This window comes from Limnobacter litoralis (genome assembly GCF_030160455.1).
Classification (GTDB): domain Bacteria; phylum Pseudomonadota; class Gammaproteobacteria; order Burkholderiales; family Burkholderiaceae_B; genus Limnobacter; species Limnobacter litoralis.
Genome location: NZ_BSOJ01000019.1, coordinates 1 through 95842, shown reverse-complemented (window position 1 = coordinate 95842; position 95842 = coordinate 1). Strand labels below are relative to the sequence as shown.

Below are 95842 nucleotides of genomic sequence, written 5' to 3'. Positions count from 1 at the left end.
ATTTCTCCTTTAACCAAAGTATAAAAACACTCCAGTTAACGAGTCCATCTTTCAGGGGCAAGGTCAGCTGGCCGGATAATTTTGTCCAAATTGACATTTCTTTATTGCTTTAAAAGCTTCCGTGATTTCATCGTTTGTAGCAGGCTTTTCGTTATTGCTTGAGAAGTCAATTCCGCACGCAAGACGTTCATTCGCCACAAGGTGTCCAATGCCGATGGTCACATTGCCGTTCACATCCAAATACAGCCAAGGCACATTGTCCTCGTATTGAATACATTTCTGTTTCAAGAGGGAAAGCTCGTATGCGGATATCATTCTTGAACGGTGCTCGGTGTTGAATGACGAAGATGATACCCACGCTATTAACGAGTGGCTAACAGGTCACTCTATGGAGTGGTTGGAACTTGTAAAGGTGTGTGTGGACTATGAATTCGACAGTTGCAAACCGCCTGGGTTGTTTGCGGGTACGCTGCACTCGCAATAAGTTGGGCAAACGCATAAAATGCGCCCTTAGATCCGAAAAACAGATCCGCAAGGTACCCGCCCCCATGATTCGCTTGTCCGAACTCAAGCTGCCGCTTGACCACCCCGAAGACGCCTTGCCCGCCCTGATCGTCAAGACGCTAGGCATTGCCCCGACTGACCTTCACACCTTCACGGTGTACAAACGCAGTTACGACGCCCGCAAGCAAAAGCTGATGTTGGTTTACATTGCCGATGTGGCGCTGGCCAGTGCCCAGCTGGAGGCGCGCCTGCTGAAAAAATTCAGCACGAACCCCCACATTCGCCCCGCACCCGACATGGCTTATCGGCTTGTGACCCAGCTGGCGACTGCGCCCGAGGTGCGACCCGTGGTGATCGGCTTTGGCCCTTGCGGTATTTTTGCAGCGCTGGTGCTGGCGCAGATGGGTTTTAAGCCGATTGTGCTGGAACGTGGCAAGCCCGTGCGTGAACGCACGAAAGACACTTGGGGCCTGTGGCGTAAAAAGGTGCTGAACCCTGAATCGAATGTGCAGTTTGGCGAAGGCGGTGCAGGCACCTTTTCAGACGGCAAGCTGTACAGCCAAATCAAAGACCCTCGCTTTTTGGGTCGAAAGGTAATGACTGAATTCGTGAAGGCGGGTGCCCCAGAGGAAATTCTGCTGGTCAGCAAACCGCACATTGGCACTTTCCGCCTGGTGAAGGTGGTTGAAAACATGCGCGAGCAAATCATCGCCATGGGTGGAGAAATCCGCTTTCAGCAACGCGTGACTGACTTTCACATTGAAGACGGCCACATTCGCGGGCTGACCGTGCAAAACCAGCAAGACGGCAGCAGTTACGAGTTGCGTGCAGACCATGTGGTGCTGGCCCTGGGACACAGTTCACGCGACACCTTTGCGATTTTGCACCAGCGCGGTGTGCGCATGGACGCCAAGCCTTTTTCAGTGGGCTTTCGCATTGAGCACCCGCAAAGTCTGATCGATCGGGCCCGCTTGGGCCAGCACGCAGGCCACCCCTTGCTGGGGGCTGCAGATTACAAACTGGTGCACCACGCCAGCAACGGCAGGTCTGTGTACAGCTTTTGCATGTGCCCGGGTGGCACCGTGGTGGCGGCCACGTCGGAGACGAATCGCGTGGTCACCAATGGCATGAGCCAATATTCGCGCAATGAGCGCAATGCCAATGCAGGCATTGTGGTCGGCATTTCACCCGCCGATTATCCGGGCGGCCCGCTGGCAGGCGTGGACTTTCAGCGCAGGCTTGAATCGAATGCGTTCGTCATGGGGGGCAGCAATTATGAAGCACCTGGCCAGTTGGTGGGCGACTTCATCGCGGGCAGGGCGTCCACCGAATTCGGGTCGGTCATTCCCTCGTACAAGCCAGGGGTGCATCTAACCGATCTGGCTGACGCCTTGCCAGAATACGCCATCACGGCCATGCGCGAGGCTTTGCCCGCATTCGGTAAAAAAATCAAAGGCTTTGATTTGCGCGACGCCGTGTTGACCGGGGTTGAGACGCGAACTTCATCGCCCGTGCGCATTCCACGTGGTGAGGATTATCAAAGCCTGAACGTGAAAGGGCTGTACCCGGCGGGTGAGGGTGCCAGCTACGCCGGGGGTATTTTGTCGGCCGGTGTGGACGGCATTGAAGTGGCTGAAGCCCTGGCCCGCAATTTCAGTTTGCAGACTGCTTGATCCACTGCAGCGCACCCTTGCCAGCGGCGAGCCCTGTGGCCAAGCAAGCAGTCAACAGGTATCCGCCGGTTGGGGCATCCCAATCCAGCATTTCACCGGCCACAAAGTGACCGGGCTGGTTCTTTAACATGAAGTGAGGGTTCAGATTGTCGAACCGAACACCGCCTGCCGTGCTGATGGCCTCTGCAATGGGGCGGGGCGTGGTCAAAGTAATTGGCAGTGCTTTCAAGGTGTCTGCCAGTGTGGCTTGATCCTCAGTCTGCACTTTACCCAGGTGTTCGTGAACCAGCGCCAGTTTCACGCCGGATATGCCGAGTTTGGTTTTCAGCACATGTGGCAGTGAATGGCCCGCGCGCTTGCGGATGAGTTCGTGAAGAATTTTGTCGCGTGACGTATTGGGCAACAAGTCGAGCCACACAGTGGCTTGGCCTTGCTGTGCAATGGTATGTCGAATGGTTCTTGAAAAGGCGTAAACCAGGCTGCCTTCCAGACCATGGGCACTCAGCAGCGCTTCTCCCGCTTTGTGGTGCAACTGCCCGTCGGGGCCTTGAACTTGCATGGCGATGTTTTTCAGGGGGGTGCCCGCGTAACGTTCCCGCAGGTAGTCGCTCCAGTGCACTTCAAAGCCACAATTGGCGCTTTCAAGCGACGCTACGTTGACGCCTTGGGCTTCAAACAATGGTTTCCAGCTGCCGTCTGAACCCAGCTTGGGCCAGCTTGCACCACCCAGCGCAAACACGGTGGCTTGCGGGTGGATGCGATATTCACCTTCGGGGCCCGACATGCGCAAACCACCCTCCGCGTGCCAACCCAGCCAGCGCGTGCGCACATGAATTCGAACCCCATGGCTGCGCAGGCGATGCAACCAGGCGCGCAGCAGTGGGGCCGCTTTCATTTCCGTCGGAAAAACCCGCCCTGACGAGCCTACAAAAGTGTCCACCCCCAGGTCGTGAATCCAGTTGCACAGCTGCATGGGTGTGAAAGCATCCAAACACGTTTGCAAGTCGCTTTGTTGTTCACCATAGCGGCTGCAAAACAGACTGAACTCTTCGCTGTGGGTGATGTTCAGGCCGCCAATACCTGCCAACAAGAATTTGCGGCCCACAGACGGCATGGCGTCGTACACATCCACTTGTACACCGGCCATGGCAAGCACTTCAGCCGCCATCAGGCCTGCCGGGCCGCCGCCGATGATGGCTGCGCTGGGTTTTGGGGTGTGGTTCATGCAGGTTTTGGGTTTGTTTCCGGATTGTGACCCAATGATAGCAAAAATTTATTTGTTCAATTTCATAATTAAATTTCACGATCAAGACGACATTGGGTACACTTCGATTTCTCAAATTTATTGAACTTCGTTTCGCAATAGGAAGCAGCAACATGTCATTGATCAACACAGAAATCAAACCCTTCAAGGCCACTGCTTACTGCAACGGCAAAGAAATCAATCTGACCGAAGCAGATGTCAAGGGCAAGTGGTCCGTGTTCTTCTTTTACCCAGCCGACTTCACATTCGTGTGCCCCACTGAACTGGGCGACCTGGCTGACCAGTACGAAGAACTGAAAGCCATGGGCGTGGAAGTGTTTTCCGTGTCTACAGACACCCACTTTGTGCACAAAGCCTGGGCCGACGCCACAGAAACAATCGCCAAAGTGCGTTTCCCAATGATCGGCGACCCCACAGGCCAGATCACACGCAACTTCGGCGTGATGATTGAAGAAGAAGGTTTGGCACTGCGCGCCACTTTCGTGATGGACCCCAACGGCATCATCAAAGTCATGGAAGTGCATGACCTGGGCATCGGCCGTGACGCATCTGAACTGAAACGCAAGATCCAGGCTGCCCAGTACATCGCCAAAAACCCAGGCCAGGCTTGCCCAGCCAAGTGGAAAGAAGGCGACGCCGCCCTGACTCCTTCACTGGACCTGGTTGGCAAGCTGTAATCATTGCGCGGTTTAACCGTCAATGCACTGAAAAGGCCGCTGCCCCAATGCGGCGGCCTGTTTCAAACCAAATTCCCCCGCAGTACCCCCGGAGTGCCCTCATGCTAGACGCCAACATCAAACAGCAACTGAAAACCTACCTGCAAATGCTTCGTCACCCCATTGAGTTGGTGGCTTCGCTCGACAACAGCGCCAAAGGCCGCGACATGGAAGCGCTGGTGCTGGAGATTGCGGAATGTTCAGACAAGGTGACAGTCAAGCTGGATGGCGACCACGCAGTGCGCCCCTCGTTTGCCGTGGCCAAGGCTGGTGAAGCAGGGCGCGTGCGTTTTGCCGGGTTGCCCATGGGGCATGAATTCACATCCTTGCTGCTGGCGCTGTTGCACGTGGGTGGGCATCCACCCAAGGTGGCCCCGGAAGTCATCGAACAAATCAAAGGCTTGAAAGCACCCGCACAGGGCGGTCATTTTGAAACCGTGATCTCGCTGAGTTGCCACAACTGCCCCGACGTGGTTCAAGCCTTCAACACCATTGCAGCGCTCAACCCGGCATTCAGCCACGTCATGATTGACGGTGGCATGTTCCAGAGCCTGGTGGAAGAGCGCAAAGTGATGGCTGTGCCCGCCGTGTTTGATCAGGCCGGCGAATTGTTTGGTTCAGGCCGCATGCTGCTGGAAGAAATTGTGGCAAGGCTTGACACCAATGCCGCCGAAAAAGACGCTGAGAAGTTGAACGCCAAAGGCGAGTTTGATGTGCTGATTGTGGGCGGTGGCCCTGCTGGCGCAGCCGCAGCCGTGTACGCCGCTCGCAAGGGCGTGAAAACCGGCGTGTTGACCGAACGATTCGGCGGCCAGGTTTTGGACACGCTCAGCATTGAAAACTTCATTTCGGTGAAGGAAACAGAAGGCCCCAAACTGGTGGCCCATCTGGAAGAACACGTCAAGACCTACGACGTGGACATCATGAATTTGCAAAAGGCCAATGCACTGGCCCGCACAGACGACGGCAAACTGGCTGTAACGCTGGAAAACGGTGCCAAGCTGACCAGTAAAACCGTGATTTTGAGCACCGGAGCGCGCTGGCGCGAAATGAATGTGCCCGGCGAAGCGGAATACCGCAACAAAGGTGTGGCGTATTGCCCCCATTGCGATGGCCCCCTTTACAAGGGCAAACGCGTGGCAGTCATCGGCGGTGGCAACAGCGGTGTTGAGGCCGCCATCGACCTGGCTGGCATTGTGAGCCATGTCACCCTGTTTGAATTTGACAGCAAACTGCGTGCAGACGCTGTGCTGCAAAACAAGCTGAACAGCCTGCCCAACGTCAAGGTGATTTTGAATGCGCTAACCACCGAGGTGACCGGCGATGGCACCAAGGTCAACGGCCTGGTGTACCGCGACCGCACAACGGATGAAACCCACACCGTTGAGCTGGAAGGCATTTTTGTGCAAATTGGCCTGCTGCCCAACACCGACTGGCTGAAGGGCACGGTGGCACTCAGCCCACGGGGCGAGGTTGAAGTGGATGCCCACGGCAAAACCAGCCTGGACGGCGTGTTTGCGGCAGGCGACTGCACCACCGCGCCTTACAAGCAAATCATCATCGCCATGGGTGAAGGTTCAAAGGCAGCGTTGGCCGCGTTTGACCACCTCATCCGCCACTAAAGTCTCTCGTCACTCAGGCCACTAAAATTTGCCGATGTAGAAGTCACGTTGAATGTGCGCGGCATTGGCCGGCACATTCGCGTATTTCGTGAAGTCAGTCTCACCCAGCAGGCCGAGCACTTCTTCATCCAGCCAACTTACTTTTTCGGCAAACCGGTCACGCTGCTTGATCAGCGCGTGGGCGGCATCGGCCATAATCGTAGGCTTTCTGGACATAGCCAGGCCTTGTTCGCCTGCCACCATGCCCACTGCCGCAGTTGCGATCAATGTGGCGGGCCACAGCGTTTTCACTGCAATACCCGTCTTTTTCACTTCTTCCTGAAAGCCCATGCTCAGTAAGGTCATGCCGTACTTTGTGGTGGTGTAAGGCACAAATGCCCCCAGCCAGCCCGGGTCCAGGTTCAGGGGCGGGCACAGGTTCAGCACCGTGCCTTTGCTGAGTTTCAGGGCTTCAAAGCAGCTTCGCATTGTAATCAGCGGTGCCCGGGTGTTCAGCGCGTGCATCAGGTCGAATTTTTTGGTTTCAGTGGCGGCCAATGGCGTGACCCCCAAAAAACCGGCGTTGTTAATCAGCACATCCAGACCCCCCCATTTGTCCAGCGTGGCGGAAATGGCCGCCTGCAAGGCTTCTTCACTTCGGGCGTCGGTTGCAATGGGCAGGGCCTCTCCGCCTGCTTATTCAATTTCACGTGCCACGGAGTGAATGGTGCCTGGCAATTTCGGATTGGGTTCGCTGGACTTGGCGGCAATCGCAATGCGTGCGCCTTCACGTGCGAATTTCAGCGCGATTTCACGGCCTATGCCACGGCTGGCGCCCGTGATGAAAATGGTTTTGATGTTGTCTCCGACTGTCATGGTTGCCCACACAATATTGATGTTGTTTTCTTCTTGAGTCTGACGTTCAGTTTAAATGCGCCAATTCAGGTAAATTCAACACCAATGACGAAACCCACAGGGAAGAACCATGCTTTTTGAACCCTTGCACCTGCCCAATGGCACAAGCATCCCCAATCGCGTTGCCAAGGCCGCCATGGAAGAAAACATGGCCGATGCGCAGCATTTGCCATCTGACGAATTGCTGAAGCTTTACAAGGCTTGGGCTGTTGGCGGCGTGGGTTTGATGCTCACCGGCAACGTGATGGTCAGCCCCACGGCCATGACAGGCCCTGGTGGCGTGGTTTTGGACAGCGACGCGCATCTGCCGCGCTTCAAAGTGTGGGCCGACACCGCCAAGGCTGGGGGGGCCAAAATCTGGATGCAGATCAATCACCCCGGACGTCAAATGCAGCTCAACCTGGGGCAGCCCACGCTGGCACCCTCGGCGGTGGCGCTCGACATGGGCAAGTTCTCCAAGCGGTTTTGGGTGCCCAAAGCCATGAGCGCAGACGACATTGCGGACATTCAGCGCCGCTTCGTCAACACCGCGAAGCTGGCAGAGGCTGCAGGCTTTGACGGGGTGCAAGTGCATGCTGCGCACGGTTACCTGCTGAGCCAGTTTCTCTCGCCCATCTCCAACCACCGAGACGACGAATGGGGTGGCTCTCTAGAAAACCGGTCCAGGTTGTTGTTGAACATTGTTCGTGAAATCAGAACAGTGGTCCGCCCCGGTTTTGCCGTGGCGGTCAAATTGAATTCCGCCGATTTTCAGCGGGGCGGTTTCAGCGAGCAAGACGCAGCCGAGGTGGTCAAGATGCTGAATGACATGAAGGTGGATTTGATCGAATTGTCCGGTGGCAGCTACGAGGCCCCTGCCATGCAAGGTCAGTCTCGGGATGGCCGAACCCTGGCCCGCGAGGCCTATTTTCTGGAATTTGCCCGCGAGATTGCCAAGGTGGCCACGGTGCCCTTGATGGTCACAGGGGGTATTCGCCGACTGGCCGTTGCCCAAGAAGTGCTGAACAGCGGCATCGACATGGTGGGCATGGGCACGGCCTTGGCCATTAACCCTAATTTGCCCAATGCCTGGAAGCGGGGCGAAGACCCTGTGCCTGAAATGCGACCCATCACCTGGAACAACAAAACCCTGGCCTCGCTGGGCGTGATGGCCATGGTCAAATATCAATTGAGAAGAATGAGCAAAGGACTGCTGCCCAACCCACAAGTCAACCCCGCCTGGGCGCTGGCTTTGCAGCAATTTTTAACCAATCGCCAAACCGGCAAGTACCGCAAATGGGCCAACCAACAAAGCGTGAGGAAATAGTGCTGTGTTGTATTGGCTAGCCAGTCAGGCCGTGGTGTTGCTTCACTTTCTGTTCATCGTCTTTGTGGGATTTGGTGCAGTGCTGGCCTTGCGACACAGGCGTTGGATTTACGTGCACCTGCCTGCATTAAGCTGGGGGCTTTTTGTTGAATTCACGAATCACGCCTGCCCACTGACCGAACTTGAGAACACCTTGAGAAATGCAGCGGGGCAGGCGGGGTACACCGACGGGTTCATTCAGCATTACCTGATTGGGCTGATTTACCCCGCCGGTTTGACCCGTGAAGTGCAATTCGCACTGGGCTTGATCTTGATCGGCTTTAACCTGTGGGTTTATGCGCGTGTGTGGCGCAACACAAAGGCCGCCACGCGCAACACTTAAGAGGCATCGCCTGCTGGTTTCTGAAGGTCTTCCTTCTTGTCTTTGCGTACATTGTTCAACTCATGGTGCTCATGGGTTCGATCCCGGCGTGCTGCGTTCGCCTGTCGGTGCGCATGGCGCTCATTGCGCTTGAGTCCATTGATTTCGTGGTTTTCCTGGTCTCGCTTGGCTTCAGCCTGCTGGGCGCCTTCCACGTTTCCGGCTTTCAAATCGGCCTTTTCCTGATGTGCAGCGGCGTTGCGCTCTGTGCGCTCTTCTTTCAACTTGTTCTGGTCGTGGTGGATTCGGTTTTTGTCGTGGTTGATGGTGCGGTTGTCACGGTTGACTTCACGGTGTTCGTGGCGAATCTGTGCGTTGTCTTTGGCCACATCGGGAGTTTGGGCAAAAGCGGAGGTGATGCCGGTGGCGGCAATGGCCAATGCGATAACGGTCTTGTACATGGTGTGAGTCCTTACAAAGTGTGTTGTTGACATTGCTAGTCGGCCGACATGCTGCATTAACGGGGGCCTATTCATGGCAGTTGACCGGGTTACCCCATTGCTTTGTGTAAAGATTCTTATGGATTTGTAAAGACATCACAGCGACTTTGAAGATCGGACAGACGCGCGCTGTATATTGGCGAAAAATCCACCCGCAATTCATCCAAAGGCGAGTAGCTCCCAACCATGCAAGACATTCAAGACTGGTCCGAAGAGGACCAAACCGACGAAAAACAGAAAGCTGTTCAAAAAAGCACTTGGGTCAGTGTGGCCGCCAATTTGGGCTTGACCACGACACAGGTGGCTGTGGGTTTGGTGGCGGGCTCGCAAGGTTTGGTGGCCGATGGCATTCATTCCCTGTCTGATTTACTGGCCGATTTTGTGGTGCTTCTGGCTGCGCGCCACAGCAGCAAAGAGGCCGATGACGACCACCATTACGGCCATTACCGCTATGAAAATGCGGCCTCACTGGTGTTGGGCTTGTTGTTGCTGGCCGTGGCCGTTGGCATGGTGTGGTCGGCTGTCAGCAAACTGCACGCCACTGAAACCATCGTCGCCGTGAAACCCATTGCCTTGTGGGTGGCTTTGGGTGCGCTTGTGACCAAGGAAACGCTGTTTCGGTACATGTTGGCAGTGGCCCAGAAGGTGAAGTCCAGCATGCTGGTTGCCAATGCCTGGCACGCGCGTTCTGACGCCGCGTCTTCGCTGGTGGTGGCCATTGGTATTGGCGGCAACTTGCTCGGCTTGCCTTTGCTGGACCCTGTGGCCGCGCTTGTGGTAGGGTTGATGGTTGGCAAAATGGGTTGGAGCTTCTCTTGGGACGCCATTCATGACCTGACCGACCGGTCGGCCACCGAAGAAGAAACCGAAAATATTCGTCAAGAAATTCTGGCTACACCCGGCATTCTTGGTGTGCATGATCTTCGCACCCGCAAAACGGGCGACCTGTTGCTGGTGGACGCACACTTGGAAGTAGACGGTCAATTGAGTGTGCAAGAGGGCCACGACATCGCCCTGGAGGCACGCCGCCGCGTGCTTGAAAAACACCCGGTGCTGAACATGATGACCCACGTTGACCCCGTTTAGGGGTGGCTATACTTTGCGTGTTTAAACTGATACGTTGTAGCCCACCAATCCTAACGTGTGGAGAAGCCCATGGTGTCTGTGAAATTTGATTTTTCTGGCAGTTGAACGGTGATTACAGGGGGTGCAAGCGGCATCGGCCTCAGTTGTGCATCCGCAGTGGCCAAGGCAGGGGGCAATGTGCTGGTGTCTGCCAGTCGAAAACCCGAGAAAACCCAACAGGCAATTGCCCATTTGAAGGCGATCAATTCTGCGATTGACGTCAAGGCTTTTCCTTGTGAAGTAGGGCAAGAGGCGTCGGTCAGCGCGTTTTTTGCGGCAATCGCCCAAGCGGGCATTCAGATTGACCACGTGATTCACAGCGCGGGCATTTCTCCCAACACCGAGTTTTTTGATCAAACCCAGGCCGAGTGGGATCAGGTGCAAAACACCAACGCCACTGGCAGCTTTCTGGTGACCAAATACGCCGCATTGGCCATGAAAAACAACCCGGTGCGGGGCGATTTCCGTGGAAAAATACTGCTGGTGACATCCACCAACGGCATCAACAGTTGGGACCCTGTGTCTGCCCATTACGATGCGTCCAAGGCTGCCAACAACCTGTTTGTGCGCGTGGCCGCTGAAAAACTGTCCGAGGATCAAATCTGCATCAACGGCCTGGCACCCGGCTGGATCAACACCGATTTGAACGCCACACTGCCGCCCGACGTGCGTGAAAAAGAATCTGCAAAAATCTGGATGAAACGCTGGGCCGAGCCCGATGAAATGGCCCACTGCGCACTGCACTTGTTAACCATGCCCTACCTGATGGGGCAGGTGGTGATGGCCGACGGAGGATATCGATAAATGACCACCATCAACGACCCGATCACGCTGCCCTGTGGCGTGACCCTGCCCAACCGCTTGTTCAAATCGGCCATGACCGAGGGTTTGGCCACCCCGCTTGGCCACGCCACTGAGGCGCACGCCACGCTTTACCGCCGTTGGGCCGAAGGGGGCGTGGGCACGCTTGTAACCGGCAATGTGATGGTGGATTACCGCTACCTGGAACGGGCCGGCAACATCGTGATTGACGGCAACGGCGGCGAAGCTGAATTGGCCAGTCTGGCCAAAGCAGGCACTGCGGCTGGCAACCAGTTGTGGATGCAGATCAGCCACCCGGGGCGTCAGTGCACCAAGTTTGCCAACAGCAACCCGGTTGCGCCCAGCGAGGTGGGCTTGAATGTGGGCGGACTGTTTGGCCGCCCTCGGGCACTTCAGGGCGATGAGATCCGAACCATCATTGGCAAGTACGCCCATGTGGCCAAAGTGGCCAAAGCGACCGGGTTCACCGGCGTACAAATTCACGGCGCGCACGGCTACCTGATCAGCCAGTTTTTGTCGCCCCGCACCAACCAACGCACTGATGAATGGGGCGGCAGCCTCGAAAACCGCGCCCGTTTGCTGCTTGAAACGGTGCGGGCTGTTCGTGCGGCGGTGGGTCCTGAATTTCCGGTCTCTGTGAAATTGAATTCGGCTGATTTTTCCAAAAACGGCTTCAGCCTTGAAGAATCTTGCCAAGTGGCGCAGTGGCTCGACAAAGAGGGCCTGGACCTGCTCGAAATTTCGGGTGGCACCTACGAAGACTTCAAGCTGCTGGATGGGTCAACCCGCAAGTCGGACAGCACCCTGGCCCGCGAGGCCTACTTCATCGACTACGCCAAACAGATTCGCGATGTGGTCAAAATGCCATTGGCAATCACAGGCGGGTTTCGCTCACGGTCGGTGATGGACGAAGCACTGGCCACCAATCAATTGGACGTGATTGGCATTGCCCGGCCCACTTGCGCCATGCCTGATGCAGGCACCCGTTTGCTGGCCAACCCCACGTTCAAGCTGCCTGAATACGAGGCCAATTTGCGCCTGGGCAGGGGCTGGTTTGGGCCGTTTTCATCGAACAACCTGATGAAAACCTTGAATGTTCAGGCCGCGGTGTCGTGGTTTTATCAACAAATTGTGGCGTGCGCGTCTGGTCGCCCCATGCCCGATCAGTCTGGCTTGTTCAAGGCTTACATTCTGTATTACTGGCGTGAAATTGGTTTGGCGATTGCGCGCAGGCGTGCGCTGAAAGCCAAAGGCTTGGGCTTGAGATAGGGCCGTGCGCCTTGCTGGGGCTAAAACACCCCAGCGGCCAAGCCGCATGCCAGCGCCTCGCCCAGTTCGCGGCAGCGCTGCAAATCTGCATCTGTAATTTGCTTGGCCTGAAGAATGACCTCAGTGCTTTGGGCATGCGTGCACACAATCAAAGGTGGGGCCACCTCGTTCAATCGCCAGCCTGTGGCAATGCGCTGAATTTGCCGCACCGCGTTGCTGCCGTCGCTGCCTGCGCACACCGCCACCGCGAATGGTCGCCCATTGATCCGCCCCAGTACACCGTAATAGCTCCGGTCGAAAAAATCTTTCATCCGGCCAGACACAGCAGCCAGGTTTTCCGGCGTCATGAACAGGTAGCCATCCGCCTTCAACACGGCCTGCGCATCAGCATTGTCGGCGTGCAGCAGGGTGGTTTGAATCTCTGTTTCCGTGCGGGCCCCTTCCAAAGCAGCCTGCGCCATTTGTGCAGTGCCCCCGGTCATGGAATGGTAGACGATCAGCAGGGTTTTCATGTGGGGTGGGGCGATTTTGATCATTGAGACAGCAGTTCAACGTAGGCTTGGTAGCTGTAACTCCGGTTTTTTTTCTGGCCAGTCCTCTCGGCCACGATTTCCAATTCTTCCAATACCTTGACCGCTGCCGTTGCCGTCGGAAAGCTGGTGTCCAGTTGCTGTCGAACGCGTTCGATGGTGAAGCGTGGCATCATTGGCAGCATCTCAAATAGTCGGTAACTCGCCGGGCCTGCCTTGGTAGATTGCAACAGGCGCTTTCGGTCTGCAGACACCAGACTGGCCACCGAGATGATGTTTTTTTCCGCATCAATCGCCGCTGTTGCTACGCCTTCCAGAAAGAATCTGACCCACGACTCCCAATCGCCATCTGTGCGAATAGCCGACAGGCGGCGGTAATACTCCGCCTGATGCTGCTTCAGGTAGCCACTGAGGTACATCAGTGGCTCAGAGAGTAAGCCCCAATGCTCGAACAAGGCTGCTATCAGCAGACGACCAATGCGTCCATTGCCGTCGAGGAAGGGGTGAATGGTTTCAAACTGCGCATGAACCAGAGCCACCTTGACCATCGGCGGTAATTCCGTGGTTCTGTCATGAATGAACCGTTCCAAATCGGCCAGCAAGCTGGGAACATGTTGTGGCGGTGGTGGAACGAAAACCGCGTTGCCAGGGCGTGTGCCACCGATCCAGTTTTGCGATTGGCGCAGCTGTCCCGGTTGTTTGCCTGCACCTCGGGCCCCATCAAGCAAGCGCCGGTGTGCTTCGCACAACAGCCTCACGCTGATGGGCAGTCCTTTGGGGTCACGCAGCTGCTCTTGTGTCCAGCGGAAAGCACGGAGGTAATTGGTAACCTCCTCTACATCGTCGGTATTGCTGACTTTGAAACCCGCCTCCTCGTCGAAAAGATCAGTCAGTGTGGCCTGCGTGCCCTCAATCTGCGACGTAAGCAGTGCTTCTTTGCGAATTGCACTATACAAAAGCCAGTCTACCGACGGCACCAGTCCAGACACGCCCGCCAAACGAGCGAGCGCCAGTTCGGCTTGTCGATTCAGTTCAGTGAACACCTCGGGCGATATCACCGGATCAGAGGGCGGTAGGGTCTTGGGCACGAATGCACGCACTGATTCACCCAGCGTTGTGGAAATTGAATAGGCCCCAGTGGTGCGTGTCATTGAAAGCAGTCTTTGATGGAATATTGTCTAATTAAAGCATCCTTTAATATCAATGACAACAATTAAAGATGACTTTAATTGGTAACGGGCGCATCTCGGAAATGAAAAAGGACTTAGACACTTGCGCATCTAAGTCCTTGAATTTGTGGTGGGTCGTGCGAGATTCGAACTCACGACCAAAGGATTAAAAGTCCTCTGCTCTACCAGCTGAGCTAACGACCCACAATCAGTTTCAGGCTTGCGCCGTCAACCAAAGACCGCGATTATGAGCAAAAAGACCGCTTTGGTCAATACCTTTTGCAACAAAAAAGTCTCACTTTGTGCCTTCAAGCACGTAAGGGTTTGAAATCCTGAAACGTTTCAGAATTTCGATCTCTTTGTTTTCCATCAGGCTGGCCTGCGATTCCAGCTCATGCACATAGCCTTGGGCGTGCAGGCAACCGTGCACCACCAGGTGGGCAAAGTGATCCAGTGGCTTTTTGCCTTGCTCTTTCGCTTCTTTATCGACCACGGCTGTGCACAGCACAATGTCAGCCATGAAGGTGGGCAGGCCAGAATCGGCGCCCAGCGATGGCATTTCCATGGGAAAGGTCAACACATTGGTGGCGTAGTCTTTGCCACGGAAGTCATTGTTTAACTGGCGACCCTCGGTTTCGCCCACCATGCGAATCGTGATGTCTGCGCTGTCGGCAAAGCAGGCGCGCACCCAGCGGCGTATTTGGGCATTGCTCAGTTCGGAGAAGGGCGGGTGGTCGGCTTCGGTGGCCCACTGAATGGCCACGCTGACTTGGGGTTTTGTGCTCATAGGGGGTTACTCCTCGTCGGGGCTGCTTTGCGGGTTGTTGTAGCGCTCGTAGGCGTCCACAATGCGGGCCACCAGCGGGTGGCGCACCACGTCTCTGCTGTTGAAGTAATTCACGGCAATGCCATCAACCCCACGCAGCACCTGTTGCGCCTGCACCAGGCCGCTTTGCTGGCCACGTGGCAGGTCAATTTGTGTAACGTCGCCAGTAATCACCGCCTTGCTGCCAAAGCCGATTCGGGTCAGGAACATCTTCATTTGCTCGGGCGTGGTGTTTTGCGCCTCGTCCAGAATGACAAAAGCGTGGTTCAACGTGCGCCCGCGCATGTAGGCCAGCGGGGCAATTTCGATGACGTTGCGCTCAAACAGTTTCTGCACCTTGTCGTAACCGGCCAGGTCGTGCAGCGCGTCGTACAGCGGGCGCAGGTAGGGGTCCACCTTTTGGCTCAGGTCGCCCGGCAAAAATCCCAGGCGCTCGCCGGCTTCCACCGCTGGGCGGGTCAGAATGATTTTCTTGATGGTGTCGCGTTCCAGCGCGTCAATGGCGCAGGCCACGGCCAGAAAAGTTTTACCCGTACCGGCTGGGCCAATGCCGAAAGTCAGGTCGTGGCTCAGAATATTCTCAAGGTAGGTTCGCTGGCTGGCGGTGCGGGGGTACAGGTCGCCTTTTTTAATGCGCAGCACCACGCCTTCGTCTTTGCCCAGTTCGGGTATCGATTCTTTGCTTTCTTCCGCCAGCCTGTTGGTGTTTTTTAACTCCACCAGGGCCAGTTCAATCGCATCCAGCCCCACGGGTTGCGCACTTTTGCCAAAAAAGTGATTGATCAGGGTGATGGCCTGTCTGCTGGGCTCTTTGTCGCCTTGCACGGTCAGGTTTGCGCCGCGCCTTGAAATCTTGACGTTCAATGCACTTTCGATGTGCCGCAGGTTGCGGTCCACCGGGCCACACAGATTGGCCAGTTTGTCGTTGTCGTCCTCTGGCGCTTGCCAGTCGTTCGCTTTTGCTTTCATTCGCTTTTAGTCTTCAAGGTGAATGTGCGTGGGTGGAAAACCCACCCGCAATACGGTGCCAGGCCTGTCTGGCGAGGTGCATTTGGGGTTGTTCAGTATGGTGACAGTGGCACCGTGCTGCTGCGCCGTTTCCTGCACAATGGCCAAGCCAAGGCCAGACCCGTCCTCGCTGGTGCCCAACACCCGGTAAAACCGGTCGAACACCAAGGTCCGTTCCGACTCCGGTATGCCGGGGCCATCGTCTTCCACTTCGAGTACGGTGGTTTCTCGTTGGCGGCTGTCGTCGACACGCACGGTCACGCAACCGCCTTCCGGAGTGTAGCGTAGCGCATTTTCAACCAGGTTTTTCAGCATCTCGGTCAGCATCAGGGTTTGGCCGTACACAAACACGGCGTGATCGGGCACTTCCACACCCAAATCGATTTGTCTGTTCATGGCCTCGGGCACAAAATCACGCGTCACCGAGCGCGCAATTTGGGTCAAGTCCAGTTGCTCGAACCGCAACACAGAAGGCGCCTCTGTTCGGGCCAGCGCCAGCAACTGGTTCACCAGCCGGGTTGAGCGTTCAGTGCCCACTTTGAGGCGTCGCAGGCTGCGTAGCCGGTTGGCGGCGTCGTCTTCATCGGACAGCAGTTCCACCTGCATGCGCAACCCCGCCAAGGGTGTTTTAAGTTGGTGGGCCGCATCGGCCACAAAGCGCTTTTGGGTTTGTATGGTGTGCTGCAGACGGGCCAACTGATCATTCAGGGCGCTGATCACCGGCAACAGTTCTTCCGGTGTGTCTTTGGTCTCCAGCGCACTCAGGTCATCGGGTTTGCGGTTGCGAATAATCTCCAGCAGGCTGTTCAATGGGGCAATGCCCCTCGACAGGCCAAACCACACCAAAAGCACGGCCAGAGGCAGGATGACGAACTGCGGCAAAATCACGCCTTTGATGATTTCATTGGCCAGATTTTCTCGTTTGCCCAGTGTTTCTGCAATTTGAACCAGTACAAAGCGTTTTTCGCCGGCGATCGGCAGTTCAATCCACAGGTAACCCCCGCGAAAGTCCTCGCCGTTCACCACCAAATCCCTGAAATTCACCACGCCGATTTTGTTGCGCTCCCGATCTGGAATGGGCAGCGTTTTTTCGTCGCCCATCAGGAAATCACCATTCCTGCCGATGATCTGAACGCGCAAATCGTCCACGCCATCGGCCTGTAAAATATCCAGCGCCTGATTCGGCAGTTTGAAGTGAGGGGCTTCGGCCTGGGCTGTCACTTCCTGGCTCAGCGCCGTGATTTTGTCATCGAGAATTTGATCAAAGGGGTCGTTGGCAATCGACTTGGCCACCAGGTAAGTCACCCCAATACTCATGGGCCACAGTATCAGCAGTGGTGCAAGCATCCAGTCGAGAATTTCGCCGAACAATGACCTGCGCTGGCGTTTGCCAGAGGTCAATGGGTTGCGCTTGAACCACAGCAATCAGTTACTCCTGCGCATTGGCGGACGGCTCTTTCTGGGTGTATTTTTCAAGGCAGTAGCCCAAGCCACGCACAGTGGCAATTCGAATGCCATTGACTTCGATTTTTTTGCGAAGGCGGTGAATGTACACCTCAATGGCGTTGTTGCTGACCTCTTCACCCCATTCGCACAGGTGGTCGACAAATTGCTCTTTGCTGACCAAGCGGCCCACCCGTTGCAGCAGAATTTCCAGCAAACCTACCTCGCGTGCCGACAAGTCCAGCATTTCCTCGTTGATGTAGGCAATCCGCCCCACTTGGTCGAAGGTCAAGGGGCCATGCTTCCAGATGCTGGCACCGCCTCCGCTTCCCCGGCGGGTCAGGGCGCGAACCCGAGCCTCCAGCTCTTTAAGATCGAACGGTTTGGCCATGTAGTCGTCGGCCCCTGCGTCCAGCCCCTGCACGCGCTGTTCGACGCTGTCGGCCGCAGTCAGTATCAGCACAGGCATGTGATTGTTGCGGCTGCGCAGCCTGCGCAATATTTCAAGACCACTCATTTTGGGCAAGCCCAGGTCGAGAATCAGCAGGTCGTAAGTCATGGTGGTCAGCGCCGTGTCGGCGTCGTTGCCCTTTAACATGCAATCGACCGCGTAGCCCGCAGCGCGAAGGGACTGGGCCAGCCCCTCAGAAAGAATCAGGTCATCTTCGGCGAGAAGAATTTTCAATCATGTCTCCTTTGGCGGATTGAATCGCATCTTGCGTGCGTTTGGCTTCTTTTTGTGCTGCTGTTGCAAAGTCTGCACCGCTGCCTGCGTACAAGATAGCGCGAGACGAATTGATCAGCAAACCCCATCCTTTTGAACACAGTCCGTTTTGCACGGTGTTGGGCAAATCGCCGCCCTGGGCACCGATGCCAGGCACCAACAGTGGCGCGTCACCTGCCACCTTGCGGACCAGGCCGATCTCTTCAGGGTAGGTGGCACCGACCACCAAACCGGCCTGGCCATGCGGGTTCCAGGTGGTGGTCGCCATGCGGGCCACGGCTTGGTAAAGCGGCTCGTCCTTCTCAGTGTTCAGGAATTGCAGGTCGTTGCCCCCAGGGTTGGACGTGCGGCACAGCAAAAACAGGCCGCGGTCTGGGTAGGCGTGGTAGGGCTCGACCGAATCGCTGCCCATGTAGGGGCTCAGCGTGACCGAGTCTGCGCGATAGCGCTCAAACGCTTCAATCGCGTATTGCTTGGCCGTGGCCCCAATGTCGCCCCGCTTGGCGTCCAGAATGACCGTTGCATTGGGCGCAAGCTCGTGCATGTGGCCAATCAGGTTTTCAAGCGCCTGCTCGGCCCGGTTGGCCGCGAAGTAGGCAATTTGCGGTTTGAATGCACAGGCGTGTTCAGCGGTTGCCTTGATGATCTCCAGGCAGAAGCGTTCAATCTCAGAAGGGGTAGTGCCGTAGCCAGCGGGCATTCGCGCGACGTCCGGATCAAGGCCGACGCACAACATGGATTGTGTGCTTGTCCAGCTGTGCATCAGGCGGTCTTGGAAGCGGGTGAATTGGGCGAAGCGGTCGGCTGGCATTGAGACGTGAGAGTGGTGGCGTTGGAGTTGGCATATTGTACAGCCAGTGTGACTGCTGGTGGTGCTTTGCCGAGTCTGTTGTTGTTGCGTCGGCTATTGCAGGTGTGCATATCACTTGCGCTTGGTTGTTACTGAGTCGGCTATTGCAGGTGGGAATATCACTTGCGCTTGGTTTGCCCCCAAAGACGCTGATCAGAACCCTGGCTTTGGAAGCCCGAGCGACAACTCGTGGCTTTGCAAGCCACTCAAACATGTCGCAGGTTGGGCATATTCCAAAGCTGCGGATTCCGAGCAGCCGGGCAACCCTGAATCGCGCTGCGTGACACACCCACCTGCAAAGCCTGACAGCGCGGAACATTGGCACAGGGATTCGAACCAAACTGCCGACCTGCCGACCTGCCGACCTGCCGACCTGCCGACCTGCCGACCTGCCGACCAACTCAGCATCACCGCCATCGTACTGTTAACCAACTTTGACCGAAGCCTCGGTCTGCCCCAAGCGCACTGCTCAGTCTGTCGAAGCCCGATTCAAGAATTGCCCCACTTGTGTTGACTCGCAGCCTTGGAACATGCCCGACCTGCGACTTGTCTGAGCCCCGGCTTTATCGGGGCGAGTTGTCGCTCGGGCTTCCAAGGCCAGAGGCAATTACAAGTTGAATGGGCAATTCAAGGGCAAGACAGACTGAGCAGTGCGCTTGGAACAAGCACCCAGGCCAGAGGCAATTCAAAGTGATTCGGGCAATTCAAGGGCAAGACAGACTGGGCAGTGCGCTTGGAACAAGCACCCAGGCCAGAGGCAATTCAAAGTGATTCGGGCAATTCAAGGGCAAGACAGACTGGGTTGTGCGCTCCAAGCCAGACGGAATGGGCTATCCGCGTAGAAGGGCAAACCCGAAGGGCCATCACCAACCATTTGCCGTACACTCATGCCTCAATTCAATCCGCTTCAATCATGCATTCGTTTCATCTCACTCGCCGCCAGGTCCAACTGCTGATCGTGGTCACCCTGGTGTGGGGTGCCAACTGGCCAGTCATGAAATTTGCGGTGGGTCACTACCCACCCATCAGCTTTCGCACGTTCTGCATGATCTTGGGCATGGTGGCCATGTGGGTCATCGCGGCCGCCAGTCGAATCAGTCTGCGTGTGCCGCGCGATAAAATTCCCTTGGTCATGATGCTCGCTTTGCCCAACATGGTCGGCTGGCATTTGTTCTGCATTGTGGGGGTCAGTCAGCTCAGCTCGGGTCGTGCGGCCATCCTCGGTTACACCATGCCGGTGTGGGCGGTGCTTGCGGGGCTTTTCTGGGGCAATAAAGTCAATGCGCGGGGCTGGGTGGGGCTGGCCCTGGCCATGTTGGCCGCCTTGCTGTTGTTGTCGTCTGAATTTTCAGCCATCGCAGGTCGCCCCCAAGGGGTGTTGATCATGTGCACCGCCGCGGCGTTGTGGGGGCTGGGTACTGTGTTGATTCGTCGTTACCCCACAGGTTTGCACCCGCTGGCGTTGACCCATGCCATGTTGTTGCCCACCATCGTGTGCATGGCTGTGGCCGCCCTTATTCTGGAGGGAACCAGCCACGGTTTGCCTTCCGGCTTTCAGCAATGGTGGCCCATTTTTTACAACGCAATCGGCGTGTTTGCCTTTTGTCAGGTTGCCTGGTTCAGCTTGGCGTCTTCACTTCCACCCATCGCGTCCAGTCTGTCGGTCATGATGATTCCGGTCGTTGGCGTATTTGGTGGCAGCCTCTGGCTGGGTGAAGTGCCGCACTGGCAAGATTTCACAGCCCTTGCGCTGATTATCACGGCCATGTCGGTCGTTCTGATTCCCTCCCGAACCTTTAAAAAAGGGGTCTGATTAGCGCGTCCAAGTGACGCGTTTTTCGTGTCTTTTGCCACTGCAAAAAATATATTTTTTGCCGCCTTCAAATTGTCAGTATGCCGTCAGGTATCTGGAGCAAAAATCCGCACAGATTTATCTTGCGTGCAGCGATGTGTCCCGCTGTATTTAAGGCTATACGGACACTTAAACACCAATAAGAAGTATTCAGGAGGCATGTATGTCAGCGAGTTCTCGCGTTGCAACACCGAGACCCATTACCGCGGAAGAAAAGAAGGTTATTTTCGCGTCTTCATTGGGCACGGTATTTGAGTGGTATGACTTTTATTTGTACGGGTCATTGGCAGCGATTATTTCCAAACAGTTTTTCTCGGGCGTGAACCCCACAGCCGCTTTCATTTTTGCGCTGATGGCTTTTGCTGCAGGTTTTGCAGTCCGTCCATTTGGTGCTTTGGTCTTCGGTCGTTTGGGCGACATGATCGGTCGCAAATACACCTTCCTGGTGACAATCCTGTTGATGGGTGCGTCCACATTCATAGTGGGTGTTCTGCCCAACTATGCAGCCATCGGCATTACCGCTCCGGTCGTTTTGATTGTTTTACGCTTGGTACAAGGCTTGGCGCTGGGTGGTGAATACGGTGGTGCCGCCACTTACGTGGCAGAACACGCTCCGCATGGCAAGCGCGGTGCTTACACCTCCTGGATTCAAACCACAGCGACGCTGGGTCTGTTCATGTCATTGCTGGTTATTTTGGGCACACGTTCCCTGATGAGCAGTGAAGACTTTGACACCTGGGGCTGGAGGATTCCATTCCTGGTCTCCGTTCTGTTGCTGGCCGTATCTGTGTGGATTCGCATGCAGTTGAACGAGTCCCCCGTGTTCAAGAAGATGAAGGAAGAGGGCAAAGGTTCCAAAGCGCCTCTGTCTGAAGCTTTCGGTCAGTGGAAAAACCTGAAGCTCGTCATCATCGCCTTGTTGGGTCTGGTGGCTGGTCAGGCTGTGGTCTGGTACACAGGGCAGTTCTATGCGCTGTTCTTCCTGACACAAACTCTGAAAGTGGACGCAGTTACTGCCAACATCTTGATTGCCATCGCATTGTTGATCGGCTCGATCTTCTTCGTGGTGTTTGGTACCTTGTCTGACAAAATCGGTCGCAAGCCAATCATTATGGCGGGCCTGCTGCTGGCCGCTGTCACGTATTTTCCAATCTTTAAGGGTTTGACGCATTACGCCAACCCCGGTCTGGAAGCTGCATTGACCAACGCGCCAGTGACTGTCGTGGCTGATCCCGCACAGTGTTCATTCCAGTTCAACCCCGTGGGCACGTCCAAGTTCACCAAATCTTGCGACATCGCCAAGGCATTTTTGGCCAAGAACTCAGTGAACTACTCCAATGAAGCGGCACCTGCCGGTTCAGTGGCCATGGTCAAGATCGGCGATCAGCAAGTGTCTTCGTTTGAAGGCACAGGCTTGAGCAAAGAAGACGCCAAGGCCAAACTGGATGAGTTCTCCAAGTCCATGACCGAGCACATTCGCGCAGCGGGTTATCCTGAAAAAGCCGACCCTTCCAAAATCAACAAGCCGATGTTGGTGGTGTTGCTGACCATTCTGGTGATTTACGTCACCATGGTCTACGGTCCGATTGCCGCCATTCTGGTTGAAATGTTCCCGACCCGAATCCGCTACACCTCCATGTCATTGCCTTATCACATTGGTAACGGCTGGTTCGGCGGCTTCCTGCCCACCACCGCGTTTGCGATGGTGGCAGCCAACGGCAACATTTATTACGGCCTGTGGTACCCCATCGTAATCGCCCTGGGAACCTTGGTCATTGGCCTCTTGTTTGTCCGTGAAACCAAAGACGTGGACATTCTGGCTGATCACTAATCAAACTGTTTTGAGGTGAAATTAAATCCCCGATTCGTCGATTAAATCCCCGATTCGTCGGGGATTTTTTTTGAGCCTTCAAAGCGCATTTAGGGTTTCACTGGATGAGGTTTGCCCTAATGTTTTCTGATTGGGTGCGACGCTACCATGTGGGATCAAATAAAAATATCTCACGGAGCAAGCATGGCGGATGTGGTATTAGAGACCAAAGCCTTGACCAAGGAGTTCAAGGGCTTTACCGCAGTCAATTCGGTAAGCCTCAAAGTTCAAAAAGGGCACATACACGCCCTGATCGGCCCCAACGGTGCCGGAAAAACCACCTGTTTCAACCTGCTGACCAAGTTTTTTTGGTGCCTACCTCGGGCTCGATTCTGTTTAACGGCAAAGACATCACTGCGGTCAAGCCTGCGCAGATCGCCCGAAAAGGCATTATTCGGTCATTCCAGATCTCAGCGGTGTTTCCACACCTGACTGTGATGGAAAACGTGCGCATTGGTTTGCAGCGTCCCTTGGGCAACTCATTTTCATTCTGGCAAAGTGAACGCAGCCTGAATCGTTTGAATGACCGTGCCATGGAGCTGTTGGCCGAGGTTGATCTTGAAACCTTTGCAGACACCATCACGGTCGATTTGCCTTATGGCCGCAAGCGTGCGCTTGAAATTGCCACCACACTGGCCATGAACCCGGAATTGATGTTGCTGGACGAGCCAACACAGGGCATGGGTCACGAGGACGTTGACCGCGTCACCCAGCTGATCAAAAAAGTGTCGGCAGGGCGCACCATTCTTATGGTGGAGCACAACATGAACGTGGTCTCCGGCATCAGCGACCGAATTTCGGTGCTGCAACGGGGGGCCTTGCTGGCTGAAGGCACCTACGCCGAAGTGTCCAGCAACCCTGAAGTGATGGAAGCCTACATGGGCAGCAACACCGGCGTTCTTGAAGGAGCACACGCATGAGCACGCCCGCACTGGAAATCTCCGGCCTGCACGCCTGGTACGGCGAATCGCACATTCTTCACGACATCAATATCAAGGTCATGCCTGGCGAAGTGGTCACCCTGTTGGGTCGCAACGGCGCGGGCCGAACCACGACCATGCGCGCCATCATGGGTTTGACGGGCGAGCGCAAAGGCTCCATCAAGATCAACGGCGTGGAGTCCATCGGTTTGCCGACCTACAAAATTGCCCACTTGGGCGTCGGTTTTTGCCCGGAGGAGCGCGGTATTTTTTCGTCGCTGTCCACCGAAGAAAACCTGATGCTGCCACCCTCAGTGTCCAAGATGGACAAGGGCATGAGCATCGCCGAGATTTACGACATGTTTCCAAACCTGGCTGAGCGCAAGAACAGCCAGGGTACCCGCCTGTCAGGCGGTGAGCAGCAAATGTTGGCAGTGGCGCGCATTTTGCGCACAGGCGCCCGCTTGTTGTTGCTCGATGAAATTTCAGAAGGGCTTGCCCCGGTGATTGTTCAGGCACTTGCCCGAATGATTACCACTCTGAAGGCCAAGGGTTACACCATCGTGATGGTGGAGCAAAACTTCCGTTTTGCTGCGCCCCTGGCAGACCGTTTCTACGTGGTTGAACATGGTCAGATCGTTGAGACCTTCGCCGCGTCGGAACTGGATGAAAAAATGCCCGTGCTGCACTCGCTGCTGGGCGTATAAAAAATGGGCCCGAAGTCAGGGCTATAACCCAAGCAAAACGAAGGAGATTCTCATGAAATTGAAAAAGATTTTTAAAGCCGTCGGTGCAGCCTGTGCCTTTGGTGCAATGGCAACAGCCCACGCCGGCGACATTTCCGGTGACGTCATCAAGATCGGCATGATCACCGACCTGTCTGGCGTGTACGCCGACATCGACGGCCCTGGCGGTGTTCAGGCTGTCAAAATGGCGATTGCCGACATGGGTGGCAAGATCAACGGCAAGAAAGTGGAGTTCATCTACGCCGACCACCAGAACAAGGCCGACATCGCCGCCAGCAAGGCCCGTGAATGGTTCGACCAGGAAGGCGTTGACATGCTGATCGCAGGTACCAACTCCGGTACGGCGCTGGCGATTGCCAAAGTGGCTTCTGAAAAGCACAAACCCCTGTTCGTGATTGGTGCCGGCTCTTCAGCACTGACCAACGACCAGTGTTCGCCTTACACCATCCACTACGCCTACGACACCGTGGCACTGGCCAAGGGCACTGGCGGTGCCGTAACCAAGCAGGGCGGCAAAAAGTGGTTCTTCCTGACCGCCGACTACGCGTTCGGTATTTCCCTGTACAACGACACCGCCGCTGTGGTGAAAAAGAATGGCGGCACAGTGGTGGGCGAAGTGCGTCACCCTCTGTCCACTTCCGACTTCTCCTCATTCATGCTGCAAGCGCAAGCCTCTGGCGCGCAAATCGTGGGCTTGGCCAACGCGGGTGGTGACACCGTCAACTCCATTAAGGCCGCCAACGAATTTGGCGTGACCAAAACCATGAAGCTGGCTGGTCTGCTGATGTTTATCAGCGACGTGCACTCACTGGGTCTGAACCAGACCAAGGGCATGTACCTGACCGACAGCTGGTACTGGGACCAGGACGACGCCGCACGCAAGTGGGCCAAGCGTTTCTACGCCACTGAAAAGAAAATGCCAACCAGCCTGCACGCTGCAGACTACTCAGCAACCCTCAACTACCTGAAGGCTGTCCAGAAAATTGGCACGGACAATCCAGACAAGGTCATGACTGAGCTGAAGTCCATGAAGTACAACGACATGTACGTGAAGGACGGCTACTACCGCGCAGACGGCAGCCTGATTCACAACATGTACCTGATGCAGGTCAAGCAGCCTTCCGAATCAAAAGGCGAGTGGGACTTGCTCAACGTGGTACAGACCATTCCTGGCGAAGAAGCCTTCACCAGCAAGGCCGACTCCAAGTGCGCCGCCTGGAAGTAATTTGATGGCCTGATCAAGGGCCCCATGCCGCACGCCGGTCTGGGGCCCTGTTTTTAACTTGTCGAGTTGATCGAAATGGATATATTCGGAATACCGATTCAAGCCTTTATGGGCCAGTTGTTGCTGGGGCTCGTCAATGGTTCGTTCTATGCCATGTTGTCGCTGGGTTTGGCGGTCATTTTTGGCTTGTTGAACGTGATCAACTTTGCCCACGGTGCCCTTTACATGCTGGGTGCCTTGCTCACCTGGATGGGCATGGCTTATTTTGGGCTGAACTACTGGGTCATGCTGGTTGTCGCACCGCTGATGGTGGGGGTTTTTGGCATGATCATCGAGCGCACTTTGCTGAAGTGGCTCTACAAGCTGGATCACCTGTACGGACTTCTGCTGACCTTCGGCGTTACGCTGATGATTGAAGGCATATTCCGCTCAATTTACGGGGTCTCTGGCCAACCGTATTCCACCCCTGAGCTGTTGCGCGGGGTGACCAACCTGGGCTTCATGTTCCTGCCCAATTACCGTGCCTGGGTTGTAGTGGCCTCCATCACGGTCTGCATGCTGACCTGGTTCGTGATTGAAAAAACCAAATTGGGCTCTTATCTGCGTGCGGGCACCGAGAATCCCAAGCTGGTGGAAGCTTTTGGTGTCAATGTGCCGCTGATGGTCACGTTGACTTATGGTTTCGGAGTGGCCCTGGCTGCCTTTGCTGGCGTGTTGTCAGCACCGGTCATCCAGATCTCGCCACTCATGGGTTCGCACTTGATCATCACCGTGTTCGCTGTGGTCGTGATTGGTGGCATGGGTTCCATCCTTGGGGCAATTGTCACGGGTCTGGTTCTGGGCATCGTAGAGGGCCTCACCAAGGTGTTCTATCCCGAGTTGTCTGCCACCGTGGTGTTCATCATCATGGCCATCGTGCTGATGATTCGACCTGCCGGCCTGTTTGGTCGCGAGAAGTAACAAGGAAAAGCGAATCATGAACAAAAACAAGATTGCCATTCTCGTTGTGTTGCTTGCGCTGCTCGCGGCCCCATTTGGCATATATCCGGTCTTCCTGATGAAGGTGCTTTGCTTCGCATTGTTTGCCTGTGCGTTCAACCTGTTGATTGGTTACACCGGCTTGCTGTCCTTTGGTCACGCCGCTTTTTTTGGCGGGGCAGGCTACATCACGGGCTACCTCATTCGAGACGCCGGCTTGCCCTTTGAAGTCAGTGTACTGGCAGGCACTGCTTTTGCAGCCTTTATCGGCTTGCTGATGGGTTTGTTGGCCATTCGCCGTCAGGGCATTTACTTCACCATGATTACCCTGGCTTTGGCGCAGATGCTTTACTTCGTGTTTCTGCAGGCGCCATTCACTGGCGGTGAAGATGGTCTTCAAGGCATCCCGCGTGGTCACTTCCTGGGCTTCATTAACCTCGGCAGTGATTTGACCCTGTACTACGTGGTGCTCGGCATCTGTCTGGCCGGATTTGCGCTGATCGTGCGCATCGTGCACTCGCCTTTTGGGCAGGTGCTCAAGGCCATCAAGGAAAACGAGCCACGCGCCATTTCCCTGGGGTACGACGTCGACAAACACAAGCTGATGGCTTTCGTGCTGTCTGCCACCTTGGCGGGTCTGGCTGGGTCAACCAAAGCGGTGGTGCTCGGTTTTGAGACCCTGACCGATGTGCACTGGTCCATGTCCGGTCTGGTGGTGCTGATGACGCTGGTCGGCGGTTTGGGCACCTTGGTCGGCCCGGTTGTGGGTGCAGTGGTCATCGTCAGCCTTGAAAACAAGCTGGGTGAACTGGGGCGTTTTCTGGCATCAACCACGCACGTGGACTGGTTCAACACCATCGGCGATTCGGTCACCATCGTGACCGGTTTCATCTTTGTGGTGTGTGTACTGGCCTTCCGCAAAGGTCTGGTGGGTGAGTTACTGGACTGGTACAAACGTCGCGCTGTGCGCGGCACCAACGCTCCTTAAACACAAGACCCCTCAGATGGGTTAGCAGAAACGTGTTCTGAAACCCTGACCTGCCCCCTGTTATTCTTCGTTCAAACACACGAGGAATGTCTGGGGGCATCATGAAGCTTGCAAGCAACAACATCAGTATCGGGCAAAAAATCACTTGGATTCTGGTGTTTCTTGGCCTGCAAACCCTGCTGATCTCAGCGGTCAGCTACCATCAAATTGAGCGCACTGCACAGCTGCAAATGAAAGCCAACAGCCGCGCTGGCGACATGATTTTGCGGCTCGGTAATCTGCGGGCTGAGGTCTATGAGGTTCAAATCAACCTGCGAGACCGTTTGCTGGCCGCCGACAACGGTTACACCCCAGAGCAGTTCAACCAGTTTCAAACCAAATATCAGAACATCCAGAAACAGGCCATCGCTGAGCTGGCTGACCTCAAAAAGGAGCTGCAAAACTCCGCCTCTGACCCCGCGATGCTGAAAAAGCTGGATGCGGTTGACCAGCAGTTCAAAACCCTGGGCCAGACCATCGGCAAAATTGAGCACTACACGCAATTCAACAACCTGGATGAAGTTCGGCAATTGATGTTGACCGACGCCTTGAAGCAGGGCAATGCGATTTCAGACCAGTTTTCTGAAATTCAAACCATCTTGAAAAACAACGTGCAGACCCTGAGTGTGCAGCAGGTCAATGCCGCCAAAACCCTGGGGCTGGAAATCGCAGGCATCGGTCTGGTTGGCTTCGGCGTGGTTTGTGCCCTGTTTGTCTTCATGACCCAATCCATTCGCAAACGATTGCGCAAAGCCAACGAGGTGGCCAAGCGCGTTGCTGGGGGCGATCTGACCGTCAGTGATTTCAAGGATGGCAAGGACGAGATCGGCGAATTTCTGGCCGCACTCGAATTGATGGTGCTTTCCCTTCGAGTCACGGTGGCCTCCGTGTTTACGGTGTCGGGTGAAGTCTCGAATGCCAGCGAGCACATTGGCAAAGCGGCTGAATCGCTGAAGGCCTCTTCCAACCAGCAGCAAAATTACTCGGCGCAGTCGGTCGATGCCTCGAATTCCTTCACGCAGGACCTGAAATTGGTCAGCGATTCCGCCGAACAGGTGTGGCTGTTGTCGCAACAAAATGAGCAGGGTGCCAATGCCAGTTTGAACAAGGTGGAGGCCTTGAATGCAGATTTGCAAAGCACCTTCGAGAAAATCGAAGACCTCACCCGCTCGTCCGATGTGTTTGTGCAGTCTTCTGCTCAAATCGTCGAGCTGAGCCGTCAGGTCAAAGAGATCGCCGACAAAACCAATTTGCTGTCGCTCAATGCCGCCATTGAAGCGGCTCGTGCAGGCGAGGCGGGCAGGGGCTTTTCGGTGGTGGCCAGTGAAGTGCGTGTGCTGGCTGACAAAACATCCCAATCAGCCACCAAGATTGAAAGTCTTTCGCAGCTGCTGGAAACCCAGTCCGCCAAAGTGTCCAACACCGCGCAGGCCGGCATTTCGTCGCTTGAAAATTCCGTGTCAGCCTTGAAAGAGGTGGTGGGTGCCACCCAGCAAATGCAGCAAACCGCTACGCAGGCTTGTCACGGCGTGGACAGCATCCGCGCCAGCGTAATCAAGCAGACCGAGGCTGCACAAAGCATCGGCAAAAATCTGGGCGCTTTGAATACCAGTGTAGAAACCACCCTGGACTGGTCGGAGCGCACTGCGGTAACGGCCTGCCAGCTCGAAGCTGCGGTCAAAAATCTCCGGGTCACAGTGAACAAGTTTCAGCTGCCAAACAGCCGGGCAAGCAGCGCAGTCTAGTTTTTGAAGTACTTTCGTGACCGGTAAACCAAAGCCTCACCCTCACGAAAGTCGCAGCGCAGCACCTCACCGACCATGATGTAGTGGTCGCCTTCTTCGTAGCGGCTGCGAATTTTGCACTCAAAATGGGCCAAAGCGTCCGGAATCAACGCCACGCCACCCAGGCCCTCAATCACGTCCAGCCCGGCAAAGCGATCGCCTTTGAACGTTGAAAAATGGTGTGAAAGTGCTTCCTGTTCTGCGGCCAGTACACTGACCCCATAGTGGGTGGCCGCGGCAAACGCATCGTGGCTACTGGCTTTTTTGGACAGACTCCACAACACCAATGGCGGATGCAACGAGACTGAGTTGAATGAATTGGCTGTGACCCCCACATAACCGCCGCCTTGCTTGGCCGTGGTGATGATGGTGATGCCGGTGGCAAACTGGGCCAAAGCCTGACGGAACAGATGAGCATCCAGCTCAAGGTCATCGGGGTGTTTTTCGGCGCTGGTAAAGACAGGTTTGGGTGCGTGTTGCATGTGCTGCTTAGTCATTGTTTGTTCACCATTGTGCCAAAGGCGGGCCAACTTTGCTTGAACCTTTCTTCGAAACAGCGCCTTGGGCCGAGCAGAGTCCATTAAAATAGCGGGCAATTTGGATCGAAACGACAGTTCGTCGAGGGCAGGGGTTTGTGGGGCAATTAAGTTACACGTTAAAAGGCACGTCGGGCATGGCGCGTCGCGGTGAAATTACGACCGCGCACGGCACCATCCAGACGCCCATCTTCATGCCCGTGGGTACTTACGGCACGGTCAAGGGCATGACCCCGCGAGATCTCACCGAAATTCAGGCTCAAATCATTCTGGGTAACACCTTTCACCTTTGGATGCGGCCCGGTTTAGACATTGTCAGCAAGTTTGGCGGCCTGCACCAATTCATGGGCTGGAAAGGTCCGATCCTGACAGACTCCGGCGGCTTTCAGGTGTTCAGCCTCGGTGCCATGCGCAAAATCAAGGAGGAGGGCGTTCATTTTCGGTCCCCGGTCAATGGCGACAAGCTGTTTCTGACGCCCGAAGAAAGCATGCGAATCCAGACGGTGCTGAATTCCGACATCGTCATGATTTTCGATGAATGCACGCCTTACCCCGCCACTTTTGAAGAGGCCCGTCTGTCCATGGAGCTTTCCATGCGCTGGGCGAAACGCTCTCGCAGCGCGTTCGACGAGCTGGGCAATGCCAACGGTCTGTTTGGCATTGTGCAAGGCGGCATGTACGAAAGCCTGCGCGACATTTCGCTGGCTGGCCTGACCGACATTGGATTTGATGGCTATGCGATTGGTGGCCTGTCTGTGGGCGAGCCCAAAGAAGACATGAAGCGCATTCTGGCCCACACCGCCCCCAAACTGCCGGTGGACAAACCGCGATATTTGATGGGTGTGGGCACGCCTGAAGACCTGGTAAACGCCGTGGCGCATGGCATTGACATGTTTGACTGTGTCATGCCAACCCGCAACGCACGCAACGGTTGGTTGTTTACCCGGCATGGCGACATACGCATTCGCAACGCAAAATTCAAGAACGACGAGAGTCCGCTGGACGCCGAGTGCAGGTGCTACACCTGCCAAAACTTCTCCCGCGCTTACCTGCATCACCTGGACAAAAGCCGCGAAATTCTGGGGGCTCACCTCAATACCTTTCACAATCTGCACTATTACCTCGAGCTGATGGCTGACATGCGCCTGGCCATTGAAGAAGACCGCTTTGAGGCCTGGCGAATGGAATTTGAGGCAAAACGCCTCAAAAATGCGCATTCCACCTGATTTACATTCATTCAGTTTGACGTAAGTTTTCTTTTTGATACTGGGTTTAAGCCGAAGACTGGGAGGGATGTGACCTTACCCGTGATGTCTCGGTTCATAAAATAAACCTTTTTCAAAAGGAGACAAACGATGAGTAAGCCAAGTGAGGCAGATGCCTACTGGAAAGCCACGCTCGGACTGCTTGCCAAAGTGCTGGTGGTCTGGTTCCTGGTGTCATACGGCGCTGGCATCCTGTTCGTTGAACAGCTGGACAAATTCAGTATCGGGGGCTATCCCCTCGGATTCTGGTTTGCTCAGCAAGGCTCAATTTACGTGTTCATTGCGTTGATTTTCTACTACGCCAAGAAAATGAACGACATTGACCGCGAATTCGACGTTCACGAAGACTAAGGAGACAGCATGGATTTGCAAACAATCACCTACGTCATCGTGGGTCTGAGTTTTGCGCTTTACCTCGGTATTGCGTTTTGGGCGCGTGCGGGCAGCACGGGCGAATTTTACGTGGCGGGCGGGGGCGTGCACCCCATCGCAAACGGCATGGCAACGGCGGCTGACTGGATGTCAGCCGCTTCTTTTATTTCCATGGCGGGTTTGATCGCCAAACTGGGTTACGGTGCATCGGTGTTTCTGATGGGCTGGACCGGTGGCTACGTGCTGCTGGCCATGCTGTTGGCACCCTACCTTCGCAAGTTTGGTAAGTTTACCGTGCCCCAGTTCATTGGTGACCGGTATTACTCAACCACCGCGCGCACCGTGGCGGTGTTGTGTTTGCTGGTGGCTTCACTCACTTATGTGATTGGTCAGATGACTGGTGTGGGCGTGGCCTTCTCCCGCTTCCTGGGTGTTTCCAATGAAACGGGCATCTATGTAGGTATGGGCATTGTGTTCATGTACGCTGTGTTTGGCGGTATGAAAGGCATCACCTACACGCAAATTGCACAATACTGTGTGTTGATTTTCGCGTACACCGTGCCGGCCATCTTCATTTCGCTGAACCTGACTGGTAACCCGTTCCCGCAGCTGGGCCTGGGCTCAGACATGTTGTCCAACCATCAGCCCATGCTGGCCACGCTTGACAAAGTGGTGACTGATCTGGGCTTCGGGCAATACACCACGTCACCCAATGGCAGCTATCTGAACACCTTCTTTTACACCGTCTCACTGATGATCGGTACAGCGGGCCTGCCGCACGTGATCGTTCGTTTCTTCACGGTGCCCAAGGTGAAGGACGCACGTTCATCCGCTGGTTGGGCGCTGGTCTTTATTGCACTGTTGTACACCGTGGCCCCTGCTGTGGGTGCAATGGCACGCTTCAACCTGATTGCCACAGTGAATCCAGCTGCGGCCACAGGTGGTGACATGTTTGCCAAAGAAGCCTCGCTGCCGGTGGATCAGAAACCCGCCTGGATGGGACGCTGGGAACAAACTGGCCTGTTGAAGTTCAATGACAAAAACGGCGACGGTCGCATCCAGTTCTACAACGACCAGAATAAAGACCCCGCATTCCAGGCCAAGGCAGAAGCCGCTGGCTGGAAGGGCAATGAAATGGACGTTAACCCGGACATCATGGTGTTGGCCAACCCCGAAATCGCCAAGTTGCCAAACTGGGTGATCGCGCTGGTGGCTGCTGGTGGCTTGGCCGCCGCCTTGTCGACTGCCGCGGGTCTGCTGTTGGCTATTTCTTCCGCAGTATCGCATGATCTGATCAAGGGCGTGTTTAACCCGAATATCTCCGAGTCCAATGAATTGCTTGCCGGCAAGATCTCCATGGCGGTGGCAATTCTGGTTGCGGGCTATCTGGGCTTGCATCCACCCGGATTTGCGGCAGGTACAGTGGCTTTGGCTTTCGGTATTGCAGCCTCTTCCCTGTTCCCGGTCATCATGATGGGCATTTTCTCCAAGAAAATGAACTCTCAAGGTGCAATTGCCGGCATGTTGTCAGGTCTCTTTGTGACACTGTTCTATGTGTTCGCGCACAAAGGCATTCTGTTCATCAAGGGCACTGAATACCTGCATCTGGTCGGTGGCAAAAACGGTTTCTTTGGCATTTCACCAGAAGCCTTTGGCACCGTGGGCGCAGCGGTCAACTTTGTAGTGGCCTATGCGGTCAGCAAGGTGACAGCACCGCCTCCAGAAGACATTCAGCACCTGGTTGAGAGCATTCGTACGCCAAGGGGTGCGGGTGTTGCCACTGGGCACTGAACGCACTAGAACAACTTTGAGGTAAGTTGGGGCCCGGCTGCGAAAGCGCCGGGCTTTTTCATTTGGGGCCTTCGATTTCTGCCTTGACCTCAGGGGGGATTGCTTTGCCCAACAACCACATCGCCACCGTAATCACCACCAGATCATCGGTCCAGCCCAGAATCAGGATTGGATCAGGCACCAAGTCAACCGGGCTAATCAGGTAGGCCACAACGCCAACCATGCACAGTTTGATCCACAATGGCGTCTTTGCATGCACAAAAGCTTTCCACATCAACCGCCCATGGGTTTTCAATGCTTTTAATTTGGCTAGTATTGGAACAAATCTAGAAATCATGTCAAATCAATCGTGATTCACCAGGAGGCATTGTGAGCGAAGTTCCCTTAACGATCCAGAAAACCTGTCGAGTGCCTGTTCCAATTGCGACTTGTTTCAAGTTGTTTTTGACACTGAAGCCTCACGAGTACATTCACAGCGACAAGCTGATCGCACCGATTGTCAGCGTTGAAATGCTGAGCGGTGAAGCGTTTGATCATGTCGGTGCTCGTCAGAAAATCACCTTCAAAGACGGTGCGGTGATTGAGGAGGAGTTGCTGGCGGTGGAGCCAAACCGGCAGTTTTTGTACCGTGGTGTGGGGTTTTCACAGCCGGTGGTCAATTTCATTGACCACGCCAAAGGGTCTTTCGAATTTGAAAAGCTGGGCGATGAGACCATCATCACCTGGCGGTATGTGTTTCACCTGAAGCCCAAGTTTTCGGGCTTTTTGCCCAAGATGCTTTTTAAAACGTCGGTGATGGACTTGGTGTGGAGCCGGATGATGAGCAAAACGCTCACCAACCTGACTCAGATACTGACCTTGCGGGCCATTCAGTTCAAGGCTTAATTGCCTTTTTTCATCATCTCGAAAAACTCGCCGTTGTTCTTGGTCTGGCGAATCTTGTCCATGAGGAATTCCATGGCCTGGATTTCGTCCATGTCGTGCAGAAGGCGGCGCAGCACCCAGATCTTCTGCAGAAGGTCTGGCTTGATGAGCAACTCTTCGCGACGGGTGGACGAACGGTTGATGTTGATGGCTGGGTAAACACGCTTTTCAGCCATGCGGCGTTCAAGGTGAATTTCCATGTTGCCGGTGCCTTTGAATTCTTCGTAAATCACTTCGTCCATGCGGCTGCCGGTGTCAACCAGCGCGGTGGCGATGATGGTCAGTGAACCACCTTCTTCGATGTTACGCGCAGCACCAAAAAAACGTTTGGGGCGGTGAAGGGCGTTGGCGTCCACACCACCGGTCAGCACCTTGCCGGATGAAGGCACCACGGTGTTGTAGGCCCGTGCAAGGCGAGTGATCGAATCCAGCAAAATGACAACGTCGCGTTTGTGCTCGACCAGGCGCTTGGCTTTTTCGATCACCATTTCAGCCACTTGCACGTGGCGGGTGGCGGGTTCGTCAAACGTGGAAGCAATCACTTCACCACGCACGCTGCGCATCATCTCGGTCACTTCTTCCGGACGTTCGTCGATCAGCAAAACGATCAGGGTAATGTCGGGGTGGTTGTCGGTGATGGCATGCGCAATGTGCTGCAGCATCACGGTTTTACCCGATTTTGGCGGCGCCACCAGCAAACCGCGCTGGCCTTTGCCGATGGGGGCCACCATGTCGATGATTCGGCCGGTGTTGTTTTCCTCGCCGCGCATTTCGCGCTCCAGCTTCAAAGGCTGGTTGGGGTGCAGGGGGGTCAGGTTTTCAAACAGTATCTTGTGCTTGCTGGCTTCTGGCGCTTCGCCGTTGACCTTGTCGACTTTCACCAGTGCGAAGTAGCGCTCACCGTCTTTGGGCGTTCTGACTTCACCCTCAATCCCGTCACCCGTGTGCAGGTTGAAGCGGCGAATCTGACTTGGGGAGATGTAAATGTCATCCGGGCTTGCCAGGTAGGACGTCTCGGGTGATCTCAGGAAGCCAAAGCCGTCCGGCAAAACCTCCAAGACGCCATCGCCAAAAATCTGTTCGCCATTTTTGGCGCGTTTTTTCAGGATTGCAAACATCAACTCTTGCTTGCGCAGGCGGTTTGCATTGTCGATTTCAAGCCCGGCAGCCATTTCAAGCAAGGCTGAGACGTGTAAAACCTTCAGTTCGGATAGATACATTTTTTCTTGTTCAGGTGAGCATCAGTTGCCATGTGGTGGCAGCGATCGAAGTGGGTGGGATTTAAAAGGGTTTGTCAGGGGATACCGAAGAAAGGCCCCAAGAAATGGGGCCCCGGGGTGTGTTGCTTTACAGGTGGCTGTCCAGAAAAGCCGCAAGTTGCGACTTGGAAAGGGCGCCTACCTTGGTGGCCACAACTGCACCATTCTTGAACAACATCAAAGTCGGGATCCCACGAATACCGTACTTGGATGGTGTTTCGGAATTTTCGTCCACGTTCATTTTCGCGATCTGGAGTTTGCCTTTGTATTCGCCAGACAGCTCATCCAGAATGGGGGCAATCATCTTGCATGGACCACACCACTCGGCCCAGTAATCCACCAGCACAGGGCTGTCGGACTTCACCACATCGCTTTCGAAAGAAGCGTCACTGACGTGTTTAATCAGGTCACTGCTCATTTAATTCCTCAGATAGATCATGTTCGGGCCTGAAACAGGGGCCCGACTCAGAAAGTGTTATTCTGAATGTTACAGCGAAATTGACACCAAACACAATCAAGTGTCCGTTTTGCGCACTTAATGGATCGCAAACCGCTCTTATTGTCTCAGTCATGCCTCTATTTTTACCAGTGTTTGAACGATTGCCGCGGGATGGCGTGCCGCTGAACCGGGTGCTCTGGATTCTGCCACGCATTGAAAACGCAGCCGCATTCAAGGCCGAGTGGGCCATACACATGGCGGCAGACGCGGTGTTGTCCCCCATGATTCAGACGGCGGACCGTATGAGCACCGCCAATTCTCCGCTGCGTTGGTGGAATCTGAAGGCGCAGGTGGTTCAAGCCCTGAATTCCAATCCAGACCTGGTTGCGGGCCTGGCCGATGAACAGCGGTGGGTGTTGGCTCAAGAGTATCTGGAATTGGCCTTTCGCTTGGTGCTGACCCATGAAAACCAAACCCCCTCGCTTCAAGACTACATTCGTTCCGGTCATTTTGCGGAAATGGAAGCGCGCGTGGTGGTCAGCCTGGCTGAGGTGTATCGGGAAGAGCTGCAAAGCCTTTTGTTGAGACCGCCCGCGTTTTGTTCATCGGGACAGATCGACCAGGTGGTGTGGTTTGATGACGGTGAGGCCACTCCCGAGCTGTGGCTTCGCGCCTGGTTGCCGGAATTGCCAGTGCAGCGGGTGGCGCTGTCCAAAGTGGAGGGGCCGGAACCCTGGCGAAAGCTGGATGTGGCCAACCGGGCGATCTTGACGGTGGCAGCCGACGAGGCCACACAGGCTCAGCAGGCCGCGGCACAGGTCTTGAAATGGCTGGGTGAGGATGCCGAGGAGACCATCGTGATTGCCGTGGTGGATCGCCTGGCCGCGCGTCGTTTGGTGGCACTACTCGCTGAACAGGGTGTTCAGGTCGACGATCGAACCGGTTGGCGACTGTCTACATCCAGGGTGGCGGGCTGGTTCAATCGACTGATGCTGGATTGGCAACAGACGGGCTTGCTTGATGTTGTTGTACATCCCTTTGACAACACTGTTTGTGAATTGGCCACAACCCTGCGAGCCGACAGGCCTGCGCGTTTGGCCGACTGGGCGGCGGGGCTGCTCAATGCCCTGGGCACCGGCCCAATTGGTCAGGCCCTTTCTGAGGACGAAGCAGGGCGCCATCTTCTGCTGGGTCTTCAACAAATGGCCATGGCTGACAATCAGGGTTTGGAAGCAGACTTTACGCAGTGGCTGGCGGCTTGGCGACACTGGGTGGAGTCACAGCGCTTCCGTCCGCTGGACGTGAAAAGTCCGGTGCGGGTGCTGCCGCTGTTGGCCACTCGCCTTCGGGAATTCGGTCGGGTGTTGGTGCTGGGTTGCGCACAATCGCATTTTCAGGAAAGTCCGCCCGGTTTGTTGCCGCCCAACGTGACCATCGATCTCGGTCTGCCTGGCCCGCATTTGCAGCGAATTCAAAAGATTTCAGCGCTTTATGATTTGATTCAGAACAGTCGGGCAATCTGTCTGATTCACTGTGCCCAGGTGTCTGGCAGACCGGAATCTCTGCTGTCTGAGTTGCAATGGTTACAGATTGTGCTGCAGCAACACACCCCCGAAGCCCGTCTTGAAGTAGCCCTTGCGGATAGCCGAATCGAGTTGCCCCATGAACCCGCAGACAGTCTGCGTATTCAGCCCGATGAATTGGGTGTGCGAATACCCGAGCAGATGCCGGTGCGTGCGCTGGACGATTGGATGTCTTGCCCCTTGCGTTTTGGTCTGACCCGTTGCCTGGGCTGGCAAGACACGCAAGCCCGCAGACCTCAAAGTTTCGAGCAACTGCGGGGCACTTTTGTGCATCGGGTGCTGGAAAAGTCAGCCATTTCACTCAGACAGGCCGGTGAGGCATTTGCAGATCTTGAGGACTGGAAAAGGACCTTGCAAAGTGAGGCGCAGATCGTATGGGCGGGTCTGGAAGAGTCGCAACGGCTGACGCTGTACCCGTTTATGCGGTTTTTTGAGTCCATCATTCCCAGGCTGGCTGGCCGCATGATTCAACGGCAGGCGGGTGGGTGGCAATTCGAATCTGCTGAAACGCCGCTGCAAGGCGAGCTTGCGTTGCCCCGAGCCGGCAAATCGATTCGCCTGAGTGGTCGCGCCGACCGCATTGACCGCAAGGGTGGAGCGCTGGGTTTGGTGGACATCAAGTTCACGCGCCCTGAAAAGCTGAAAGCCCAATTGGGTAAAAATGGTGACCCTTTGGCTTTGCCGCAATTGCCGGCCTATCAGGCGCTGTTAGGCATGGCCGGTCAAGCCGTGGAGGAGTTGTCGTTTCTGGCCATTCACAAAGACAAGGTAGACTGGCTGCCCTTTCCGGCCACCGCTGAATTTGAAGCCTACGAGGGTACTTCTACCTGGGGTGAAGCCCTTTTTCAGCAGGTGTCGGCAGACCTCGATCAATTCTTTTCTCAAAGTTCAAGCTGGCAAGCCACGCCGGAAAATGGCGGTTGCGCCTACTGTGCGGCTTATGGGATTTGCAGACCCGAAGACCTCCAGCTTGAAGCCCCAGACGAGGAGGTTGACGCATGAGTGACGCGGTTTCACAGTTGGTGCTGACTGCCTGCAACCCCGCCCGCAATGTGGTAGTGGAAGCCTGCGCGGGCAGTGGAAAAACCTGGTTGCTGACCGCGCGCCTGTTTCGCTTGCTGTTGGCTGGGGCACGCCCAGAGCAGATTCTGGCCATTACCTTTACGCGCAAAGCCGCCGAAGAAATGCGTCAGCGTTTGTTCGACTTGTTGCGCCACTGCGCCACGGCCAGTGAGGCTGACCTGCGCACGCTGTTGCTTGAGCGCGGTGCACCCACTGACCCAGCCACCGTCTCCAAAGCGCAGGCGTTGGCTGGAGAGGTGCTGACCAACCCGCGCGGTGTCACGATAGACACGTTTCATGGCTGGTTTACGTCTTTGTGTCAGATGGCGCCCCTGTCGAGTGGCTTTTCCAGACAGAACGAACCCACTGAACAAACCGCCTATTACGCCCGCGTGGCGATTGAGCAGTGTTTGGGGCATGTCGCAGGCCTGGAGGTGAATCATCCTCTAAGCGCTGCCTTGGATCAGCTTGGTCGCCAGTACGACCAGTCTGAAATTGTCCACCTGATGCACAAGGCGCTGGCCAATCGTGTCGCTTTTGATTTGTGGCTTCGCCGGGGCGGCCCAGCGCAACTGGCCGCTTTGCTAGGCATTGACGATCGCTCACCCTGGCCAGAAGCGCTGTTCGACACTGCGGGCATGCAAGGCTGGTCAGAAACCCTAGACCTGATTGCCAAAGACCTGGGCCAGGGCAGCAAAAGTCAGCAGGACATTGCCCGCAAACTGGTGGATCTACTGGCCTTGTGGCGCAGTGGGGCAGTGGGCAAAGTCGATGTGTTTGAGCAGCTTTGTGGCATCTGCCTGACCAAAACCAAAACACCCTTGAGTCATTTCTGCTCAATTTCGGCAGCCAATGCCAAAAAAATCGGACTGGATGCAGACAGCTTCGCCGCTCGCGCGCAGGCGTTTTGCGAGCAACTGATTACTGGTTTGCGCAAAGTTCAGGATCAGCGTGATCTGCGTGGTTCGCAGAGCCTGGCCGAGCTGGTGCCCCTTTTGTTTGAAACCTACTCTCGCGTCAAATCGCTTGAGGGCCTCTGTGATTTTGACGATCTGGAGTACACGGCCCTGCATTTGTTGCTGGATGAACAGCAGCGCAGCTACATGTTGCAGAAGCTGGACACGCGAGTTCGGCACATTTTGCTGGATGAGTTTCAGGACACCAACCCGGTTCAGTGGGCCATCTTGCGCAATTGGCTGGACGAATACAAATCGGGCGAGCAGCCCAGTCTGTTTGTGGTGGGCGACCCCAAGCAGTCCATTTATCGATTTCGACGTGCCGAAGCCCGATTGTTCGCCTACGTGCGCCAATGGCTTGAAGACCGGTTCGGCGCAGTGTCTCTCGCCTCGGATCAAACCCGGCGTTGTTTGCCCGCGGTGGTCGAGGTGGTCAATCGCGTGTTCGCACCCGACGAGGTTCGCGGCACCACACCTTTTCGTCCCCATGCCAGTGCGGTGCCACCGTCGGAGTGGCCTGCGGCACCGCTGTTGAGCGGTTTGTCGGTGTACCCCAAGGTGGCTGCGGACGAGGCCATCGGCGAGGCTGAGCATTGGGTTCGCGTGTTGCAGCAGTGGCGAAGTTCAGGCGCTATTCAAAACTGGTCTGAGGTCATGGTGCTCGTCAGAACCCATCGAAGCGCCTTGCCTTTGGTGAGCGCTTTTCGCGAAGCCGGTTTGCCCTTTGTGTTGAAAGACAAGGGTGAGCGCTACACGTCCATGGTTTGGCTCGACACCATTGCTGTTTTGCGTTTTTTGTTGAATCCACAAGACAACTTTGCCGTGTTGCAGTTGCTGCGCAGCCCCCTGTTTTCAGTCAGTAGCGCCGATTTTCAGGCTTTGCACCGTCGCCAGAATTCCGAAAGCGTGTGGGAAGCCATCCAGCAGGAAGCCCAGTCGGATCAGGCCTACTGGCAAGCGGTGCATCGCACGATGTCGAGCTGGTTGTCCATTTCGCGACAATTGCCCTTGTTTGAAACGCTGAGCCTGGTGGCCAGTTCTACCCAAGCCAGTCTGCAATATTTGAAGTCGGTGCAAGCCCGTTACAAGGTCATGATGGCGGAGCATTGGGATTGGTTGAAAGCCTGGGCCTTGAATGTGAACAAGGGGCGCTTTCCGGATTTGGCCATGGCCCTGGCCGAAGCCCAAAGGTTGGCCGAGTTCGGGGGTTCAGACGGTGAGGGTGCCCTGACCGGCGAGGACGCCATTGCCGTGCTGACCGTGCACTCCGCAAAAGGGTTGGAGGCCCGTCATGTGATCTTGCCGGATGCCGATTCGGCGCCCAGCCCAGGGGGGTCGTCACTGGATGTTCTCATCGATTGGGAATTGGGCGAAGATGCGCCGACCGCCATTTCCGTGTACGACAGCAAAAGCACGCAAACGGGCGGGCGCGAGCATAGCATGGCTGTGCAAAAGCAGGCCTTTGAAGACGAAGAAGATCATTTGCTGTATGTGGCGCTAACCCGCGCTAGGCAGTCGCTTCACGTCAGTGGCACTGAAAAGCGCGGCAGTAAGGGATGGTATGAGCGGCTGTTGCCCCACGCGGACCAGGTGTTTGAAGCGTGGCCTGGGGCAGACGCTTCCCCCGTGCAGACAGAACTGGCCCTGGAGCCAGCGTCTGCGGTGTGGGTTCGCCCCGCATTTCCCGAATTGCCCGCTTTGAGCGTGTCAATCGGCGAGGTGGTCCCACGCTTGAATTCCAGCGAATTGCGCATGGGCACGGCCTGGCATGGCGTGCTTGAGCATCTGGATGGGTTGGCCGATTTTGAGACCTGGTGGGCTGCCCGATTGTTGGATTGCGAGGATGTGCTATTGGTGTTGTCTGAGTTTGAGCGAGCGCAAGTTCAGCAAGCTGCAGAAACCGTGTTGTCGGCGCCACATCTTCACCTATTTTTCAAAGGCGCTGACAAAGCGTTTAATGAACTGGAGTGGGTGCTTCGAACCGGGCAGCTTCTGCGAGCCGACCGAGTGGTGTACACGCAAGGCCGGTGGGTCGTTCTGGATTACAAATGGAAGGTCGATGCCCACAATTTGCCGGGTTATCGCGAGCAGGTTTTACAATACGTGAACCTTGTGAATCAGACACTTGCAGCGGCGGACCCCGTCAAGTCCACAGAAGCCGCGCTGATTGACCGCACCGGGCAGGTTCACTGGATCACTTCAGTGTAGAATGTCGATTGGCGGGCCTCCCCGCATGGTCTAGCGGCCAACCTGGTCAGGTCCGGAAGGAAGCAGCCATAACCGTGAAGCCAGTGCCGGGGTTCTGGCTCGCCTTCTTCGTTTTTGGCGCAGCAACATTGTCGGGTGAACGTGTCCATGTCTGAATCCGTTTCTCAAGCTTTGGCCCGTAAGTGGCGCCCCCGCGATTTCGAATCGCTGGTCGGGCAGCAGCACGTGGTTCAGGCCCTCTCGCACGCGCTCGACAACAATCGCCTTCACCATGCCTATCTGTTTACCGGTACGCGCGGCGTCGGAAAAACCACCATCGCCCGCATTCTGGCCAAAGCCGTGAACTGCGAAAAAGGCATGAGCCGTCAGCCTTGTGGGCAGTGTCAGGCTTGCCTTGAGATCAGTCAGGGGCGTTTTGTCGATCTGCTTGAAGTGGACGCCGCCACCAACACCAAGGTGGATGAAATGCGGGCCCTGCTTGAAAACGCCATGTACGCGCCCACGGCAGGGCGGTACAAGGTGTATGTCATTGACGAAGTGCACATGCTGTCCAGCAGCGCATTCAATGCCATGCTGAAAACCCTGGAAGAGCCGCCCGGGCATGTGTTGTTCATTTTGGCGACCACCGATCCACAAAAAATTCCGGCCACGGTGCTGTCCCGCTGCCTGCAATTCAGTCTCCGCCAGTTGTTGCCCGACCAGATCGCTTCTCACTTGGCGACCATCCTGGACAGCGAAGGCATTTCGCATGAAGCGGCGGCACTCAGACTGATTGCCAAGGCTGCCCGGGGTAGTCTCCGCGATGCTTTGTCGCTCACCGATCAGGCCATTGCATACAGCGCTGGTCAGGTCTCCGAGGCCACGGTCAGGCAAATGTTGGGCGCGGTCGATCAACAGGTCATCGTGCAAATATTAACCGCGCTCGCACAAGGCGATGGCAAGCAGCTGCTTGACATTTCGAAGGGTTTGGCCACCGTTAGCGCGCCCTTTGCCAGCCTGCTGGACGAGTTGGCCGCCTGCAGTTATCGCTTGTCGGTGGCCACATTCACGGGCGGGCTCGACATGGATGACCCGGACGCCGCGGCGCTGGCTGCAGTGCAGTCCCTGTTTACCCCCGAAGATCTGCAACTGTTTTATCAAATTGCCACGCATGCCCGGGCTGAGTTGCACTTGGCCCCTGAAGATCAGATTGGTTTTTCGATGGCTTTGCTCCGCATGTTGGCTTTCAAGCCCGGCGATGCAGAATTGATTGCACCCAGGTCTTCCGCTGCGGCACCCGCTCCTGCGCCAGTTGCCGTACCAAAACCCACCATGGCGCAACCAGCACCCGTTGCAGCGCCTGCACCCGCACCTGCCGCAGCCAAGCCCGTGGAGTCAGCCACGCCAAGGCCCCCATCGGGCGATTTGCAGTTGCCAAGCAAAAGCTCTTGGCCTGAGTTTTCCCAGCAGGTTGCAGCCACAGGGCTGACCCGGCAGGCATTGGTGCAGGCCGAGTTGGTGAAGTGTGAGCAACACGACAGTGCGGTTGTATTGACCTTGAAGACGGCCATCAAGGCTTACACCGAGGGGTTGACCGTCACCCGCATGGAAAAAGCCCTGAGCGATCATTTGGGCTGCAACGTCAAATTGGACATGCAGCATGGCGAGGTTCAGCAAACGGCACACGCAGTCAACACTGAACAACGCAAACAGGCCTTTGACGAGGCCCGTCAGGCCATTCAGGAAGACCCTTTTCTGAGTGAAATATCCAAAACCATGGGTGCCAGCGTGGTGCCGGGGTCCGAGCGGCCTCTGCACGTCAGCGGCCCGGCGGATGTCTAAAATTCCTTTGAAGGAGTAAACCATGAACATGATGAAAGGCCAATTGGCCGGTTTGATGAAACAAGCCCAGCAGATGCAGGAAAACATGCAAAAAATGCAGGCTGAAATCGGCAAGATGGAAGTGGAAGGCACCTCGGGCGGTGGACTGGTCAAGGTCACCATGACCTGCAAACACGACGTCAAGCGCATCAGCATCGACCCCAGCCTGCTAGCCGATGACAAAGACATGCTGGAAGACCTGATTGCGGCCGCGTTCAACGACGGCGTGCGCAAATCAGAAGCCCTGATGCAAGAAAAAATGGCCTCAGTCACAGCCGGTTTCCCGATGCCTCCCGGCTTCAAAATGCCGTTCTGATTGTTCATCACAACTGACTGACAAGCCATGGCTTTGCCCAAAGACGATGCCTTGAGTGCCTTTGACGGGCTTGATCCTTTGGTGGATCTGGTGGCCGCCTTCAAGCGACTGCCAGGCGTAGGCCCCAAGTCGGCACAAAGACTGGCCTTTCATCTGCTGCAACATGATCGCCAAAGCGCCAGTGAACTGGGCCAGGCCCTTCTGCGCGCGGTCAATGAAATACGCCACTGCCGCCTCTGCAACAATTTCTGCCACCAGGACACCTGCAGCATTTGCGCCCAACCGCGTCGAAACACAAGCCTGGTTTGCGTGGTGGAAACGCCCGCAGACCTGGCCGCGATCGAGCAAACCCAGACCTACACCGGTTTGTATTACGTGTTGATGGGCAAGGCCTCGCCACTGGATGGCGTTCATCCGGAATCTCTGGATTGGCCGCGCTTGAGCCAGCGTCTGGACGAGCCCGAGGTTCAAGAGGTTATTCTGGCCACCAATTTCACCAACGAGGGCGAGGCCACGGCGGTGTTTCTGACCGACCGAATCCGCCGGCTCAACCTGAAAGTCAGCCGTTTGGCCCGGGGTGTGCCTTTGGGCGCTGAACTTGAATACACCGACCCCATCACTGTGGCGCGTGCCCTGATGGATCGCAGATTGCTGCGGGGAACCGATGAATCCTGATTTGAACGATCCGTCATCCAGCGCTGGCCCTTTGAGCGGTTTCAAGGTGCTGGAACTGGGCACTCTGATTGCCGGACCTTTTGCCAGTCGTATTTTGGGTGAGTTTGGTGCTGAGGTCATCAAAGTGGAGGCACCAGGCAGTGGCGACCCCATCCGCAAGTGGCGCGTGCTGCACGAGGGCAATTCTTTGTGGTGGGCAGTGCAGGCTCGCAATAAAAAATCAATGACCCTGAATCTGAAAAGCCCGCAAGGCCTGGACATTCTCAAACAATTGCTGGCCAGTGTCGATGTGCTGGTCGAAAACTTTCGGCCTGGCCAACTGGAAAAGTGGGGCATCGGTCCTGAGGAGTTGCAACGAATCAATCCCGGTTTGGTGGTGGTCAGGTTGTCTGGCTACGGGCAAAGCGGCCCTTACAAAGACCGTCCTGGGTTTGGAGCCATTGCCGAGTCGATTGGCGGCATGCGTTACCTGAGCGGCGAGCCCGGAAAGCCCCCGGTGAGGGTCGGCATTTCAATTGGTGACTCGCTGGCTGGTCTGCACGCGGTGATTGGCGCCCTGATGGCATTGTTGAACCGCCAGAAAACCGGCAGGGGCCAAGTGGTGGATGTTGCCCTGTACGAGTCGGTGTTCAACATGATGGAAAGCCTGTTGCCCGAATATGATTTTGCGGGTGTTGTGCGGGAACGTTCGGGTGCCAGCTTGCCGGGCATAGTGCCGTCCAACACATACACTTGTCGAGATGGCGCTTACCTCGTGATTGGCGGCAATGGTGACGCCATTTTCAAGCGGCTGATGACAGCAATCGGTCATTCCGACATGGCCAACAACCCTGACATGGCCAGCAACGATGGTCGGGTCAGGCACACTGCATTGATTGATCAAACCATTGCCCAGTGGTGCGCCAGTCAGACCGTGGATTCCGCCTTGGCCGTGCTCGAGCAGGCCGAGGTGCCGGCCAGCAAGATCTACAGCATTGCCGACATCGTTCAAGATCCGCAATTTCAAGCCCGGCAAATGCTTGAAGAACACCCCTTCGGAGAAGAGGGCCGCTTGAAGGTGCCCGGTGTGGTACCCAAATTGTCAGAAACACCGGGCCGAACCCGTTGGCTTGGGCCGAAGCTCGGTGAACACACGGCTGAGGTGCTTGGCAATTTGGGCTATGGGCAGCGAGAAATTGACCAGTTTCGGGCTGACGGGGTAATTTGATGCTGAATGGCTGATCAAACTGCTTTCAGCAACGCATCCAGCTTTTCCGAGTCTTTCACAAAAGCCCGAATGCCTTCTGCCAACTTCTCAGTGGCCATCGCATCTTCATTCAGCATGAAGCGGAATTCGGCCTCTCCGTCAGGAAATGCTTCAACATTCTGCTGGTTTGCCCACTCCGTGGTCAGTGCTGCTTGCAAATGGCTTTCGTCCTGGCTCAGTTCAGTCAGCAATTCGGGGCTGATGGTCAACAGGTCACAGCCGGCCAATGCCTTGATTTGTCCGGCGTTTCTAAAGCTCGCACCCATCACTTCTGTGCGGATTCCGTGCTGCTTGTAATAGGCGTAAATGCGCTTGACGGATTGCACGCCGGGGTCGTTCGCGCCTGCATTGGCTTGCTCGTCCCATTGCGGGCCTGCATTCTTCTTGTACCAGTCGTAAATTCGCCCTACAAACGGCGAAATCAACGTAACACTGGCCTTGGCACAGGCGTGCGCTTGAATGGCAGAAAAGAGCAGCGTCAGGTTGCAGTGAATGCCTTGCTGTTCGAGGGTTTGGGCGGCTTGAATGCCTTCCCAGGTTGACGCAATCTTGATCAGAACATGCTTTTCAGTGTCGATCCCTTCGGCCTTGTATAGCGCAATGATGCGCTTGGCCCGATCCACTGTTGCCTGTGTGTCAAACGACAGGCGGGCATCCACTTCCGTAGACACCCTGCCAGGGATGGTTTTCAGAATTTCACAGCCAAACCGGACCAGCAAGCGATCCACCTGCTCATCCAGTGAAACATGCCCGAAATTTTCACGGGTCTCCTGCATTAATGGGTAATAGGCAGGCTTCTGCACGGCCTTTAAAATCAAAGAGGGGTTGGTGGTGGCATCTTGAGGTTTAAAGGCGGCGATGCTTTGAAAGTCGCCGGTGTCGGCCACGACTTGCGTAACCTTTTTTAGCTGATCAAGTGTGTTGGTCATTGCGCTGAATAAAATATGTTAACTTCTTGGTCAGTATAGCCCGCGCGGTGCTGACCTTTTTGGCAAGGCTTAAAATTAACCATGAACATGCCCGTTTATTCTGAATCTGAACTCGCATCAAAACCTTTGATCGACATGGATCAATGGAATCGATTGCTGACCGAATTGGGGCCGGACATGCTTCGTGAGTTTGCCGATGAATATTTTGATGAAACCACCGAGAGCTGGTTTGACGAATCGGTGGATCCCTTCGACACCGATGAAAAGTCATTCAAATCCCTGTCGCACCGCAGTGCGGGCGCCGGCGGCACCTTGGGCTTCCAAAAACTTCGATATGCCTTTCTGTGCATGGAGCACACCGAGTTTGGTGAGCTATCCCGCGGCTATTTCGCAAGAATGAAAGACGTTTTCACAGAGACCCGCGATTGGGTTCATCAACAACTGGATTCCTAGACCATGGCTTTAAGGCCCACGCGACGCTTGGCTTTACTCGGAATGTTGCTCAGCCTGGGCGCGCTGTCTGGCGCGCTCTGGTTGCAACAGGTGGAAGACTGGTATCCCTGCGCCCTGTGCATCATTCAGCGTTATTTGTATCTTTTGACGGCCCTGGCCTTTGCAGTCCAGTTTTTTTCGAATGATGCAGACAATAGCACTGGCCGGCGTTTGGGTGGTTTCGTTGCTGCGCTTGCAGCGCTTGCCGGTGCTGGTTTTGCGCTGTACCACGTCTGGATTCTCGCGCATCCGGGTCAGTCTTGCGGTGTTGACCCCATGCAAACCCGATTGAACGCCTTGCCTTGGGTTCAATGGTTTCCGGCCCTGTTTGAAGTAGACGGCATGTGTACGGATCCTTATCCGCCTTTTCTGGGTCTTCAGTTGCCCGCGTGGAGTGCAGTGGGCTTTGTTGTGCAGCTTGTCTTGGCGAGTTTCACGTTGAGAACAGTTAGACGCCCGATTACAGGGTTAATGTAAGCGGCGCGCACAGCACAATTTCCTTGTGGCCACCATTGCCACCGATGCCTGCCGCCTTCTCAAGCATTTCCATGTACGCCAGCAATTTGCCCAAGCCTCGAATGGCAGGCCCTGATTCGCTTTTTTGAACAGTCTGCAACACGGCGGCCAGCGCGTCGTCAAGGTTGACGTTCATGGCCATGTTGGCCTGTTCATTGTGAATGTTCAGTGTTTCAGGATAAAACCCTTCTGGTGCAGGCGCTGCTTTCAGCTCTAAGGTTTGCATGGTGTATTCCCCTTCGTGAGCCTACAGGTTCTCATTGTCACCCTCAATTGAAGGGGTTGAATACAGGGCATTTTTTCACTCAGTTTGCAGATTGCTCCACATTGACTAGCGCAACAAAGGGATATGGCAACTTCAGTCTCTGGTCGTAAATTGAGGTAATCAAGGAGCGCGTGCATGCTGATCAATTTGTCCAATTCAATGGTGGTAAATCATCTCCTGAAGTCACAGTCCATCCGGCCTGAACAGCTTTATCTGCATTCGGGTAGACGGGCATCGAATGTGAATCGAGTGGCCACCGAGGGTTATTTCGCGCTTGAGTGTGAGCTTAGCCAGACCACGCTTCTGTACCTTTCTGCCTGCGATCTTTTTGAGGATCTCCATTGTTGCTATCAAGTGCTTTCAAAAGCGATGAGCGATGAAGATCCTGAGGTTTTTGTGTCTGTGATTGTTCAGTTGGTTAAGCGGTTCAAACACATTGCAATCTCAAATTTTGATCTGGCTTACGCCTACCTTGCCTGGCACACGGGTGATGACTACCCGGTCATGCACCATCTTTTGGTGGCGCTGACTGCCGCTCGAGTGGCCATGCAGAGTCAAATGTTCTGCGAGGAGGAGGTGGACTCGATTGTGAGCGCGGCTTTGACCATGAACATCAGTATGTTGAGTCTTCAGGCTCGGCTAAGAACCCAGGTAGAGCCCTTAAGCCGTGATCAGAAGGAATTGATTCGTAAACACCCGGAACAAAGCGCTGACAAATTGCAGTTGCTGGGTGTACAAGATCCAGTCTGGATGGACGTGGTCCGTTCCCATCATGAATTGCCCGATGGAACAGGTTACCCACGGCAGATCAAAAACCAGCATTCGGGCTCTGTCCTGCTGAGTGTGTGTGATTCCTTTAATGCTCGGATGGCCCAGCGTGAATATCGCAAGAACTTTACGGCAGAGCAGGCAGTGAAGGATCTGTTTGATCAGGGTGACGCGCTTTATAGCAATTTCACAGCCATTTTGCTGGAGGAGTTGGGTATTTACCCCGCAGGTAGCCTGGTTCAGCTTGCGGGCAATCAAATCGGATGCAGCCTCATTCGGGGACAAACGGCAATTACGCCTGTGGTGCTGGTGTTCCGCAACCTGAACAAGAGTGGAGTGGCCGCAGAAATCATTGACACTGCCCAAAATGGCTTTGGTGTGCGAAACGCAATACCACGACGTGATCTTGGCGATCTTCCGACTTTGCTGGATTTGATGGCTAGGGTTGTGTAACGCTTAAACTTGCAACAGTTAAATTGCCAACTCGATGCAATCCGAGTGTAAGGCCGTGGCGGCCTGCAATTCGCTGTGCGATGCAAAGCCCGATGCCTTCGCCCGCGAATTCGTCGTTGCCGTGCATGCGGTGGAATAGACGGAAGAGTTTGTCGCTGTGCTCGGAGGAGAACCCAACTCCGTTGTCAGTGATTTCGAGCTCAGAGTCGCTGACCTTTCGCACGGTTATTTTCGGATCTTCCACGCCTGCTGAGAACTTGACAGCATTGTCGAGGAGTTCTTTCATCATTCGCACAGCCAATTCAGGGTCGAATTTCATCGGAAAGTGAAGGTCTTTGTCGATGTGGATGGGTGCACCGCGAAACCCCATATTCAGCAGCTCGCGTACAGCATCCCCCAGGTCGAAATTGACTCGATTCAGCGGACAGGTGCTGAGTCGAAGGAAGTCAATCAAACCGTCGATCAGGACCCCCAAGCGTTTTCCGTTCCGACGGATTTCACCCAGCGACGATTTGGCCTCGGCGGGTGCCGAGTCTCCCAACTCGTCGTCCAGAAAGAAGGAATAAGCGTCGATGGCCCTCAAGGGGGCGCGGAAGTCGTGTGCGATCGTACCCGAGAGCCAGTTCAGCTGTTCGATCAGTTGCTGGTTTTCAGTCAGTTGCCGCAAGGTTTCCTGGTCTGTGCTTTGGGCAAGTTGTGCAATCTGTTCACGCAGGCGGGCCATTTCAGTTTGATTGGAACTGACCTCATTTCGCCATTTGTCGGACTCTTGCTGATGGCGCGTGCGCAGGTCGCTGAGCATTTGCTGCTGCTGTTGCCGCAAATCAACAAGGCGTTGATCCAGTGCCTTGTTCTGCTCTCGACTGCGTTGCAGGCTTTGCTCCAGTGCTTCGGTTTTCTCGGGGGGCAGAATGGTTCTACCCGTCAAAATCGACAACAGCCTGAGAAAAAGCTTGAGCACGGGTTTCGCCGGTCTTAATTGCTGGAAATGCCAGACACCTGGGACTGAGCGCTTTTTCCGTTGCTGCTCTGTCCAATCGAGTCTGCGTAGGCTTTGTAGGCTTTGCCCGCAAATTCAGCGCGGTAGGGCTCTGTGTCTGCCCGGTGAATGCCTTGCGCCTGCTCTTGAAGGTAGTGGCGAGTCGCCAATCCTGTTTGAGCGTCTGGTTGCCCGACAATCGTTTCATTCACTTTGCCGGATGTGTCGCTCTGGGTCTGTTCGTCAGCCAAAGCGAGGTTGCTGGACGCCGCTAACAACAGGCCCAGTGTCAAAGTCCATGTCAGTTTCATTGCGGGTCTCCTTGAACCTTCAGTCGTCTTTTGATGGTGTTGGCTTGCGCCATGACCTTGTTGCGGGTGTTGTCAGACCATTGTAGCCGGTTGGCAATGTCCATCGACATGTCCAGGTCGTTGAATACGAGGCCCCACAAGGCCAGGTTGGCCAATATCTTGGGGTCTTGGTTGGACAACTCGCTGGCTTTCATCAGGGCGTTGTAAGACAGGTCTTTTTTGCCATCCAGCAGGTAAACCAACCCAAGGTCGGTGTACGCGTCAATTTTCAATGGGTCGATCTGAACGGCCTTTTCGAGCCGGACTTCAGCGGCATTCAGTTTGCCTTTCTCAATCGAGATTTTGCCCAGGCCATACCACACTTGACCCTGATCATCACCACTGCCCAGCAGGGACTGATAGACCTGCTCTGCCTGATCGTACTGGCCTGTTTTTCGCAGTGCGTCGGCGCGCAACAAGCGGCTTTTAAGGTCGGCACCCCATTTTTTGTCATAGGAATCCAGATGGGCCAGTGCAGCGTAGCCATTGTTTTGGTCAATCATCTTTTTGACCAGACCCAGGTGAATCGCTTTTTCTTGCTCCCCTTTGGCCTGCTTCAATCGGGCGTTTTCTTCTTGCTGGTCCTCAGCGCGCTGGGCATCAATCAGGGCTTGCTGGTTTTGCTGCATTTGCGCTGTTGCCGCCGGATTTTGCTGGGCTGGCTGATTTTGTGCGCCTGTGTTCTGGCCTTGCGGCTGCGTAGCACACGCGGCAAGCCCAAGCGTCAAAGTGGCGACAACGATGGCAGAACCTTTCAATTTATCCTCCAACTCGCGCGAACGCGCGCATGATCGAAATAATGCCCGGCCCACCGGTCATGATCAGGAGGGCTGGCAACATGGTAACCACCATGATACCAGTCAGCTTGACGGTCAATTTGCCCATGAACTCTTTTGCATTGGCCCTTTCTTTCTCCACCAGTCGTTCTGAAAATTGTCGCAAGGGTTCCTGCACTGCGCCACCAAACTTTTCAATTTGCCCCAGCACTGTGACAAATGAACGGAATTCTTCACTGGTGTAGGTTTCGCACATTTTTTTCAGAATGACATTCCAGGGCACCCCGGACTTCACCTGGGGCTGGGCCCTGCGCAACATGCGGGCAGTAATCGGCACCAAGTCACGCAATTGGGTGGCCATGATTTCGATGGATTGGTCGACACTCAAACCCACGCCCTGCAGCAGACGCATCACGTCCACGATGGCGACGAGCTCTCGCTCAAAAGCGGTCTCCCGACCTTCTGCGATCATTTTTAAAATCCATTTGGGCGCCATGAAGCCCAGGCCCGCAATGGCAACTACCTGAATGACGGCTGTGCTGCTGTAGCCCGCTTTCAGGTTGAGAAGGTAGCCCAGGATTAACCCCGACACGCCCAAAATGATTCGCGCCAAAACAAACCGCCCTAGGTCCTCTTCGGTGCCAAATCCGGCCTTACCCAGTAATTTACGGTCTTCGGGGTCTACAAAGTGTTTGAAAGCCTTGCTTTGGCTGAATTTGGCACTGAGTGTGTCCAAACGGCCCGTCAATGAGCCGCTTGCGATTTCGGGCTTGACGCCAGGCACCATTTGCACGCGTCGACGGTCGGTGAGGTACTGCTCAATGCGCTGCAAGGCTTTGTCGCGTTTGCTGCCTTGGTTCATGAGACTTAAGGCAACGGCAACCAACCCAAAGCCAATCAACAGGCTGCCCAGCAAAATAAGATTGTCATGGCTTAACACGTGGGCTGCTCCTTAAATGCTTCGTACCATTTTGTAGATCAGTGCTGCGCCGGCCACCTGCAGACCGGCTGCAACGAACAACAGAATTCGCCCAGTGTGGTCATACCACATTGTGCTCAGGTAGTCAGGGTTAATCATGATGATGAACCCCGCCAAAGCAGGGGTCAGCAAACACATGAAAACGGCTGACATTCTGGCTTCCGAGCTCATGGCCAGCAATTCCTGATGGTGTTGTTCCCGGTCGCGCAAATACTGCGCCAGACGACCCAGCAAGATGTCGCTTTTGCCACCGTAATTCAAAGCCAGTGCCACCACAGAGGCAATCAATTTAAATTCGGTCAGGCCGAACACCTTGGCCAGGCGATACATGGCTTCATCCAACTCTAGGCCTGCATACTGCATTTGAACCGCCAGTCCCAAAGCATCGCGCAGGGGCTGCTCGGCGTTTTCAAGCGCTGTGTTGAAAGAGACGGTTAAGCTATAGCCCACTGCGCTGACCCGCACCACACCGTCCAGAAAGTTGGGAAGTTGGCTGAGCATCAATTGCCTGCGTTTGCGCTGTTTGTAAAAGACATATAAAACCACCGCCATCAAAGCCAGCACAATGGCCCCCAGTGCACTGACAGCGCCTTTGTATGCCAATGCACCCACAGCTGGAAGTAGTATTGCTGCTGATAATTTCAGCCCCAATTCACGGTTGATTGGAAGACCAGCCGAAATCAAATTGTCCGTCATCCACTGCGGCATGAATTTCCGTTTCAGCGGGTCTTTCTGAACCCGAAGTGGGTCCAGTGAATTGGTCAAGGCTGTGTCAAGTCGCACTTCGGATCTGCGCCTGCTTTCATCCGCAGTGCCTTTGCCCAGCAGCAATATGGCCAGCGAAATGAAAATCAGGGCAATAGAGATCAGACCAAAGTTCATGTCAAACGAATGTGCGAGATTTTGGGGTTTTTGGGGTAGGGCACAACAGGCACCCAGTTGTCCAGCTCCTGCCCGTCCGGTCCAACCCTGCTTTCATAGCGGTACAGGTCCTGCAGCAATATGTTGTCGTCTACGATGCCAGCCACTTCAGTGATGCTGTAGATGCGCCGCTTGCCTGAGGGCAGCCGAACAATCTGGATAATCAGGTCGAGGGCGGATGCAATTTGTCGACGCAAGCTGGCTTCGTTGCCGGTAAAGCCCGCAAATCCCGACAGCATTTCCAATCGATGAAGACAATCGCGAGGTGTCGAGGCGTGAATGGTGCCCATGGAACCGTCGTGGCCGGTGCTCATGGCCTGTAGCATGTCCAAAACCTCGGCACCGCGCACCTCACCCACGATCACGCGGTCTGGGCGCATACGCAAACTGTTTTTCACGAGGTCGCGAATGGTAATACTGCCCGCACCCTCATGGCCCCCGGGTCTGCTTTCAAGCCGAACCACGTGGTGGTGATTCAGTTGCAGTTCGGCGGTGTCCTCAATGGTGATGAGTCGCTCCCCAGCTGGAATAAATTCAGCAATCACGTTCAGCATGGACGTCTTGCCCGTGGACGTGGCACCACTGACCACCAGGTTACAGCGTTTGCGCACCGCTTCGCGCATCAACTCATACACGCGGGTGTCAAAGGTGCCCAATCCCATCAGGTCTTCAGCGCGCAGTGGCACTCGCCGGAATTTTCGAATGGACACCACCACGCCGTCGCGGGCCAGTGGAGAGATAATCACGTTGATCCGGCTGCCATCGGGCAGGCGGGCATCCACCATCGGGCTGGATTCGTCCAGTCTGCGCCCCAGCGGCGCAAGAATTCGGCGCACAATCCGCAAAAGGTGGTTGTTGTCGAGAAAGCGCGTAGACACCCGCTCCATCCGCCCCGATTTTGAGACGTACACGTCTTTGTATCCGTTGATCATGATGTCTTCAACGGCGGGGTCTGACAGCAAATCTTCCAGTGGTCCAAATCCGGCGATTTCCTTGTACAGGGAATCGGCCACGTAAGCCACTTCGGAATCGTTCAGCGGAATTTGCTTGGTGTAAATCAGGCTTTGAACTTCACCCTGAATGAATTTCTCCAGGGCCAGGTTGTCCATTTTTGCAAAGGACGCACCCTTTTTTTCAATAATCCGGAGAATGTGCTCATGCGCCATCTCCTTGACATCGGTCAGGACCTCATTGTTCAGATCGGCAGGCTCTTGGGGCGCGAACTCAATCTCGGTGTGACGCGGTGCCGCTGTCGTTTCCGGCTTGACGGGTTCCGGCTCCTGACCAAATTCAATTTCATTCATCGTACAAACCACTTCTTCAAGGTCGTTGTCAGACTGCCACCCTGCTCTGCGCCCAATTTTTCCTTGCGTTGCTGATGAATGCTGGACAGCAGCTTCTCAACCGCTTTGGAGTACGGGTCTTTGGGGTCCAGTGTCGACAACACTCGGCCTTCATTCACAGCGTTGACCAAAGCCTGGTTTCTGTCGGGCAGGGTGTAGACCCGTTCAATGGACAGCTTTTGCGCAATCGCCTCGGGTGTAAGCGCTGTTTCCTTGTGATGGGGGGATATCACCAAATCAAATGCGCTGGCAGCAATGCCCTTGTCATTGAGGCTTTTGATCAATTCTGCGCCAGTCACAATGCCCGGCACAGATTGCGGGGTAACCAGCAAAATTTTGTCCGCGCTGCGCAGCAGGTTGGCCACAAACTCCAGATTGCTGAAGCCGCACAGGTCGATCACGATGTTTTCAAAGAACGACTTGATCAGATTCAAAAACTTCAGTGCATCGGTGGCGGGTACGTCGCGCAGCTCAGTCAGGTTGCGCGGCAGTGACAACAATGCCATGCCAGTTTCCGAATGCCGGCGAAACGCAGTTTTTGCCAGCGTGGCGTCAAAACGCCTCACATTGCGCACGCACTCTACAAAATTCATGGCACCCTGTTTTTCGTCGCAGGGCAGGTGGATCAATCCATCACCCAGAGGAAGGCCGAAATCCAGCAACAGGGTTTCCTCTTTGCTGCCTTTGGACAAGCGGGAGGCAATGTTGACCGCCAGTGTGGTGGCTCCCACGCCTTGGCGGGCGCCCAGCACCACAATGACATGGCCTTTGCCATCGTCAGTGGGGGCTGGGGCTTTGTCCAGCACCTCGCTAACAATCTTGAGCACTTCCCCTGGGGAGGTGCTGGTGTCCAGAAAGTCACGCACACCAGAGCGCAAGGCGCGAACGACAGCATCGGTTTCGGATTTCGTACCCATGGCAATCACAGGCAAATCAGGTGAAATCTCAGACAATTCGCGGACAATCAGGGCGGGGTCTACACCGGCCTGCGGAGAAAAATCAACCACCGCCAAGGTTGGCGAAACCAGACCTACGCGTTGGGCGATTTCAGAGAATGTGCCGGTTTCTCGCACCAGCATGTACCGTTCACCCACCGCGTCAGACAGCCACAGCCAGTGTGGGTCTGACCCAGAAATCACCAGAATTCGAGCGATGCTTTGCATAAGCCCGGGCCCCCTTAGTTACTGAAGCCAGGCACTGGCTCGTTTTTACTGGGTAAAAACAGTTGACCCCACACGCTCCGCGGGTGGGCACCAATGTTTTCGCCAGGCAGGGGAAGTTTCGGGGCTTTGCTGTCACGTGGCTTCACGAAATGTGGTGTCACCATGATCAGCAATTCTTTGTCCTCTCGGTTGTAGTTGTTGTTCTTGAAGAAAGCGCCTAATACAGGAATTTCGGACAACCAGGGCACTTTGCTGGCGTTGGCCACAATGTTTCGGCTGACCAATCCGCCAATGACGAAAGTCTGGTTCTCGCCCAGTTCCACGGTCGTGCTGGCCCTTCGGGTCAAAATAGCGGGTACCACGATGCCTTGAATGGACGTGCCACGGGTAAAGTCGAGATCACTCACCTCGGGCGCCACATTCAGTGCGATGGTCTTGTTCGACAAAATGGTGGGTTTGAATGTCAGGCCAATACCGAATTTTTTGTACTGAATGCCCACTGTGCCATTGCCAGCTGGTACTGGAATCGGCACCTCACCACCGGCCAGAAACGAGGCTTCCTGACCCGATTGTGCAACCAGAGAGGGCTCAGCCAAAATTCGGGCGTAGCCATCGGTCTGAAGAATGTTTAAGACCAGGTTTAGATCGTTGCGTGTGCTGGTGGCGGTAATCGTGAAGGCGTTCTGAATGATGTTCGTTCCATCGAACGCACCGCCATTTCTGAACAGATTGATACCCAGCTTTTGCATCTCGGTCTTGCTGTATTCAACAACCTTGACATCCACCTGCACGGCACCTGGCACTTGCAAGGTGGCTGTGTCGATCAGGTCTGAACCTTCCCCTTCTTTTCCGGATGATTTGCTCAGGCTTTCACGCGCTTGCTCATAGGCTGCCACATCGGGCGTAGAACCTGAAAGCTTTAAAACCTGATTGTCCGTTGAAAGGTTCAGGTCTTTGATGTCCGAAATGGTTTGAGCGCCTTTGCCCGTCACCGACACAGTGATCACGCGGGCCATGGAGGATCCTTTGTCCCAGATCAACAGCGAGGTAGAGCCGGTTTTCAGGCCGGTTACCAATACACCTGCACCTGCATTGCCCTTGCCAGTGGGCTTGAGTACAGACACGCTGGCAATGCTGGGGTCGCCAATGGCCACCCTCGCCGGAACGGCGGGTAAGGTTACAATTCGCTGAAAGCCTGTGCTGATGCTCAGTACGAAGGGTTTGCTGGCGGCATTGCTGGAGTTCTGGGCCATGGCTTGGGGTGCCCAGGCAGCTGGTGCACTCAACAACAAACCCAGCGCCAAGGCGCTGACAAGGCTTTTGTTTTTAAACGCCAATTTCATTTATTTTGCCCTCTCACGCGACACTTCTCCGCCACGAATCACTTCCACGGTGGATGAGCTGGCAGCGGCCCTCACCGTCTGTTTTTTCTCTTCTTTTTTCTGACTGCCGGGCAATACCACATCACCCAGCGAAGTGCCTGCGTAGGCACGATCCTCGTCGGTCAACTCACTGTCCGGAATGGGCTCCATCTTGATGCCTTTGACTGTCGCCACCTTTTGTTTGACGGGTTGCAGAACAGTGGTGGGAGCAGGGTACTTGCTGGTGTCGGGCATCGCCAAGTCATCCGGGTTTCTGATCACGAGGTATAGGGAGCCTTCGTTTTGCGCAACGGCAATGGTGTTGACTTCAGCCACTGGCACTTCCACTGTGATGGCCCGCTTTTGTGGCTTGTTACGGTTGTTGGGGTCGTTAGGGTTGTTGGTGTCTTGCGCTGCGTCGGGTGTATTCACCAATTGATCGCCCACAGCCAACACGCGCAGTTTCGGCAACACCATGCGGGAAACAGTCTGTTTTACCTCGGTGTTGTTGCTCTTGAACATGGAGAATACATCGACAAAGTCGCCAGCCTTGATTTTGTCGGTGGTGACATTGTTGTCATCCAGCTTGACTGCAAAAGCGCGATAACCTTCACGCACTTCTTGCGCCACAGCGCCGGCTTCAAAGAATGATTTGGTGATGGGTGAGCCGGCCGGGATGTTGAACAGGGCTTTTTTGCCAAGTACTTCCTCCACCGACTTGAAGGTGCCTTCTGGTGCGATCGCGAATTTGTCAATTCGGACCTGATCGGCCTTGATGGGTTCGCCAAATTTGATGGCAACGCTGCTGACGACCACCGGTTTGCGCTCAACCTCTGTCTTTACAGCCTGGCTGCTTTTCTGAACTTTTTGGCCCGATAAAAAGGCCATGGCCATGAACACAAGGCCCACAGCCAACAGTATCAGAGCGATTATTTTTGTTTTTCCTGACATCTCTCTGTTGTCTCCCAGTCAATCAAATTATTTGGCTTACAAGGAACTGCTCGTTTGGTATAGCACCACTGTACTGGCAGTCAGTTGTGTGGGTAATAGTTTATTGATCAGCGGGAAACTGGCCAAAAATGGATTATTGGCTGGCGTAAAAAATCCCTGAAATTTCATGCATGCGAGCGTCGGATTGCTGCCCGAAGCGAGCGAGGCACTACAACTGCTGGCGCTGGTGATGGTCGGTCCTTGGAATGTAAAACCACTTGGATACAACGCCGAGGGTAACGAGCTTTGCAAAATTTGCCGCGCAGCTGATTCGGCATCTCCAGTTGATCCAGCAACAGCGACTACACGCGCACCTTGAGAAACCGCAGAACTTAGGGAGTGCTGAACTACAAAAACGATACTGAAACCAACGACACCGAAGACAACCAACAGCACCACAGGCAGAACAAAGGCAAACTCTATGAGGTTTGCCCCGCTCTGCCGCCGCAAATTTCGAAATAGAAGTTTGCGCGAAAACGTCAAGTTGCGAATCGGATACATCGCTTTGAGTCCTGGACTGTTACTTGGATAGCTGCGCACTTATTTTTGTGAATGCGGTTGACAGACCAGTTTGCAGAGTTGGAAAAACCAGCACCGCTATGCCAACGATCAACGCTGCAATCACTGCATATTCAATCAGTGAAGCGCCAGTTTGGCTGATTTTCCTGTTTTTTTTAAGTGAGTGTGTTGGCTTTTTCATGGTGTCTCCTGTGCTATTTTCTTTAAATTAAAGTAGGGCTTGAATAAAAAATTATTGGGTTTGGGTTACCCCAATTGAAGAGCTGTTCTCGTCTCTGCAAGATTTAGATTAGGTAAATTTTCTTGCAGTTACGAGCAAACAAAAACGAATTTGGCTAACCCAAAACACTATTTATTTAGACAGTTGGGCTGAAATGTTACTGAATGCCGTTGAAAGTCCTGTTTGCAATGTTGGGAAAACTAAAACGGCAATCCCGACTATCAAAGCTGCGATTACCGCATATTCGATCAGGGATGCGCCCTCTTGCTTGTTTTTCTTAACCAACGGCAGTTGTGAAACTTTTTTCATGGCACTGACTCCTCAAGATGTATCAAAAAGATCTGAGACCTTTCCCCCATAGTAGGGTGGATGCTCCAGTGGCAAAGTGATAAGCAGGTGGCGAAACATCCCTTCTTTTCATCGGTTTGCCCATCGGGGCTAGCTTCAATTAGGGTTCTGCACCCAAAATGATTAGCCCTTATCGGCTAGGATACTACAGCGACTCTATTTATTTACAGTGTCGATTGAGCGATTTTTTACGCATTTACAATGTTATTTCATGCAAGTTTACAAATTTCCTACTTTCCTGTCGGGGCCGGTTGAGGCGGTGATCAGTTTGATCACCGGCGGAATTCCCGAAGCTGGTGAAAAGCAGGCCGCAAAACGCCCACTGGAGCGTAGCCGGGATCTCACGCGAAAGGCCAGTGCCAAGGCTGCGGCAGTGTCCGGAACGCTTTCGTTGCCGGTTGGGCCACTTGGTTTCATGACCATTCTTCCGGACCTGGCCATGGTCTGGCGCATTCAGGCTCAGCTTGTGGTAGACATTGCTGCCGCGTATGGGCATTCCAAGGTGACACAAGAGGAAATGACCACCTGCCTGTTTCGCCATGTGGTGAATACCGCCCAGCAGGAATATGAAAAGGCCATGCCTTTGGAGCACCCCGAGCCGACCCCCAGTCTTCTGGACTATGTGGATCAATTTGCCCGTGGCGGTGGTCGTGATCTCACGGTTCGGGTCTCTCGGCAGTTGGGGCAAATGCTGTTCAAGCGGACCATCAAGCGCGCAGCCTCTCGGGTTTTACCTGTGGCTGGTGCAGCGATTGTGTCGGCCTATGCCGCGCTTGACACCAAAGAGGTCGCCCGCACGGCTGTTGAGCTTTTTTCTGGCGAAAAACTACCTGCCCGTCATCAGAAAAAGCGCTACCCCAGCACTGAAGAAATGTTTCAGCTGAACAACTTGCGCGACATACAAACCCACGACCCCGATTAGGGGCTTGAACCCGCCCCTCGGCTGTGCAACACTGGTCAGACACGGTTGACTGGCCCACAAGGTCGAGTGTCAGCCAACCCAACTCACCGGATGTACACCATCTTGCGGAGGTTGCTGGTTTATGAACGCACCTGAACACGCTGAGCTTAAGCCGCTGGCCACTCTGGCCGGCACCCACATTTCCCTCAATGACAAATACACCTTGCCGAAAGGTCGAGTGTTTCTCAATGGATCACAGGCGCTAGTGCGCCTGACGCTGTTGCAGGCCCAGCTCGACAAAAAGGCAGGTCTGAACACCGGCGGCTTTGTGTCGGGCTATCGAGGGTCACCTCTGGGCGGTGTCGATCAGGCTTTCTGGGCGGCCAAATCTCATTTGCGGCAGGCGAACATCCAGTTTCAGCCCGGTTTGAACGAGGACCTTGGCGCCACGGCCGTCTGGGGGTCACAGCAGGTCAATCTGTTTCAGGGAGCCCAGGTAGATGGCGTGTTTGGGCTGTGGTACGGCAAAGGGCCTGGCGTTGACCGCAGTGTGGATGTGCTGAAACACGCCAATGCCGCAGGTACATCGCGCCATGGCGGGGTGTTGCTGGTGGCTGGCGACGACCATGCCGCGAAAAGTTCGACCTTGCCCCATCAGTCAGACCATGTGCTCAAGGCGTGCATGATCCCCGTTTTGTTTCCTGCCACCCTGCAAGAATATTTTGATTTGGGTGTGCTGGGTTATGCCATGAGCCGTTACGCAGGCGTCTGGGTCGGCTTCAAGGCAATCGCCGACATTGTGGAAAGTTCTGCATCGGTCTGGGTGGATCCAGATCGCTACACCATCGCATTGCCCACCGATTTCGAGATGCCGCCCGACGGTTTGAACATAAGGTGGCCCGACAGCCCCCTGGCCCAGGAAGCCCGATTGCTCGACATGAAGCTTTACGCAGCCATGGCGTTTGCGCGTGCCAACAAGATCAACCGCACCGTGTACGACTCGCCCAATCCCCGCTTTGGCATCGTGGCCAGTGGCAAGGCCTATTGCGACACTTTGCAGGCCTTAAATGACCTGGGATTGACCGAACAGGCCTGCGCTGAATTGGGTATTCGATTGTTCAAAGTGGGCATGGTCTGGCCACTTGACGCCACTGGAATTCGAGAATTTGCCACGGGTTTGCAGGAAATTCTGGTGGTGGAAGAAAAACGCCAGATGATCGAATACCAGATCAAGGAGGAACTGTACGCCTGGCGGGAGGACGTTCGCCCACGTGTGTATGGCAAGTTTGACGAAAGGGCGGCCGAAGACGGCCGGGAAGGTGGTGAATGGTCGGTTCCCCAGGGACGATGGCTACTTCCAGCCCATTACGAGCTTGACCCTGCCCGCATTGCAAGAGCCATTGCCGCCCGGCTGTCGCACTTTGACTTGCCACCCGAGATACGCCATAGCTTTCGTAGCAGACTCCACACCATTGCCCATCGTGAAGAGGTGGGTCACCCCACACACGCGCCCATTGAGCGTAAGCCTTACTTCTGCTCGGGTTGCCCGCACAACACCTCCACCAAAGTGCCCGAGGGCAGTCGCGCCATGGCTGGCATTGGGTGCCACTACATGGTGGTCTGGATGGATCGCAACACCGAGACATTCACGCAAATGGGCGGGGAGGGCGTGCCCTGGATCGGTCAGGCGCCTTTTACCCAGACCAAGCATGTGTTTGCCAATCTTGGCGACGGCACCTACTTTCATTCCGGCATTCTGGCCATTCGCGCCAGTGTGTCTGCGGGTGTGAATATTACTTATAAGCTGTTGTACAACGACGCAGTCGCCATGACGGGTGGCCAGCACATTGATGGCACTTTGACTGTGCCACAGCTGACCCGCCAACTGCAGGCCGAAAACGTATCCAGGGTCGTGATCGTGACTGACAATCCTGGTCAATACAACCTTTTGCATGAAAGCGACCCAATCGCACCCGACGTCAACATTTATGATCGCAGCCAACTGGATGCGGTACAAAGGCAGTTGCGTGACATTGCGGGCACCACGGTGCTGATTTATGAACAGACCTGTGCGTCAGAAAAACGCCGCAGGCGAAAAAGGGTTGATCCGCAAACCGGAGGGCCGATGTACCCTGATCCGCCCAAGCGGGTCATGATCAATCCGCGTGTGTGTGAGGGTTGCGGTGACTGTTCAGAGCATTCAAATTGTTTGTCGATTGAACCCGTCAAGACCGTGTGGGGTGTCAAGCGAACCATCAATCAATCCACCTGCAACAAAGATTACAGTTGCCTGGAAGGTTTGTGCCCCAGCCTGGTGACGGTTGAGGGGGCTGAATTGCTGAAACCGGCGGTCAGTCGCGTGCAACACGATCTGGCTGGCTTGCTAGTCGATCTGCCCACGCCTGAATTTACGTTGCAACCCGGCAAGCTTGATCGGCGCTATGCCTCCCTGGTGGTTGGCGTGGGTGGCACCGGCGTGGTCACCATCGGAGCCCTGCTTGGCATGGCGGCACACATTGAGGGGCTGGAGGTCAATGGCCTGGACATGGCGGGCCTTGCCCAGAAGGGTGGCGCAGTCTATTCACATCTGCAAATTGCCCCCGCAGGCCAAACGCTGGCCGGCGCAAAAATTCCAGTGGGTGAGGCGGACTTGTTACTGGCGGGCGACCTGTTTGTGGCGGCACACCCGGCCACGCTTGAATTACTGAAAGACGATGCACAAGTGGTCATCGATGCCGATGCGTCTCCCACCGCGGATTTCATTCACAACCCAGACTGGTACGCCCCTCGGCAAGTGTTGCATGATGACCTTCGCCAGGCCTTGAATGATCCCGCTGCACGCATGGTCGAGGTTCGCGCAAAAGACCTCGCAAGAGAGTTGCTGGGAGACACGGTGTTTGCCAACACGCTGTTGTTGGGTCTGGCCTGGCAAAAAGGTTGGGTGCCTTTGCATCTGGAGTCCCTGATGCAGGCCATCGCGCTGAATGGCGTTCAAACCGAGAAAAACAGTCTGGCTTTTGGTCTTGGACGGTGTTTGGCCGTCTATCCGGAACGCATTCGACAACTTCTGCCTGAAGACCCTCAGGATTCCGTTGAAACCACTGAAGCCGCATTTCAACGCATGTGTAACGATCTTGAGCATTATCAGAATGCTGCCTACGCGAACCGCTTCAAACAGACCATGCAGGCGCTACGTCCTTCATTTGTGCGCCAAGCCATGGAGCCACATTGGCTTCACCTGTGCAAAACCTATTACAGGCTTTTGGCCCACAAAGATGAGTATGAGGTGGCCCGACTGTATACAGAGACAGATTTTGTCAATGACACATTGGCCAAATATGGCAAGGGCGCCCGCATGGTGTTTCATTTCGCGCCTTCATGGCTTGCGGGTGGTCATCAAGATCGACCTAAAAAAAGGCGTGTCAAGCACGGTGGAATGCTTGCCTTGCGTCTACTTGCTGCTTGCAGGGGTATTCGCGGTGGTTGGCTAGACCCTTTCCGGTACAGCACTGAGGCAAAGAATCAGCGGCTTTTGGTGGGCTGGTTTGAATCTTGGCTGGAAGTCATGCAGAATGGTCAGTCCGATTTGAAGGCGACGCTGCCTCAATTGACCCATACGCTGCAACTGTTCGACAAGGTCAAGGGCTTTGGTCTCGTTCGCTTGAAATCGTTTGAAAAGTACAAAGACGAATTGATTCAGGCAACCCAACAACAGCGCAGGCCAACGTGAACAAACCCGATCCAAAAATCAATAAAAAGCGAGCGCCAAAGCGGTCAGAGAAGGTGCTGCCAGATGCCCTGGTGCCAGAAAGCCAGTGGGAAATTCTGGGGCAGGCCTGCATGGTCAATGGCAAGGCGGTTCGTCTTCGACAATGGCCGACGCGCTACGGCGACATGCCCAGCAAAGAGAGCATGCAGGAACGAATTGACCAGCTCTCCGAGCGACTGGACCGCCTGCTGACCTGTCTGTATGCCCAGGGCGAGCGCAAATTACTCGTGATTTTTCAGGGCATGGACACCGCCGGAAAAGACGGGGTGGCTCGCGCCATCATGCGAGGCATTCATCCCATGTCGCTGCGCATGGTGTCTTTCAAGGTGCCTTCTGAAATTGAAGAGGCCCATGACTTTCTGTGGCGCGTGCATGCCCAGGTGCCCGGTGCAGGCCAGTCGATTATTTTTAACCGGTCGCATTACGACGGGGTGGTCATGCCCATCATTCAGGATGGCGTGGCTCAAGAGTGGATTGACCAGCACATTCGTCAAATCAACGACTTTGAGAAAATGCTGGTCGAATCCGATACCACGATACTGAAGATCTTTTTGAATATTTCTCGTGAAGAACAGCACCAGCGCATGCTGGAACGCTGGGAGAATCCCGACAAGCGCTGGAAATTGACCGAGGCCGACCTGCACGCCGGCGAAAATTACAGCCTGTACGCCAATGCCTATGAAACCGTGCTCGAAAAAACCTGCACACCGCATGCGCCCTGGTGGATTATTCCGGCCGATCACAAGGGTTTTCGGAACCTGATTACTGCCGAAATATTGGTAGGAACCCTAGAAAGGATGGGGTTAAGCTGGCCAGAACCTGATCCGATTGTTACAAAGAGTGAATTTTGGAAAAAATCGTCAATTTAGCGTCAACCGTTTGTAATCAGGCTCCGTTATTGCATTTCCTTCATAAACTCTTAAGAGATGGAAAATATGAAAACTTCAATGATCAAAATGGCTGTTATCACTGGCGCCCTGCTGGCTTCTGTTTCTGCTTTCGCCGCTGACGCAACTGCCGAAGCTCCTAAGGCCGACGCTCCTGCTGCCCAGAAAGTAGTGAAGAAGTCACACAAAATGCACAAAAAAGCGGCTCACAAAAAGCACGCTGCCAAAAAAGAAATGAAGAAAGAAGAAGCCAAGTAATTCACGGCTGATTCAAGTCGTACAAGTAGTACCCAGTTTTGAAAAGAGCGCCCCTGACAAAGGGGCGTTTTTTTATTTCCGTTACACTGTGCGGGTGTTCATCGAGAATTCAAACCCATGCATTTCGACGGTTTACCCGAAAAGCTGGCCTCTTGGGGTATCCCTGAAAGCCTGCTTCATTATGACTCGTGGATCTATCAAATCTTTGCCGTTGTCTTTCTGACTCTGCTGGCCAGCCTGTTGGTCAAGATCGGTTTGGATCGCATGTACAAACTGGCCAAAAGAACAGACAACCCCTGGGACGATATTTTCGTAGACAGCGCTCGTCGGCCTGTCCGTCTGCTGGTCTGGTTGTTGGGGTTTTCATGGGCCGCAACCGTCACACAAGACGCCGCTGAATCGCCGATTTTCAAATTCATTCATCCTGTTCGAAGTGTAGGCGTTGTGGTGTTGATTGCCTGGTTTTTGGTGACGCTGGTTCGTCAGTTGGAGAGGGTTCTACAACACCCCAGTCGTACACGTGAAGCGCTGGACGCCACCACCGCAGGGGCCATCGGCAAACTGCTCCGCGCTTCAGTCATCATTACTTCCTTGTTGGTCGCCCTGCAAACCCTGGGTTTCAGTATTTCAGGTGTGCTTGCGTTTGGCGGAATTGGTGGCATTGCCGTGGGTTTTGCAGCGAAAGACCTGCTCGCCAATTTCTTTGGCGGATTGATGGTCTATCTCGATCGGCCCTTTTTGGTTGGCGAGTGGGTGCGCTCACCCGACAAAAACATCGAAGGCACGGTGGAACACATCGGCTGGCGTTTAACGCGAATTCGCACTTTCGACAAACGCCCGCTGTATGTTCCGAACGCTACATTTGCCACCATTGCACTGGAAAATCCGTCCCGAATGACCCACCGCAGAATCAATGAAACGGTGGGTCTTCGTTATTGCGACATTGCGAAAGTTCGGCTCATCATGACCGATGTCAAAGCCATGTTGGTGGATCATCCTGAAATCGACGAGGCAGAAACGTTGATGGTCAATTTTAATCAGTTCAGCGCGTCCAGCCTCGACTTTTTCATTTATTGCTTCACCAAAACCACAAACTGGATTCGATATCAGGACGTCAAACAAGACGTGTTGCTGAAGGTTGCAGAAATCATTGATCAGCATGGCGCTGAGATCGCATTTCCAACGCAGACGCTGCATGTGCAGTACGAGCCGGAGTCAGCGGGAACCTGAGTTGCTTGACCTGGGTCTGCCGCCCCAAGCGCACTGCCCAGTCTGTCTTGCCCAGAGCGCACTGCCCGGTCTGTCTTGCCCTTGAATTGCCCATATCACTTTGAATTGCCTCTGGCCTTGGAAGCCCGAGCGACAACTCGCCCCGATAAAGCCGGGGCTCAAACAAGTCGCAGGTCGGGCAAGTTCCAAGGCTGCGAGTCAACACAAGTGGGGCAATTCTTGAATCGGGCTGCGACAGACCGGGCAGTGCGCTTGGGGCAGACCGAGGCTTCGGTCAAAGTTGGAGAACTATGAGCTAAGGGTCAAGCTGAGTTGGTCAGCAGGTCAGCAGGTCAGCAGGTCAGCAGGTCAGCAGGTCAGCAGGTCAGCAGGTCAGCAGGTCAGCAGGTCAGCAGGTCAGCAGGTCAGCAGATTGGTTTGAATCCCTGTGCCAATGTTCCGCGCTGTCAGGCGTTGCAGGTGGGTGTGTCACGCAGCGCGATTCGGGGTTGCCCGGCTGCTCGGAATCCGCAGCTTTGGAAGATGCCCGACCTGCGACATGTTTGAGTGGCTTGCAAAGCCACGAGTTGTCGCTCGGGCTTCCAAAGCCAGGGTTCTGATCAGCGTCTTTGGGGGCAAACCAAGCGCAAGTGACATGCCCACCTGCAATAGCCGACTAAGCAATAAGCAAGCGCAAGTGACATGCCCACCTGCAATAGCCGACCAGGCAACAGCCGACTCAGCACCCTCTACTGCGCACCGCGAATCTTGTTCAACGTGGCTGTGGTAGATCGCTCATGTTCAAATTGAATGGACACTGCTCGCCCACCCCAGCTTTGAACCTCAGGGGCGCCCACCATTTTTTCCACTGGCCAGTCACCGCCTTTGACCAACACATCGGGGCGTGCGGCCAGTATGGCGTTCAGCGGGGTGTCTTCATCAAACCAGGTGACCAAGCTGACACATTCAAGAGCCGCCAGCACCGCCATGCGGTCAAGCTGGGTGTTAATGGGTCTGTCATCGCCTTTGCCCAGTCGCTTGACGGATGCGTCGGCGTTTACGGCCACAATTAGGCTTTTGCCTTCCTGGGCGGCTTGGTCAAGGTAAGTGACGTGCCCACGATGCAACAAATCAAAGACCCCGTTGGTAAAAACCACGGGGCCTTCCAGTTCGGCTGCACGCCCTGCGAGCTGCTCGGGCGTGCACATTTTCGCCTCAAATTTTGGCGTTTTGCCTTGTGTGGCCATTGTGTTTGGCCTTCAGGCGGCGTTGGGCTCGGCCGATTCTGCCGTCAAGTTGCTGATCACTTCCTTGCGGTAGCGGTTCAGGTCTTGAACTGTCGCAAAGGTGCGCTCAAACAGCAAACCCATGTTGTGCAGAATGCGTTCAATGACTTTCTTTTCCCAGTCGGCATTGAAGTCGATCTGCCCGTCCAGCCAACGCTCAAGCCAATCAGGATCGGGCAGGCGGCTTTGAATCGTGTCTTTCGGGTACAGGTCTTTGTTGACGTGCAAATTGGTGGGGTGCAGCGGCTTTTGCGTTCTACGCGCAGAGGCCATCAACACGCCGATTTTTGAAAATGCAGCCCGTGCGGAATCGCCCACGTCTTGCAGCGCTTTCTTCATGTAGCGCAGGTAGGCTCCGCCATGGCGGGCTTCATCCTGGGAAATGATTTTGTAAATGTGCTTGATGACAGGTTCTGTGTGCCATTCAGAGGCACAGCGGTACCAATGGTTCAAGCGGATTTCGCCGCAGAAGTGCAGCATCAATGTTTCAAGGGGTGGCGCTGGATCGAATTCGAAGCGCACAGCGTGCAGTTCTTCCTCAGTAGGAACGAGGTCGGGCCTGAATCGACGCAGGTATTCCATCAACACCAGTGAGTGCTTCTGTTCTTCAAAAAACCAGATCGACATGAATGCGGAAAAGTCGCTGTCGTGCTTGTTGTCACGCAAAAACATTTCAGTGGCTGGCAAGGCAGACCACTCTGTAATGGCGTTCATCTTGATGGTTTGAGCCTGCTCCTCGGACAGTTTGGAGGCATCAAACTGATCCCAAGGAATGTCTTTGTCCATGGACCAACGCACGGATTCAAGCGATCGGAAAAGTTCTGGGTACAACATAAGTCACCACCTTCGTGTTGAATTTGATCGTGTTATTTTAACAAGACATGTCATCAAACAGAATGAATATTTGGTGACATCTTGTAAAACGGTGCACAACTGTGCACATTGCTCAGGCGGCCCGGCTTTTCAACCACCGCATAAAACCACCCACAAGTGGAATTTTTTCATACAACTCTTCGGAGGTGTCCCAGTAGTCCCTGTGGTACACCACCTTGTCATTTGCATCGAATTTCAGATGTGACGACCCCCTGCAGGTCATGGTCTTGCCCTTGTTGATCCCTTTGATTGAAAAGAGAAAGTCCCAGGTCATAAACAACTGGTCGCCTTGGTTGATCATGTCGCCGATGACAAAGCGAGGCTCGCCAACCTGATCAAACATTTTTAAAAAAATATCACGCACTTCGTTCAGTGTATTGACCTCATTAAAAGGGTCTTTGAACCACACATTGCTTGCGTAAAAGTCGCCCAAATTCAGGACCGATTCACGGCTCAGACTTTCAAAGTAAGCTTTCAACTGTTCACAGCGAATGCCAGCATCTCGAGCGGTATTTGGGTTATTCATGGTTGTTCTTCAGTTGTGCAGGCGCTTGTCCACCTGTAATACGCTTTACTGCGGCAAAGTAAATGCTGTAGGGCAGCAGACGCAGGGTGCGAAGGGTGCGCGTGAATGCTTTGGGGAAGTGAATCTCAAATTCACCCTTTTCATAGCCCACAATCATTTCATGTGCTGCCTTTTCCGCTGAGATCAAAAACGGCATCGGAAAGGTATTCTGGCTGGTCAGGGGTGTGTCTACAAAACCAGGGTTAACCACGCTGACGCCCACGTTGTAGGGCTTCATTTCCATGTGAAGCGCCTCAGCCAGATTGATCAGGGCTGCCTTGGTGGGCCCATACGCCAGCGAGTTGGGCAGGCCTCGGTAACCGGCCACACTGGAGACGATGGACAGATGACCTTTCCTTTGCTGGATCAGGCAGGGTAAAAGCACATCAAGCAGGTGCATGGTGCCATTCAGGTTGACGTCGATCTGTTGCTTGACACTTTGGATGTTGAATTTTTCAACCGACATCTCGCTGTAAGTACCAGCCAACAGAACCACCAGATCAATTTCGCCCAGCCGGTCCATCACCTTCTGGAATGCCATTTTCACTGCCTCTGCCGAGGTGATGTCCACAGGCAGGGCGGTGGCATTGTTCAGTTCGGCACTCAGTTTGTCCAGTTTGTCTACGCTGCGTGCGGACAACATCTGGATTGCCCCAAGCTGGTCCAGCTGTCGGGCCAGGGCCTCACCAATGCCGGTTGAAGCACCAACCAGCCACACCTTTTTATCGGTCCATTGCGTCACTTTCGGGTTAAAGCTCATGCGTACTCCGGTTCGTTGATGACCGCAAGTTTAATCGCGTTTGTGAAAACTCAGGAAAATCTCGCCCACTTTGAAACCGAATTTGCTCATCACAGCACGGTTCAGCATCGTCTTGTTGTCCATCTGGAACATCCAGTCATTGAATTGAATGTTGTACACGGAATCGTCAACCGGCAGTGCCAACGTGTAGGACCAGTGCAAGGCATTGCCCGATGCTTCTCCCAAGGCTTTGCCCACCACGTCCGCGGCTGTGCCAACGTAGTGGTCACCGTCTTTCACAATGTGCCAAACGCGGGTTTGCTTGGTGCCGTCTGAGTACTCAAAGTACTCGTTCAGTGTGCCGTTGTTGCCGTCCCATTTGCAATCGAGCAGCACAGAAAATCGCTTGATGACCTTGCCAGAGCGGTCCTGCACCATGCCCACGGCATCCACCTTGCCGTTGAAATACTGCTTCAGGTCAAATTTGGGTGTCTGATTTGCATAATCAGCGGGGGTGGGGCCAGCACAACCGGCCAAAAGTCCCAAGCCCAGCATACAGGCAAGGCTCCAAACCTGAATTTTTGCAAAATACTTCATGCCAATTCTCCTTTGGGTTGTCCGCTGGCTGATTGTTTAATCAGGCCACTTGCAGACATCATTAAAATCGCAATAACCTTCAATGCGCAGGGTAGCAGCGCATACATCCAGATGAGTGGGTTCTGAAAAACCGTGTTGTGATCAATGGACGCTGGTGAGTAGTTGAACCATTGCAACACGCCCAGTGCCACGGTGGGCGCCAAGGCCAGGCACAATTTGTTGACCCAGTTCCAGAGACCAAAGTAAGTGCCTTCGGCCATGCCCCGTTCACCATTGTCTTCAATGATTTTGGCCAGCAAGGCTGCTGGCAGGGACAAGTCTGCCCCCAAGGCAAAGCCGGTCAACAGGCAAACCACAATGTAGCCGTACAGGTCGCCCTTGCCCAGCAGCACCACAATGACGAAGGCCGGGATCACGATAATCATGCCCATCAACCACGACTTTGCAAGCCCGATTCGACTGGCCAGCCACACCCAGAACACGGTCGACCCAGCGCCAGTTAAAAAGTAAATGCCCAGTACCCACTGAAAGCTTTCGTCGAGACCAAGGCGGTCACGCAGGTAAAAGGGCACGAGCGTGGCGGGCAGGCTGGCGGCCAAACCATTGAACAAAAAAACACCCAGCAGTTTGCGAAATGGCGAGTTCTGTAGTGGTTTGGTGATGGCTTTCCAGCTGCTTGGCAGCTGAACCTGGCCTGCAAGTGCTGCCGAATGGTGGTGACCCGCCCGCACATTGGGTTGGGGGGCGTATTTCAAAAGCAAGCCCATGCCTGCCAGCAGGCTGACGGCAAAGCCCCAGTACAACAGTTCAGCGTGCGCATCCAGTGCAAAAGACACGGCAAACACCACACCCAATATGCCAACACCCTCCCGCACAGCCACAAAGGTGGATCTCTCCTTGTCGGTGTGACCCAGTTCCGCCCCCCAAGCCTGGTAGGCAATGGTCGAAAAGCTGTAACCCAAATGCACAATCAATAGGCCGGCCAGCAGGCTGAGCGCGTGTTGGGTTGGGCCACTTCCGAATGGGAAGAACACCACGTACATCCCACCGAGTAGCAGGGGCACTGCCATCAGCAGCGGAAGTTTGTAACGGTTGCTTGAACTGGAAGGTTTGTCCACCCAAAGGCCGATGATCGGGTCAAGAATGGCGTCAATCAGGCGGGAAATCAACAAAATGCTGCCGACCCAAGCAGCAGGTACGCCATACACCCTTGAATAGAGGTAGGGCACCTGGATGTAAATGGGCACTGCCACCATGCCCACTGCGCAACCCAGAAGGCCGTAGCTCAGAAGTTTTGAGGTGTTGCCAGTGCCGCTCACGGTTCTTAGTTGCTCAGGCCAATCAACTTGCGCCTGAAGTCGGGGTCAGAAGTTTTGGGATCGAGCCAGATTGCCATGAAGGCTTTGGACAAGGCCTCGTCTTTCAGCGCAGCAATGGGTTTGCCATCCTTGAAAAATTGAATTCCCTTGCCCGGCTGGTACAGCGCACTCAATGTCTGGCCCTCTTTCACATTTGGAAAAATGTCTGCCATCTGCTTTTCCCAGCCATCCAGGGTTTTGTCCTTCAGGTCGGGGTGCATGTCTTCAATTTCGTCACGGCTTTTGCTCGCGATTTTTGCACCTTTGAAGTCGCGGGCATACTTCAGCTCCAGCCACGATGGGTCGCGCGTGTAATCAAAGGATTTTGAATCGGCGCTGCTCCACAACTGTGCGTCGTACACGTGGAGCGCAAACCAAGTGTAGGTGCCACCACCCAATCGATGCGCACCGGGTATGGCTTGCATCACCTCTTGCGGCGGTGGGTTTGTGGCCTCATTTGCCGATGCCGCACCATTCATGAAGCCCAGAAGGGGCAGGGCCACACTGAACGCCAGAGAGCACAGGAACACACGCATCGAATCAAACCTTTTGGAGATAGAACTGGTAAACGTCTGTGCTTTCGTACTGGAAACCCGCCTCGCAATAGGCGAGGTAAAACTCCCAGGTGCGGATAAACGGCTCATCAAACCCCTGAGAAAGCACATTGTTGGTCTGCTTCATGAAAGCCGACCGCCACTGACGCAACGTTTCGGCATAGTCCTTGCCGAAAGCCTTTTCACCCACCACTTTCAGACCGTTTTTCTCGGCCATTTCACGGAAGCGTGACGGGCTCGGCAGCATGCCACCCGGGAAAATGTACTGTTGAATGAAATCGGTTGACTTGCGATAACGCTCGAACAGATCGTCGGCAATCGTGATGGTCTGTATCGCAGCTTTTCCACCCTGTTTGAGCAAGCGGTTGACCGATTCAAAGTATTTGGGCCAGTACTCTTCACCCACTGCTTCGAACATCTCGATGGAGGCGATGTGGTCAAACTGACCCTTGCAGTCCCTGTAGTCTTCAAGCCTGAATTCGGCCTTGTCACCCAAGCTTTGGGCGTTCAGGCGCTCGGTGGCGAAGTGCAACTGCTCGGAAGACAAGGTGAGGCCCACTACGCTTGCGCCCATTTTGCAGGCGTTTTCGGCAAAGCCGCCCCAACCGCAGCCAATCTCAAGCACAGAGTCACCTTGTTTTGGTTGCAGGAAATCCAGCAAGGCCCCGTATTTGGCCTGTTGCGCCTGTTCCAGCGACAAACTGGTGTTGCCGTCGAACAATGCACTGCTGTAGGTCATTGAGGGGTCCAGCCACAGCTGGTAAAACGGGTTGCCCAAGTCATAATGAGCGTGAATGTTCTTTTTGGCTTGCGCTTTGGTGTTTCGGTTAAACCAGTGCTTGATCTTGTAGGCCAGGCTGCCCAGTTTGCTGCCGTAAATCACCTGTTCCACCGCCTTTCGGTTTTCAAGGAAAACCCCCAGCAGATCGGCCAGATTATTAGTTTCCCACTCACCCGCGATGTAACTCTCTGCGAAACCGATGTCGCCTGATTTCAGCGCGCTTGAACACACAGACCAGGAATGCAGGCGAATTTGGGCGCTCGGCTTGTCACCTTCTTCACCAAACAGCAGGTGTACACCTTCAGGGGTGATAACCTCCAGCTGTCCTTTTTTCAATTTGTTTAACAGCTTCAAGGTCCAGTGCACTGAAGAAGGTGCATGGGACGGAATCTCAAATTGCGGGAAACGGATAATGGCCTGATTCATGTCTCTGATTTGACTCGTGTTTGTGAAATCGATCGGGTCGGTGGTTCGGGTTTGGTGTGAAACTTGGCACCTTTGGCAAGCAGTTTTAATGCCTGCCAATGAATCTTCACGATGACCATCAGCGTAAACCACCCATATCGGGTTAACGCCTGTGCCCAGCGTTTGGATGTGGGCGTCATGAATTCACCGCTGACGCTGGTGGTCAGTTTCAGCTCATTCTGGTCAAAATAATTGATTCTTGCGACGCTTTTGTGTTGGTGCTGCATAAAACGGAATTCATATCGTCCGGACACCGGAAAAAACGGTGACACGTGAAATTCCTTGGCCGATTGCAACAGGGCTCCACGGTTCAAAACCTCAGCACCGGGGTTGTGCAGCAGGTAAAAATGACGCTCACCAAAGGTGTTGTTCACCTCACAAAGTATCACCTTGCATCGCCCCTCCGTGTCGTGGAAGTGCCAAAAGCTGACCGGGTTGAAGGCATAGCCCAACACCTTCGGAAAAGTGTGAAGGTGTACTTCGCCATCCAGATCGACATCCGTGGATTGTTGGATGGTTTGCTTCAGCGTTTCGATCAGTGCCGGAAATTGAAGCGAGTGCTTCTCAAGCCCATAGCTGCTGGCCATGACCGACAGCAAACCACCTTGGTCGATGTTCAGGCCGTTGCATTTTCCCGCGGTTGTCAATCCGCCTTTGGGGCTGAAAATGAGACGAATGAAGCACACGCCGGTTTCGAAACCGTTTGGTTTTGGCTTGAAGCGCTGGTGCCTGACCAGCCCATGCGCCAATTCCACACGGTCAAGGCCGAGTGACATCAGGCCACCTTCTGGCTGGCCATTTGCCAGTTTTTGCGCAGGGCATCGGCCGCATTCAGGCCAGACGTGTGGCCGTCTTCGTGAAAGCCATATTTCATCCACGCACCGGCCAGATAGACACCATTCAGACCCTGCAAATGGGCAAGTGCTTTTTGGGCCTCAATGGCGGCCAGGTCAAACACCGGGTGGCTGTAGTGAATTTCTCGATAAACCAGTTCAGGATTTGGCTTGATGATCGGGTTCAGCGTGACAAATATCGGCTTTTCAACGGGCAAAGGCTGCAGACTGTTGGACCAATAGGTCACTGACACGCTGGGTTGTGGGTTCAGCACATCGCTCAGGTAGTTCCAAGAGGACCAGGTGCTGCGTGTTTTGGGCATCAATGCCGCGTCGGTGTGCAGATAAGCCACATTGGGTTGATACGCCACTTTGGACAGTTCAGCGCGCTGCGCCTCATTGCCTTTCAACATGCTGTGGGCCTGGTCGCTGTGGCAGGCCATCACGACCGCATCAAATTCAAGTGCCCCCAAGGCGCTGTGCACCACAGGCTTTCCGCTCTGCGTGTCTACAGCGCTGACGGGTGTCGAGGCGTGCACCACGGGAATGTGAGGCAGCATTTTCTGCACGTAATTGCGTGCTCCGTTTTTGACCGTGAACCAGCGCGGACGGTTTTCCACCTGCAGCAGGCCGTGGTTGTGGCAAAACTGCACGAACGTCGCCAAGGGAAATGCCAGCATCTGCTCGGTGGGGCAAGACCAAATGGCCGCCGCCATCGGCACCAGATACCAGTCGCGAAATTCTTTGGAGTATTTTTCTTGGTCCAGGTACTGGCCCAGGCTCAAGTTGGACAGCTTCTCGAACAACTGTGCGCGACCCGCCTCTGTCACCAGCGAAGTGGCTTCCTTGTTGAACTTCAGGATGTCCAGCAGCATTCTCAGGAAACGGGGCTTGAACAGGTTGCGACGCTGGGCAAACACGGTGTTCAGGTTGGTGCCAGCCCACTCCAGATTCAGTTCAGGCAGACACACTGAAAAAGACATGTCAGAGCCCACGGTCTCGACGTCCAGGTCTTTGAACAATTGAATCAGATTGGGATAGGTGCGCTCGTTGTAGACCAGAAACCCGGTGTCAACGGACACCGGTGTTCCATCCACCTCGATGTCCACGGTGTTGGTGTGACCGCCAATGTAGTCGTTGGCCTCAAACAGGGTGACGTCTGCGAAGTCGCGCAACTGGTAAGCTGCGGTCAAGCCTGAAATGCCGCCGCCAATGACTGCAACTTTGGGTTTGCTTTGGGCCTTGATAGCCTGGGTCATGTTGTCTCTCAATCGTTCTCAAAAGAAAGCCGGGCGTGCCCCCCACGGGGCAGGTCCAGCTTTGTGTTTGGTCAATGCTAACCTGAAAAGTGAGCGTCTAACCAGAAAACGGTTCGGACAGACTTTTGGATTAGGCAGAACGTTTGTCTTCTTCAATCCATGCCACTGCAGAGTGGTTGTGGATGGATTCAAAATTCTCGCTTTCCACTCGGTACGCCAGCACCTTGTTGCTTTTGCGCAGGCATATCGCGACATCCCGAACCAGGTCTTCCACAAATTTGGGATTGTCGTAAGCGCGCTCGGTCACGTATTTCTCGTCGGGGCGCTTCAACAGCCCCCACAATTCACAGGATGCAGATTGTTCGGCCATGGCAATCAGGTCTTCCGGCGTCACATGGTCTTCGACCAGTGCCCGAATCGTGATGTGTGAACGCTGGTTGTGCGCACCGTAGTCCGAAATCTTCTTGGAACAAGGACAAAGGCTGGTCACTGGCACCAACACGGTCAGGTAGACGTCGGTCTGCTTGCCGCTGCGGTCTGCTTCCAGCGTCACCTCATAATCCATCAAGCTTGAAACCCCGGACACCGGCGCTACCTTGCGCACGAAGTAAGGGAATTTCATGGTGATTGTGCCTTGTGTGGATTCGAGTCGATCCAGCATTTCGACCATCATGTGTTTGAAGGTCACAATGTTCAGTGCGGATTCGTGCGCCTGCAACACTTCCAGAAAACGCGACATGTGCGTGCCTTTCACGTCGGCAGGCAAGTGCACTGTCATTTCAATTTGAGCCACTGAGGGCTGTGGGCCGGCGGGAGTTTCAACAATGACCGGGTGCTTGATGCCGCGAACACCCACACGCTGGATGGCAATGTTGCGGGTGTCTGCACGGGATTGCTCGTCAGGTAGAAACATTGTTTCGGGTGCATTCATGAGATGACCTCCATGGTTTGCTGCTAGTTGATGGATGTGCATCAGATGCACTTCAAGACCAAAATAAGCCTTGCTGTCTTGGCCAGATTCGGGTCGCAAAAAAATACAAAGTGGGTAAAATAAACCAGTCAAATATGCCCACCACCAAGGGGGGTCTAGTTAAAGGTATCTTATTCACCTAAAATCCATTATTATAAGGAATAGCGGCAAAGTCAATTTGTCCTAGACAAAAAGTGATTTTGACCAAGTAGCACAGGTTTTATGAACACTCGATCCGAATTTGAACAACCCATGTTTTCCATCGCTGCAGTCGAGCGGGACACCGGCTTGTCCAAAGACACCTTGCGTGTCTGGGAAAAGCGGTATGAGTTTCCCGTTCCTGCACGAGACGAGTTTGGCGAAAGAATTTATCCAACCGAGCAGGTTGAAAAGCTCCGCATGATCAAGCGGCTGCTGGATGCAGGTCATCGCCCCGGCAAAATCATCAAATTGTCCGCCGACGAATTGTCCTCATTGGCTGCGGTCAGCAGCGCCGGGACGCTTGTACGAATGCCCGCCGATGGCGTCGACGAGTTGCAGGACTACCTCGAATTGATCAAGCAAGGCAAATCGGACGAATTCAAGCAGACCATGTCTCGCTTGGTGCTGACACGCGGCTTGCGCCGCTTCGTGGTCGACGTGGTCGCCCCTATGAACGTGTTGGTGGGTGATGCATGGGCACGCGGATATTTCGAGATTTTTGAAGAGCACCTGTACACCGAAGTGATTCAGGTGGTGCTTCGCAATGCACTCAGCACCATCCAGACCTCCTTCAAGGGCCCACGTGTGTTGTTGACCACGTTGCCCAATGAGCTTCACGGCCTTGGCCTGTTGATGGCCGAGTGTATCTTTGGCATCGAGGGTGCTCACACCATTTCGCTTGGAACACAAACCCCCATTTACGACATTGGCTTGGCCTGCCAGTCCAAGAATGTGGATGTGGTAGCGCTGTCCTTTTCTTCCGTGCAGTCTTCACCCGCAGTGGTAGACGCTGTCATGGAGCTCAAGAGAAACCTGCCCCCCAACACCGAGGTGTGGTGCGGTGGTGCCTCATCGGCCTTGCGCAAGCGCAAATCAGACGACTTCATTCTGCTGGACACACTCGACGACATTGTGAGCGCAGTCACCAATTGGCGCAGGCGTCATCCTGATCGTGCCTGACCGTCGTCAAAGCGGGTCTTTCAAAGGCAACAAGTCTTTTCTGCCCAGCAAAGCCTGCGTTGTTTGTCAAAAACCCATGACCTGGCGAAAAAGCTGGGCAAAGAATTGGGATGACGTCAAATATTGTTCTGACGCGTGCCGAAAGCGCGCCAAATCTGGCTAATAACTCACTTGCACTTGGGTTTCACGCATGCATGCAGTTCTTGTATTAGGCGATCAGCTTTGGGCAAACAGCCCTTTGCTGCGCGCCAATTCCCCCAGCGAAACGACTGTCATCCTGATCGAAGCCTTGTCAGAGTCCAAGGTGGTTTGGGTTCACAAGGCGCGCACAGCTTTGTTCTTGTCAGCCATGCGCCACTTTGCGCAACAGCTTCGGGCAGACGGATTCAAAGTGATCTACAGCAAGCTGGCTGACACTGGAGAGGTCTCCCTGCCTGACCGAGTGGTTCAGTTGTGTCAAAGCCACGGAATATCGCATCTCAATCTTCTGGAGCCGGGCGAGTGGCGACTGGAGCAGGATATTTTGAACGCCACCAAGCAGGCAGGTGTCGGGCTTCGAATCGTTGAAGACTCGCACTTCATGTGCAGCAGGGCAGCCTTTGCCAAGTGGGCCAGTAAATACAAGCAGTTGCGCATGGAGTATTTCTATCGCGAAATGCGTCAGCAGCACCAGGTCCTTATGGATGGCAAAGATCCTGAGGGAGGTCAATGGAATTTCGATGCAGACAATCGCAGTGCATTTCCGAAATCCGGCCCTGGCGAGATCACACCTCATTGTGGTTTCGAACCCGATGACATCACGCGTGAAGTGATTGGCGAGGTTGAAAGATTATTGCCAGACAACCCGGGTCAGCTGAATTCGTTTGCCTGGCCTGTCACCCCTGTTCAGGCCCGGCAGGCCATGGCGCATTTTATCGAACATCGACTGCCCAAATTTGGACCCTACCAAGATGCCATGTGGACGGACACGCCCTTCGGCTGGCATTCCCTGTTGGCCGCTGCCATCAATTTGCACCTGTTTGACCCACGTGAGGTTATTTCGGCCGCTGAGCAGGCTTACGAACAAGGCAAGGTGGATTTGCCCAGCGCCGAGGGGTTTATTCGGCAAATTCTGGGGTGGCGTGAGTTCATGCGGGGTGTGTACTGGCTCGACATGCCTCTCATGCGTCAGGCCAACCATCTGAAGGCCGAGCACCCCTTGCCCGCCTGGTTTTGGACGGGCAAAACCCACATGAACTGCATGAAGGAAAGCATCGGTCAAACACTGGAGCATGCCTATGCCCACCACATTCAGCGTTTGATGGTGATTGGCAATTTCGCCCTGCTGGCGGGGCTTTCGCCCCAGCAGGTGGAGGACTGGTTTTTGGCGGTGTATGTTGACGCGGTTGAATGGGTCGAGTTACCCAACGTGGCAGGCATGGCGCTTTTTGCCAACGGAGGCCGGTTCACCAGCAAGCCCTACATCGCGTCTGGCGCTTACATCAAGCGCATGAGCAATTATTGCCAGGGTTGCAAATACCGTCCAGACCAGAAAACCGGCGACACGGCCTGTCCATTCACCACCCTGTATTGGGATTTCATCGCCCGCCATGAACCCATGCTGGTTGGCAACCCGCGCACCGCGTTGATGGCCAAAAACTGGCAAAAGCAGGATAATCAGGCGCAGGCTGCCATCCGGCAAACTGCTGAAACGATGCTGCGCAATCTCGATACACTGTAGTGCCGCTTTGCGTTACAGTGGCAGGCAGTTAAAACCACAAACTCAACGATGCCCGAACTGAACAGCGCGAACCTGACTGGCTTCAAGCCCGATTCCACTGTGCTGGCTTTGCAGCAGAAGGCCCGCGTTTTTTTGGTGGGAGGCGCTGTGCGGGATTTGTTGCTGGACCGGCCGGTGCACGAGCGCGACTGGGTGGTGCAGGGCGCCACGCCTGAGTTGATGTTGCGTTTGGGCTTCAAACCGGTCGGTGCTGATTTCCCCGTGTTTTTGCATCCGCAGACTCAGGATGAATATGCCCTGGCCCGCACCGAGCGAAAAAGTGGCAAGGGCTACAAGGGCTTCATCTTCCATGCCGACCCTGAGGTCACGGTGCAGGAAGACCTTTGTCGCCGTGATTTCACCTTCAATGCCATGGCCATGGATCAACACGGTGATCTCATTGACCCCTATGGTGGCAAAGCCGATTTGGCCAATGGCGTGTTTCGCCATGTCAGCCCAGCCTTTGCTGAGGACCCCTTGCGCGTCTTGCGTCTGGCCCGCTTTCTGGCCCGCTACACCACCTTCACTGTTCACCCCGAAACCATGGCCTTGTGCCGCGCCCTGGTGGAGCAGGGGGAATTGGCCGAACTGGTGGCCGAGCGGGTGTATGCTGAATTCACCAAAGGTTTTAAAGAACCTTTGCCTTCCCGAATGCTGAGTTTGCTCAGTGAATTGCGGGCCTGGCCCGAATTGTTGCCACAGGGTGTCGATGCCTCGTCAGCCACCTCGAATGTCTGCCTGGCCACCTTGGACAAATTGTCCACCCCTGAACATCGATGGTCGGCTTGGCTGAGTCATTTTGATCAAGTCAATCATGCCCTTTTGTTCGATCACTGGCGTGTGCCCAGGGGGATTCAGGACTCGACACGGGTGTTGTGTCAGATTCAAAAACAGACGGCAGTGGCGCTTGATGACTGGGTGGCTTTTTTTGCAGCTGTGGACGTGTATCGCAAGCCAGAGCGTCTTCTGGATGTGCTCCATCTCATCTGGCAAGCGGGTCAGTCAGTGCCTGTGGGGGCAGCTTGGCTTGAAAAAATCAGGATGTTTGCGAATCAGCAAATGGACGGTTCGTTTCGCGATGGGTTGCGTCAGGCGCTGGCAGCCGCTGGTGGGCAAAATCCGCAATCGACGGTCGACGCATTTCGCAGAAAACAAATTCAAGCTTTGTTTGACAATTGAAGCAAGTGTTTGCAAGCCTTGGTAAAATGTCAGGTTCTTCAGTGAATTCGACCGATTCGACCACATCATGCTTTCCAACCAACGCGAAATTCTGACGCAAGCCTTTGCCAAAGCCGCTGAACAGGCCTTGGGCCAGCCATTCAACGGCACGGTCACGCTTGAAAAGCCCAAAGATGCCTCTCACGGCGACGTGGCCTGCAATCTGGCCATGCAGTTGGCCAAGCCTGCCAAACGCAACCCGCGTGAACTGGCACAAGCCTTGGTCGACAGTGTCAGCGCACAGTTGGCAGGCAGTGGTCTGGTTCAGGCCATTGACATTGCGGGCCCGGGCTTCATCAACGTGCGTCTCAGCAGCAAAGCGCACGGCGAGGTGATTGCGCAGGTGTTGGCGCAAGGTCAACAGTTTGGCCGCAAACCTGCCAGTGCAGACAAATCCGTATTGATCGAATTCGTATCCGCCAACCCCACCGGCCCTTTGCATGTGGGGCATGGTCGTCAGGCGGCACTGGGTGATGCCTTGTCAGCCGTGATGCGCGCGCAGGGCTGGAATGTTCACAAAGAGTTTTATTACAACGACGCCGGCGTTCAAATTCACACGCTGGCCGTGTCTGTGCAGGCTCGAGCCAAAGGCTTCAAGCCGGGCGACGCCCAATGGCCAGAGTCGGCCTACAACGGCGACTACATTGCCGACATTGCCGCAGATTTTCTGGCCGGCAAGCAAGTGCAGGCCGCAGATGGCGAGCCTGTGCAGGCCAGCGGCAACGCAGACGATCTGGAAAGCATTCGCCAGTTTGCAGTGGCTTACCTTCGCGCCGAGCAAGACCTCGATTTGAAGGCCTTCGGGGTGCAGTTTGACCAGTTCTACCTTGAAAGCTCGCTCTACACCGAGGGCAAGGTTGAAGAGGCCGTCAATGCCATGGTGGCCTCTGGCAAAACGTTCGAAGAAGGCGGTGCACTGTGGTTGCGTTCCACCGACTACGGTGACGACAAAGACCGCGTTATGCGCAAGTCTGACGGCGGCTACACTTATTTCGTGCCCGACGTGGCCTACCACATCAGCAAGTTCCGCCGTGGTTTTGGCAAGGTGATCAACATTCAGGGCACTGATCACCACGGCACCATCGCACGCGTTCGCGCCGGCCTGCAGGCCAGTGGCTTTGGTATTCCGCAGGGCTACCCCGATTACGTGCTGCACAAAATGGTCACCGTCATGAAAGGCGGTCAAGAGGTGAAAATCTCCAAGCGTGCCGGCAGCTACGTCACCCTGCGTGACTTGGTGTGCTGGTCAGGTGGTGTCGATGAAAGTCAGCCCATTCTGGGGCAGGTTGAGGCGCTCACCAAGGGCCGAGACGCTGTGCGTTTCTTCCTGGTGTCCAGAAAGGCAGACACCGAGTTTGTTTTTGACGTGGACCTGGCACTTTCGCAGTCTGATGAAAACCCGGTCTATTACGTGCAATATGCCCATGCCAGAATTCACTCCATTCTGGACCAATGGGGCGGCAATGTCGTCGGCTTGAATGGCAACACGGATCTGCTGACCGCACCGTCCGAGCTGCAGTTGATTCGCCAATTGGCCGCCTACGGCGACGTGCTGGCCAAGTCCGCCGATGAACTGGCCCCGCACCATGTTGCGTTTTACCTACGTGATTTGGCCGGTGCCTTCCACACCTTCTACAACGCAGAGCGGGTGCTGGTGGACGATGAGGCCTTGAAGCAGGCCCGTTTAACCTTGTTGCTGGCGGTGGCCAGCGTCATTTCAAATGGTTTGAATGTGTTGGGTGTCTCGGCGCCCAAACGAATGTAACTGATTGTATTGATGTGGATTTGCCCATTCCTGAGCACTGCCCCTAGCCGTGCGTGCCTCAGGTTGATAAGATGAAAATCTGAGCTGTATGAAGGTTTTGAATGAACGCACCCACTGAACTGAAAACATTGAAGCCCTCCGCAAGCGAGTCTGCCCGTCTGCGTGAAATTCCGTACAACTACACCTCTTTTTCCGATCGCGAAATTGTGGTCAGGTTGCTCGGTGGCGCCGCCTGGGACATTCTTCAGGAATTGCGGCAGGAACGCCGCACAGGCCGCTCTGCCCGCATGTTGTTTGAAGTGCTGGGTGACATCTGGGTGGTGCGTCGCAACCCCTATCTGCAAGACGACCTGCTGGACAATCCCAAACGACTGGCTGCCCTGATTGAGGCCCTGTTTCATCGACTGAGCGAGATTGATCACCGCCGTCAGGACAACACGGAAGACGCTGCGGATGACCATCGCAACCAGGTGGTGCGCGAACTGCTGGCCAGCGCTGAAAAAGCCGTGTTTGATTTCCAGAAAGAATTCGAGCACGTGGCGCAGTTGCGCAGCAGGGCACTGGCCGAGCTTGGCCGCCACACGGCCAAAGACAACATCAAGTTCGACGGTTTGTCGCGTGTGTCACACGTTACCGACGCCACAGATTGGCGCGTCGAATATCCATTTGTCGTGCTTACGCCAGACCATGAGAAGGAAATTCCGGGTCTGGTGAAGGCCTGTATTCATCTGGGTTTGACCATCATTCCACGGGGGGGCGGCACTGGATACACCGGTGGTGCAGTGCCGTTGACGGCCGATTCAGCCGTGATCAACACCGAAAAACTGGAAGAGCTTGGCCCGGTTGCTTTTGAAAAGCTGCCGGGGTGCGATCAAGAGTACGCCACCATTTTCTCGGGCGCCGGTGTGGTTACCAAACGCGTGTCTGAAGCCGCGGATGGCGCCGGGCGCGTGTTCGCCGTTGATCCCACGTCTGCTGAAGCCAGCTGCATTGGCGGCAACGTGGCCATGAATGCGGGTGGTAAAAAAGCGGTGTTGTGGGGCACAGCGCTCGACAACCTTGCCTGGTGGAGAATGGTCGACCCGCAGGGCGACTGGTTGGAGGTGACCCGCGTAGGCCACAACTTCGGCAAAATTCACGATGTCGATGAGGCGGTGTTTGAGCTGGTCTGGTCAGATGGCAATGCAAAGCCCAATGCCAAAATCCTGAAGACAGAAACCCTGCGAATCGCAGGCGCCCGCTTCCGCAAGGTCGGCCTTGGTAAAGACGTGACCGACAAATTTCTGGCGGGTTTGCCAGGCGTGCAAAAAGAAGGTTGTGACGGACTGATCACCTCGGCCAAGTGGGTTTTGCACCGCATGCCCAGCCACGTGCGTACCGTCTGTCTCGAATTTTATGGTCAGGCCCGCGACGCAGTGCCTTCGATTGTTGAAATCAAGAATTATCTGGACGGTGAAGGCAAGGCCATGGGCGCCATTCTGGCGGGTCTTGAGCACCTCGATGAACGCTATCTGCGTGCAGTGCGTTACAGCCCGAAGTCCAAACGCGGGGCTTTCCCGAAAATGGTCCTGATTGGTGACATCGTGGGTGACGACGACGATGCGGTGGCCAAAGCCGCTTCCGAAGTCATTCGTTTGTCCAATGGCCGTGCGGGCGAGGGCTTTATTGCCGTCAGCCCCGAGGCGCGCAAGAAATTCTGGCTGGATCGATCCAGAACAGCCGCGATTGCCCGCCACACCAACGCCTTCAAGATCAACGAAGACGTGGTCATTCCGCTGCACCGCATGGGCGAATACACCGATCACATCGAACGGATCAACATTGAACTGTCCATTCGCAACAAGTTGCGTTTGGTGGCCGCATTGCGCAGCGCGCTGGAAGGGCCGTTGCCACTGGGTAAAAGTGACGACCCCGAGGCGGACAAGCTCACCTCCGAGGATGCACTGTCCGAACGGGTAAGCCGAAGTGTCGAGTTGCTGGAGCAGGTTCACGAGCGCTGGGGTTGGCTGCTCGGTAACATGGACGCTGATCTGGAAGCCGCCATTCCCGTGTTGAATGCCATGGGCCTTGGGGCTTTGGAATCTGAGCTACGCAAGCGCGTGGCCACACAGCCCGGCGCGCGGGTGTTCGATGTGCTGCAAGACCGCACCGTTCGTGTGTCCTGGAAGGTTGAAATTCGGGCACACCTCGACAAGATTTTTGCCGGCGGCCTGTTTGCGCCCGTTGCACAGCTCATGCGCGACACCCACAAGAAAGTGCTGCGCGGCCGCGTGTTTGTGGCCCTGCACATGCATGCTGGTGATGGCAACGTACACACCAACATTCCTGTCAATTCTGACGACTATGACATGTTGCGTGAAGCCGAGCACACTGTGGATCGCATCATGCAAATTGCGCGCGACCTGGACGGTGTCATTTCTGGCGAACACGGCATTGGCATTACCAAATACCAATACCTCACAGACGCCGAGCTCAAGCCATTCCAGGATTACAAACAAAAGGTCGACCCCGAGGGCCGCTTCAACAAGGGCAAACTGCTGCCTGGCGGCGACCTGGCCAATGCGTACACGCCCAGTTTTAACCTGATGGGGCATGAAAGCCTGATCATGAGCCAGTCGGACATTGGCTCAATCGCGAATTCCATGAAAGACTGTCTGCGCTGCGGCAAGTGCAAGCCCGTGTGTTCAACACACGTGCCGCGCGCCAACTTGCTCTACAGCCCACGCAACAAGATTTTGGCCACCTCTTTGTTGGTCGAAGCTTTCTTGTATGAAGAGCAGACTCGCCGAGGCGTGTCCATCAAGCACTGGGAAGAGTTTGAAGACGTGGCCGACCATTGCACGGTGTGCCACAAATGCCTGACGCCTTGCCCGGTTGACATCGACTTTGGTGATGTGTCCATGAACATGCGCTCACTGTTGCGCAAAATGGGCAAGAAGAGCTTCAACCCCGGTACAGCCACCGCCATGGCATTTCTCAATGCCAAAGACCCAGCCACCATCAAGGCCATGCGCGTTGGTATGGTTGGTGTTGGGTTTAAATTGCAGCGATTTGCCTACAAAGTGGGCAAGTCATTGGGCCTTGTGGATCGACAAACCAGCCATCCGCCCGCAACGGTGGGCAAAGCGCCCATTCGGGAGCAGGTGATTCACTTCATCAACAAGCCAATGCCAGGCGGTTTGCCCAAGAAAACCGCCCGTGCACTGTTGGACATTGAAGACAGCGATTACGTACCGGTCATTCGCAATCCAAAGACGACACAATCCGAGTCTGAGGCGGTGTTCTATTTCCCGGGTTGCGGCTCTGAAAGGCTGTTCAGTCAGGTCGGTTTGGCCACTCAAGCCATGCTGTGGCACGTGGGCGTTCAAACCGTGTTGCCGCCCGGTTACCTCTGCTGTGGTTACCCACAACGCGGCACCGGGCAAACCGACAAGGCCGAGAAAATCATCACGGACAACCGCGTGCTGTTTCACCGGGTTGCCAACACGCTGAACTACCTCGACATCAAAACCGTGGTGGTCAGCTGTGGCACCTGTTACGACCAGTTGCAGAACTACGAGTTCGAGAAGATTTTCCCCGGTTGTCGCATCATCGACATCCACGAATTCCTGATGGAAAAAGGCGTGAAGCTGGACCAGGTCACAGGCGTGAAGTACATGTACCACGACCCCTGTCACACACCGATGAAAACCTACGAACCGCTCAAAGTGGTCAACCAGTTGATCAACAGCGATTTGCAGGGGCAGAAGATCGAAAAGAACGACCGTTGCTGCGGCGAATCCGGCACCTTCGGCGTGTCTCGTCCAGACGTGTCCACCCAGGTGCGTTTCCGCAAGGAAGAAGAAATGCGCAAAGGGGCCGACAAACTGCGCCAAGACGACGCCGATGCCCAGGTGAAAATCCTGACCAGCTGCCCGTCATGCTTGCAAGGTTTGAGCCGATACAGCAAAGACGCCACTTTGGAAGCAGACTACATTGTGGTCGAAATTGCCAAGCACATTCTGGGTGAAAACTGGCTGCCGCAATACGTTCAAAACGCCAATCAGGGCGGTATTGAGCGGATTCTGGTCTAAGGGTTCATTGATGTCTCAGGCGCATTCGCTTGTTCAGGATTGCCCGCTTTGCCAATCGGCAGGCGGGAAACTTGTTTTCGAACATTCCAAGTTTCGCGTCATTTGGGCCGATGAGCCGCTGTACCCCGGTTTTCTGAGATTGGTCTGGCAATCGCATGTGCGCGAGTTCTCAGACCTTTCGGATGAAGATCAACTGCTTTGTATGCGGGTTGTTGTGCTGCTTGAACGTTTTGTATTGCAGGAAATGAAGGCAGACAAGGTCAATCTGGCCACCTTGGGCAACGTGGTTGCTCACCTGCACTGGCATGTCATTCCCCGATTTACGGACGATGCCCATTTTCCGGCCCCAGTGTGGGCCAACGCCAGGCCGGATGCCGCTTTGGCCGTTCGTCAGCAAGCGGTGCTGAATCGCAAAACTCACTTGATTGAACATTTGGCTTTGCACATGAAGGGCCGGTTTTCTTAAGCAAGGGTGTCTATCCAGCCGCTGTTGTCAAGTTTCACCCGAGTCTCAAAGTGCTGTCGACCCAGAGTTTGACGTATTAAATCTTCTAGCTCTGGTTTCAGCGCTTCTTCAATGTCCTCCAGGTTGAATCCCATTGCAATTGAATTTCGGATGGTCATTTCCAGTGAATCGCGGTGCCCAAGGCTGGAAACTGAACCATTCCAGACAGTTCCAGAGAGTTGTTGTTTTCTTCGGACAGTGCCGGGTAGCCAAGTAGGTGTCCGCCAATTGAAGTGCCAGACACAGTCGATATGCGTGAATATTGATTTGAAATCATAGTGATGCCTCAAACAAGGACACCTGGGTAGCCAACGATTGATCAAAGTTCAACCTGGTAAATTTCGTCAAAATGTGTCCATTTCCGTTTACAATGGCGCTCACCTAAAGCCGACGCAGGCTGCGCGGGTTCAACCCGTCAAGCCTGCGCGCCTGCATGCGGTTTAACCTTGTATCAACCGGTTAAGAGCATGCCAAGCAACACATCCAAACATCCCGACCCCCTTCACTCCCGCACTTCCACTGCACAGGGTTTGACGGTCTCCCCGTCGCTTGATCTCGTCGTCGAGCAAAGTGATTTTCCGATTCAACCAGGTCTTGTCGATTCGCGCGTGGTTCGCCTCAGTCTCTTGTCCATTGGCCTGGGTTTTGCGGCCAGTGCGGTGGCCTGGGCCATGTTGACCTTGATCTCGCTGATCACCAACATCGCCTTTTATGGCCATTGGTCTCTTGAATCTCGAGGGCCAGCCGATGCTGTGCATCATTTGGGGTGGTGGGTTGTTGTCATTCCTGTCATCGGGGCAATCGTGATTGGTTTAATGGCTCGGTACGGTTCAAAGGCCATCCGTGGTCACGGCATTCCCGAAGCCATGGAGCAGATCTTGATCAATCGAAGCAAAATCCCCGCGCGGATCATGTTTTTAAAACCGGTGTCGTCGGCGATTTCCATCGGCACGGGTGGACCGTTCGGTGCGGAGGGGCCGATCATCGCCACGGGCAGTGCCCTGGGTTCTTTCGTGGGGCAGAAAATTCGTGTGTCGGTGGCTGAACGCAAAACCCTGTTGGCAGCAGGAGCCGCTGCAGGCATGTCTGCCATTTTCGGAAGCCCGGTGTCGGCTGTGTTGCTGGCCATTGAACTGCTACTCTTCGAATACAGACCGCGTTCCATTATTCCTGTTGCCTTGGCAGCGGCCACGGCCGCTGGGATGCGCATTGTGCTGGAAGGGCCGCATGCCATCTTTGCAATGCCAGTGTTGGCAGCACCCTCACTGTCTGCTTTGGCGTTTTACACCGTTTTGGGCGGATTCATGGGGCTGGCTGCCGCTGCAATCACGCGGGCTGTCTACGCCATTGAGGATGCCTTTGAAAAATTGCCCATACACTGGATGTGGTGGCCTGCCGTCGGGGCCATTGCCGTGGGTGTTGCCGGCTATTTTGCGCCGGACACACTGGGGGTCGGTTATTACAACATCACCAACATTTTGTCTGCCAGTCTGGCCTGGAAGGCGGTTGCATTTCTCTGTGCCTTTAAATTCATTTCGTGGTCGATTTCTCTGGGCAGCGGTACCTCCGGCGGCACTTTGGCCCCACTTTTTACGCTTGGCGGCGGTCTTGGTTTGCTGGTGGGGCAGGCAGTGAACTCGGTGGCTCCAGCTCTCGGTATTGACGTCCGCGTGGCGGCGCTGGTTGGCATGGCAGCCCTGTTTGCGGGTGCATCGCGTGCCCTGCTGACTTCGGTTGTGTTTGCGTTTGAGACAACCCTGCAACCCATGGGTTTGCTGCCTTTGTTGGGTGGATGTGCGGCTGCTTATTTGGTGTCTTCCCTGGTCATGCGCAACACCATCATGACCGAGAAAATTGCACGCCGTGGTGTACATGCCCCAGCGGAATACTCGGCGGATCCACTGGCGCACCTTGCCGTGGGCAAAATTGCCAACACACGGGTTCAAAGTTTCAGTGCTGACGAATCCGTTTTGACTCTGCAACAGCGGGTCAAAGCCGATCCTGCTGCTTTTTTGCATCATGAGTATCCAGTGGTCGACTCACAGAACAGACTGCGTGGGGTGATCAGTCTGGACGAAGTCATGGCGCATTCTTCAACCGAGTCGCCAATCGGTGAACTGCTGAAAGACAAGCCTAGATTTGTGTTCGACGACATGACGGTCCGCCTCGCCGTAAATCATATGATCAAATACGGCTTACAGGCTTTGCCAGTGCTCAGCCGCAGCGATCGGTACAAGCTGGTGGGCGTGCTGTCGCGCAGTGACGTGTTTATGGCGCTGCAAACCCATTCGGATGAAGAATTGCCCGCTTGAGGGCGGCCGTGGAACGCGGCCCTTTCAGGCCGCTTTGGCCGCGCTCGCCCTGAGCAGGGGCAGGCAAATGGTGAAGGTGCTGCCCACATTGGGACGGCTTTGAATGTCCAGTTCGCCATCGTGGCGAGACACCACGTGTTTGACAATGGCCAGGCCAAGCCCGGTGCCACCTGATTCTCTTGAGCGACTTCTGTCGACGCGATAGAAACGCTCGGTCAGCCTCGGGATGTGTTCAGCTGCGATGCCAATGCCATTGTCTTTCACCGTGAACACATTGCAGGGCTGCCCCAGGTCATTTTGGCCTCTCACCAGCCTGATTTCGATTTTTCCGGCTTCGGGGGTGTACCGCACCGCATTCGTCACAATGTTGGACAGGGCACTGTGCAACTCGGCTTGGTTGCCTTGGGTTTTAAGGCCCGGCTCGACATGAACCGATATGTCGTGCTTGCCCGCTGACAGTTGAATGCCCTCGTCGGCGCAGCGTTGGGCCAGTCCGCTCAGGTCCACCGCTTCGCCGTCTTTGTGCGTACCGGCCGATTCAAGCGCAGACAAGGTCAGAAGGTCTTCCACCAGGTTTTGCATCCGGCTGGCCTGGGTGTGCATCAGGTTGAGGTATTCATGCTGTTGCTCCGGTGAAAGCGGTAGATCCCGGAAGGTCTCCAAGAACCCCGTCAACACGGTCAACGGGGTTTTGAGTTCGTGTGACACATTGGCGATAAAGTCGCGACGCATGCGCTCAAGCTTTTCCATTTGGGTGACGTCACGTGTCAGCACCAGCATCTGGTGGTCGCCATAGCTGACGATCTGGACAGACAGAATTTTGGCGGCCGTTCGGGGTGAACGCATCACGAGGGGCTGTTCCCAGATTTGGCTTTTCAGGTAGGCTGCAAAATCAGGGTTTCGCACCAGGTTGACCAAAGGTTGACCGATGTCACTGCCCAGTTTCAAGGCCAGGTGGTTTTGGGCGGTCTCGTTGCACCACAAAATGTGCCCACGTGAATCGAGCGTAACAACCCCGTCAGGCAAGGCTTGGGCGGCAGTGCGAAACGACACCAGCGCGCTACTCAGTGCCTGTTGTTGACGTTGATGAAGGCGCAGGTAGTGAAACAGCTTGGCGGAGAGGTCGTCCCACCAACCTGACAAATTGGGAACGTTTTCAGGTTTGAAATCGTCCAGCCAGGCCAGCACTTTAAAGCCAGACCTGGCCTGCTGGGCAAAAACCAGCACTGCGGCTGCAATGCTGCCCGTGACCGCGCCAGCCTGCCCACCCAACAGTGAACCGAAGGATGCGGCCAGACCCAAAAAGAGGATCAGTGACAGGAGCCTGAACAGAATAGGAATCATGGCCCACATGTTAAGCGATTTGATTGTGGGTTGGAGACTAGTTTTCTGCGCTTTCGCTGATCTTTGATGTGAAACGGTAGCCGGCACCCCGGACGGTTTCAATCAGGCGGTCATGACCCGACAAGGTCAGAGCCTGCCGCAGTCGTCGAATGTGCACATCGACCGTGCGTTCTTCAACAAACACATGGTCACCCCACACTTGGTCGAGCAGTTGAGTGCGGCTGTGCACGCGTTCCTGATGGGTCATAAAAAAGTGCAACAGCCGGAACTCGGTCGGTCCCATGTCCAGAATGGTGTCATTGCCGATGATCCGGTGAGTGACCGGGTCAAGCTTCAAGCCTGCCACCTCCACCGTGTCGTCCGTCAATTGGGGGGCTCTTCGACGCAGCACTGCCTTGATGCGTGCCAGCAATTCCTTGGGTGAGAAAGGCTTGGTGATGTAATCATCAGCGCCCGCCTCAAGGCCGTCAATTTTGTCCTGTTCTTCGGTGCGGGCCGTCAACATGATGACGGGTACGGTACGCGTACGCTCCTGGGCGCGCAGTTCTTGCGCAAATTGAATACCCGTTTTGCCGGGCAACATCCAGTCCAGAAGTACCAAGTCGGGCAATTCAGCCGTAATCAGTGTGCGAGCCTGGTCTGCATCGGCAGCCCGAAGCACCTTGTGTCCGGCAAAACTCAAATTGACCGCAATCAGCTCTGCAATCGCCGGTTCGTCCTCAACCACCAGAATCGTGCTAGACATAAATCCCTCTCCAGATGTTGTCTCTTTGTTTCGTGACGTTAAATTAATGGAGTTAGATGACAGGAATGTGACAAATGAGTGAATTGTCATTGAGTGTACAGCCGTTCGCCTTTTCAAACTATCGACAGTCAGACTGCGCTAAACTAGCGTTTTGTCTTTTCTGGTGTCAGCAGTATGGAGTCAGCGTCCAATCCAGTGCCTACGCGTCTGGTAGTGCATCAAAAATCCCGAATTCTCGAAGTGGAGTTTGACACTGGCGCGTGTTTCAAGCTGCCGTTCGAGTTGATGCGTGTGTATTCGCCTTCTGCAGAAGTGCGTGGGCATGGCCCCGGGCAAGAAACCTTGCAGGTCGGCAAGCGTGATGTTGAAATCAACCAGCTTGAGCCGGTCGGCATGTATGCCGTCAAACCAGTGTTCTCCGACGGTCACGATTCTGGCCTGTTTTCATGGGAGTACCTGCATTGGCTTGGCGAAAACCAGGAAGGCCTCTGGAATGATTATCTGACTCGCCTGAATGAGGCGGGCGGCAGCCGCGATCCAAACGCGCCCGAGAATATCCCACTGCAGCAGAAAAAGGGCGGCGCCTGCGCCAGCCACTGAACCCAACACTCGACAATTCAACGATGACCAACGACAACACCACGGACTTCGGCTTCGAAAAGGTGCCTGAAGATCAAAAGGCCAAAAAAGTGGCTGAAGTATTTGATTCGGTGGCGGCCAAATACGACATCATGAATGACCTGATGTCCGGTGGCCTTCACCGCATCTGGAAAGCGGCCACTGTTCGGGAAGCGGGTGTCCGCCCTGGCATGCGGGTGCTCGACATTGCCGGTGGAACCGGTGACCTCAGCAAAGCATTTTTGAATCGGGTCGGCAGCCACGGTGAAGTGTGGCTCACCGACATCAACGAAAGCATGTTGCGGGTCGGGCGCGACCGCATGATCGATCACGGCTTGATGCCTAAAATGGCCCTCTGCGACGCTGAAAAATTGCCTTTTCCTGATGACTATTTTGATGTGGTCACGGTGGCATTCGGCTTGCGCAACATGACTCACAAAGACATCGCACTGTCTGAAATGCGGCGCGTTATCAAGCCGGGTGGCAAGGTCATGGTGCTTGAGTTCTCAAAGGTGAACCCCCTGTTGGCGCCCGCCTACGATTTGTACTCGTTTCAGGTGTTGCCAAAGCTGGGCCAGCTTGTGGCGCAAGACAGCAAAAGCTATCAATACCTGGCCGAAAGCATTCGCATGCATCCCGATCAGGAAACCCTGAAGCAGATCATGCTGGATGTCGGTTTTGATCAGGTTCGGTACACCAATTTCACAGCGGGCGTGGTAGCCCTGCATCAGGGTACGAAATTCAGTTAAGGGGCAGGGCAGTGGGTCGCAGGCAGGTTTGGTTAAGTGTGATGTTGGCGGTGTTTTTGCTGGGTAGCGCAGCCGATCAGGTGGCGCTTGCAAAACGCCTGGGTGGCGGATCCAGCATCGGGCGCACTGCGCCTTCTTACAGCAAACGTGTTGCCCCCGCCCCATCTGGAAGCACTGCTCCCTCAAACAGTACGTCCACTGCGCCTAAAACCGCGCCTCAGCCCAGCACGCCCGCGCCCGCGCAGCCCGCTCGTTCCCGCTTTCTGGGGCCGCTGGCAGGCATCGCGGCTGGTATTGGTCTTGCCGCCTTGTTCAGTCACCTTGGCTTTGGTGCGGGTCTATCGAGTGTCTTGAGTACCTTGTTGATGGTCGTGCTGGCAGTGTGGCTATTTTCTTTGCTGGTGCGTCGGGTTATGGGCAATTCATTGCAGCAGCCTGGTCTTCGGCCTGCCAGTCAGGGGCAGAACTCTTCCCCCATGAATTCGTCGACGAATACGCAATTCGGCAGTGCTTTCAACGCACCCACCTTTGAACCTGCAGCGCCTGAACCCGAGCCCGAAGGTGGTTTGGTCAAGTCCTTGCCAGCGGGTTTCGATGAGTCGGCGTTCATTGCCCAAGTGAAGAAGTTTTACATCACCATGCAGGCCCTGTTTGATCGTGCGGACATGGTTGAGCTGCACAAATATTGCACAGACGACGTTTTGCGTGCCCTGGAACAGGAAATCAAGGCACAGCGACCTGCGGGCGGTCAGCAGACCGATGTGGTCACCCTGAATGCGGAGCTGATCGGTTTTGAACTCGACGTGGATGAAGAAATCGCCACCGTTCATTTTTCAGGGCATGTTCGCGAGGAGGCGGGTGAACCCGCCGAGCAGTTCGAAGAGCTGTGGACGCTGGTCCGCCCTGTTGCGCCAGCTGCAGGGGCAGGTTGGCTGCTTGCCGGTGTGCATTCACTGTGAGGAATGACCTTGACTAACCCTGCATCCCCTTTGTTCGATTTTGCTTCCCGGGTTCTGAAAGGCATTTCCGCGCCTGCCAACGGCTTGGCGGCCTTGCCCGCAAGTCTGCTTTCGCGGTCTATCGGGGCAAGTGCCAGCCTGGTTCTGAACCATCTGATCGCGCAGCACCGCCGCTGCAAAGACAAGCTTCAAAAAGAGGCCGGAAAGGTGGTCTGTATTGAAGTGGCCCCCGTGTCCATCACGTTGCGCGTCAGCCACGAGGGTTATTTCGTGGCAAGTCACAGTACGAATGGCGTTAAGACGCCAGTCGACACGCAGATTTCCATGCAATGGACCGATCTCGTCGGCTCCATTTCGGCACCGTCCTCGATAGCCAGACGCGCCAAAATCGAGGGGGATATGGATTTTGCGCAGGTGGTTTCGTCCGTGTTGAACGATTTGTCCTGGGATTCCGAGCGCGATCTGGCACGCATCGTCGGTGATGCGCAGGCAGTCTGGATCATGAGCACATTGGCTGGGTTCGGCACAAACCTGAAAGACGTGTTCAACCGCTTCAAAGCCAACTTGCGGGAATACGCTGTGTATGAAAAGGGATTGAGTCCCAGTGCCGACGAGTTTGACGCATTTCGTGGCGACATCGCCAAGTTGCGCGACGAGCTGGCCAGGCTCGAAAAGCGGGTGCAACAGGTACAACGGCAGGGCGCGGGTTCATGAAGTTGCGCCGTCTGCTTCGCATTGCCATTGTGGTCCAGAAATATGGGCTACTTTTGATTGCGGCCGATTCCATCAAGAGCCCATGGGCCAAGGCCTGGTTAAAGCTTCTGTCACGTCGAGTTTCTTCCACTGCATCCCGGGGTGAGCGCCTGCGCCGGGCTCTGGAGGATCTGGGTCCCATCTTTGTCAAATTCGGGCAGTTGCTGTCCACCCGTCGGGACCTTCTTCCTGAGGATGTGGCCGATGAGCTGGCGCGTTTGCAGGATCAGGTTCCCCCCTTTCCCTCTGACAAGGCCCGTCAACTGATTGAGCAAAGCCTGAACCGCAAAATCGACGACATGTTCGTTGATTTTCAGGACAAACCCATTGCCAGTGCCTCCATTGCGCAGGTGCATTTCGCCACCATCAAGGCTGGGTCCCACGAAGGCAAGTCAGTGGCGATCAAGGTTTTGCGTCCCGGCATGAACGAGGTCATTGACAAAGACCTTGCCCTGATGAAGACGGCGGCCACGCTTATTGAGAAAATCTGGGCTGATGGAAAGCGGCTCAAACCCCGCGAAGTGGTCGCAGAATTCAACAAATATCTGCACGATGAACTTGACCTGATGCGTGAGGCGGCCAATGCATCCCAGCTTCGGCGCAACTTCTCGGCCGTTTCCGGTAGCGGGCACTTGCTGCGTGTGCCTGAAATGTACTGGGATTACTGCGCCAGTGAGGCCATCACCATGGAGCGCATGCGCGGTATTCCAATTTCACAGATTGAAAGGCTGCGTGAGCATCACATTGATCTGAAAAAGCTCTCTCGCGATGGCGTTGAGATTTTTTTCACGCAGGTGTTTCGCGATGGCTTTTTTCACGCAGACATGCACCCTGGCAACATCTACGTGGGTGACGAAGGTGCTGACTTCGGGCGATACATCGCGCTGGATTTCGGCATTGTGGGCACGCTCAACGACGTGGACAAGCAATACCTTGCACAAAACTTCCTGGCCTTTTTTCGGCAAGACTACAAGCGCGTGGCGGAGTTGCATGTTCAATCCGGCTGGGTGCCCAAACAAACCCGCATTGATGAGCTGGAATCTGCCATTCGGGCCTGCATAGAGCCTTACTTTGACAAACCCCTGAAGGAAATTTCACTGGGCAATGTGCTGTTGCGCCTGTTTCAGACTTCGCGCCGTTTCAACGTGGAAATACAGCCCCAGCTGGTGCTTTTGCAAAAAACCCTGCTCAACGTAGAGGGTTTGGGCAGACAGCTCGACCCTGATCTCGACCTCTGGAAAACCGCCAAACCTTACCTCGAAAACTGGATGCATCAGCAAATCGGGTTCAAGGGGTTCCAGGCCCACCTGCAATGGGAGGCCGCGCAATGGTCGCAAATACTGCCCAGTTTGCCCCGTTTGTTGCATCAAAACCTGACCCACGCTGGCGGTCGAATAGATCATCAGATCGAAGTGTTGGTCAAGCAGCAGAAAAAGCTGAACCGTGCGCTTTTCTGGATGGTGTTGATGCTCGCCGTATTGTTCGGTGTAGTGGCCTTTGATCTGGTTTGGCCTTATCTTTCAACGCATTGGCCGCACGCAATTTAGAGTGACATATCCACCCGGGCTTTTCCCCCGCGCGGCAATCTTCCCTATAATCGCGAAATTGTTCAATTCAATTGCATTTTTGCCATGTTGCTATGACCTTGCCCTCGTTTAATGGATACGTTAACTCGAACTATGCAGCCTTCCCGTTGAGGGATTTG

The 95842-nt window shown here is 54.9% G+C and carries 88 protein-coding genes, 1 tRNA gene, 1 other RNA gene and 2 pseudogenes; 48 read left to right on the top strand and 44 right to left on the bottom strand.

Going from position 1 to position 95842, the window contains the following annotated elements; translation table 11 throughout:
- Positions 1 to 63 precede the first annotated feature (63 nt).
- Positions 64 to 315 (bottom strand): hypothetical protein, encoded by a 252-nt coding sequence (locus tag QQJ87_RS10300; RefSeq protein WP_284281615.1) that lies wholly within the window; start codon positions 313 to 315, stop codon positions 64 to 66.
- A gap of 233 nt (positions 316 to 548) precedes the next feature.
- Here QQJ87_RS10300 and QQJ87_RS10295 point away from each other — a divergent pair, with 233 nt between their 5' ends.
- Positions 549 to 2177: an NAD(P)/FAD-dependent oxidoreductase gene (locus QQJ87_RS10295; RefSeq protein WP_284281614.1), complete on the top strand. Its 1629-nt coding sequence runs from the start codon at positions 549 to 551 to the stop codon at positions 2175 to 2177.
- Here the strand turns inward: QQJ87_RS10295 and QQJ87_RS10290 are convergent.
- The gene (locus tag QQJ87_RS10290; protein WP_284281613.1) at positions 2158 to 3402 is read right to left on the bottom strand and encodes a TIGR03862 family flavoprotein; all 1245 of its coding nucleotides are present in this window, start codon (positions 3400 to 3402) and stop codon (positions 2158 to 2160) included. The genes QQJ87_RS10295 and QQJ87_RS10290 overlap by 20 nt on opposite strands.
- Positions 3403 to 3554: 152 nt before the next feature.
- Between QQJ87_RS10290 and ahpC the strand changes: the two genes are divergently transcribed.
- Together ahpC and ahpF are read left to right on the top strand one after the other, a co-directional pair.
- A complete protein-coding gene (gene ahpC, locus QQJ87_RS10285; protein WP_284281611.1) occupies positions 3555 to 4118 on the top strand; it encodes an alkyl hydroperoxide reductase subunit C in 564 nt (187 codons plus the stop codon).
- A gap of 101 nt (positions 4119 to 4219) precedes the next feature.
- Entirely contained in the window at positions 4220 to 5779 is a 1560-nt protein-coding gene (gene ahpF, locus QQJ87_RS10280) for an alkyl hydroperoxide reductase subunit F (protein WP_284281609.1), read from the top strand.
- 21 nt (positions 5780 to 5800) lie between these two features.
- On the opposite strand, the pseudogene QQJ87_RS10275 reads toward ahpF, so the two are convergent.
- A pseudogene (locus QQJ87_RS10275) lies at positions 5801 to 6634 on the bottom strand (SDR family oxidoreductase).
- A 109-nt stretch (positions 6635 to 6743) separates the two neighbouring features.
- Here QQJ87_RS10275 and QQJ87_RS10270 point away from each other — a divergent pair.
- Entirely contained in the window at positions 6744 to 7979 is a 1236-nt protein-coding gene (locus QQJ87_RS10270) for an NADH:flavin oxidoreductase/NADH oxidase family protein (protein WP_284281608.1), read from the top strand.
- Between the two features lie 4 nt (positions 7980 to 7983).
- Positions 7984 to 8361, top strand: coding sequence for a DUF2784 domain-containing protein (locus QQJ87_RS10265; RefSeq protein ID WP_284281607.1), 378 nt, complete (start codon positions 7984 to 7986; stop codon positions 8359 to 8361).
- Here the strand turns inward: QQJ87_RS10265 and QQJ87_RS10260 are convergent.
- The gene (locus QQJ87_RS10260; protein ID WP_284281606.1) at positions 8358 to 8801 is read right to left on the bottom strand and encodes a hypothetical protein; all 444 of its coding nucleotides are present in this window, start codon (positions 8799 to 8801) and stop codon (positions 8358 to 8360) included. The two genes, QQJ87_RS10265 and QQJ87_RS10260, sit on opposite strands and share 4 nt — an antisense overlap.
- 225 nt (positions 8802 to 9026) lie before the next feature.
- On the opposite strand from QQJ87_RS10260, the gene QQJ87_RS10255 reads away from it, so the two are divergent.
- From QQJ87_RS10255 to QQJ87_RS10245, 3 genes are all read left to right on the top strand, one after another.
- Positions 9027 to 9926 carry a cation diffusion facilitator family transporter gene (locus tag QQJ87_RS10255; RefSeq protein WP_284281605.1) on the top strand — a complete coding sequence of 300 codons (900 nt, stop codon included), beginning with the start codon at positions 9027 to 9029 and terminating at the stop codon, positions 9924 to 9926.
- A 108-nt stretch (positions 9927 to 10034) separates the two neighbouring features.
- Complete coding sequence (locus QQJ87_RS10250; RefSeq protein ID WP_284281604.1) at positions 10035 to 10769, top strand: SDR family NAD(P)-dependent oxidoreductase; 735 nt, start codon at positions 10035 to 10037, stop codon at positions 10767 to 10769.
- On the top strand, positions 10770 to 12056 hold the full coding sequence (locus QQJ87_RS10245; RefSeq protein ID WP_284281603.1) for an NADH:flavin oxidoreductase/NADH oxidase family protein: 1287 nt from the start codon (positions 10770 to 10772) through the stop codon (positions 12054 to 12056).
- A 20-nt stretch (positions 12057 to 12076) separates the two neighbouring features.
- Here the strand turns inward: QQJ87_RS10245 and QQJ87_RS10240 are convergent, their stop codons facing one another.
- From QQJ87_RS10240 to pyrF, 8 genes are all read right to left on the bottom strand, one after another.
- A complete protein-coding gene (locus tag QQJ87_RS10240) occupies positions 12077 to 12592 on the bottom strand; it encodes a flavodoxin family protein (RefSeq protein ID WP_284281602.1) in 516 nt (171 codons plus the stop codon).
- Positions 12589 to 13737 carry a Fic family protein gene (locus tag QQJ87_RS10235; protein WP_284281601.1) on the bottom strand — a complete coding sequence of 383 codons (1149 nt, stop codon included), beginning with the start codon at positions 13735 to 13737 and terminating at the stop codon, positions 12589 to 12591. The genes QQJ87_RS10240 and QQJ87_RS10235 overlap by 4 nt, the downstream gene beginning before the upstream one ends.
- A 146-nt stretch (positions 13738 to 13883) precedes the next feature.
- A tRNA-Lys gene (locus tag QQJ87_RS10230) sits at positions 13884 to 13959 on the bottom strand.
- Between the two features lie 91 nt (positions 13960 to 14050).
- Positions 14051 to 14542 carry an rRNA maturation RNase YbeY gene (gene ybeY, locus QQJ87_RS10225; RefSeq protein ID WP_284281600.1) on the bottom strand — a complete coding sequence of 164 codons (492 nt, stop codon included), beginning with the start codon at positions 14540 to 14542 and terminating at the stop codon, positions 14051 to 14053.
- Between the two features lie 6 nt (positions 14543 to 14548).
- Entirely contained in the window at positions 14549 to 15550 is a 1002-nt protein-coding gene (locus QQJ87_RS10220) for a PhoH family protein (RefSeq protein ID WP_284281599.1), read from the bottom strand.
- A 6-nt stretch (positions 15551 to 15556) separates the two neighbouring features.
- A complete protein-coding gene (locus tag QQJ87_RS10215) occupies positions 15557 to 17014 on the bottom strand; it encodes a sensor histidine kinase N-terminal domain-containing protein (protein WP_284281598.1) in 1458 nt (485 codons plus the stop codon).
- Between the two features lie 4 nt (positions 17015 to 17018).
- The gene (locus QQJ87_RS10210; protein ID WP_284281597.1) at positions 17019 to 17717 is read right to left on the bottom strand and encodes a response regulator; all 699 of its coding nucleotides are present in this window, start codon (positions 17715 to 17717) and stop codon (positions 17019 to 17021) included.
- On the bottom strand, positions 17692 to 18567 hold the full coding sequence (pyrF, locus tag QQJ87_RS10205) for an orotidine-5'-phosphate decarboxylase (protein WP_284281596.1): 876 nt from the start codon (positions 18565 to 18567) through the stop codon (positions 17692 to 17694). Before pyrF ends, QQJ87_RS10210 begins: the two co-directional genes overlap by 26 nt.
- Before the next feature lie 952 nt (positions 18568 to 19519).
- Between pyrF and QQJ87_RS10200 the strand changes: the two genes are divergently transcribed.
- The 8 genes and pseudogenes from QQJ87_RS10200 to QQJ87_RS10165 all read left to right on the top strand — a co-directional run bounded on the left by QQJ87_RS10200 (position 19520) and on the right by QQJ87_RS10165 (position 28969).
- Positions 19520 to 20419: a DMT family transporter gene (locus QQJ87_RS10200; protein WP_284281595.1), complete on the top strand. Its 900-nt coding sequence runs from the start codon at positions 19520 to 19522 to the stop codon at positions 20417 to 20419.
- A gap of 202 nt (positions 20420 to 20621) precedes the next feature.
- Complete coding sequence (locus QQJ87_RS10195) at positions 20622 to 22289, top strand: MFS transporter (RefSeq protein WP_284281594.1); 1668 nt, start codon at positions 20622 to 20624, stop codon at positions 22287 to 22289.
- Between the two features lie 183 nt (positions 22290 to 22472).
- A pseudogene (locus QQJ87_RS10190) lies at positions 22473 to 23248 on the top strand (ABC transporter ATP-binding protein).
- On the top strand, positions 23245 to 23955 hold the full coding sequence (locus QQJ87_RS10185) for an ABC transporter ATP-binding protein (RefSeq protein WP_284281593.1): 711 nt from the start codon (positions 23245 to 23247) through the stop codon (positions 23953 to 23955). The pseudogene QQJ87_RS10190 and the gene QQJ87_RS10185 overlap by 4 nt, the downstream one beginning before the upstream one ends.
- Positions 23956 to 24007: 52 nt before the next feature.
- Positions 24008 to 25219, top strand: coding sequence for an ABC transporter substrate-binding protein (locus tag QQJ87_RS10180; protein ID WP_284281592.1), 1212 nt, complete (start codon positions 24008 to 24010; stop codon positions 25217 to 25219).
- A gap of 75 nt (positions 25220 to 25294) precedes the next feature.
- Positions 25295 to 26179 carry a branched-chain amino acid ABC transporter permease gene (locus tag QQJ87_RS10175; RefSeq protein WP_284281591.1) on the top strand — a complete coding sequence of 295 codons (885 nt, stop codon included), beginning with the start codon at positions 25295 to 25297 and terminating at the stop codon, positions 26177 to 26179.
- Positions 26180 to 26195: 16 nt separating this feature from the next.
- A complete protein-coding gene (locus QQJ87_RS10170; protein WP_284281590.1) occupies positions 26196 to 27185 on the top strand; it encodes a branched-chain amino acid ABC transporter permease in 990 nt (329 codons plus the stop codon).
- A gap of 101 nt (positions 27186 to 27286) precedes the next feature.
- Complete coding sequence (locus QQJ87_RS10165; RefSeq protein ID WP_284281589.1) at positions 27287 to 28969, top strand: methyl-accepting chemotaxis protein; 1683 nt, start codon at positions 27287 to 27289, stop codon at positions 28967 to 28969.
- Here QQJ87_RS10165 and QQJ87_RS10160 read toward each other — a convergent pair.
- Positions 28966 to 29505, bottom strand: a complete 540-nt coding sequence (locus QQJ87_RS10160) for a flavin reductase family protein (protein ID WP_284281588.1) — start codon at positions 29503 to 29505, stop codon at positions 28966 to 28968. The two genes, QQJ87_RS10165 and QQJ87_RS10160, sit on opposite strands and share 4 nt — an antisense overlap.
- Positions 29506 to 29642: 137 nt before the next feature.
- On the opposite strand from QQJ87_RS10160, the gene tgt reads away from it, so the two are divergent.
- The 3 genes from tgt (at position 29643) to QQJ87_RS10145 (ending at position 32972) form a co-directional block, all read left to right on the top strand.
- A complete protein-coding gene (tgt, locus tag QQJ87_RS10155) occupies positions 29643 to 30770 on the top strand; it encodes a tRNA guanosine(34) transglycosylase Tgt (RefSeq protein WP_284281587.1) in 1128 nt (375 codons plus the stop codon).
- A 129-nt stretch (positions 30771 to 30899) separates the two neighbouring features.
- Positions 30900 to 31160 carry a DUF4212 domain-containing protein gene (locus QQJ87_RS10150; protein WP_284281586.1) on the top strand — a complete coding sequence of 87 codons (261 nt, stop codon included), beginning with the start codon at positions 30900 to 30902 and terminating at the stop codon, positions 31158 to 31160.
- A 9-nt stretch (positions 31161 to 31169) separates the two neighbouring features.
- Complete coding sequence (locus QQJ87_RS10145) at positions 31170 to 32972, top strand: sodium:solute symporter family protein (RefSeq protein WP_284281585.1); 1803 nt, start codon at positions 31170 to 31172, stop codon at positions 32970 to 32972.
- A 58-nt stretch (positions 32973 to 33030) separates the two neighbouring features.
- Here QQJ87_RS10145 and QQJ87_RS10140 read toward each other — a convergent pair whose 3' ends face one another.
- Positions 33031 to 33246: a YkvA family protein gene (locus tag QQJ87_RS10140; protein WP_284281584.1), complete on the bottom strand. Its 216-nt coding sequence runs from the start codon at positions 33244 to 33246 to the stop codon at positions 33031 to 33033.
- Between the two features lie 95 nt (positions 33247 to 33341).
- On the opposite strand from QQJ87_RS10140, the gene QQJ87_RS10135 reads away from it, so the two are divergent.
- Positions 33342 to 33857: an SRPBCC family protein gene (locus QQJ87_RS10135; protein ID WP_284281583.1), complete on the top strand. Its 516-nt coding sequence runs from the start codon at positions 33342 to 33344 to the stop codon at positions 33855 to 33857.
- On the opposite strand, the gene rho is transcribed toward QQJ87_RS10135, so the two are convergent.
- Both rho and trxA read right to left on the bottom strand, forming a co-directional pair.
- Positions 33854 to 35116, bottom strand: coding sequence for a transcription termination factor Rho (gene rho / locus QQJ87_RS10130; RefSeq protein WP_284281581.1), 1263 nt, complete (start codon positions 35114 to 35116; stop codon positions 33854 to 33856). The two genes, QQJ87_RS10135 and rho, sit on opposite strands and share 4 nt — an antisense overlap.
- A 127-nt stretch (positions 35117 to 35243) precedes the next feature.
- Entirely contained in the window at positions 35244 to 35573 is a 330-nt protein-coding gene (gene trxA / locus QQJ87_RS10125) for a thioredoxin TrxA (RefSeq protein ID WP_284281579.1), read from the bottom strand.
- A 152-nt stretch (positions 35574 to 35725) separates the two neighbouring features.
- On the opposite strand from trxA, the gene QQJ87_RS10120 reads away from it, so the two are divergent.
- From QQJ87_RS10120 to QQJ87_RS10090, 7 genes are all read left to right on the top strand, one after another.
- Positions 35726 to 38179 carry a PD-(D/E)XK nuclease family protein gene (locus QQJ87_RS10120; RefSeq protein ID WP_284281578.1) on the top strand — a complete coding sequence of 818 codons (2454 nt, stop codon included), beginning with the start codon at positions 35726 to 35728 and terminating at the stop codon, positions 38177 to 38179.
- The gene (locus QQJ87_RS10115) at positions 38176 to 41403 is read left to right on the top strand and encodes a UvrD-helicase domain-containing protein (protein ID WP_284281577.1); all 3228 of its coding nucleotides are present in this window, start codon (positions 38176 to 38178) and stop codon (positions 41401 to 41403) included. Before QQJ87_RS10120 ends, QQJ87_RS10115 begins: the two co-directional genes overlap by 4 nt.
- Before the next feature lie 10 nt (positions 41404 to 41413).
- Positions 41414 to 41510, top strand: an RNA gene (ffs, locus tag QQJ87_RS10110) — signal recognition particle sRNA small type.
- Positions 41511 to 41550: 40 nt separating this feature from the next.
- Positions 41551 to 43224 carry a DNA polymerase III subunit gamma/tau gene (gene dnaX / locus QQJ87_RS10105; RefSeq protein ID WP_284281576.1) on the top strand — a complete coding sequence of 558 codons (1674 nt, stop codon included), beginning with the start codon at positions 41551 to 41553 and terminating at the stop codon, positions 43222 to 43224.
- 28 nt (positions 43225 to 43252) lie between these two features.
- Positions 43253 to 43579: a YbaB/EbfC family nucleoid-associated protein gene (locus QQJ87_RS10100; RefSeq protein ID WP_284281616.1), complete on the top strand. Its 327-nt coding sequence runs from the start codon at positions 43253 to 43255 to the stop codon at positions 43577 to 43579.
- Positions 43580 to 43606: 27 nt separating this feature from the next.
- A complete protein-coding gene (recR, locus tag QQJ87_RS10095; protein WP_284281575.1) occupies positions 43607 to 44254 on the top strand; it encodes a recombination mediator RecR in 648 nt (215 codons plus the stop codon).
- Complete coding sequence (locus tag QQJ87_RS10090) at positions 44244 to 45461, top strand: CaiB/BaiF CoA transferase family protein (RefSeq protein ID WP_284281574.1); 1218 nt, start codon at positions 44244 to 44246, stop codon at positions 45459 to 45461. Before recR ends, QQJ87_RS10090 begins: the two co-directional genes overlap by 11 nt.
- A 14-nt stretch (positions 45462 to 45475) precedes the next feature.
- Here the strand turns inward: QQJ87_RS10090 and tal are convergent, their stop codons facing one another.
- The gene (gene tal, locus QQJ87_RS10085; RefSeq protein WP_284281573.1) at positions 45476 to 46429 is read right to left on the bottom strand and encodes a transaldolase; all 954 of its coding nucleotides are present in this window, start codon (positions 46427 to 46429) and stop codon (positions 45476 to 45478) included.
- 81 nt (positions 46430 to 46510) lie between these two features.
- On the opposite strand from tal, the gene QQJ87_RS10080 reads away from it, so the two are divergent.
- Together QQJ87_RS10080 and QQJ87_RS10075 are read left to right on the top strand one after the other, a co-directional pair.
- Positions 46511 to 46882, top strand: a complete 372-nt coding sequence (locus tag QQJ87_RS10080; protein WP_284281572.1) for a hypothetical protein — start codon at positions 46511 to 46513, stop codon at positions 46880 to 46882.
- A gap of 3 nt (positions 46883 to 46885) precedes the next feature.
- Positions 46886 to 47398 (top strand): disulfide bond formation protein B, encoded by a 513-nt coding sequence (locus QQJ87_RS10075; RefSeq protein ID WP_284281571.1) that lies wholly within the window; start codon positions 46886 to 46888, stop codon positions 47396 to 47398.
- Here the strand turns inward: QQJ87_RS10075 and QQJ87_RS10070 are convergent.
- The gene (locus QQJ87_RS10070; protein WP_284281569.1) at positions 47382 to 47663 is read right to left on the bottom strand and encodes a hypothetical protein; all 282 of its coding nucleotides are present in this window, start codon (positions 47661 to 47663) and stop codon (positions 47382 to 47384) included. The two genes, QQJ87_RS10075 and QQJ87_RS10070, sit on opposite strands and share 17 nt — an antisense overlap.
- Before the next feature lie 174 nt (positions 47664 to 47837).
- On the opposite strand from QQJ87_RS10070, the gene QQJ87_RS10065 reads away from it, so the two are divergent.
- The gene (locus QQJ87_RS10065; RefSeq protein ID WP_284281568.1) at positions 47838 to 48923 is read left to right on the top strand and encodes an HD-GYP domain-containing protein; all 1086 of its coding nucleotides are present in this window, start codon (positions 47838 to 47840) and stop codon (positions 48921 to 48923) included.
- Here QQJ87_RS10065 and QQJ87_RS10060 read toward each other — a convergent pair.
- From QQJ87_RS10060 to QQJ87_RS10005, 12 genes are all read right to left on the bottom strand, one after another.
- Positions 48910 to 49884, bottom strand: a complete 975-nt coding sequence (locus tag QQJ87_RS10060) for a sensor histidine kinase (protein ID WP_284281567.1) — start codon at positions 49882 to 49884, stop codon at positions 48910 to 48912. The two genes, QQJ87_RS10065 and QQJ87_RS10060, sit on opposite strands and share 14 nt — an antisense overlap.
- A 14-nt stretch (positions 49885 to 49898) precedes the next feature.
- A complete protein-coding gene (locus QQJ87_RS10055; RefSeq protein WP_284281566.1) occupies positions 49899 to 50213 on the bottom strand; it encodes a hypothetical protein in 315 nt (104 codons plus the stop codon).
- Positions 50210 to 51010, bottom strand: coding sequence for a tetratricopeptide repeat protein (locus QQJ87_RS10050; protein ID WP_284281565.1), 801 nt, complete (start codon positions 51008 to 51010; stop codon positions 50210 to 50212). Before QQJ87_RS10050 ends, QQJ87_RS10055 begins: the two co-directional genes overlap by 4 nt.
- Position 51011: 1 nt before the next feature.
- A complete protein-coding gene (locus QQJ87_RS10045) occupies positions 51012 to 51968 on the bottom strand; it encodes a type II secretion system F family protein (protein ID WP_284281564.1) in 957 nt (318 codons plus the stop codon).
- Positions 51969 to 51980: 12 nt separating this feature from the next.
- Positions 51981 to 52889: a type II secretion system F family protein gene (locus QQJ87_RS10040; protein WP_284281563.1), complete on the bottom strand. Its 909-nt coding sequence runs from the start codon at positions 52887 to 52889 to the stop codon at positions 51981 to 51983.
- On the bottom strand, positions 52886 to 54232 hold the full coding sequence (locus QQJ87_RS10035; RefSeq protein WP_284281562.1) for a TadA family conjugal transfer-associated ATPase: 1347 nt from the start codon (positions 54230 to 54232) through the stop codon (positions 52886 to 52888). Before QQJ87_RS10035 ends, QQJ87_RS10040 begins: the two co-directional genes overlap by 4 nt.
- Positions 54229 to 55434: a CpaE/TadZ family protein gene (locus QQJ87_RS10030; RefSeq protein WP_284281561.1), complete on the bottom strand. Its 1206-nt coding sequence runs from the start codon at positions 55432 to 55434 to the stop codon at positions 54229 to 54231. The genes QQJ87_RS10035 and QQJ87_RS10030 overlap by 4 nt, the downstream gene beginning before the upstream one ends.
- 14 nt (positions 55435 to 55448) lie before the next feature.
- Complete coding sequence (locus QQJ87_RS10025; protein WP_284281560.1) at positions 55449 to 56777, bottom strand: type II and III secretion system protein family protein; 1329 nt, start codon at positions 56775 to 56777, stop codon at positions 55449 to 55451.
- Complete coding sequence (cpaB, locus tag QQJ87_RS10020; RefSeq protein WP_284281559.1) at positions 56778 to 57746, bottom strand: Flp pilus assembly protein CpaB; 969 nt, start codon at positions 57744 to 57746, stop codon at positions 56778 to 56780. It abuts the gene before it with no gap.
- A gap of 36 nt (positions 57747 to 57782) precedes the next feature.
- The gene (locus tag QQJ87_RS10015) at positions 57783 to 58286 is read right to left on the bottom strand and encodes a TadE/TadG family type IV pilus assembly protein (protein WP_284281558.1); all 504 of its coding nucleotides are present in this window, start codon (positions 58284 to 58286) and stop codon (positions 57783 to 57785) included.
- A 19-nt stretch (positions 58287 to 58305) separates the two neighbouring features.
- Positions 58306 to 58485 carry a Flp family type IVb pilin gene (locus QQJ87_RS10010; RefSeq protein WP_284281557.1) on the bottom strand — a complete coding sequence of 60 codons (180 nt, stop codon included), beginning with the start codon at positions 58483 to 58485 and terminating at the stop codon, positions 58306 to 58308.
- 171 nt (positions 58486 to 58656) lie between these two features.
- A complete protein-coding gene (locus QQJ87_RS10005) occupies positions 58657 to 58833 on the bottom strand; it encodes a Flp family type IVb pilin (protein ID WP_284281556.1) in 177 nt (58 codons plus the stop codon).
- Positions 58834 to 59083: 250 nt separating this feature from the next.
- Between QQJ87_RS10005 and QQJ87_RS10000 the strand changes: the two genes are divergently transcribed.
- From QQJ87_RS10000 to QQJ87_RS09980, 5 genes are all read left to right on the top strand, one after another.
- A complete protein-coding gene (locus QQJ87_RS10000) occupies positions 59084 to 59794 on the top strand; it encodes an EcsC family protein (RefSeq protein WP_284281555.1) in 711 nt (236 codons plus the stop codon).
- Between the two features lie 121 nt (positions 59795 to 59915).
- Positions 59916 to 63503: an indolepyruvate ferredoxin oxidoreductase family protein gene (locus QQJ87_RS09995; protein ID WP_284281554.1), complete on the top strand. Its 3588-nt coding sequence runs from the start codon at positions 59916 to 59918 to the stop codon at positions 63501 to 63503.
- Positions 63500 to 64411 (top strand): PPK2 family polyphosphate kinase, encoded by a 912-nt coding sequence (locus QQJ87_RS09990; protein WP_284281553.1) that lies wholly within the window; start codon positions 63500 to 63502, stop codon positions 64409 to 64411. Before QQJ87_RS09995 ends, QQJ87_RS09990 begins: the two co-directional genes overlap by 4 nt.
- 66 nt (positions 64412 to 64477) lie before the next feature.
- Positions 64478 to 64687, top strand: coding sequence for a hypothetical protein (locus QQJ87_RS09985; protein ID WP_284281552.1), 210 nt, complete (start codon positions 64478 to 64480; stop codon positions 64685 to 64687).
- Between the two features lie 117 nt (positions 64688 to 64804).
- Positions 64805 to 65917 carry a mechanosensitive ion channel family protein gene (locus QQJ87_RS09980; RefSeq protein ID WP_284281551.1) on the top strand — a complete coding sequence of 371 codons (1113 nt, stop codon included), beginning with the start codon at positions 64805 to 64807 and terminating at the stop codon, positions 65915 to 65917.
- A 728-nt stretch (positions 65918 to 66645) separates the two neighbouring features.
- On the opposite strand, the gene QQJ87_RS09975 is transcribed toward QQJ87_RS09980, so the two are convergent.
- From QQJ87_RS09975 to folE2, 11 genes are all read right to left on the bottom strand, one after another.
- Positions 66646 to 67143 carry an adenylyltransferase/cytidyltransferase family protein gene (locus QQJ87_RS09975; RefSeq protein WP_284281550.1) on the bottom strand — a complete coding sequence of 166 codons (498 nt, stop codon included), beginning with the start codon at positions 67141 to 67143 and terminating at the stop codon, positions 66646 to 66648.
- A 12-nt stretch (positions 67144 to 67155) separates the two neighbouring features.
- On the bottom strand, positions 67156 to 68016 hold the full coding sequence (locus QQJ87_RS09970; protein WP_284281548.1) for a ferritin family protein: 861 nt from the start codon (positions 68014 to 68016) through the stop codon (positions 67156 to 67158).
- Between the two features lie 112 nt (positions 68017 to 68128).
- Complete coding sequence (locus QQJ87_RS09965) at positions 68129 to 68581, bottom strand: nuclear transport factor 2 family protein (protein ID WP_284281547.1); 453 nt, start codon at positions 68579 to 68581, stop codon at positions 68129 to 68131.
- The gene (locus tag QQJ87_RS09960) at positions 68574 to 69380 is read right to left on the bottom strand and encodes an SDR family NAD(P)-dependent oxidoreductase (RefSeq protein ID WP_284281546.1); all 807 of its coding nucleotides are present in this window, start codon (positions 69378 to 69380) and stop codon (positions 68574 to 68576) included. The genes QQJ87_RS09965 and QQJ87_RS09960 overlap by 8 nt, the downstream gene beginning before the upstream one ends.
- A 30-nt stretch (positions 69381 to 69410) precedes the next feature.
- Complete coding sequence (locus QQJ87_RS09955; protein WP_284281545.1) at positions 69411 to 69956, bottom strand: DUF3833 domain-containing protein; 546 nt, start codon at positions 69954 to 69956, stop codon at positions 69411 to 69413.
- A complete protein-coding gene (locus tag QQJ87_RS09950) occupies positions 69953 to 71275 on the bottom strand; it encodes an MFS transporter (protein ID WP_284281544.1) in 1323 nt (440 codons plus the stop codon). The genes QQJ87_RS09955 and QQJ87_RS09950 overlap by 4 nt, the downstream gene beginning before the upstream one ends.
- Positions 71276 to 71280: 5 nt before the next feature.
- Positions 71281 to 71850 carry a chalcone isomerase family protein gene (locus tag QQJ87_RS09945; RefSeq protein ID WP_284281543.1) on the bottom strand — a complete coding sequence of 190 codons (570 nt, stop codon included), beginning with the start codon at positions 71848 to 71850 and terminating at the stop codon, positions 71281 to 71283.
- 4 nt (positions 71851 to 71854) lie between these two features.
- A complete protein-coding gene (locus QQJ87_RS09940) occupies positions 71855 to 73075 on the bottom strand; it encodes an SAM-dependent methyltransferase (RefSeq protein ID WP_284281542.1) in 1221 nt (406 codons plus the stop codon).
- Complete coding sequence (locus QQJ87_RS09935) at positions 73072 to 73890, bottom strand: DUF1365 domain-containing protein (protein ID WP_284281541.1); 819 nt, start codon at positions 73888 to 73890, stop codon at positions 73072 to 73074. The genes QQJ87_RS09940 and QQJ87_RS09935 overlap by 4 nt, the downstream gene beginning before the upstream one ends.
- Positions 73890 to 75206, bottom strand: coding sequence for an NAD(P)/FAD-dependent oxidoreductase (locus tag QQJ87_RS09930; RefSeq protein WP_284281539.1), 1317 nt, complete (start codon positions 75204 to 75206; stop codon positions 73890 to 73892). The genes QQJ87_RS09935 and QQJ87_RS09930 overlap by 1 nt, the downstream gene beginning before the upstream one ends.
- A gap of 130 nt (positions 75207 to 75336) precedes the next feature.
- A complete protein-coding gene (gene folE2 / locus QQJ87_RS09925; protein WP_284281537.1) occupies positions 75337 to 76137 on the bottom strand; it encodes a GTP cyclohydrolase FolE2 in 801 nt (266 codons plus the stop codon).
- A gap of 261 nt (positions 76138 to 76398) precedes the next feature.
- Between folE2 and QQJ87_RS09920 the strand changes: the two genes are divergently transcribed.
- The 7 genes from QQJ87_RS09920 to QQJ87_RS09890 all read left to right on the top strand — a co-directional run bounded on the left by QQJ87_RS09920 (position 76399) and on the right by QQJ87_RS09890 (position 86618).
- Positions 76399 to 77337, top strand: a complete 939-nt coding sequence (locus tag QQJ87_RS09920; protein WP_284281535.1) for a MerR family transcriptional regulator — start codon at positions 76399 to 76401, stop codon at positions 77335 to 77337.
- Positions 77330 to 77500 carry a DUF2256 domain-containing protein gene (locus tag QQJ87_RS09915; protein WP_284281534.1) on the top strand — a complete coding sequence of 57 codons (171 nt, stop codon included), beginning with the start codon at positions 77330 to 77332 and terminating at the stop codon, positions 77498 to 77500. Before QQJ87_RS09920 ends, QQJ87_RS09915 begins: the two co-directional genes overlap by 8 nt.
- 27 nt (positions 77501 to 77527) lie before the next feature.
- Positions 77528 to 79057: a cryptochrome/photolyase family protein gene (locus tag QQJ87_RS09910; protein WP_284281532.1), complete on the top strand. Its 1530-nt coding sequence runs from the start codon at positions 77528 to 77530 to the stop codon at positions 79055 to 79057.
- 48 nt (positions 79058 to 79105) lie between these two features.
- Complete coding sequence (locus QQJ87_RS09905) at positions 79106 to 80275, top strand: tRNA nucleotidyltransferase/poly(A) polymerase-related protein (protein WP_284281530.1); 1170 nt, start codon at positions 79106 to 79108, stop codon at positions 80273 to 80275.
- Positions 80276 to 80342: 67 nt separating this feature from the next.
- Entirely contained in the window at positions 80343 to 82079 is a 1737-nt protein-coding gene (argS, locus tag QQJ87_RS09900; protein WP_284281529.1) for an arginine--tRNA ligase, read from the top strand.
- Positions 82080 to 82180: 101 nt separating this feature from the next.
- Positions 82181 to 86152 carry an FAD/FMN-binding oxidoreductase gene (locus QQJ87_RS09895; protein WP_284281528.1) on the top strand — a complete coding sequence of 1324 codons (3972 nt, stop codon included), beginning with the start codon at positions 82181 to 82183 and terminating at the stop codon, positions 86150 to 86152.
- Between the two features lie 10 nt (positions 86153 to 86162).
- The gene (locus QQJ87_RS09890; protein ID WP_284281526.1) at positions 86163 to 86618 is read left to right on the top strand and encodes an HIT family protein; all 456 of its coding nucleotides are present in this window, start codon (positions 86163 to 86165) and stop codon (positions 86616 to 86618) included.
- 154 nt (positions 86619 to 86772) lie between these two features.
- On the opposite strand, the gene QQJ87_RS09885 is transcribed toward QQJ87_RS09890, so the two are convergent.
- Complete coding sequence (locus QQJ87_RS09885) at positions 86773 to 86934, bottom strand: hypothetical protein (RefSeq protein ID WP_284281525.1); 162 nt, start codon at positions 86932 to 86934, stop codon at positions 86773 to 86775.
- A 190-nt stretch (positions 86935 to 87124) separates the two neighbouring features.
- Here QQJ87_RS09885 and QQJ87_RS09880 point away from each other — a divergent pair, with 190 nt between their 5' ends.
- Positions 87125 to 88969, top strand: coding sequence for a chloride channel protein (locus QQJ87_RS09880; RefSeq protein WP_284281524.1), 1845 nt, complete (start codon positions 87125 to 87127; stop codon positions 88967 to 88969).
- A 24-nt stretch (positions 88970 to 88993) separates the two neighbouring features.
- Here QQJ87_RS09880 and phoR read toward each other — a convergent pair whose 3' ends face one another.
- Both phoR and phoB read right to left on the bottom strand, forming a co-directional pair.
- A complete protein-coding gene (phoR, locus tag QQJ87_RS09875) occupies positions 88994 to 90313 on the bottom strand; it encodes a phosphate regulon sensor histidine kinase PhoR (protein WP_284281523.1) in 1320 nt (439 codons plus the stop codon).
- A gap of 37 nt (positions 90314 to 90350) precedes the next feature.
- Complete coding sequence (gene phoB / locus QQJ87_RS09870; RefSeq protein WP_284281522.1) at positions 90351 to 91058, bottom strand: phosphate regulon transcriptional regulator PhoB; 708 nt, start codon at positions 91056 to 91058, stop codon at positions 90351 to 90353.
- A gap of 174 nt (positions 91059 to 91232) precedes the next feature.
- On the opposite strand from phoB, the gene QQJ87_RS09865 reads away from it, so the two are divergent.
- From QQJ87_RS09865 to ubiB, 5 genes are read left to right on the top strand one after another with little or no spacing between them, the layout of a single operon-like run.
- Positions 91233 to 91658 carry a gamma-butyrobetaine hydroxylase family protein gene (locus QQJ87_RS09865; RefSeq protein ID WP_284281521.1) on the top strand — a complete coding sequence of 142 codons (426 nt, stop codon included), beginning with the start codon at positions 91233 to 91235 and terminating at the stop codon, positions 91656 to 91658.
- A gap of 23 nt (positions 91659 to 91681) precedes the next feature.
- Positions 91682 to 92425, top strand: a complete 744-nt coding sequence (gene ubiE / locus QQJ87_RS09860; protein WP_284281520.1) for a bifunctional demethylmenaquinone methyltransferase/2-methoxy-6-polyprenyl-1,4-benzoquinol methylase UbiE — start codon at positions 91682 to 91684, stop codon at positions 92423 to 92425.
- Positions 92426 to 92436: 11 nt separating this feature from the next.
- Positions 92437 to 93384: a Tim44 domain-containing protein gene (locus tag QQJ87_RS09855; protein ID WP_284281519.1), complete on the top strand. Its 948-nt coding sequence runs from the start codon at positions 92437 to 92439 to the stop codon at positions 93382 to 93384.
- A gap of 9 nt (positions 93385 to 93393) precedes the next feature.
- The gene (locus QQJ87_RS09850; protein WP_284281518.1) at positions 93394 to 94098 is read left to right on the top strand and encodes a ubiquinone biosynthesis accessory factor UbiJ; all 705 of its coding nucleotides are present in this window, start codon (positions 93394 to 93396) and stop codon (positions 94096 to 94098) included.
- Positions 94095 to 95684, top strand: coding sequence for a ubiquinone biosynthesis regulatory protein kinase UbiB (gene ubiB / locus QQJ87_RS09845; protein WP_284281517.1), 1590 nt, complete (start codon positions 94095 to 94097; stop codon positions 95682 to 95684). The genes QQJ87_RS09850 and ubiB overlap by 4 nt, the downstream gene beginning before the upstream one ends.
- Positions 95685 to 95842 lie beyond the last annotated feature (158 nt).

Bases quoted from the DNA above. Each gene is read 5' to 3' on its own strand.
- QQJ87_RS10300 (WP_284281615.1), bottom strand. From the start codon at position 315: ATGATATCCGCATACGAGCTTTCCCTCTTGAAACAGAAATGTATTCAA.
- QQJ87_RS10295 (WP_284281614.1), top strand. From the start codon at position 549: ATGATTCGCTTGTCCGAACTCAAGCTGCCGCTTGACCACCCCGAAGAC.
- QQJ87_RS10290 (WP_284281613.1), bottom strand. From the start codon at position 3,402: ATGAACCACACCCCAAAACCCAGCGCAGCCATCATCGGCGGCGGCCCG.
- ahpC (WP_284281611.1), top strand. From the start codon at position 3,555: ATGTCATTGATCAACACAGAAATCAAACCCTTCAAGGCCACTGCTTAC.
- ahpF (WP_284281609.1), top strand. From the start codon at position 4,220: ATGCTAGACGCCAACATCAAACAGCAACTGAAAACCTACCTGCAAATG.
- QQJ87_RS10270 (WP_284281608.1), top strand. From the start codon at position 6,744: ATGCTTTTTGAACCCTTGCACCTGCCCAATGGCACAAGCATCCCCAAT.
- QQJ87_RS10260 (WP_284281606.1), bottom strand. From the start codon at position 8,801: ATGTACAAGACCGTTATCGCATTGGCCATTGCCGCCACCGGCATCACC.
- QQJ87_RS10255 (WP_284281605.1), top strand. From the start codon at position 9,027: ATGCAAGACATTCAAGACTGGTCCGAAGAGGACCAAACCGACGAAAAA.
- QQJ87_RS10245 (WP_284281603.1), top strand. From the start codon at position 10,770: ATGACCACCATCAACGACCCGATCACGCTGCCCTGTGGCGTGACCCTG.
- QQJ87_RS10240 (WP_284281602.1), bottom strand. From the start codon at position 12,592: ATGATCAAAATCGCCCCACCCCACATGAAAACCCTGCTGATCGTCTAC.
- QQJ87_RS10235 (WP_284281601.1), bottom strand. From the start codon at position 13,737: ATGACACGCACCACTGGGGCCTATTCAATTTCCACAACGCTGGGTGAA.
- ybeY (WP_284281600.1), bottom strand. From the start codon at position 14,542: ATGAGCACAAAACCCCAAGTCAGCGTGGCCATTCAGTGGGCCACCGAA.
- QQJ87_RS10220 (WP_284281599.1), bottom strand. From the start codon at position 15,550: ATGAAAGCAAAAGCGAACGACTGGCAAGCGCCAGAGGACGACAACGAC.
- pyrF (WP_284281596.1), bottom strand. From the start codon at position 18,567: ATGCCAGCCGACCGCTTCGCCCAATTCACCCGCTTCCAAGACCGCCTG.
- QQJ87_RS10200 (WP_284281595.1), top strand. From the start codon at position 19,520: ATGCATTCGTTTCATCTCACTCGCCGCCAGGTCCAACTGCTGATCGTG.
- QQJ87_RS10195 (WP_284281594.1), top strand. From the start codon at position 20,622: ATGTCAGCGAGTTCTCGCGTTGCAACACCGAGACCCATTACCGCGGAA.
- QQJ87_RS10185 (WP_284281593.1), top strand. From the start codon at position 23,245: ATGAGCACGCCCGCACTGGAAATCTCCGGCCTGCACGCCTGGTACGGC.
- QQJ87_RS10180 (WP_284281592.1), top strand. From the start codon at position 24,008: ATGAAATTGAAAAAGATTTTTAAAGCCGTCGGTGCAGCCTGTGCCTTT.
- QQJ87_RS10175 (WP_284281591.1), top strand. From the start codon at position 25,295: ATGGATATATTCGGAATACCGATTCAAGCCTTTATGGGCCAGTTGTTG.
- QQJ87_RS10170 (WP_284281590.1), top strand. From the start codon at position 26,196: ATGAACAAAAACAAGATTGCCATTCTCGTTGTGTTGCTTGCGCTGCTC.
- QQJ87_RS10165 (WP_284281589.1), top strand. From the start codon at position 27,287: ATGAAGCTTGCAAGCAACAACATCAGTATCGGGCAAAAAATCACTTGG.
- QQJ87_RS10160 (WP_284281588.1), bottom strand. From the start codon at position 29,505: ATGACTAAGCAGCACATGCAACACGCACCCAAACCTGTCTTTACCAGC.
- QQJ87_RS10150 (WP_284281586.1), top strand. From the start codon at position 30,900: ATGAGTAAGCCAAGTGAGGCAGATGCCTACTGGAAAGCCACGCTCGGA.
- QQJ87_RS10145 (WP_284281585.1), top strand. From the start codon at position 31,170: ATGGATTTGCAAACAATCACCTACGTCATCGTGGGTCTGAGTTTTGCG.
- QQJ87_RS10140 (WP_284281584.1), bottom strand. From the start codon at position 33,246: ATGTGGAAAGCTTTTGTGCATGCAAAGACGCCATTGTGGATCAAACTG.
- rho (WP_284281581.1), bottom strand. From the start codon at position 35,116: ATGTATCTATCCGAACTGAAGGTTTTACACGTCTCAGCCTTGCTTGAA.
- trxA (WP_284281579.1), bottom strand. From the start codon at position 35,573: ATGAGCAGTGACCTGATTAAACACGTCAGTGACGCTTCTTTCGAAAGC.
- QQJ87_RS10120 (WP_284281578.1), top strand. From the start codon at position 35,726: ATGCCTCTATTTTTACCAGTGTTTGAACGATTGCCGCGGGATGGCGTG.
- QQJ87_RS10115 (WP_284281577.1), top strand. From the start codon at position 38,176: ATGAGTGACGCGGTTTCACAGTTGGTGCTGACTGCCTGCAACCCCGCC.
- dnaX (WP_284281576.1), top strand. From the start codon at position 41,551: ATGTCTGAATCCGTTTCTCAAGCTTTGGCCCGTAAGTGGCGCCCCCGC.
- QQJ87_RS10100 (WP_284281616.1), top strand. From the start codon at position 43,253: ATGATGAAAGGCCAATTGGCCGGTTTGATGAAACAAGCCCAGCAGATG.
- recR (WP_284281575.1), top strand. From the start codon at position 43,607: ATGGCTTTGCCCAAAGACGATGCCTTGAGTGCCTTTGACGGGCTTGAT.
- QQJ87_RS10090 (WP_284281574.1), top strand. From the start codon at position 44,244: ATGAATCCTGATTTGAACGATCCGTCATCCAGCGCTGGCCCTTTGAGC.
- tal (WP_284281573.1), bottom strand. From the start codon at position 46,429: ATGACCAACACACTTGATCAGCTAAAAAAGGTTACGCAAGTCGTGGCC.
- QQJ87_RS10080 (WP_284281572.1), top strand. From the start codon at position 46,511: ATGAACATGCCCGTTTATTCTGAATCTGAACTCGCATCAAAACCTTTG.
- QQJ87_RS10075 (WP_284281571.1), top strand. From the start codon at position 46,886: ATGGCTTTAAGGCCCACGCGACGCTTGGCTTTACTCGGAATGTTGCTC.
- QQJ87_RS10070 (WP_284281569.1), bottom strand. From the start codon at position 47,663: ATGCAAACCTTAGAGCTGAAAGCAGCGCCTGCACCAGAAGGGTTTTAT.
- QQJ87_RS10065 (WP_284281568.1), top strand. From the start codon at position 47,838: ATGCTGATCAATTTGTCCAATTCAATGGTGGTAAATCATCTCCTGAAG.
- QQJ87_RS10055 (WP_284281566.1), bottom strand. From the start codon at position 50,213: ATGAAACTGACATGGACTTTGACACTGGGCCTGTTGTTAGCGGCGTCC.
- QQJ87_RS10040 (WP_284281563.1), bottom strand. From the start codon at position 52,889: ATGAACTTTGGTCTGATCTCTATTGCCCTGATTTTCATTTCGCTGGCC.
- QQJ87_RS10035 (WP_284281562.1), bottom strand. From the start codon at position 54,232: ATGAATGAAATTGAATTTGGTCAGGAGCCGGAACCCGTCAAGCCGGAA.
- QQJ87_RS10030 (WP_284281561.1), bottom strand. From the start codon at position 55,434: ATGCAAAGCATCGCTCGAATTCTGGTGATTTCTGGGTCAGACCCACAC.
- QQJ87_RS10025 (WP_284281560.1), bottom strand. From the start codon at position 56,777: ATGAAATTGGCGTTTAAAAACAAAAGCCTTGTCAGCGCCTTGGCGCTG.
- cpaB (WP_284281559.1), bottom strand. From the start codon at position 57,746: ATGTCAGGAAAAACAAAAATAATCGCTCTGATACTGTTGGCTGTGGGC.
- QQJ87_RS10015 (WP_284281558.1), bottom strand. From the start codon at position 58,286: ATGTATCCGATTCGCAACTTGACGTTTTCGCGCAAACTTCTATTTCGA.
- QQJ87_RS10010 (WP_284281557.1), bottom strand. From the start codon at position 58,485: ATGAAAAAGCCAACACACTCACTTAAAAAAAACAGGAAAATCAGCCAA.
- QQJ87_RS10005 (WP_284281556.1), bottom strand. From the start codon at position 58,833: ATGAAAAAAGTTTCACAACTGCCGTTGGTTAAGAAAAACAAGCAAGAG.
- QQJ87_RS10000 (WP_284281555.1), top strand. From the start codon at position 59,084: ATGCAAGTTTACAAATTTCCTACTTTCCTGTCGGGGCCGGTTGAGGCG.
- QQJ87_RS09995 (WP_284281554.1), top strand. From the start codon at position 59,916: ATGAACGCACCTGAACACGCTGAGCTTAAGCCGCTGGCCACTCTGGCC.
- QQJ87_RS09985 (WP_284281552.1), top strand. From the start codon at position 64,478: ATGAAAACTTCAATGATCAAAATGGCTGTTATCACTGGCGCCCTGCTG.
- QQJ87_RS09980 (WP_284281551.1), top strand. From the start codon at position 64,805: ATGCATTTCGACGGTTTACCCGAAAAGCTGGCCTCTTGGGGTATCCCT.
- QQJ87_RS09975 (WP_284281550.1), bottom strand. From the start codon at position 67,143: ATGGCCACACAAGGCAAAACGCCAAAATTTGAGGCGAAAATGTGCACG.
- QQJ87_RS09970 (WP_284281548.1), bottom strand. From the start codon at position 68,016: ATGTTGTACCCAGAACTTTTCCGATCGCTTGAATCCGTGCGTTGGTCC.
- QQJ87_RS09965 (WP_284281547.1), bottom strand. From the start codon at position 68,581: ATGAATAACCCAAATACCGCTCGAGATGCTGGCATTCGCTGTGAACAG.
- QQJ87_RS09960 (WP_284281546.1), bottom strand. From the start codon at position 69,380: ATGAGCTTTAACCCGAAAGTGACGCAATGGACCGATAAAAAGGTGTGG.
- QQJ87_RS09955 (WP_284281545.1), bottom strand. From the start codon at position 69,956: ATGAAGTATTTTGCAAAAATTCAGGTTTGGAGCCTTGCCTGTATGCTG.
- QQJ87_RS09945 (WP_284281543.1), bottom strand. From the start codon at position 71,850: ATGCGTGTGTTCCTGTGCTCTCTGGCGTTCAGTGTGGCCCTGCCCCTT.
- QQJ87_RS09940 (WP_284281542.1), bottom strand. From the start codon at position 73,075: ATGAATCAGGCCATTATCCGTTTCCCGCAATTTGAGATTCCGTCCCAT.
- QQJ87_RS09935 (WP_284281541.1), bottom strand. From the start codon at position 73,890: ATGTCACTCGGCCTTGACCGTGTGGAATTGGCGCATGGGCTGGTCAGG.
- QQJ87_RS09930 (WP_284281539.1), bottom strand. From the start codon at position 75,206: ATGACCCAGGCTATCAAGGCCCAAAGCAAACCCAAAGTTGCAGTCATT.
- folE2 (WP_284281537.1), bottom strand. From the start codon at position 76,137: ATGAATGCACCCGAAACAATGTTTCTACCTGACGAGCAATCCCGTGCA.
- QQJ87_RS09920 (WP_284281535.1), top strand. From the start codon at position 76,399: ATGAACACTCGATCCGAATTTGAACAACCCATGTTTTCCATCGCTGCA.
- QQJ87_RS09910 (WP_284281532.1), top strand. From the start codon at position 77,528: ATGCATGCAGTTCTTGTATTAGGCGATCAGCTTTGGGCAAACAGCCCT.
- QQJ87_RS09905 (WP_284281530.1), top strand. From the start codon at position 79,106: ATGCCCGAACTGAACAGCGCGAACCTGACTGGCTTCAAGCCCGATTCC.
- argS (WP_284281529.1), top strand. From the start codon at position 80,343: ATGCTTTCCAACCAACGCGAAATTCTGACGCAAGCCTTTGCCAAAGCC.
- QQJ87_RS09895 (WP_284281528.1), top strand. From the start codon at position 82,181: ATGAACGCACCCACTGAACTGAAAACATTGAAGCCCTCCGCAAGCGAG.
- QQJ87_RS09890 (WP_284281526.1), top strand. From the start codon at position 86,163: ATGTCTCAGGCGCATTCGCTTGTTCAGGATTGCCCGCTTTGCCAATCG.
- QQJ87_RS09885 (WP_284281525.1), bottom strand. From the start codon at position 86,934: ATGATTTCAAATCAATATTCACGCATATCGACTGTGTCTGGCACTTCA.
- QQJ87_RS09880 (WP_284281524.1), top strand. From the start codon at position 87,125: ATGCCAAGCAACACATCCAAACATCCCGACCCCCTTCACTCCCGCACT.
- phoR (WP_284281523.1), bottom strand. From the start codon at position 90,313: ATGATTCCTATTCTGTTCAGGCTCCTGTCACTGATCCTCTTTTTGGGT.
- phoB (WP_284281522.1), bottom strand. From the start codon at position 91,058: ATGTCTAGCACGATTCTGGTGGTTGAGGACGAACCGGCGATTGCAGAG.
- QQJ87_RS09865 (WP_284281521.1), top strand. From the start codon at position 91,233: ATGGAGTCAGCGTCCAATCCAGTGCCTACGCGTCTGGTAGTGCATCAA.
- ubiE (WP_284281520.1), top strand. From the start codon at position 91,682: ATGACCAACGACAACACCACGGACTTCGGCTTCGAAAAGGTGCCTGAA.
- ubiB (WP_284281517.1), top strand. From the start codon at position 94,095: ATGAAGTTGCGCCGTCTGCTTCGCATTGCCATTGTGGTCCAGAAATAT.